The following is an 85,797-nucleotide window of genomic DNA, read 5'->3' as shown; positions in this document are numbered from 1 at the left end:
AGCCCGAGCGCCGCTCGCCCCTGCGCCCCGAGGGGCCCCTCGCAGAGCTGATCTCCGAGCTGCGCAGCTACCAGGCCGAGCTGGAGGCCCAGAACAAGGTTCTGCAATACAGCCAGACGGCCGCCGAAAGCGCCTCGGAGCGCTTTGAGGCCCTGTTTGCCAGCGTGCCACTGGCCCTGATGGTGGTGGACGAATACGACGTGGTGGTGCAGGCCAACTCGATGGCGCAGCGCTCGTTCCAGCCCACCGAGCAAGACCGCCCACTGACGGCGCTGATGCCTTTTGTCTGCGAGGACGACACCCACCGCGTGCAAGAGGCCTTCAGCGTGGCGCGCGCGCAGGGCCACAGCGAAGCCACCGAAGTGGTTTTCATGATTGGCGACACCGGGCGCATCACGGGCGACCTGCACATCGCCTGCATCGAGATGGCCCAGGATGGCGCCGCGCCGGTGCTCCAGTTTTTGTGCGCGGTGATCGACCAGGGCCCCCTGCTGGCCGAGCGCCAGACCTTGCAGCAGCGCAACGAGCAACTGCACGCCAGCGAGAAGCGGCTGGAGGCCATCATCAACTCGGCGCTCGACGCCATCGTCTGCGTGGACCAGCACCAGCGCATCACGGTGTTCAACCCCACGGCGGCCGCGCTGTTCCAGTGCAGCGCCAGCGACGCGCTGGGCAGCCCGCTGGAGCGTTTTCTTCCCGATGCCGCGCAGGCGCTGGCGTTTGCGCAGCTCACCACCCAGGCGCTGCTGGGCGAAATGACGGCGCTTACCGCCAGCGGCAAGGAGCTGGCGGTGGAAGTGAGTGTGTCGTTCGAGCGCCATGCCGAGGGTGAAACCACCACCGTTTTTGCCCGCGACCTCACCGGCCGCAAGAAGGCCGAGGCGCACCGTAACGAGCTGGAAGCCCAGTTGCGTGAATCTCAAAAAATGCAGGCTGTCGGCACCATGGCCGGAGGCATTGCGCACGACTTCAACAACATTCTGGGCGCCATTCTGGGCAACGTCGAGCTGGCCAAGGCCGACTGCAGCCCCGAATCCCCTGTGCTGGAAAGCCTTCACGAGATCGACAAGGCCGGGCGGCGCGCACGCGATCTGGTGCGCCAGATCCTGACCTTCAGTCGCAACGAACCACCCCAGCGCACCCCGGTGGACCTGGCTGAAGTGGTGCACGACACCGAGCGCCTGCTGCGCGTGACCCTGCCTCCCGCCATCGAGCTGCACATGCACCTGTCAACGGGCTTGCCGGCCTTGCTGGCCGATGCCACGCAGGTGGAGCAAGCCCTGCTGAACCTTTGCACCAACGCCGTGCATGCCATTGGCACAGAGCGCGGCATCATCCATGTAGCGGCCGCCCAGGTGCAGCCCGACCACCGCCTGTGCGAGCGGCTGGGCCTGGCACCCACCACCTATGTGGCGCTGTCGGTGCGCGACAACGGCCCGGGCATGGACGCCGCCCTGCTTGGGCGCATTTTTGAGCCTTTTTTCACCACCAAGCCCGTGGGCCAGGGCACAGGGCTGGGCCTGGCGGTGGTGCATGGCGTGATGCGCACCCATGAGGGCGCGGTAGATGTGCACAGTGCGCCAGGCCATGGGAGCCGGTTCACGCTGTATTTTCCCGTGGCCACGGACCACGACACGGCAGCCGCCGCCCTGCCATTGCCCACGGCGCCTGCTGCGCCCGCGCCGGTGGAGCAAGCGGGCGCACAACGCAGCCACCATGTCATGTATGTGGATGACGACGAGGCACTGGTGTTTCTGGTGCAGCGCCTGCTGCGCCGCCGGGGCTACCAGGTGAGCGGGTTCACCGACCCCCACGAAGCCACTGCCGCGCTGCGCGCCGATCCGCAGCGCTATGACCTGCTGGTGACCGACTACAACATGCCCGGTTTTTGCGGCGTGGACCTGGTGCGCGAGGCCCGCCACATCCGCCCCGATCTTCCGGTGGCGCTGGCCTCCGGCTATGTCACGGCAGAAATCGAACAGGCTGCCATGGCCGAGGGCGCCAGGGCCCTGATTCACAAGCCCAACGACGTGGAAGAGCTGTGCGCCACCGTGGACCGGCTGGTCAATGGCGGATCCTGACAGCCGCGTGGCGGCGCAAAGTGGCGGGATCGACTGCCTGCATGCAGACGACGACCTGCTGGTGCTGGCCAAGCCATCCGGGTTGCTGTGCGTGCCTGGGCGCGGCCCGGACAAGCAAGATTGCCTGAGCCGCCGGGCGCAACAGCAATGGCCCGAAGCCCTGGTGGTGCACCGGCTCGATCAGGCCACATCGGGCCTGGTGCTGATGGCCCGCAACCCCGAGGCGCAGCGCCGCATGGGCCGCGCTTTCGAGCTGCGCCAGGTGCACAAGCGCTACGAAGCCATTGTGGCCGGGCACATGGCAGCCCCCACCCATGGCGACTGGGCCGAGATCAACCTGCCAATTGCCGCCGACTGGGAACGCCGCCCCTTGCGGGTGATCGATCCCGTGCTGGGCAAACCAAGCCTGACGCGCTGGCGCGCACTGGCGCACGATGAAAGCGCCCACACCACGCGCATCGAACTGGAGCCCGTGACCGGGCGCACGCACCAGTTGCGCGTGCACCTTGCGGCCGTGGGCCACGCCATCCTGGGCGATGCGCTCTATGCCGATGCCGTCACCCACGCACAACACCCCCGGCTGTTGCTGCATGCAGCGTGGCTGGCATTCGAGCACCCCGCTACCGGCCAGCGGATCGAGATTTCATTGCCAGCGCCTTTTTAACCCCTCTGAGTTACATCCGCACAGGCTCTGCGGCACAGCGAGGCAACGTGAACACGCGCTTGGGCTGAAGGTTTCGCCGGGTCAGCCACCTGCACAGCACTGCACGTTGTTTCGGCCCGTTGCCTTGGCCTGGTACAGCGCCTTGTCGGCCTGTTTGACCAGATCCTCAAAGGAAAGGTCGCTCCCCTGGCGCAATGTGGCCACACCAATGCTGACGGTAACGCAGACTGTGGCCCCCTCGTCGCCCACCAGCACCTGCCGTGCCGCCACCGCCTGGCGCAACGACTCGGCCAGGTGCAGCGCATCGTGCGTGTCGGTTTCCGGCAGCACCAGCACGAACTCCTCGCCCCCATAACGCGCCACCGTGTCCACGCCTTGGCGCGTGCGCGCCAGGCAGGTTTGGGCCACTGCGCAAATCACGCGGTCGCCCGCCAGGTGCCCCCAACCGTCATTGACCGCCTTGAACAAGTCGATATCAACCACCATCACCGACAGCGGGTGCCCAAACCGCTGCGCACGCTTGCACTCGTTAACGCCCAATTCCATCAGGGTGCGCCGGTTAGACAGCCCGGTCAGCGAGTCATTGGCTGCCAGCAGTGCCAGCGTGGCATTGAGCTGGCTCAGCAAGGCGTTCTGCGCAGTCAACTGGCGGTTGATCTGTTCAATTTCGTCTTCTCTGCGCTTGCGGTCGTCGATGTTGAACGTCACGCCAATGAAGCGCTTGCCCGGCGTGCTGCTGTTGCCATCCATGATGCGGCCGTAGTTGGCATACCAGACCCACTCGCCACCCCTGGATCGCAGCCGGAACTCGCAGCGGTATTGGGGCGTGTGGCCCGACAGGTGGTCGTCCACTGCTTTTTTCACCTTGCCAAGATCGTCCGGGTGAAACAGCCCATAGATGCCTTGCAGGTCGGAGACGATTTCCTCCTCGCTAAAGCCCAGTTCCACGAACGTCTTGGTTGCGTTGAGGGTGACCTCGCCGGTGATGAGATCGTTCTCCCACAGGTCCAGCCCGGCGGCTTCCAGGGCCAGGGCCAGCCGGTCTCTGTTGAGGTCTGCGTCATCCATGATTGATTTCAGGCCGATGGCGTGGCTGCGCCTGGGCGGCGGCCCGCAAATCCCGCAATCCATCTGAACAAGCCACCATGCCACCCTCCCAGGCCCGCATCCAGGCCCAGTTGTATCCGGTTGATACTATGCCAGCGCCGTTTCAGGTGCCCCCTATTGGAAACCCTGCCCTCTCCCGGTCGCCACAATGTCCCCCTGCGCCCCTGTGCTGCACGACTGCCCTGTCACGCGGGCGGGTACCATGCTGGAATGCCTCAACACCTCATCGTTCTGACGGGCGCATCGCGCGGCATGGGTCTGGCCATGGCGCAACAGTTGCTGCGCCCCGGCCACGCGCTGGTCTGCATCTCGCGCCACCGCAACCCTGATCTCGCCAGTCTGGCCGCCCGGGCCGGTGCCACACTGGAACAGTGGGAGCAAGACCTGTCGCAAGGCGAGCAGGCCGCCCACAGGCTGCAAAGCTGGCTCAGCGCCCACGATCCGCAAACGTTTGCCAGAGCCACCCTCATCAACAATGCCGGGGTCATCCCGCGCATAGCCCCGTTGTCCGCCAGCGACCCGGGCGACCTGGCCCATGCCCTGCGCGTGGGGCTGGAGGCACCCATGCAACTGACCGCCGCCTTCCTCGGTGCAACGGACACCTGGGCCGTGCCGCGCAAGGTGCTCAACATCTCTTCGGGCCTGGGCCGCCGGGCGATGGCCTCGCAGGCGGCCTACTGTGCAGCCAAGGCGGGCATGGACCATTTCACGCGCTGCGTGGCGCTGGACGAGGCGGTCAAGCCGCACGGCGCCAAGGTATGCTCTCTCGCACCCGGTGTGATCGACACCGACATGCAGGTCCAGCTGCGCGGCGCAGACCCGACCGCCTTCCCGGATCGCCAGAATTTCGCCAACCTCAAGACGGGTGGCCAGCTCTCATCGCCCACCGAGGCCGCTACCCGCGTGCTCGCCTGGCTGGAGCGTGCAGACTTCGGCACCAACCCGGTCGCCGACGTGCGCGATGCATGACTCATATTTTCATAGCTGCTAGCGCTTCACCAGCAAGCGCTAGAGGCCAATTTCATTCATATTCCTTCATTCATCCAAGGAGAATCCCATGACCCGTGAAGTCGTCGTTGTCAGCGCAGTGCGCACCGCCATCGGCACCTTTGGTGGCAGCCTGAAAGATGTGCCGCCCACCGAGCTGGGCGCGCTCGTCGTGCGCGAATCGCTAGTGCGTGCCAACGTGGAAGGCAAGGACGTGGGCCACGTGGTGTTCGGCCATGTGGTCAACACCGAGCCCAAGGACATGTACCTGTCGCGCGTGGCCGCCATCAACGGCGGTTGCGGCGAGGGCACGCCCGCCTTCAACGTCAACCGCCTGTGCGGCTCGGGCCTGCAGGCCATCGTGAACGCCAGCCAGTCCATCCTGCTGGGCGATGCCGACGTGGCGATTGGCGGCGGTGCCGAGAACATGAGCCGCGTGCCCTTTGCCAGCCTGAACATGCGCTGGGGCGCCCGCATGGGCGACACCAAAATGGTGGACATGATGATCGGCGCGCTGCACGACCCCTTCCACAACATCCACATGGGCGTGACGGCCGAGAACATCGCCGCCAAGTGGGGCATCACGCGCGAAGACCAGGACCGCCTGGCCGTGGAAAGCCACAACCGCGCCGAGCGCGCCACGCAAGCCGGTGTGTTCAAGGACCAGATCGTGCCGGTCACCTTGAAGAGCAAGAAGGGCGACGTGCTGTACGCCACCGACGAGCACTTCCGCCCCGGCGCCACCATGGAGGACCTGGCCAAGCTCAAGCCCGTGTTCATCAAGGAAAACGGCACCGTGACAGCCGGAAACGCCTCGGGCATCAACGACGCCGCTGCGGCCGTGGTGCTGATGGAAGCCGGTGCCGCCAAGGCCCGTGGCGCCAAGCCGCTGGCCCGCCTGGTGGCCTACGCCCACGCGGGTGTGGACCCCAAATACATGGGCATTGGCCCCGTGCCCGCCACGCAGCTGGCACTGAAAAAAGCCGGCCTCACGGTGAACGACCTCGATGTGATCGAAGCCAACGAAGCCTTCGCCGCCCAGGCCTGCGCCGTCACGCGCGACCTGGGCTTGGACCCGGCCAAGGTCAACCCCAATGGCTCGGGCATTTCGCTGGGCCACCCCATCGGCGCCACCGGCGCGCTGATCACCGTGAAGGCCATCCACGAGCTGCAGCGCATCCAGGGCCGCTATGCGCTGGTGACGATGTGCATTGGCGGCGGCCAGGGCATTGCGGCGATTTTTGAGCGCATCTGACCACTTACCGCGTAACGGGCGGCCTGTGCGCCGCCCTTTTTTCTGATTTGACGGAGACCTTTAGATGATTCGCACGCTGCTGTCCTTCACCGCTCTCGCCCTCGCCCTGGGTGCCACCACGGCCCACGCCCAGGCGCCCGCCCCTGCGGCGGCCTACCCCGCCAAACCCATCCGCATGATCGTGCCCTTCCCGCCCGGCGGTGGCACCGACATCCTCTCGCGCCTCGTGGCCACCAAGCTCACCGAAAACACTCAATGGACGGTGGTGGCCGACAACAAGGCAGGTGCCGGCGGCACCATCGGCATTGGCGAGGCCGTCAAGGCCGCGCCTACCGGCTACGACATCGTGATGGGCCAGAAGGACAACCTGGTCATCGGCCCCTGGCTCTACAAGAACCTGCCCTGGGACCCCACCAAGGACCTGACCGCCGTGGCCCATGTGGCCTACACGCCCGTCATCATCGCCACCAGCGTCAACAGCAAATACAAAACACTGGCCGACGTGGTGGCCGCCGCCAAGGCTGCGCCCGGCACCATCACCTATGGCTCGCCCGGCAATGGCACGTCCATCCACCTGGCGGGCGATCTGTTCGAGAAGGCGGCGGGCATCAAGCTGAGCCACATCCCCTACAAGGGCTCCAACCCGGCACTGATGGACGCGCTGGCGGGCAATGTGGATCTGCTGGTGTCGTCCCTGCCCTCGGCCATGGGCCAGATCAAATCGGGCAAGCTGCGCCCGCTGGCCGTGACCTCGGCCAAGCGCAGTTCGTCGCTGCCCGATGTGCCCACCGTGGCCGAATCCGGCTTCAAGGGCTTTGATGTGAGCACCTGGTATGGCGTGTTCGCCCCCGCAGGCACACCCGCCAGCGTGGTCAGCACCCTCAACGCAGAAATCAACAAGCTGCTGGCCACGGCCGACATGAAGGCCGCCATCCAGGCCCAGGGCGCAGAGCCCGAAGCCATGTCGCCAGCGCAACTGGGCACCCTGCTCAAGACCGATTACGCCAAGTGGAAGGGCATCGTTGAAGCCTCGGGCGCAAAGATTGAGTGACCCCCTGAGGCGCTTCGCGCCTTCCCCCTGAAGGGGGACGCACCCGGTGGCCTGGCAAAGCCAGTTCCACGGGTGCACTGGTCTGGGGCGTGCCCATTCCACGAAAAGTAGGCTGCAGGTGATGCGCGACAGCATCGAGAACTGAAATGAAAAACGGCTCCGAAAGGAGCCGTTTTTCATGGAGCAGTGACGCTCAGTCCCGCACCACCAGCACAGGGATATGCACCACGCCCAGCACACGCTGGGTGACGCTGCCCAGCACCAGCTTTTCCAGACCCCGACGGCCGTGCGACCCCATCACGATCAGATCGGCGCCGGTGCTCTCCACCGCCCGCAGGATGCCGTCGTGGACCGCATGGCCTTCGCCCACCACCGCGGTGGCCTGCACACCGGCGTCGGCCATGGCTTTCTTGGCGGCATCCAGCGAACTGTTGGCTTCGGATGTGGCGGCGCTCAGGTATTGCGCCTGGCCATAGGCGAAATCGGCACCCACGCCGGTAAAGGGATAGGGATCGATCACGTACAGCGCCGTTACGGCACTGCCAAAAGTCTTGGCCAAGGCCGCGGCCTTGGATACCGCCAGCATGGACGTCTTGGAGCCGTCCACAGGAACCAGAATGTGTTTGAACATGGTGCTTCTCCTCAAGTTGATCAGGCCAGGCGAAGGCCTGGAAACATGGAACCAGTGTGGCGACCCACCCGCCGTTGCGCCTTGATTCGCATCAAATCATGGTGTGTTGCCGGCCCGGTCGGTGCCGCGCTGGGCCGCTACGTCCGCCCCCTGGAAGCTTTCGCGCCGGCAGGTCACCACCAGCGTGTCGCGGTAACCGCCCGCCACCAGGGGCTGGATGGGCGTAGTCTCGTGGATCATGCGGGCGTCGTCCAGCAGTAGCAGCGACCATGGTGCACTCAGGGTAAAGCGCTGGCCGGCTGGGCCTGCAGCCTCGAAGACACGCGTTTCTCCACCCTTCACGCCCTCGCGGGCCACCAGAAACACCGCCACCAGGTCAACGCCATCGCGGTGCGCGCCCTCGGGCGTGGGGCGGCCAATGCCGTCGGTGGTGTCGATGCGAAACTGGTGCGCCTCGACAAACCAGCGTGCTGGCGCATCGGCAGCAGCAAACACGGCGTCGGACACCCCGGCCAGCGCCGCCAGCAACTGCGTCCACACGGGGCGTGCCACCGTTTCGGCTGTCATGGGGGCAAACCAGCGCTCCATGCCGCCGTGCAGGGCGTTGTACTCCAGCGGCTGCCAGTGCGCCCGGTGCGGCACCTGCTCCACACGCCCGTGGAACACCTCAAAACAGGCGTGGCGACGTCGCCGGTAGCGGCCACCGTCTTTCAAAAAATCATCGGGGGGCAAAGTGGCCCAGTCTGCAACCAGCACCTGCAGGTCTTGCAGATGGCAACCAGACCACGCCGCCACATCGCCAGGTGACAGCACGGCGTAGCCGGCCCGGCGCAACTGATCGGCCACGCCATCGGGGCCAGTGAACGGAGGGGGGAAAGTGACTTCTGCCATGCCGCAGAGCTTAACCGCCGATGCGGCGGGGCCGGGGCGCACAGCCCATTGGCCCCCGCCGCGCCTTCGGGCAGCAGATCAGTCGCGGTTGCCGTGGCCCTTGCCACGGCCTTCACCACGCCCGTCGTGTCGGCCGCCGCGGTCACCACGGTCGTGCTTGCCGCCGCCACGCTGGCCATCATCCCAGCGACGGTCGTCCCGGCGGTCATCCCGACCGCTGTAGGCGGGGCGGCCACCGTAAGAAGGCCCGCGAACGGGTTCTTTCACAAAATACACCGGCTGGCCACAGGCGTTGTAGCGCGAGCAGTGTTTGCCCCAGTTCTTGGCGTGGCCCGGTGGCACATGCAGGTAGATCGGCGAACGCGGCACCATGACAGCGGGCCGGTGGATGATCATGGGCTCGGCATAAATCAGGGGCGGCGGCGGTGCATTGCCAATATCGATACGCCCATACACGCCCGGAGCCAGCTGCCCTCCTACCGTGGTGTTGATATAAGTTTGGGCATGGGTGCCTGCGGCGGCAACCAGCAGCAGCACCGTGGTGGCCCCGGACATCAGGTGACGAAGGGTGAGGTTCATGATTTACTCCTTGGGAATCGGGGAACAGCCCAGTTGTAACAAGATCAGCGGTGTTCCTCGTCGAATACCACGCCAAAGATGTAAGCAAATGGGTAGGATCGCGACATTTTTATGGCAAAAAACCGCTCTAGCCCTTTACCCATAAGCGCAAGCAGCTATTATTTTAAAAGCAGTACGCCAACGGTAAATCCCGAAACAAAGCGCCACCGGCCGGGCCTTGAAGTAGCATGGAGCCATACCGCCAGGCCCAGGAGACCGCAATGCCCCACGAACGCCGCCACTTCGTCCGCGTCAGCTTTGATGCCAGGGCCCTGCTCGCCACCCCCAACGACACGTTCAGCGTGCACGTTCAAGACCTGTCGCTCAAGGGTGCACTCATCACAGCACCCGCCCAGGCGCACCTGCAGCCCGGAATGCTGTGCCAGCTCACCCTGGCACTCACCGAAACTGGCAACCACATTGCCATGTCTACCGAAGTGGCCCATGTGGAAGGCCTGCACGCCGGCCTGCTGTGCCGCGGCATCGACCTGGACAGCGTGACCCACCTGCGCCGCCTGATCGAGCTGCAGCTTGGCGACCCGGCCCTGCTCGAACGCGACCTGGCAGAGCTGACGCATCCGGCCCCGGCGCCCTGACGCGGGTCTTTGCGGCATTGAAGGCTGCGGCACCCGCCGGGCTGGCGCCAGGCAATCAGCCCCCGGAAGCTGCGACGTCTGGCGCTTCCTTTTCCTGCAACAAGCGCCACATCACCTTGCCGCTGCCACTTTTGGGAAGCGCCGATACGAACTGCACGATGCGTGGCACCTTGTACACCGCCATGTTCTCGCGGCACCAGTCGATGATTTCCTGCTCGGTCGTGTGCTGGTGCGTGGGGCGCAGCACCACCACGGCCTTCACGGTTTCGCCGCGGTAGCTGTCTTTGGCGGCGATGATGCAGGCCTCTTGTACAGCGGGGTGGCGAAACATCAGCGCCTCGACCTCGGCCGGCCACACCTTGAAGCCGCTGGCGTTGATCATGCGTTTGAGGCGGTCGGTCAGGAAAAAATAGCCGTCTTCGTCCATGCGCCCCAGGTCGCCCGAGCGGAAAAAGCGCTTGCCCTCGAACTCGATGAACGCCGCTTCGGTGGCCTCGGGCCGTTTCCAGTAGCCCTCGAACACTTCGGGGCCGTGGATGATGATCTCGCCCTGCTCGCCCACCGGCATTTCCTGCAGGGTGTCGGGGTCGATCACGCGCGCATCGGTGCCAATGAAAGGGATGCCCAGGCATTGCTGCTTGGGGTTATCGGGCGGGTTGGTGTGCGATGGCGCCGCTGTCTCGGTAAGGCCATAGCCCTCGGCATAGCGCAGGCCATAGTGCTCCAGCAGGCGCTGGGCCACAGCCTGCGGCATGGCGGCGCCGCCCCCGCCAATGTAGGCCAGGCTGGAGAGGTCGTACTGCGCAAAATTGGGGCTGGCCAGCAGGTCAATGACCATGGTGGGAATGTTGGTCCACGTCGTGACCTTGTAGCGTGAGATCAGTCGCCCGGCCAGGTCGCGGTCCCACCGGGGCATCACCAGCAGCGTGGCGCCCATATAGATGGCCGCGTGCATCACGCTCACCATGCCCGTGATGTGGAACATGGGCACCACAGCCAGCGTCACGTTGTCGGCCGCTCCGTTGCCCCACAGGCTGCTGGCCACCGCGTTGTGCATGATGCTTTTGTGCAGGTGCATGCAGCCCTTGGGCAGGCCTGTGGTGCCGCTGGTGTAGGGCAACACCGCCAGATCGTTCAGGCCCACCAGCAATGCGGGCGGTGCGGCGGTGCAGGCCAGCGCATCGGCCCAGGCATGCGCCTGACCACCTTCAAGGGCAGGCAAGGCGTGGGGGGTGCAAAGCCACTCACGCCAGGTGTCGGGCGGTGCGTCGGGGCCCGCAATGTCGGCATCAAAGGCATCGGTGAACTGCGTCACCACCAGGTGCGCCAGCCGCTCGCCGGGTGCCAGCGCGTTGCTGGCCTTGGCCAGCTCGGGGGCCAGGTCGCCGGTGGTGATGGCGACCTTGGTGTCGGGGTCGGTGATGTAGTGCTTGAGCTCTTCGGCCCGGTTCATCGGGTTGACCGGCACCACCACTGCGTTGGCGCGCAAGATGGCAAAGTGCGCCATCACCAGTTGCGGGCAATTCTGCATGCACAGCACCACGCGGTCGCCCCGCTGCACACCCAGCTGTGCCAGCCGCGCAGCCAGGCGCTCGGCGCCCTCGGCCAGCGCACGGTAGCTCAGCGCACGCCCAAAGAACACCACCGCCGCCTTGTCGGGGTAGCGGCGGGCGTTGATGGCCAGGTTGTCCCACAGCGAGGTGGCGGGCAAGGTGATGGAATGGGGCAGCCGGCAGGGCCAGAACTTGAAGTGGGGGCGCATGAAATGTTCCTTTGCCCGAAGCCTAGGGCGCCTACGGCGCGGGGGCATTGGGGAAGCCACTGATGCCGCGTCGCGCAGGTGACGCCAGCGCGGCCCCCTCCCCCGTCAGCTATTGACCTGCGCCCACAGCTTGTCCAGCCGCTTCACACTCACCGGCTGGGGCGTGCGCAGCTCTTGCGCGAAGAAGCTCACGCGCAGCTCTTCCAGCAGCCAGCGCAGCTCTTGCATGCGGGCGTCCACCGCGCCCTTGCGCTCGGCCACCAGGCGCCAGTAGCGCTGCTCTTGTGGGCGCAGCTCGGCCAGTTTGGCGGCGTCGCGGGCGGGGTCGGCGCGGTATTTGTCCAGCCGCAGGGTGATGGCCTTGAGGTAGCGGGCATAGTGGGCCAGCTGCGCCCAGGGGGCGGCCGCGATGAAGTTCTTGGGCACCAGGCGTTGCAGTTGCTGCTGCGCGTCCGCCGTGGCCTCGGGGGCGTTTTTGGTGTCCTTGATCTTGCGGGCGGCTGCGGCGTATTCGACCAAGATGGTGGCGGCCAGGCGCGCCACTTCGTTGGCGATCAGCGTGAGGCGGCCCCGGCCTTCTTCGACGCGGCGCTTGAAGGCGTATTCGTCGGTGGGCAGCGGGTCGAGCAAGAAGGCGCGGTCCAGCGCCACGTCGATGATCTGGGTGCGCAGCTCTTCCTGTGTGCCACCGCCTGTCCCGTCAGGCGACCGCCCCACCTGCATATAGGCCACGGCCATCTTCTGCAGGTCGGGGATGTTCTTTTCGAGGTACTTGAGCGCATCCTTGATCTGCAGCGCAAACAGCCGGCGCAGGCCCGCGCGGTGTTTGGCCGCGGCCACATCGGGCTCGTCGAAGACTTCGATGGTGACAGCGTCGCCACCGTCGATGAGCGCCGGAAAGCCAATCAGCGTCTGGCCGGCCTTTTTGATTTCCATGAGCTCAGGCAGCTCGCCGAACGTCCAGGTGGTGTAGCGCTGGCCAGCGGGGGTTGAGGGGGCCGATGGCGTGGTGCTGGCTGGTTTGGCGGGCTGGGCAGGCTGAGCGCCACCTTTTACTCCTGTTTTAATAGCTGCTTGCGCTTTACCATCAAGCGCTTGAGGCACTTTTGACTCATATTTATCACTCTCTGCCGCCGCACCACCGAGCTTGAGCCCCGCCAGCGCCTGAAAAGCCCCACGCGCCTTGGCGCCCCACTCGGCCTTGAGCGCGCCCAGGTTGCGGCCGTGGCCCAGCTGGCGCCCGTGTTCATCGACCACGCGGAAGTTCATGAACAGGTGGGGGCTGAGCATGTCGAGCTTGAAGTCTGCGCGCTTTACGTCGAGCGAGGTTTCGTCGCGCACCTGCTTGAGCAGCACGTCGGTCAGGCTGCCCGTGCCAAAGCGCTCAGGTGTGCCCAGCAGCTCGGCCAGGCGCTTGGCTGACTCGGGCAGCGGCACAAAGCGGCTGCGCGGGCGCTGGTGCAGGCTCTTGAGCAGGGCCTGGATCTTGTCCTTGAGCATGCCGGGCACCAGCCATTCGCAGCGCTCGTCGCTCACCTGGTTGAGCACGAACAGTGGAATGGTCACGGTGATGCCGTCACGTACATCCCCGGGTTCGTGCAGGTAGCTGGCGGCGCAGTCCACGCCGCCCAGACGCACGGTTTTGGGAAACGCGTTGGTGGTGATGCCTGCGGCCTCATGGCGCATCAGCTCGTCGCGGGTGAGCTTGAGTAGTTCTGGTTGTTTTTTGGACTCGTCGCGGTACCAAGCCTCAAAGCTGTGGCCGCTGCACACATCCGGCGGCAGTTGCTGGTCATAAAAGGCGTAGATCAGTTCGTCGTCCACCAGCACATCCTGGCGGCGGGACTTGTGTTCCAGCTCTTCGACCTTGGCGATCATCTTCTGGTTGGCGGCCAGAAACGGCAGCTTGGTCTCCCAATTGCCGCCCACCAGCGCCTCGCGGATGAACACCTCGCGCGCGGCGTGCGGGTCTACCTTGCCAAAGTTCACGCGGCGGTTGTTGTAGACCACGATGCCATACAGCGTGGCGCGCTCCAGCGCCACCACCTCGGCAGACTTTTTCTCCCAGTGCGGGTCGAGCAGTTGCTTCTTCAGCAAGTGCCCGCCCATCTGCTCCAGCCACTGCGGCTCAATGGCGGCTATGCCCCGACCAAACAGGCGGGTGGTTTCCACCAGTTCCGACGCAATGATCCAGCGGCCCGGCTTTTTGGAAAGGTGCGCGCCGGGGTGCTTGTAGAACTTGATGCCGCGCGCGCCCAGGTACCAGTCTTCCTCGTCGCTTTTGGCCCCCACGTTGCCCAGCAGGCCAGCCAGCATCGACAGGTGCAGTTGCTCGTAGCTGGCGGGCTGGGTGTTGATCTGCCACTTGTGCTCGGTGACCACCGTGAGCAGCTGGGTGTGGATGTCGCGCCACTCGCGCAAGCGGCGGATGCTGATGAAGTTCTGGCGCAGCAGTTGCTCGTATTGGCGGTTGCTCAGCTTGTGGGTGGGCGCGGGTGCCGCTGCGCTGGCCACGGCGGGCGCTGGTGTCGGTGCAGCGGCAGCCACCAGGCGCTGCGCCACGGGCAAGTGGGCTTGCGACGGCGCACGCTGATTCGCCATCGCCTTCTGCGCACGGGCCGATGGCAGGCTGGGCGCACCGCCCCGGGCCTCGTTGATCCACTTCCACAGCTTCAGGTAGCCGCTGAACTCGCTTTTTTCGTCGTCGAACTTGGCGTGCGCCTGGTCGGCCTGCTGCTGCGCCTCCATGGGGCGGTCGCGCACGTCTTGCACGCTGAGTGCACTGGCGATGACCAGCACCTCGTCGAGCGCCTTGCGGTCGCGCGCCTCGATGATCATGCGGCCCACGCGCGGGTCGAGCGGCAGGCGTGACAGCTCTGTGCCCATGGGCGTGAGTTCGTTGGCGTCGTCCACCGCGCCCAGCTCGGACAGCAGCTGATAGCCGTCGGCAATCGCGCGGCCCGAGGGCGCCTCGATGAACGGGAACTGCGTCACATCGCCCAGGTGCAGCGACTTCATGCGCAGGATGACGCCCGCCAGCGAGCTGCGCAAAATTTCGGGGTCGGTAAAGCGCGGGCGGCTGTTAAAGCTGGCCTCGTCATACAGGCGAATGCAGATGCCGTTGGCCACGCGCCCGCAGCGGCCGGCACGCTGGTTGGCTGCGGCCTGGCTGATGGGCTCGACCATCAGCTGCTCTACCTTGCTTCTAAAACTGTAGCGCTTGACACGCGCGGTGCCTGCGTCAAGCACGTATCGAACCCCTGGCACCGTGAGCGAGGTCTCGGCCACGTTGGTCGCCAGCACGATGCGGCGGCCCGTGTGGCCGTCAAAAATGCGGTCCTGCTCGGCCTGCGACAAACGCGCAAACAGCGGCAGCACCTCGGCATTGCGCATCACGGGCTGGTGCGACAGGTGCTTGCGCAGGTGGTCGGCCGCCTCGCGAATCTCGCGCTCGCCGGGCAGAAAGACCAATATGTCGCCGGCCGCATTGCCTTGCCACAGCTCGTCCACGCCATCGGCAATGGCTTCGTTCAGGCCGTAGTCGCGGCTTTCTTCAAACGGGCGGTAGCGTTGCTCGACCGGGAAGGTGCGGCCCGACACCATGATGATGGGCGCGGGCACCAATTCGCCCCCACGCTCCCCCACTGCATGTGGGTCGCTGCCCCCCGAGGGGGCCCCGCCCGCCTTGGGGCGGCCCGGCGCCGGGCGGGCGCTTGCAAAGTGCTTGGCAAACCGGTCTGCATCGATGGTGGCCGAGGTCACCACCACCTTCAAATCTGGCCGGCGCGGCAATATCTGGCGGATGTAGCCCAGCAAAAAATCGATGTTGAGGCTGCGCTCGTGCGCCTCGTCGATGATGATGGTGTCGTAGGCCTTGAGCAGCGGGTCGGTCTGCGTCTCGGCCAGCAAGATGCCGTCGGTCATGAGCTTGACCGAAGCATCGCGCGAGAGGCGGTCCTGAAACCGCACCTTGAAGCCCACCACGTCGCCCAGTGTGGTTTTCAGTTCTTCGGCAATGCGCTTGGCCACGCTGCTGGCCGCAATGCGGCGCGGCTGGGTGTGGCCGATGAGCTGGCCCTTTTGCCCTGCCGGCGCATTGCACTTGCCACGGCCCAGCGCCAGCGCAATCTTGGGCAGCTGCGTGGTCTTGCCCGAGCCGGTTTCGCCGCACACGATGATGACCTGGTGCTGGCGCATGGCCTCCATGATCTCGTCGCGCCGGGCAGAGACGGGCAGGGATTCCGGAAACTCGATGTGCAGGGGAGAGGAAGCGGTAGACGCGGTCAAGGCAGAAACTTCGTAGAGAATCGCGAATTATCCCAGCCCTTGCTGTTTTCCACCCTTCCCGACCGCCCCGCCCGCACATGTCTGCCGTTTTCAACTTCACCTTCGTCCCCTGGTTCCGCTCGGTGGCGCCGTATATCCACAAATTTCGCAACCAGACGTTTGTGATCGGCCTGCCCGGCGAGGGCATTGCAGCGGGCAAGCTGCACAACATTGCGCAAGACCTGGCGCTGATCCAGGCGATGGGCGTGCGCATTGTGCTGGTGCACGGCTTTCGCCCGCAGGTGAATGAGCAGCTGGCAGCCAAGGGGCACGCCGCCAAGTATTCGCACGGCATCCGCATCACCGATTCGGTGGCGCTCGATTGCGCGCAAGAGGCTGCGGGCCAGCTGCGCTATGAAATCGAGGCTGCCTTCAGCCAGGGCCTGCCCAACACGCCCATGGCGGGGGCCACGGTGCGCGTGATTTCGGGCAACTTCTTGACCGCGCGGCCCGTGGGCATTGTGGACGGGGTGGATTTTCAGCACTCGGGCCTGGTGCGCAAGGTGGACGTGGCGGGTATCCAGCGCACGCTGGACATGGGAGCACTGGTGCTGCTGTCGCCGTTTGGCTTCTCGCCCACGGGCGAAGCTTTCAACCTGGCCATGGAAGAAGTGGCCACCAGCGTGGCCATCGAGTTGCGCGCCGACAAGCTGATTTTTCTGACCGAGGTGTCCGGCATCCGCATGCAGCCCGGCGAGCCCGCAGGCGACGACAACCCCATCGACACCGAGCTGCCCCTGGCCGCCGCGCAGGCCCTGCTGGCCACGCTGCCCACCGCGCAGCAGCCCACCGATGTGGGCTTTTACCTGCAGCACTGCGTGAAGGCCTGCAAGGGCGGCGTGGAGCGCAGCCACATCATTCCGTTTGCGCTGGACGGCTCGCTGCTGCTGGAGGTGTATGTGCACGACGGCATCGGCACCATGGTGATCGACGAAAAACTCGAAGAACTGCGTGAAGCCACCGTGGACGACGTGGGCGGCATCCTGCAACTGATCGAGCCGTTCGAGAAGGACGGCACTCTGGTCAAGCGCGACCGCACCGAGATCGAGCGTGACATCGCCAGCTACACCATCATCGAGCACGACGGCGTGATCTTTGGTTGCGCCGCGCTCTACCCCTACCCCGAGGCCAAAACGGCCGAAATGGCGGCCGTCACCGTGTCGCCGCAAAGCCAGGGCACGGGCGATGGCGAAAAGCTGCTCAAACGCATAGAGCAGCGCGCCCGCGCCATGGGGCTGGACAGCATCTTTGTGCTGACCACGCGCACCATGCACTGGTTCATCAAGCGCGGCTTCGTGGTGGTAGACCCCGACTGGCTGCCCGATGCGCGCAAGCGCAAATACAACTGGGACCGGCGCAGCCAGGTGCTGGTCAAGAAGCTCTGAACGTCTCGCGCGCAGCGACGACAGCGCGCGCCACCTGGGCAATGGCCGCGTCGCGCTGCTGTGGCGTGGCGGTTGACCGCGTGAGGTAGCAGGTCACGAGCACCGGCGCACCACTGGCGGGGGGCCACAAAACCGCCACATCATTGGCCGTGCCGCTGTCACTGGCCGTACCCGTCTTGTCACCCACCTTCCAGCCCGGCACACCCGCGCGCAAGCGCTTGTCGCCCGTGGTGGTTTCCACCATCCAGCGCTGCAGCCAGGCGCGCGAAGCGGGCGTGAGCGCACCGCCCAACACCAGCTTGCGTATCGTCTGCAGCATGGCCAGTGGTGTGGTGGTGTCGCGCGGGTCACCCACGGCGGCCTCGTTGAGCGTGGGCTCGGTGCGGTCCAGCCGCGTGGCGCCATCGCCCAGCGAGCGCACGAAGGCCGTGAACCCGACCGGGCCACCGTGGCGCGCCAGCAGCACATTGGCGGCGGTGTTGTCGCTCAGGCTCACGGTGGCAGCGCACAGCTCGCCCACCGTGAGGCCACCGCCGTCGCCCGCACGCGGGCCGCTGACGGGCGAATACGCCACCACATCGGCCACCGGGTAGTGCACGCGGGCATCCAGCCGCTCCTTGCCCTGATCCACCAGGGCCAGCATCCAGCCCGCCAGCACCAGCTTGAAGGTGCTGGCCATGGCAAAACGTTCGTGCTGCCGCCAGCCCAGCGCCAGGCCCGAGCCCGTGTCCAGCATGGCCACGCCCAGGCGGCCCTGGGCGGCGCGCTCGATGCCGGCCAGCGCGTCGCTCCATTGGCGGGCCGTCTTGCCATGGGCTGCGCCACCCGGCCCATTGGCGATGCCTGCAGCGGCACAACCCCAGAGGGGCAGCGCAGCAACAGCCACCAAGCCCAAAGAAATCGTTCGTCTTTGCATGAGGAAATGTTGAAAAGTTGAAAGATAGCCTGAAAGACAAGGTGCTTGAGCCCCGACAGGACGAGCGCAGGCGCTGCGACCGGGGGTGGATCGGATAGTGCGGGCAATGCACACAACTGCGCGACTCGCCGAGGCGAAAGGCGACCGCTATCATCCCTCCTCCTCTTCAATGGCGCGCCTTTCGTGGACCCGGTCACCCCCCGCTATCTCACCGTTGCCCTGTACCAGTTTGTCGACCTGCCCGACTGCGCCACGTTGCGCGCGCCACTGCAGGCGCTGTGCGACGAACAGGGCGTGCGCGGCATGCTGCTGCTGGCGCCGGAGGGCATCAACGGCACCATCGCAGGCAAACCGGACGCCGTGCACGCGGTGCTCACCTGGCTGCGCAGCGACGCCCGCTTTGCGGCCCTGCAGCACAAGGAGGCGCCCACCGAACGCCAGCCGTTCTACCGCATGCGCGTGCGCCTCAAGCGCGAGATCGTCACGCTGGGCGTGCCGGGCCTCAACCCCGCGCGCAACGCGGGCACCTATGTGAAGCCCGAGGACTGGAACGCGCTCATCGACGACCCGGATGTGGTGGTGGTGGACACCCGCAACGACTACGAAGTGGGCATTGGCACGTTCGAGCGCGCGGTGAACCCGCATACCAAGAGTTTTGCAGAGTTTCCGGCCTGGGTGGCGGCGCAATCGCAACCCGGTGGCGTACTCGCTGGCAAGCCCCGTGTGGCCATGTTCTGCACGGGTGGCATCCGCTGCGAGAAGTCCACCGCATTCCTCAAATCGCAGGGTTTTGAAGAGGTATTTCACCTCGAAGGCGGCATCCTCAAGTACCTGGAAACCATGCCGGAGCAAGACAGCCGCTGGCAAGGCGACTGTTTTGTGTTTGACGAGCGGGTGTCCGTGGGCCACGGCCTGGCACCAGGCCACCACCAGCTGTGCCGGTCGTGCCGCATGCCACTGGGCGAAGCTGAGCTTGCGTCGCCCCACTATGTGCGGGGCGTGAGCTGCCCCTATTGCCATGGCACGCGCACGCCCGAACAAGAGCGCGCGCTGGCCGAGCGCCAACGCCAGATGGATCTGGCAGACCAACGGGGACAGGCGCACCTGGGCGCACGGCAACCGGGCAACCCGGCGCACCGCTCCCACACAGATGGGGGTGTAAGCAAGGACGAGCCCGCTTGAGCGCCCTGCCCGTCCTGTATTCCTTTCGCCGCTGCCCGTACGCCATGCGCGCCCGACTGGCCCTGGCCGTAAGCGGTCAGGTTTGCGAGTTACGCGAGGTGGTGCTGCGAAACAAGCCACACGGTCTGCTGCAGGCATCGCCCAAGGCCACCGTGCCCGTGCTGGTGTTGCCCGGCGGCCAGGTGTTGGACCAAAGCCTTGCCATCATGCGTTGGGCGCTGGAGCGGCATGACCCCGGCCGCTGGCTACACCCGAGCCATGGCGCATTGGCCGACATGCTGGCGCTGATTGCCGAATGCGACGGCCCTTTCAAACATGCGCTGGACCGCTGTAAATACCCGAGCCGCTATCCCGAAGCCGATACCGCCCTGGCCCGAACACAGGCCACGCAATGGCTGCAAGGGCTGGACGAGCGGCTGGGAGAGCATGACTTTTTGTTTGGCCGTCACGCCACACTGTCCGACATGGCCATCGCGCCTTTCGTGCGGCAGTTTGCGGGCATCAACGCCCCCTGGTGGGATGCCCAGCCCTGGCCGCATCTGCAGGCGTGGCTGGCGCAGTGGCAGGCGAGCCGCTTGTTCGAGAGCGTGATGCACAAGCTGCCTGCGTGGGTGGATGGCACGGAGGGGGTCCTGTTTCCGCACCCTGCAGCGACTTCGGCTGCCGGTGGTAGCGCTTGTAACCCGCTCTGAACTGCGGCGCCTTCGTTTTGAACCAGAACCGGTCGTGGCCGGGGGACACGACTTCTGCTGAGGACCCGCTGCCATCGGTCAGAGTTACCAGACAGCGGCCGTTCTTCACCCGGCCAGCGCGAGAAGCCTTCGGTTCCGATGCAACCGAAAAAAAAGGCGCTCAGAAGAGCGCCTTTCGCAAGATCCATGGCGAGCCAAGAGCATCAAGCCATCGAGTATCCCGAGCCTCCGCGACCGCCACCCTTCAAAGCCCGCACCAGCAGCACCAGCAACACGAGCCCAAAACCCACAAAACAGATGAACGACCAGTTGGCAATCGAGCCACCCAGGAACGTCCAGTCGATCGCCGTGCAGTCACCCGAGCCTCGGAAGATCATGGGGATGGAGCGGCTGATCGGGTAGTTTTCGATCATTCCGTACAAATCACGGCCACAGGTGGCGATCTCGGGTGGGTACCACTGCAGCCAGCTCTGGCGCGCTGCGACAAAGGCGCCAAAACCCGCCATGACCAAAGCCAGCACCGCCCAAGAAATCCACCAACCTTTTTGACCTCTAGCGCTTGCCAGGCCTGTAAAGATTGCTACACCAATGAGAGCATAACGCTGCACAATGCACATGGGGCAAGGCTCCAGGCCCACCACATGCTGCAAATACATGCCAAAAGCCAGCATGGCCACGCTGGCCACGCTGATCAGTGCCAGCACGCGGCGCGGGGCCGCAGTCAACCAATTCATTTCTTATTCCCTCATCCAATAGCAATTGCAGGGCACTGCCTACGCAACCGGCACCGGCCGATGCCAGTGCACCCGTGGATCTAGCTCCGCCAGACCACCGGGGGCGTCCCCCTTTAGGGGAAAGACGCGCAGCGACTCAGGGGGAGTCAAATCCCGGCGGCGTGATCCAGAAAAACGCGGGCGCGGCGCGGTGTCACCACCAGCATTTCACCCTCTTTGAAACCCATCTCCTTGAACTGCTGCGCCGGAATCTGCGCTTCGATCAAGTGGTCCGGGGACGCATTGTCCGCTGGTTTGTGATCGTCAGATGGAATTAGTTCCAGCCGCGCAATCGGGCCCACCACGATGGCGCGGCTCAGTTGGGCGACGATGCCGCGAGGGCGGCCTGCCGCATCCAGCCCGGCGCCGGGTGCGTAGCGCTCCACATCCAGATCGTGCGGGCGCACATAGGCAAAGGCCTTGGCGTTCTGTGCCTGGCTGTGCTCGGGCGAATCGAGCTCGATGCCGTCCATATGCACCAGTCCTTCGTGCGCACGGCCATGGAACAGGTTCACATCGCCCAGGAAACCATACACAAACGGGCTGGCGGGCTGGTCCCACACCTGCTGGGGCGAGCCACTTTGCTCGATGCGGCCCTGGTTGATGACGACCACCCGGTCGGCCACTTCCAGTGCTTCTTCCTGGTCGTGCGTGACGAAGATGCTGGTCACGTGCAGCTCGTCGTGCAGGCGGCGCAGCCAGCGACGCAGTTCCTTGCGCACCTTGGCATCGAGCGCGCCAAAAGGCTCGTCGAGCAGCAGCACCTTGGGCTCCACCGCCAGGGCGCGGGCCAGGGCAATGCGCTGGCGCTGGCCGCCCGAAAGCTGTGACGGGTAGCGCTCGGCCAGCCAATCGAGCTGCACCAGCTTGAGCAGGTCCATCACCTTTTTCTTGATCTGCGCATCGCTCGGGCGCTCGCTGCGGGGTTTCACGCGCAGACCAAAGGCTACGTTCTCGAACACCGTCATGTGGCGAAACAGCGCGTAGTGCTGGAACACAAAGCCCACGTTGCGCTCGCGCACATGCACGTCGGTGGTGTCTTCGCCGCTGAAATGGATGCTGCCCACGTCGGCCGTCTCCAACCCGGCGATGATGCGCAAAAGCGTGGTCTTGCCGCAGCCTGAGGGGCCGAGGAGCGCGATGAGTTCACCCGATGCGATGTCGAGGCTGACGTCGCGCAGCGCATGGAAGTCGCCAAACTGTTTGCTGACGTTACGGATTTCGATGCTCATGTTCTTGTTCCTTCAGCGCGCGGCGGTTGCAGCGGCGGGCGCAGGGCGCTCGGGTGGCAACTCGGCAGCGGCTTTCAAAGCCTGCTCGTTGCGGTGTTCAGCAATCGTCTTGATGACCAGGGTGACCAGGGCCAGCAAGGCCAGCAGTGAGGCTGCGGCAAACGCAGCCACCGACTGGTACTCGTTGTAGAGGATTTCCACATGCAGCGGGATGGTGTTGGTCTGACCACGGATGTGGCCCGACACCACCGACACCGCACCAAATTCGCCCATCGCCCGTGCGTTGCACAAAATCACGCCATACAGCAGGCCCCACTTGATGTTGGGCAGCGTGACGTACCAGAAGGTCTGCCAGCCGGTTGCGCCCAGCACGATGGCGGCCTGTTCCTCGTCGTTGCCCTGCGCCTGCATCAGCGGGATCAGCTCGCGCGCGATGAACGGAAAGGTCACGAACACGGTGGCCAGCACAATGCCCGGCACGGCAAAGATGATCTTGATGTCGTGCTCTTGCAGCCACGGGCCAAACCAGCCCTGCGCGCCAAACATCAGCACGTAGACCAGGCCGGCTACGACAGGAGACACCGAGAAAGGCAAGTCCACCAGCGTTGTCAAAAACGCCTTGCCCTTGAACTCGTACTTGGCAATGCACCACGCAGCCGCCACACCAAACACCAGGTTCAGTGGCACCGCAATCAAGGCGGTAATCAGCGTGAGCTGGATGGCCGACCAGGCATCGGGCTCGCGCAGCCCTTCCAGATAAGCGCCAAAGCCTTTGCGCAGTGCCTCGGCAAACACCGCAGCCAGCGGTAGCACCAGAAAGAGCAGCATGAAGGCCAGCGCTATCCCGATCAGGGTGTAGCGCACCCACGGCGCTTCCGTTGTGCCCGCCTGCGCACGGCGCACCGAACTTCGTGCCCCTACGCTTCCCGCTGCGCGTGGTGCGCTGCCCCCCAGGGGGGCTTTCGCGCCTTCGGGCGGCCGTGCGGCGCTCACTCCAGCCCGGTCCCCCCTCATGCTGGTGCCCCCGCGTGGCGGCGCTGCCAGGCTTGCAGCGCGTTGATGACAAGCAGCAGGACGAACGAAATCACCAGCATCACCACCGCCACGGCTGTGGCGCCTGCGTAGTCGTACTGCTCCAGCTTGCCGATGATGATGAGGGGCGTGATTTCAGACACCATGGGGACGTTGCCTGCAATGAAGATGACCGAGCCGTATTCGCCCACCGCCCGCGCAAATGCCATGGCAAAGCCGGTGAGCAACGCGGGCGTGATGGAGGGCAGGATGACCTTGGTGAAGGTCTGAAAACGCGTGGCGCCCAGGCAGGTGGCAGCCTCTTCGAGCTCTTTTTCAGCGTCTTCCAGCACGGGTTGCACCGTGCGCACCACAAACGGCAGGCCGATGAAGATGAGTGCAATCACGATACCCGCAGGCTTGAACGCCAGCTGAATGCCCATGGGCTCCAGGATCTGGCCGATCCATCCATTGCCCGCCAGCAGCGCGGTCAGCGAGATGCCGGCCACTGCGGTGGGCAGTGCAAACGGCAGATCCACCAGCGCATCCACCAGCTTTTTGCCCGGAAACTTGTAGCGCACCAGCACCCAGGCAATCAGCAAGCCAAACACCAGGTTGACCAGCGCCGCGAAGAACGACGCACCAAAAGTCAGCTGGTACGACGCCACCACGCGTGGCGAGCTGATAGCCGCCCAGAACTGGTCCCAGGTGAGCGTGAAGGTCTTGAAGATCAGTGCCGACAGGGGGATCAGCACGATGATGCTCAGATAAAACAGCGTGTAGCCCAGCGTCAGGCCAAAGCCGGGCAGCACCCGCTTGGGCGCACGCCGACCAGCCTGCGCAGAAGTCAGCAACGCTGACTGCGCAGCCGCAGAGGTCGCAGCGGTCATGGCTTATTTGGTGCTGTAAATTTTGTCGAACTGGCCGCCGTCATTGAAGTGCACCTTCTGCGCTTCGGTCAACGAACCAAAGTACTTGGCCACCGTGAACTGCTTGAGCGGTTTGAACGTGGCAGCGTGCTTTTTGAGCACGGCTTCCGAGCGGGGGCGAATTGCGTGCTTGGCCGCGATTTCCTGCGCTTCATCGGAGTACAGGTAGTCGAGGTAGGCCTTGGCCAGTTGCGCCGTGCCCTTCTTGGCCACGGTGCGCTCCACCACGGCCACGGGGTTCTCGGCCACCACGCTGACCGACGGGTACACGGAATCGACCTTGCCCACACCGAATTCACGGTCGATCGACACCACTTCGGATTCAAAGGTGATCAGCACATCGCCAATGTTGCGCTGCAAAAAGGTGGCCGTGGCATCGCGCCCGCCCTTGGCCAGCACGGGCACATTCTTGTAGAGCTTGGCCACAAATTCGGCGGCCTGCGCCTCGGTGCCACCCTTTTCGCGCACGGCGCCCCAGGCGGCCAGATACGCGTAGCGGCCATTACCGCCGGTCTTGGGGTTGACCACGATCACCTGCACACCAGGCTTGATGAGGTCGTCCCAGTCCTTGATGCCCTTGGGGTTGCCGTTGCGCACCAAAAACAGCATGGTCGATGTGGTGGGCGATGCGTCGTGCGGGAACTTCTTGGACCAGTCTTTCGCGACCACGCCGCTGTCGGCCAGAAACTGCACGTCGGTGGTGGTGTTCATGGTCACCACGTCGGCGGCCAGGCCATCGTTCACAGCGCGCGCCTGGGCGCTGGAGCCGGCGTGCGACTGGTCGATCTTGACGTCCTGGCCGGTGGTCTTTTTGTAGTGCGCGGCAAAGGCGGCGTTGTAGTCCTTGTAGAACTCGCGTGCCACGTCGTACGACACGTTCAGCAAGCTCTGCTGCGCCATGGATGCGCCGCTCGCGGCCAGGGCCAACGTGGCCAGGAGGGTCTTGAGTTTCAAAGAAGTCATGGTTGCGCGCCTGATCAAAAACGGTTGATGGGGCATTGTGCTGAGCCCTGCTTAAAACTCAAAAGAATATATTCTTGTTAATTAATCGAAATTGGGTATATAGAAATTTCAACCCGCAGCCCTGCTTGCGGCTGGCAATGCGCCGCATTCATCAATAAATCAAGCCAAAATGCCATCTAGCGCTTATGCAGCAAGCGCTAGCAGCTATTATTTTATGAGCACTCAAGCCCGGCGGCCTGCTGTGCCGCTGCGGCAGACACCTGCACGGTGCCGGGGGAATGCGCCACACCACGGGCCAGATCGCCTTGCAGCGACTGCAGCAGCGCCCAGCCCAGTGGCCACTCGCCGTGACCCGAGTCGATGTTGATGTGCCCGGCGTTCTGCATGTGCACGAACTCGCTGCCCCAGGCTCGCGCATAGGCGCCTGCCAGGCGGATGGGACAGAAGGGGTCGTTGCTGCTGGCCACCACGATGCTGCGACAGGGCGGCGGCGCAAAGGGCACCGGGGCAAAGTCACTCAAAACGGCGCGGCGCTCCGGGTCGGCCGGGGCCACCAGCAGCGCGCCGCACACGCGGGCCGCAGCGTCGGAGCCCATGTGGGTGGTGGCAATGCAGCCCAGGCTGTGCGCCACGATGACCACAGGGTGGGGCGCAGCCAGCACGGTTTTTTCAAGCTGCCCGACCCAGGCCAGCCGGGTTGGCGAGATCCAGTCGTCCTGCACCACGCGTCGGGCATTGGGCAGGCGCTCGGCCCAAAGGCTTTAGTAGCGCAAAACCCGGCATTGACACCCAGCTTCAGGTGTCCGCGTCACCGCGCTTTTGCAAGGCCTGCCGGGTTGCCTGGCTGCTGCGGCCAGGCATGGCCTCGCCCAGGTAATCCAGAAAACTCCGCACGGCGGGTGACAAGCCTCGGCGCGACGGGAAGACCGCATGCACGATGGAAGGCGCAGGCGCCCAGTCGGGCAGCACACGCACCAGCTTGCGCGCGCGCATTTCGTCCTGGCACATGTAGTCGGGCATCCAGCAGATGCCGGTGCCCGCCATGGCGGCGATCTTGAGGGTGAGCAGGTCATCGGCCACATAGCGCGGCTGGTGCTGCACTGTCTGGTGCGCACCGCCAGGGCCAATGAGGTTCCAGGTAGAACGGCCATCGGGCGCCGACATGGCAATGCTGTCCATGCGGGCCAGGTCTTCCAGCGTCTTTGGGGTGCCCTGGCGAATCAGTTGCGCGGGGCTGGCCACCAGAATCTGGGTGGCGTGGTCCAGCCGCTTGACCACCATGCTGCCGCTGTCATCCACCGATGGCCGCACGCGCAGCGCCACATCAATGCCCTCCTCCACCAGGTTCACCGCGCGGTTGCTCACCTGCATCTCGACCCGCACCTCGGGGAAACTGGCCAGAAACTGCGGCATCAGCTCCGCCAGCACCGTCTGCGCCAGGGTCACGGGGCAGCTCACGCGGATGGTGCCGCGCGGCGCCGTCTGCACCTGGGCCACGGTGTCGGCAGCGGCCTGGGCCGATTCGCGCATGGCCTGGCAGTGGCGCAGGTAGGCTTCGCCCACCTCGGTGAGCGCAAGCTTGCGCGTGGTGCGCTGCAACAACCGCACGCCCAGCTGCGCCTCCAGCTCGGAAACACGCCGTGACAGGCGCGATTTGGGAACGCCCAGGGCGCGCCCGGCCGCAGCAAAGCCGCCGCGCTCCACCACCTCAGCGAAATACACCATGTCGTTCAGGTCTTGCATGGCAGTCATTGTTCTATGGATGGAACAATCTATCGCAATTTTGCTGGTTTATCAACAAAACGATATCTATCGACAATTGACCCCATGGCCACATGTGGTGGCTCCCTTACAAACTTCCGGAGATTCTCATGCAACTGCTTCACATTGATTCCGCCATCACCGGTGCCCATTCCGTTTCGCGCCAGCTCACCGCGCAGATCGTGGCCGCTTACCAGGCCAACCACCCTGGCACCGAGGTGAGCTACCTGGACCTGGTGGCCGATGCCCCAGCCCACTTCACCATGGACGCGATGGCACCCCGCACCGGTCAGACCGACGGCCTGAGCGAAGTGCAAAAGCGCGAGAACGCCGTGTCCGAGCGACTGGTCAGCCAGTTTTTGGCGGCCGACGTGGTGGTGATTGGCGCCCCGTTCTACAACTTCAGCATTCCCACCCAGCTGAAGGCCTGGATTGACCGCATTGCCCAGCCGGGCCGCACCTTCCAGTACACCGCCAACGGCCCCGAAGGCCTGGCCAAGGGCAAGACCGTGATCATTGCCTCCACCCGTGGCGGCGTGTATTCGACCAGCGAAGGCGGCCGTGCCATGGAACACCAGGAAAGCTACCTGCAGACCGTGCTGGGCTTCTTTGGCGTGACCGATGTGCGCTTTGTGCGCGCTGAAGGCGTGGCCATGGGCGACGCAGCCAAAGCCCAGGCCATGGCAGATGCTGCCCAGGCCATTCGCAGCCAGGCCGCTGCCAACCAGCCTCAGGCAACGCAAGCTGCCTGAAGCACAGGGCGCGGTTGGCGCGCCCTGTGCCGTGCAAAGCAAAAAACCCGGCATTGAGCCGGGTTTTTTGTTTTATGAATGAAAACAGGCCTTAGCCCTTATGGGTAAATCGCTAACTGCTATTATTTAAATAGCATATATCAAAAACCTGGCAGCACCGAGCCCTTGAACTCCACCTCGATGAACTTGCGGATTTCTTCGGACTGGTAGGCCTTGAGCAGCTTGGCCACCCAGGGCTGGTTCTTGTCTGCCTCACGCACGGCGATCAGGTTGACATAGGGGCTCTTGGCGCTTTCGAGGGCGATGGCGTCCTTCTTGGGGTTCAGTCCGGCCGACAGGGCAAAGTTGGTGTTGACGGCCGATGCGTCCAGATCGTCCAGCGAGCGCGGCAGCTGGGCTGCATCCAGCTCCACAAACTTGAGCTTCTTGGGGTTGCTCACCACATCCAGCGGCGTGGCCTTGAGGCCGGCGCCGTCTTTCAGCTTGATCAGGCCATTGTCTTGCAGCAGCAGCAATGCACGGCCGCCATTGGTGGGGTCGTTGGGCAGGCCAAAGCGGGCACCTTGCTTGAGCTCGTTCAGGCTCTTGACCTTCTTGGAGTACAGGCCCATGGGGAAGTTGACGGTGTAGCCCACCGACACGATCTTGTAGCCCCGGTCTTTCACCTGGGCATCAAGGTAGGGCTTGTGCTGGTAGGCGTTGGCATCCAGATCGCCCGCCGACAGGGCCGCATTGGGCTGAACGTAGTCGCTGAACTCGATCACCTGGATCTTCAGGCCGTCTTTTTCGGCCACTTTTTTGACCTGCTCAAAAATCTGGGCGTGCGGGCCAGCCGTCACACCAATCTTGAGGGGTTTGTCTTGCGCCAGCGCGCCGGGGGCAAAACCGGCGGCCAGGGCCAGGGTGAGGGCAGATTGCAGCAGGGAGCGCTTGTTCACGGAGACACCTTTCGTATGGAGATACCTCGCATCTTAGGGTTAGCCCTATAAAACACAAACAACCGTTTTTCTATTTCCTTAGCGCGATACCGAATAAAGAACCGCCAATTACCCGCGCAAGGCCACGTTGTTCAGCTTGTCCAGCCGCTCGGGCCAGCCGCCCTCGGTGGCGGACTGCAGCAGAATGCGCGTCCAGGCCACCCAGGCGTCCCACTGCACCCGCTTGTCCCATGCGTTGCCCCAGGCGCTGAAGCACTGCAGTGCACTCTGGGCGGCATGCTTGGCGTCGTCGCGCCGGCCGGCCGACAGATACAGCTGCGCCAGCACCATCTGCGGCTCGCCCACCCACGGGTTGTGGCGCACGGCCTGCTCCAGCACGGCGGTGGCCACGTCCAGGTCCACCAGCGGCTGGTCTTGCTGAATCACCGACCAATAAAGCGATGTGGCCGCCGCCTCGGACGCCACCGACAGGTGTTGGGTGCAATGGGCAAACACCGGGGGCACGGGCAGCAGCCCTTGCAGGCCCGGGTGCTGCAGCGCCTGCCCGAGCCCGGCAATCTGGTGCAACATGCGCCCCGTGGGCCGCATGGGCCCTGGCCACAGCGATGCGGCCCAGTGCACGGCCTGCGGGCGGTGCTGTACGTTGGGAAAACGCGAGTAAATGTCATCCTGCCAGCTGAACCACTGCTCGATGGTGTCGGCCATGCTGACGATGATGAAGGCCGCCACCTCGTAGGGCGTGAGCAGATGGCGCTGGCCGTCCTTGTCGAGCACCAGGCTGCCATCGGCCTGCGGCCCACCACCCAGCACGCGTTGCACAAACTGCGTGCGCGACTGGGTGCAAAACAGATACACCAGATGCTCGGCCGATTCGCCCACCAGTTCGCGCAGGCGGGCCCGCTCGCTGGCCGGGTCAAACTTGACCAGGTCCACAAAGGCGTTGCCATAAACGCTGTGCAGCAGCCCCAGCAGGCGCACATCCCGCGGTTGCTGCCACAGCGTGAGCGAGCGCGCCACGCCTACCAGGTGGTGGCGAAAGGTGCCCGCCTTGTGCCAGTCCTGCCCCACATTGCGCGCCAGGACGGTGGGCAACACTGGGGCCAGGTCGGCGTCGTGGGCGATCCACTCGTCATCCAGCAGCGCCTGGGCGCGGGTGAAAAGTTGCTGGTCCAGGGGGTGCAATGGCAGGGTCATGGCGTGTTGTCTCCGTCGGTTGTGTCCATCCGTGAAGCGCACAGTATCGTGGCTGGCCGCAGCGGGCGGGAGCTGGTGTGCCCCCTTGCGCCCTATTGCTATTGCGCCCCCTTGCGCCCGCATCATTCCATCAAAGCGACCGATTTCATCTGCACCCACAGCGTGCGCCCCGGCACCACACCCAGCAATGCGGCCGACCGCTTGGTGAGGCGGGCCAGCAGCATGGCGTCGCCTACGCGCACGCGCACCAGCGCAAGGCCCGGGTGCCCATCGTCCCCCACGGCATCGACGCAGCCACGCAGCACGTTCTGGATGCTGCTGGTTCCGGGCTCTTCGGCCAGGCTCACGTCCCGCGCCAGCACCCGCACCCGCACGCGGCGGCCAACAGGCAAGCCCTGGTCGCGCACCCACAGGCTGCCGCCCGAAAAATCCACCCGCGCCAGATGCCAGCCGTGGTCCACCTCGCCCACCGTGCCATCGAGCACGGCGCCAGCGTCTTCCCCCAGCGTGATGGGCAGATCGATGCGGGCCAGCGTTTGCGCCAGGGGCCCGCTGGCCACCACCCGGCCGTTGTCCATCACCACCAGGGTATCGGCCAGCCGCGCCACTTCATTGGGCGAGTGGCTGACATACAGCACAGGAATGTCCAGCTCGCCGCGCAGGCGCTCCAGGTAGGGCAGGATTTCCTGTTTGCGCTGCAGGTCGAGCGCGGCCAGCGGCTCGTCCATCAGCAGCAGGCGCGGGTTCACGGCCAGTGCCCGCGCAATGCCGACCCGCTGGCGCTCGCCACCCGACAAGGTGCCCGGTTTGCGGTCCAGCAGATGGCCAATTCCCAGCAGCGCAATCGCCTGATCAAGGCCCGCCTGCTGCGCACCCGTGGTGCGCCGCAGGCCGTAGCGCAGGTTGCCCATCACCGAAAGATGCGCAAACAGGCTGGCCTCCTGGAACACATAGCCAATGGGGCGCTGGTGCGTTGGCACCCAGCGGCCGGTGTCTTGCCACACTTCATCACCCACCATCAGGCGCCCTTGCGGTGCGCGCTCCAGGCCGGCGATGCAGCGCAGCAGCGTTGTCTTGCCCGAGCCGGAATGCCCAAACAGCGCGGTCACGCCACGCACGGGCAGGCTCAGATCCACATCCAGGGAAAAGTTGGGCCAGTCGAGCCGAAAGCGTGCTTCGATGCCGCCCATGTCAGCCGCCTTTCCGGGGCTGCGGGCGCCAGGCATACAGGGCCAACAGCACCACAAAAGAGAAACCCAGCATCACCGCCGAAAGCCGGTGTGCCTGCAAATATTCGAGCGCCTCCACATGGTCGTAAATTTGCACCGAGGCCACGCGGGTGATGCCGGGCAGGTTGCCGCCAATCATCAGCACCACACCGAACTCGCCCACGGTGTGGGCGAAGGTCAAAATGGAGGCCGTCACAAAACCTGGCGCGGCCAGCGGCACAGCCACCGTAAAAAAAGCATCCAGCGGCGAGGCGCGCAACGTGGCCGCCACTTCCATCGGCCGGTCGCCCACCGCCTCGAAAGCCGTTTGCAGCGGCTGCACCATGAAGGGCAACGAATAAAACACCGAGGCAATGACCAGACCGCCAAAAGTGAAAGGCAGCGGCGCCATGTTCAGCGCCTGGGTGAGCTGCCCCACCGGGCCACTGGGCCCCATCGCCAGCAACAGATAAAAGCCCAGTACCGAAGGCGGCAACACCAGGGGCAAGGCCACCACCGCACCAATGGGCCCCTTCCAGCGTGACGGGGTGCGCGCCAGCCACCAGGCAATCGGCGTTCCCACCAGCAGCAGGATCAGGGTTACCAGGCCTGCCAGGCGCACAGTCAGCCAGATGGCTTGCAGGTCGCCGTCCGTCAACATGGCGTTTGCTCCCATAACCAAACCGCAACGCACTCCTGGCCGTTGTCGTTGCCGCTGCCGCTGCCCTCACGCATACACGCACGCATGCCAGCGCCCTACTTGCCCGCGGCTTCGCCGGGCAGGACAAAGCCATAACGGGTCATCACGGCACGGGCGGCCTGGCTGCCCATGTAATCGGCAAACCGCTGGGCGAGTGCGTTGCCTTGAGCCCGCCGGGTGATGATGAACCCCTGCTCCAGCGGCGCATGCAGGTGGTCCGGGATCAGCCAGTAACCGCCCTTGCCGGCCAGCTCGGGGCTGACCGCCAGGGCCAGCGCGATGACGCCGACCTGCGCGTTGCCCGACTGCACGAACTGCGCAGCGTGGGCAATGTTCTCGCCATAGACCAGCTTGGGCTCGACCTTGTCCCACAGACCGGAGGCGCGCAGGGCTTCCTCGGCGCGCTTGCCATAGGGCGCGTGCCGGGGGTTGGCGATGGCGACGCGGGCTACTCTTGCATCGGTCAGGCTGGCCAGCGTCATCTGGCGGGCGTCCATGGCGGCACTCCACAGCACGATGCGGCCCACCGCGTAAGGCCTGACCTCAGAAGCGGCAAACCCGGCCTTGGCCAGCGCACGCGGAAAAGCGATGTCGGCAGAAAAGTACAGGTCGTAGGGCGCGCCCCGCTGGATCTGCGCGTGAAACTTGCCCGACGAGCCGTAGATGACGTCCACCTGGTCGGCGCTGTGGGCCTGCTGAAAGGTGGCGACGATCTCGTCCATGGCGAACTTCAGATCGGCAGCGGCCGCAATGGTGATCTTTCCGGCATGGGCGGAGGCCGCAAAAAGCATGGCGCCGGCCAGCAGCAAGGGGCGAAAAAAAGGCATGGCCGCAAGCATACGGCACGCACACGGGCCCACCCATGCACAGGCCATCACCACCCAACAGAAATGGGCCTGTCGATCCGACCAGGCCCATTTCAAGCAAAAAAAGGCTCTAGCGCTTATGCAACAAGCGCTGAAAGCTATTAAATGTAGAGCAACTAGCGGTGACTCAAGCGCCGCACGGCCCAGTCGCCCAGGCTCTGGATGGCCTGCACAAAGAAGATCAGCACCACCACCACGGCCAGCATGATGTCGGGCAAAAAGCGCTGGTAGCCATAGCGAATGCCCAGGTCGCCCAGGCCGCCGCCGCCAATGGCGCCAGCCATGGCCGAGTAGCCGGTGAGGCTGACGAAGCTGATGGTCAGGCCCGCCACGATGCCGGGCAGCGCTTCGGGCAGCAGCACCTTCCACACGATCTGGCTGGTGGTGGCCCCCATCGACTGGGCGGCCTCGACCAGGCCGTTATCCACTTCGCGCAGCGCGGTTTCCACCAGCCGCGCAATGAAGGGCGCAGCGGCCAGCGTGAGCGGCACCACGGCAGCGGCCGTGCCGATGGACGAGCCCGTGATCAACCGCGTGAACGGAATGATGGCCACCAGCAAGATGATGAACGGCGTGGAGCGCACGGCGTTCACGAGCCAACCCACGGTCTTGTTGAGCGGGCTGTTTTCCAGCACGCCGCCCCGGTCGGTCAGGCGCAAAAACACACCCAGCGGAATCCCGATCAGGCCACCCACCACGCCCGAGATGCCCACCATCACGATGGTTTCCCACAGCGAGGTGGCAAACAGCTCCAGCATCATTTCTGAAAAATTCTCGAACATCGCTCAGCCTTCCGTTGTCACTTCTTCCACCACCACACCTTCACCGCGCAACTGCGCAATGGCGGTTTGCAGCCGGGCACCCTCGCCGCTGGCATACACGGCCAGCGAGCCAAAGGTCTGGTCCTGGATCTCGTCGATCTGGCCGTGCAGGATGGACAGGTCCACCCCATGCTCGCGAATCAGGCGCGACAAGATGGGCTGATAAGCCCGCTCGCCCGAGTACGACAGACGCAGCAGCTGGCCCACGCCGCCACCCTGCAACTGGCGCGACAGATGGCGCACGTGGTCCAGCACGCTGGCGGGCAGCTCCTGCGGCACGATCTCATCGATCAGGCTCTTGGTGATGGCCTGTTGCGGGCGCGTGAACACATCGATCACCGGGCCCTGCTCGACGATACGGCCTGCATCGATCACGGCCACACGGTCGGCCACCTGCTTGATGACCTGCATCTGGTGCGTGATCAGCACCACCGTCAGGCCCAGTTCCTTGTTCACCTGGCGCAGCAGTGCCAGGATGGAGCGCGTGGTTTCAGGGTCGAGTGCCGACGTGGCCTCGTCGCTCAGCAGCACCTTGGGACGGCTGGCCAGCGCGCGCGCAATGCCCACACGCTGCTTTTGTCCGCCCGAAATCTGCGACGGGTAACGGTCGGCCAGCGCCGACAGGCCCACCAGCTCCAGCAGCGGGTTCACACGCTCGCGAATGGCGGCCTTGTCCATGCCGGCCAGCTCCAATGGCAGCGCGGCGTTGTCGAACACCGTGCGCGAGGACAGCAGGTTGAAGTGCTGAAACACCATGCCGATATCGCGGCGCGCGGCACGCAGCTGCGCGTCATTGAGCTGCGTGAGATCGCGCCCCGCAACGATCACCTCGCCCTTGGTGGGCCGGTTGAGCAGGTTGATCACCCGCACCAGCGAACTCTTGCCCGCGCCGCTGCGCCCGATGATGCCAAACACTTCGCCCGGCGTGATGTGCAGGTCGATGCCGCGCAGGGCCTCGACCGGGCCTTGTGGGCCCGGATAAATCTGGGTGATGCCCCGTAAGTCGATCATGAAAATGAAATTGCGCCGCGAAGCCCCAAAGGCCGCCGCAGCGCAAGAAGTTGAATGAGGCCCGAACTGTAATCAAAAAGCATAACTAATCAAAATATCGAAAAATAAAGTAATAAGACCATCTGGTTATTAAGAAACCTTGCGGCGGCGGGCCCGCATCGGCCGCAGACGCATCCCGGGCACCATTGTGTCGCGTCAGGGTCGACAGTCCGCGCAAAACAAGCGACCGCAATGCCGACGCCGCCCCTCCGCAAATTTCGATGCCAGTCCGTCGGACTGCCGCCTGACCACCGAAAGGGCGTTGCCAAAATGTAAAAAAACTTGCCAGGGCATGACCGATCAGTCGTCCGCCGTTACGGCGGGTTGACAAGCTGACACCTTGCGACACCTGGTAACCCGGTGCCGACAGGAACGGCGTGTAATGGAGCGACTGTGAAATCTGCGAAATCAAAGGATTGGCCATGCCCATCGCATATCTCAGACAACTCGCCCTTGCGCTGGAACGCAGCAGAAACGCCGTGCGCGTAACCCATCCCTTCCAACTCGCGCTGGTTCAGTGGCTATGGTCCCGTGGCTACATAGAGGCAAAAATTTCCGCCGTGGCAGCAACTTCAAGGGCTGCGGCAGACGTACTCAGCATCACAAGGCTTGGGCGGCAGCTGATTGGCTTCCAGGCGTAGACGCGCAGGATGGCGTGGCGCATCAGCAGCACAGTGGTCATCAAACTGTCACCAGCCCAGACATAAAAAAACCTGCTACTGATTAGGTAGCAGGCTTTTCAACGCCCATGGGGCTTATCTGGTGGGACGTGCGGGGGTCGAACCCACGACAAACGGATTAAAAGTCCGCTGCTCTACCAACTGAGCTAACGTCCCCAGTTTGCAAAAGAAGTTTTATCTACTGCTGCAAAGCCTTGAATTATAGCGTGATTTTTTTGACTTGTCGGGAGCTGGTGGCCAGTTTGTCGAGCACCCATCCGGCGGCACACTGGCCAAAGGTCGCCGTAACGGCCACCACCGAGCCATAGCCATGGCAATTCAAACTTCCATCACCTTCCACCGCACAGGACGCATCAGGCGCCGCCACGGCCTCGCGGCTGAATACGCAGGTGACGCCGATCTTGCGTCCTTCACGGGGGGCTTGGTGGTGCTTGCGCAGCCGATAGCGCAACTGCGCCAGCAAGGGATCATGCGTGGTTGCACTGAGATCATCGATATCGACCTTGTGCGCATGGCGCTTGCCTCCCGCTGCGCCCACGCTCACAAAGAGTGTCCCCGTTTCGCGGGCCCAGGCTGCCATGGCGGTCTTGGCCTTGATCTGGTCACAGGCGTCCACCACCGCATCCACCGGATCGGTAATCAGACCGGGCCAATTCTCCGGTGTGACGAAATCGTCAACGCACACCACCTTGCAAGAGGGATTGATGAGCCCAATGCGGTCCTGCATGGCCAACACCTTGGCTTGGCCTACAGTGGTGGTCAGCGCATGAATCTGTCGGTTGATGTTGGATTCGGCCACATGGTCGAGGTCGATCAGGGTGATGTGCCCAACGCCGCTGCGGGCAAGGGCCTCAGCCGCCCAGGACCCTACCCCGCCAATGCCGACCACCACCACATGGGACTGCTGGATACGCTGCGCCCCTGCAACCCCATACAACCGCTCCAGACCGCCAAAACGGCGTCGCTGATCTGCGACTGACTCCGCCTCGCGCTGCTCCACCGCGATAACTGCGGGCCCGATCACTGTCGTCATTTAAGTCGCGACAACCGCTCTTTCGCCGCCACTGCAGCCTCAGACTGGGGATAGTCGCGCAACAGATCTTCCAGGGTTTTTCTGGCCGTGCGGGTTTCTTTCAGTTCAATCTGACAGTTTGCAATCGACAACGCAGCCTCGGGCGCGCGCGCGTGACCCGGTGCCTCAGACAACAACATCTTGAAGTTGCCAATGGCCTCCTTGTACTCGCGCGCAGCGTACTGTGCGTTTCCGAGCCAAAAACGGGCCGATGGCAGATAGCCACTGCGAGGGTACTGGCGGACAAAACCGGCAAAAGCCGTTTTGGCGTCTGCAAATTTGCCCGCGCGGAAAACCGCCAGAGCGGCCTCAAAATCGCGTTTTTCATCAGCATCTGCCTGAAACTCCAGCCCATCCACCGTCACCTTGACCGGCTCGAACTGGCGCAAACGCTCGTCCACACCTTGAGCGATATCTTTCTGGCGTCGCTGCAGGTCTGCCACGTCACGCAGCAGCTGTTCGTTCTGGCCACGCAACTTGGCATGCTCCATGCGCAACGTTTCAATCTGGGTCTGCAGATCCAGCAATGAACGTCTTACCTGCGAATTGTCATCCCCCGATCGCTGGTTGACCTGTTGCAGCACGTCCACCCGCTGCCGCAATTCAAGAATGGCACGCCGTGCCTCGTCATCCTCAAACAGCGCGGCATGGCCGGTGGAAACAAAGGTGCATGAGAGCGTGAGCGCAAGCAGCGCCTTGGCCGTCATTGGAAACGTTGCTGCGCGCATCAACGGTAAGACAATTCAGCGCGACGATTTTGCGCGTGCACATCTTCGCTGCCGCCCTGAGCTGCCGGCTTTTCCTTGCCAAAACTCACGGCCTCCACCTGGCTATCGGAAACGCCCAGCAAGCCCAGCGAACGGCGCACGGCTTCTGCGCGCTTTTGGCCCAGGGCCAGGTTGTATTCACGGCCACCGCGCTCGTCGGTGTGACCTTCCACCATGACCTTGCGGTTGGCACTGGATTTGATGAACCGCGCGTGCGCTTCGATCAATGACTGGAACTCGGGCTTGATAACGTAGCTGTCGTAATCAAAATAGACCAGACGGCTGACGCCCACCGGACCGGCCGCATCTTGTGCAGATTGCCCCATATTGAGGCCCGCCACGCCGCTTTGCCCGGCGGCGCCGGAATTGGCACCACCATTGGCACCCGTGGTGGGGATTGCGGACCTGTCTTCGACTGGAACATCGTCCAGCTTCACACCGGAACTGCAACCGGCCATGAGGGCTGCGACGGCAATGGCGAGGGAAATGCGTTTGATCATCATCCAAAATTCTCCTGAGAGCTTGATATACAAAAAAGTCGAAAGGTTCACTGTTTCTGAAACGGACCCCAATCGGGTTCGCGAATGTCACCGCCCTGCCCGGCAAGCCGTGCCTTGATTTTTCCGTCCAGGGTGCTGGTCATGAGCGATTCCCGGCCCTGCTGCTGCGTTGCATAAACGATCAGGCGGCTATTCGGGGCGAAACTGGGGTTTTCATCGGCGCTGGTATCGGTAATGGCCGAAACAGCTCCCGACGTCAGATCTATCACATGCAGCTTGAATGCACCGCCGACCCTTGATATGTAGGCCAGCCAGCGGCCGTCGGGACTGATGCTGGGCGAGATGTTGTAAGTGCCGGTAAAGGTCACTCGCTCGGCATTGCCGCCAGAGGCAGGCACCTTGTAAATCTGGGGGGCGCCGCCGCGGTCACTGACAAAGTAAATGCTTTTGCCATCGCTGGAGAACGAGGGTTCCGTGTCAATGCCGGCGCTTTGCATCAATCGACGCGGCTCGCCGCCATTGGCATCAATGGTGTAGAGCTGCGAAGAGCCGTCCCGGCTCAGGGTGACCGCCAGCGTGCGGCCATCCGGCGCCCAGGCGGGTGCGCTGTTGGAGCCGCGGAAATTAGCGATGAGCCGACGCCGACCCGTTGCCACGTCGTGCACATACACCACGGGCTTGCGCGACTCAAACGAAACGTAGGCAATTTGCCCGCCATTGGGCGACCAGGCGGGCGAAATAATGGGCTCGGGGCTGGACAAGGCAGACTGCGCGTTCTCGCCATCGGCATCTGCCACCCACAGGCTGTAACGCGTACCCGCCTTGGTGACATAAACGATGCGGGTCGAAAAAACACCACGCTCGCCGGTCAGCTTTTCGTAGATGAAGTCGGAAATGCGGTGCGCCACCAAACGCAGGTCCCCTTGGGTGACCACAAAGCTCTGCCCACCCAGGTCCTGCCCGCGCACCACATCCCACAGGCGAAAGCGCACGTCAAAACGGCCGTCCGCCAGGCGTGTCACGCTTCCGGTGGCAAGTGAATCAGCGCTTTTTTGCCGCCACAGCGCCACATCGGGACGCGAGGTTTCGTCAAGCGCGGAGCCCGACGCATCCACCGCGCGAAATTGCCCGCTGCGCTCCAGGTCGGCCTGCACAATGGCGGCGATTTTCTGGGGGGACTGGGCCTCGCCGCGAAACGGGGCGATGGCCACCGGCAGCTGGGTCAGCCCGACGCCCGTGACCTCGACGCGAAATTGCGCCAGGACGGGCAAGGCGGGGGTGGAAATCAACGCGGCCATCAGACGGCGGCGCAAGGGTTGCGGCAATGCCGCGGAGAGTGTGGGGTGAGGAGTTCGATCAGTGGTCATTGGCAGCCAGCGGAAACCGAGCGAAAGCCGGTGGACAGCCGCCAATGTTACACACCATCGGGGCACCCCTGTGACAAACTGTGCGATGGGCCCGCAGCGAATCGTAGAATCCGGGCCACATGCACGCCACCGATACGAACGCCCAGGCCGCTGCCACCCAGCCTGCTTCGCCCCCCAACCTGCGCGCCCGGCTGGCGCGGCTCTCGACCTATTTTGGGCACCAGCGCCTCGCCTGGGTGGTTGCCGTTGTGGCAACCCTGGTGGGCGCAGCGACCGAGCCGCTCATTCCAGCCTTGCTGCAACCGCTGCTCGACCGCGGTTTCACCCAGGGCACGCTGCAGTTGTGGATGGTGCCAGTTGCCATTCTGGGCGTTTTTCTGGTGCGGGGAATTGCACAGTTCGTTGCCCAATACGCACTGGCGCGCATTGCCAACGAAGGCATGCTCGCGCTGCGGCAAGCGTTGTTTGACCGCGTGCTGGCAGCAGAAATGGCCCTTTTCAGCCGCCAGTCGGCCAGTGCGCTCTCGAACACGGTGGTGTACGAGGTACAGACGGGCTCCACCCTGCTGGTGCAGGCGTTGCTGGGCCTGTCGCGCGACGGCTTCACGCTCATCGCATTGCTGGGCTATCTGCTTTACCTGAACTGGCAGCTCACACTGATTGTGGCCGTGGTGGTGCCCGGCGTCGCCTGGATCATGAAGACGCTGTCCCGTCGCCTGTATAGCCTGACCAAAAGCAGCCAGCAGGCAACCGACGAGCTGGCCTATGTGGTGGAAGAAAACGTTCTGGCGCATCGCATGGTGCGCCTGCACGGGGCGCAAGCGGGTCAGGCCGAACGCTTTGGCCGCCTGAGCCGAAGCCTGCGTCGGCTGGCCATCAAATCGACCATTGCATCGTCGTCCATGACGCCGCTCACCCAGTTGCTGGCCGCCGCCGCACTCTCGACGGTGATCTGCATCGCCCTGTGGCAAAACCGGGGAGCGGTGGACACACGGGAGGTGACGGTGGGCGGCTTTGTCGCGTTCATCACGGCAATGCTCATGCTGATTGCACCCATCCGCCGGCTGGCCGACGTGGCCAACCCGATCACACGCGGCCTGGCGGCACTGGAGCGGGGCCTGGCGCTGCTGAGCGATGCCGAGGCGGAAACGGGCGGCCTTTACACCGTAGAGCGGGCCAAAGGCGCACTCACCCTGCAGGATGTGACGGTGAGCTTTGGCCCAGAGCATGCGCCCGCCCTGGACCGTGTGAGCCTGACAGTGCAACCGGGCGAGATCGTGGCGCTGGTGGGCCCGTCAGGCGCAGGCAAGACCACCCTGGTGAACCTGCTGCCGCGTTTCGTGAGTCCCTCGTCGGGCCAGATCCTGCTAGACGGCCACCCCTTGAGCGACTGGCGCCTTGATGCCCTGCGCTCGCAATTTGCGATGGTCAGCCAGGATGTGGTGATGTTCAACGACAGCATTGCCGCCAACGTGGCCCTGGGCAGCCCCATCATCGAACAACGGGTGCACGACTGCCTTGCCGCCGCGAACCTTGCAGAACATATTGCAGCCCTGCCCCAGGGCGTCCACACCGTGGTGGGCCACAACGCCGCCCAGCTTTCGGGCGGACAACGCCAGCGTCTGGCGATTGCACGGGCGCTTTACAAGGATGCGCCCATCCTCATCCTCGATGAGGCAACCTCCGCGCTGGACACCGAGTCTGAACGCCTGGTGCAGGACGCCCTGCAGCGGCTCATGCGCGGCCGCACCACACTGGTCATCGCCCACCGCCTGTCCACCATCGAACACGCCGACCGCGTGGTGGTGATGGAGCGAGGCCGCATTGCAGAGCAAGGCACACACAGCGCTTTGCTGGCCAGCGGCGGGCTCTATGCCCGCCTGCAAAACCGCCCCGCAGCCGGCTAAAAAAGACCCGAGGGCCTGCGCACCCGGTTGCCCGGGTTGCCACTTACCATTTGCCGCGGTTGGGCTGGCGGCGGCGAATCGCTGTGGCGATGGCCTGTGCCGCCTCGCTGCGACTGACGCGCAGCGCAAAATCGGTGGCAGTCAGCCCCAGCTGGTTTTTCAGCGCCGGATCGGCCCCCTCGTCCAGCAACAACTGCAATGCTTCCCTTGTGCCGTATTGCGCCGCCATCATCAAAGGCGTAGAGCCATTGGGCGATGCCGCATCGATGTAGGCATGGTTCTCCAGCAACAAGGCCAAGATGCGCGTGTGCTCGGGCGTGGTGCCCGACGCGGCATAGTGCAGCGCCGTCCAGCCCGGTTTGTTGATATCGGCGTCGCGCGCAATCAGCGCCTTGACGGCCTCGATGTTGCCCTTGATGGCGGCCAGCATCAGCGGGCTTTCGTCCTGCGCATTGCGGGCTTCCACATTTAGCTGCCGCGCGCCCATCAGCGCCATGAAGGCATTGTGGGATTCCAGCTGCAACGCCATCGACAAACCTACCTGCCCCTTGGGGTCGCGCGTGTTGGGGTCAAAACCCCGCCGCAGCAACGCGGAAATGGCGGCCCCGTCATCGCGCCGGATGGCCGTGAAAAAGTCTTCGTAAGAGCCCGCTTGCGCCGTGGCATTGACCGCCACCAGCACCAGGGCCAAAACGGAACGGCGTTGCAGACTCATGCCACCACTCCTTTGAACAATGTCTCGAAATTGCGGCTGGTGGCCTGCGCCACCGCCTCCAGCGGGATACCACGGGTTTGTGCAATCTGGCGGGCCACCAGGGGCACATAGGACGGGTTGTTGGTCTTGCCCCGGTAGGGCACGGGCGCGAGGTAAGGGCTGTCGGTTTCGATCAACATGCGATCCATGGGCACAAAGGCGGCCACGTCGCGCAGATCCTGCGCACTCTTGAAGGTGACGATGCCCGAGAACGAAATGTAGTACCCCAGGTCCAGCGCGGCCCGCGCCACCTGCATCGACTCGGTAAAGCAGTGGAACACGCCACCGGCACGATTGCCCGCGCCATCTTCGCCCTCTTCGCGCAGGATGGCCAGGGTGTCATCCGAGGCGCTGCGGGTGTGGATCACCAGCGGTTTGCCGCAGGCCCGTGCTGCGCGGATATGGGTGCGAAAGCGCTCACGCTGCCATTCCATATCGGCAATGCTGCGCCCGCCCTTGCGGTCTTCCATGCCGTAGTAGTCCAGGCCCGTTTCGCCAATCGCCACCACGCGGGGCAGCGCGGCGCGGTCCAGCAGGTCTTGCACCGATGGCTCGGTCACGCCCTCGTTGTCGGGGTGCACACCCACCGTGCTCCAGAAGTTGTCATGGGCCAGCGCGAGTGCATGCACATCGTCGAATTCTTCCATGGTGGTGCAGATGCACAGGGCGCGCTCGACCTGCGCCTCCTGCATGGCCTGGCGAATGGCGGGCAGCTGGCTGAGCAGTTCTGTAAAGGTGAGGTGGCAGTGCGAATCGGTAAACATGCGGTTTCAAAACAAAAAAGCCGACCCGCCAGCGCGGGTCGGCACAAGATCAGACCATGCAATCAAATGGTTTGCGTGGGACGTTCCGACCCCAGGGCCGTGCCCAGCAGCTCCTCGATCTTGGCCTTGAGCTGCCGCGATTTTTCATCTTTGGGGAACTGGATGCCAACCCCCTGTGTGCGGTTGCCCGCTGCGCGAGGGGGAGTGACCCACGCCACGCGGCCAGCCACGGGATAGCGCTGGGTGTCGTCGGGCAGGGTCAGCAGCACATACACATCGTCACCCAGCTTGTAGTCGCGCGGCGTGGGAACAAAAATGCCACCTTCCACAAAAAAAGGAATGTAGGCCGCGTACAAGGCCGCCTTTTCCTTGATGGCCAGCTGCATGACACTGGGACGGGGCGCTGTGGATGGACTGCTCATGGTGATGGGGTCGGCTTCAGTGCCTTGAGTGTAGGGTGTTTCGCGCCTGGGCTACAAGCGCCTCCAGCATCAGACCGGCATTGAACGGATGGTCGGCCGTGCGTGCGGCCTTGGCCAGGGCGCGCGACCAGCGCGTGAGAGCCCCCAACGGCGGCGGCTTGGGCAGGTCGCCGGACGCGAAATAGCGCGGAGCAGCGCCCACACTGGCAGCCAGCAGGTCGTGGCACAGCTTTTGAAGGGCATCGATCACCTGGGCCGGTGCCCAATCGCCCAGCGCCGCCACGTCGCCGCGCGCAATGGCCTGGGGCAAAGCGGCCCACGACTGCGGACTGCGCCCCGAACGGGCCAGTGCCAGCGCGTCGTCAGGCCGGCCACCTGCAGCCCGCAGATGCGCCGCTGCGGCCGCAGGCTCGACCCCTTGCCCCGCCAGCCACTGCAGCATCCTGGCCTCGGCGGGCCAGACCATGGCGTGGCCCAGGCAGCGGCTGCGGATGGTGGGAAGCAGCTGGTGCGCGGCCTCACTGGCCAGAACAAAACGCACGTCGCCCGGCGGCTCCTCCAGGGTCTTGAGGAGCGCATTGGCCGTGATGTGGTTCATCTGCTCGGCCGGATACACCAGTACCGCCTTGCCCCGCCCACGGGCCGACGTGCGCTGCGAAAACTCCACCGCATCGCGCATGGCCTCCACGCGGATTTCGCGGCTGGGCTTGCGCTTTTTATCGTCAATGTCGGCCTGGGCTTTCTCCGACAGGGGCCAGCCCAGCGCCAGCATGTGCACCTCGGGCATCAGCACGCACAGGTCGGCATGGGTGCGTACATCGATGGCATGGCAGCTGCCGCACTGGCCGCAAGCGCCCTGGGCCGTGGGGGCATCGCACAGCCATGCGCGCACCAGCTCCATGCCCAGTGCGTACTGGCCCAGCCCCGAAGGGCCTTGCAGCAGCCAGGCATGGCCGCGCTGGGCCAGCAGGCTGGCCCGCTGTGTGGCAATCCAGGGTGCGGGGGCCACGGCACTCTCGGTCATTGCGGGCCTCCCTGGCTGGCCACCATGATCGCCAGCCACCCCTTGCGCACAAATACGCTGGTGAGTTGCTGCCACACGCGATGGCGCTCCTGCGCGGCATCCAGGCGCACGAAGCGCTGGGGCGCAGCAGCAGCCCGGCCGGCGTAGCCCTGGGCCACGCGGCGAAAGAACTCCACGGGCTGGGCCTCAAAACGGTCGGGAACGCGGGCACCGGCAAGGCGCTCGGCGGCAACCTCGGGGGCCAGATCAAACCACACCGTCAGATCGGGTTCACGCATCAAATCGACCTCTGGCCCAAGCCCCGTCTGCGCAAAGCGCTCCAGGGTTGATAGCACCCCAAGATCGAAGCCCCGCCCTGCCCCCTGGTAGGCAAAGGTCGCGTCGGTGAAACGGTCGCATAACACCACATCGCCACGCGCGAGCGCGGGCTCGATGACGTTGCGCAGGTGATCGCGGCGGGCAGCAAAAATCAGCAGCGATTCGGTCAGCGCGTCCATGGGGTCGTTCAGCACCATCTCGCGCAGCTTCTCGGCCAGCGGAGTGCCGCCGGGCTCGCGGCTGACGGTCACGGTGCGGCCCTGTGCGCGAAAGGCTTCGGCCAGCCCCCCGATGTGCGAGGACTTGCCTGCGCCGTCGATGCCTTCAAAGGTGATGAACAGACCGGGTCGTGACATGAAAACCTTGGTTGAATCGTTGCGGGCCGGCTGGTGTGAGGCGCGCGGAAAATCCCGCGTGCCGCTCACTGCCCCCGCTGATAGCGGTTGACCGCGCGGTTGTGCTCGTCCAGCGAGGCGCTGAAATGGCTGGTGCCATCGCCCTTGGCCACAAAGTACAGTGCGCGCGTGGGCTCGGGCTGCACCGCCGCCAGCAGCGATGCCTTGCCGGGCATGGCAATCGGCGTGGGCGGCAGGCCCGCGCGGGTGTAGGTGTTCCAGGGCGTGTCGGTCTGAAGATCGCGGCGGCGCAGGTTGCCGTCAAACTTCTCGCCCAGCCCGTAGATCACCGTCGGGTCAGTCTGCAGCAGCATGCCCACGCGCAGGCGGTTGGTGAACACGCCGGCAATCTGCCCACGGTCACTGGCCCGGCCGGTTTCCTTTTCGACAATGCTGGCCAAAATCAGCGCTTGCTCCGCCGATTTCAGGGGCGTGTCGGCAGCGCGCTGCGCCCAGGCGGCTTCAAGGCGGCGGTCCATGGCGTGCAGGGCGCGGCGCAACAGGGCAATGTCGCTCGACCCCTTGGCATAGGCATAGGTGTCGGGGAAAAACCGCCCCTCGGGATGCACACCCGGGCGGCCAAGCTGCGCCATCAGGTCCGCATCGGTAAGCCGGGCGGAGTCGGGCTGAAGCTGGTCCTCCCTGGCCAGGGCCTGCCGCACCTGACGCCAGTTCAAGCCTTCCACCAGCGTGAAGGCGCGCAGCGCCTCTTCGCCACGAGCCAGCTTTTGCAGCAGGGTGATGGGGGTGGTGCCCGGCGGGATTTCGTAATTGCCAGCCTTGATGGCACGGTCTTGCCCCGAAAGGCGGAACCACGCATACAGCAGGCGCGCATCGGTGTTGACGCCCGCAGCCACCACATCGCGGGCCACACCGCGCGCCGTGGTGCCGGGCTCGATGGCAAGCTCCAGCGCCTGCGTGCCTGCACCCGCCATGGGCAGCGGCTGGTGCAGCCACCAGTAGGCAACGCCACCCAGTGCGATCCCAACCACCACGATGAAAGCCAGTAAACGTCGCACAACCCTGCCGTCTGTATGTATGAAGCAGCGCATCATAATTCAGCGATGACTTACCCACTGAATGGCATTGCCCCCCTGTCCCATCTCGGCGTGATTCGCGTGGAAGGCGAAGACGCCGCCAAGTTTCTGCACGGCCAGCTCACCCAGGATTTCGCCTTGCTCGACCTGCAGCACGCCCGGCTGGCTGCCTTTTTGTCGGCCAAAGGCCGCATGCAGGCCAGTTTCATCGGCTTCAAGCGCAGCGAGACCGAGGTGCTGCTGGTTTGCAGCCGCGACCTGCTGGCGCCCACGCTCAAGCGCCTGTCGATGTTTGTGATGCGCGCCAAGGCCCGGCTGAGCGATGCCACAGCCGACTACGCGCTGTACGGAGTGGCCGGAGAAGCTATCAATTCAGTAGCTGGTGGCGCACAACCCGCATGGACAAAAACCGATTTTGGCTTGGCAACGGTAGTGCACCTGTATCCTGCCCTCGGCCAGCCCCGTGCCTTGTGGGTGGCCCCTGCTGCCGAGCCAGCCCCAGCCGGCCCGGCGCTGGATGCGGCCCTGTGGATGTGGAGCGAAGTGCAAAGCGGCGTTGCCACGCTCGCGGCGCCGTTGGTCGAAGCCTTTGTGCCGCAGATGCTCAATTACGAATCGGTGGGGGGTGTGAACTTCAAGAAGGGCTGCTACCCGGGCCAGGAAGTCGTGGCGCGCAGCCAGTTCCGCGGCACGCTCAAGCGCCGCGCCTTCATTGCGCACGCCCCGGCCGATGTGGTGGCAGGTGCCGAGGTTTTTGCGGCCAGCGACCTGGAGCAGCCTTGCGGCACCGTGGTGCAGGTGGCACCAGCGCCCGGTGGCGGTGTGGATGCCATCGTGTCGCTGCAGATTGCCGCCGCGCAAGAAGCGCTACAAGTGGGGTCCACGGGTGGCGTGCCCCTCACGCTGGCCCCGTTGCCTTACCCGCTGCTCGACGATATTTGACGAGTTTGTGCGATTTGCTATGAATTAAATAGCTTATTGCGCTTGCTCTTCATTGCTTTCAAGAAATAAACCGATTGAAAATCAAACCAGACAAGCGCCGACAGCTATTTTTTATATAGCAACAATCCGAGCGTTTTCACCCACGGTGCAGCCGCTGACCACGCGCGCCATCTCGGGACCAGCCCCACAGGAACCAACAGACACGTTTGCGACGCAACAGGCTGCGTGCTCTTGCCGCCCGCAAACCTGCCCAGTGCTGGCGCTCAGAGGGCCTTTTTGACCAGCCCGCCCTTGAACAGGTAAGGAAGCCGGGGCCCGCGCCCCTCAGCGGCGCCGCCTTTGTCTTCCACGCTGATGGCCAGCTCTTGCACGCCCGCCAACGCAGTGGCGGGGGCAGGCAGTTGCAGGGTTTTGTAGGTGCTGGCAATCACGCCCAGCGAGCGTGGGGGCTTGTCGCCATCCAGCGCCCACAGCTGCATGCTGTCCTCCCGCCCCTCGCGCACCTCGTTCAGGCGCTGCAGTTGCAACACACTGCCCTGCGTGTCGGCCGTCACCAGCAGGGCAGGCATGTGCCGGTCGTCCAGCAGCACCGACAGGTACTGCACCTGCGCCACCGCCGCCACCTTGGTCTGCAGGTGCGCGATTTGCGCCTTGAGTTGTTCGACCATGCTCGCGCTGGTTGCCCAGGCAATGAACAAAGTCACCAGCAGAAAAATCGCCAGGGCACGCCACCAGGCGCTGACCCCACGGCGGGCCGATGCAGGTGGCGTTGGGGCGATGGACGGGGTGTCGGGCATGTCGAAATCCGTTGGAGCAGCAAGGAACCGTGAGTATGCCCGCGCCCACCGGTGGCTCGGACATCGCCGGACAGCCCCAGAGCGGCCACCAGCCCACCCGCCAGCCAGCCCTGAAACCGGCAATGCGTTTCCATGCCGCCGCGTTTCCGTGTGATGATCCCTCCAGCAACGTGAATGGATACAACATGGCCTCCCCCACCGACAGCATCAGCATGGCACTGTTCTGCGACTTTGAAAACGTCGCCCTTGGAGTGCGTGACGCCAAATACGACAAGTTCGACATCAAGCCGGTGCTCGAACGCCTGCTGCTCAAGGGCTCCATCGTCGTCAAAAAGGCCTATTGCGACTGGGATCGCTACAAGGGCTTCAAGGCCACGATGCATGAAGCCAACTTCGAGCTGATCGAGATTCCCCATGTCCGACAGTCGGGCAAAAACTCGGCCGACATCCGCCTGGTGGTGGACGCGCTGGACCTGTGCTACACCAAGTCGCACGTCAACACCTTTGTGATCATCAGCGGCGATTCAGACTTCTCCCCGCTCGTCTCCAAGCTGCGCGAAAACGCCAAGCAGGTGATCGGTGTGGGCGTCAAGCAGTCCACCTCGGACCTGTTGATTGCCAATTGCGACGAGTTCATTTTTTACGACGATCTGGTGCGTGAAAGCCAGCGTGCGCAGGCCCGGCGCCAGCCATCCGATGCGGCGCCCCAGGCCCGGCGCTCGCCCGAGGAAGAGCGCAACCGCAAGGAAGCACAAGAGTCGCGCCGTACCCAGGGCATCGAACTGGCCGTGGAGACGTTTGATGCACTGGTCTCCGAGCGCGGCGACAGCGGCAAGATCTGGGCTTCGGTGCTCAAGGAAGCCATCAAACGCCGCAAACCCGACTTCAGCGAAACCTATTACGGTTTTCGGGCCTTTGGCAACCTGCTGGAAGAAGCCCAGGAGCGCGGCTTGCTGGAGTTTGGCCGGGACGAAAAATCGGGCGCCTACGTGTTTCGCAGCCATGGCAGCAGCGGCGCCCCCCGCGCCCGGCCCGACACGGCAGGTGAAAACCCGATGACGGGCTATTTCCGCCAGAACGCCCCCCAGGCCCCGAGAGAGCCCGGCGCTGACAGCCACGGGCCACGCCAGCGCGGACGTGGCGGCCGATCCGGGCACGCAGCATCATCCGACCCGCGCGATCTGCCGCCCATGCTGCACGCCAGCGACGACGGATTGGCAGGTGAAGACCCATCGTTCAGCGCGATGCCGCGCGACAACGACGGCACTGCGGCGCTTCATGCGCCAGGCGATGCACCGATGGGTTCACCAATGAATGCGCCGGTCAGTGCACCGGTCCGTGCGCAGCTGGATGTGCCGCAAGAAAGGCCTGTGGGCGGTTATTTTCGGCAGCAGCCGCGCACGACGGAACCGCCCGCCATGGAACCGCGCACACTGGAGCGCCCAGCCCATGAGCAGCCCACCGAAGCGCCCAAACCCCTGCCGCCCGCCACATCCGCCACGTCCGCCGAACCCGCGCGCGGACGTGCGCGCAGCCGCAAGCCGGTGACGCAACCTGCTGAGGCGGCGGCGCCTGTGGCGGCCACGGCGGCACAGGGTCCGCACGATGCGCCCTCCAGCGCGGCCCGTGCCTCCAGTGCAGCGCCGAAGGCTTCAGCAGAAAGCGAACCCGAGTCGCCCAAAAAAGCCCCTGCCCGGCCACGCCGGCCGCGCAAGCCTGCGCAGGACACCGGGGCCGCCTGACCCACAACCAACGCAACCCCCGGCGGGCGCCACGGTCTCGGACCGTGGGGCGACGGGGGACGTTTCAGAAGCGTCAGGCGTCTCTGGCCAGCCGCACCCCCGAAAACTGCCAGCGCGCCGTGGCCGGGAAAAAATTGCGGTAGCTGGCGCGTGCATGGCCGGCCGGCGTGGCGCACGAGCTGCCCCGCAGCACATACTGATTCACCATGAACTTGCCGTTGTATTCGCCCACGGCGCCTTCTGCGACCCTGAAACCGGGGTATGGCGCGTAGCTCGATTGCGTCCACTGCCACACCTCGCCAAACAGCTGCTCCAGGCCGAGGCCCCGTGCCGCACTGGGGTGCAGCGCGTCTGTGTGGGGAGCACGGGTGGTGCCTGAAGCCAGCGGTGCCGCGGCGTGCTCCCACTCGGCCTCGGTGGGCAGGCGCGCACCTGCCCAGCGCGCGTAGGCGTCCGCCTCGAAATACGACAGGTGCACCACGGGCTGCCCATGGCGCAACGGGCCCAGCCCAGCCAGGGAGAACTGGTGCCATCCGGCACCGACACGCTGCCAATACAAAGGCGCCTCCAGCCCCTGGGCAACGCGCCAGTCCCAGCCTTCAGCCAACCAATGGGCAGGATTGCGGTAACCGCCATCGTCCACAAAGGCAGCAAACTCGGCATTGGTGACAAGGCGTGATGCCAGTGCATACGTATGCAGATACACCGTGTGGCGGGGACTCTCGTTGTCAAACGCAAAGCTGTCGCCCACATGGCCTATTTCGGTAAGCCCGCCGGCAAACGCATGCCAGACCAGCGGCGGTGCGGCTTCTGCATCGGCGGCCACTGACTGCGGCGAACGGTAGGCCGGATGCATCGGGTTGCTCGACAGCAAATGCTGGATGTCGGTCACCAGCAACTCCTGGTGCTGCTGCTCGTGCTGCAAGCCCAGCTCTACCAGTGCGCACAGTGCCGCATCCTGCCCCGGCGTGGACAAAAGGTGCAGCATGCGCGCATCCACATCGGCCCGGTACGCCAGCACCTCGGCCAGCGAGGGGCGCGTGATCAGACCGCGCTGCGCCCGCGGGTGGCGGGCGCCGACACCGTTGTAATACGAGTTGAACAAGACCCTGAAGGCGGGCGCAAACGGCGCAAAACCAGGCTCGTGCGCCTCCAGCACAAAGGTTTCAAAAAACCAGGTGGTGTGGGCCAGATGCCATTTGGCCGGGCTGGCGTCGGGCATGGACTGTGCGGTGCAGTCTTCGGGTGACAGGGGCTGCACCAGCCCGGTGGTGTGGCGGCGCACTTCGGTGTAGCGGGAAATCAACAAATTCATGGCCAGGCAGCGCTTCAGCAGAGGGTTCAGGGGCGGGCGTGCACCACGGCAAACCAGCCCCGCTCGTCGGTCCATGCCTGCGCATGGGAGAAACCCGCCTGGGCCAGCATGTCGGTGAACACGGCAAGGGGGTATTTGTAGCTGTTTTCGGTGTGGATGCGCTCGCCCATGGCAAACCGGCGCTCGCCACCCGGCCAGCGCACGCAAATTGGTGCGAGCGCCTCCAGATGCATCTCGATGCGCGATGCTTGCTGGTTGAAGAACGCCCGGTGGCCCCACTGGTCTTCCACAAAATCACTGCCGATCAGGCGGTTGAGGTGCGTGAGCACATTGCGATTGAAAGCCGCCGTCACGCCCGCTGCATCGTCGTAGGCGGCCTCCAGCACCGCCACATCCTTGGGCAGATCGATGCCGATCAGCAGGCCACCATCGCCATCCACCAGGGCGCGCATGTGCCGCAACAGCTCAAGTGCCTGGGTCGGGTCAAAGTTGCCGATGGAGGAGCCCGGATAAAACACCAGGCGCCCGGCCCGTGGAATGTCGGAGGGCAGCACGACGCCCTGGGTCATGTCGCCACCCACCGCCCGCGCATCCAGCCCCGGCATGTCAGCACGCAGGCGCAGCACGGCCTCTTGCAAAAAATCGACCGAGATATCCACCCCCACAAAACAGGCGGGCCGCACCCAGGCGCACAACGCGCGGGCCTTCTCGCAGCTGCCGGCGCCCAGTTCGATCACGGTGCGCACGGCGCCCAGATGCCGGGCCATGTCGGCCGCATGCCGCTGCATCAGGGCCGTCTCGGTGCGCGTGGGGTAGTACTCGGGCAGGCGGGTGATGGCTTCGAACAATTGCGAGCCCCGCTGGTCGTAGAAGTATTTGGGTGAGATGCGCGCGGGGCGCTGGCTCAGGCCCTCGGTGATGTCGCTGGGGCGGTTCAGGGGCATGGCGGTGTGCGTCGGGTGTTGGGCATGGGGTGGTGAACGATGCCACAGGCTACCCCCACTGCGTTCACCCCGGGTGACAGCCTGCAACCACGGGGCGCGCAGGATTGCACCGACACGGAATCGCGCTGGCCCACTTTTCATCCCGGAGAGTTCGATACGATCTCAAGCATTTTCAGGCTCTAGACCAATACTATCAAGCGCTAATAGCTATTATTTATATAGCGTTTTTTCAATCAATACCCAGCGCCGGCAGACCGCCGCGTCACGGCCCACCGGTGGAAACCACCAAAAAAAGGCCGGCGCACGCGCCAGCCCTTTTGACCTTGGGGTCTGATGGCAAGGCGCCGCTCACGCAGCGCCGCTGCATCAGAAGCGCCAGCCGAGACCCACGCCCACCAGCACGGGATCGACCTTGAAGGTGCCAGCCTTGACGCCGCCAGAGAACACGTCGGTCTTGATGTAAACCTTCTTGACGTCGAAGTTCAGCGACAGGTTCTTGTTGAGCGGAATGTCCACGCCGACCTGCAGGGCACCACCCCAGCTGTTCTTGTCGATGCTGGGGTTCAGAGCGGCAGCCACGGCGGGGTCAAAGCGCACGCTGGAGAAACGCGTGTAGTTGATACCAGCACCCACATAGGGCTTGAAGCCGGGGGCATCAAAGTGGTATTGCAGCAGCAGCGAGGGTGGCAGGTGCTTGAGGCTGCCGATGTTGGTGCCATTGGAACGCAGGTCGTGCTTTTGCGGCACCGTGAGGATCAGCTCGGCAGCCACGTTCTTGTTGAAAAAATACGTGATGTCAACTTCAGGAATCGTCTTGTTGTTGACGGACAGACCCAGGCCCGTGCTGTCCTTGTTGGCGCTGTCCAGATGGACGGCGCGCACGCGCACCAGCCAGGGGCTTTCGGCTTGCTGCGCAAAGGCAGCGCCAGAGGTCAATGCACACAAAACGGCTACAGCCAGCAGATTTTTTTTCATACAGAACCCAATGCGGTTGAACGGGGACGACCCCCGTACCGCAATTGAGCCTGTTAGCAAAATGGTCAACCTTGCCTCAAGTCAAACTCTTGGTAGTTACCCGAAGACGGAGCACTCGGGCCTTCCGGGTCACTTCAGGGTCCTCAGTGCGCCTTGGCACCCTTGCGCAGCCGGGCCACCACGGTGACCACCGCCACCACCAGGCCACCGGCCACGATGCCGACAACCGCGTTCAGCAGGTTGGGAACCACCACCGCCCACAGACCACCCACCGGCCAAAGGGCAGCCGCTGCACCCACGCCCTCCACGGCATGGTGCAGCGCTGGAACCCCATGCACCAGAATCCCGCCGCCCACCAGAAACATGGCCGCCGTGCCCGCCACCGACAGCGTCTTCATCAGCCAGGGCGCCGCGCGCACAATGCCTGCGCCCACGGCACGGGCCGCTGCGCCCGGCTTCTGGTTGAGCCACAGCCCCAGGTCGTCAAGCTTGACGATGCCCGCCACCAGGCCGTAAACACCCACCGTCATGGCCAGCGCAATGCCCACGAGCACCGTCACCTGCTGCACAAACGGCGCACCTGCCACCGTGCCCAGGGTGATGGCGATGATTTCCGCCGACAGGATGAAATCGGTGCGAACGGCGCCCTTGATCTTGTCTTTTTCGAAAGCCACCAGGTCCACAGCCGGGTTGGCGTTGTCCTTCACATGGCTTTCGTGCTCCGCCTCTTTCTGGTGCGGGCTGTGCAAATACTTGTGGGCCAGCTTCTCAAACCCCTCAAAGCACAAAAATGCGCCACCCACCATGAGCAGCGGCGTCACCGCCCAGGGCGCAAAGGCGCTGATAAGCAGCGCGGCCGGCACCAGAATCGCCTTATTCACCAGCGAACCCTTGGCCACGGCCCAGACCACCGGAATCTCGCGCTCTGCGCGCACGCCCGTGACCTGCTGGGCATTGAGCGCCAGGTCGTCGCCCAGCACGCCCGCGGTCTTTTGCGCTGCCACCTTGGTCATGACCGACACGTCATCGGCCATGGCAACGCTCTTCTTGGCAGCGACCTTGGTCATGAGGGCCACGTCGTCGAGGATGGTTGCAATGTCGTCCAACAATGCGAGAAGGCTGCCAGCGGCCATGTAAATTCCTTGAAGAAGCAGGTGAAAACAGGAAGGGTCGGGAGAAAAGCATGCGTCCTGCGCGCTGCGTGGCGTGCACTATAGCAACGCACCGTGGCAGCCAAGGCGTCACGCCGCCCCTGCCCCTGCAGCGCCACGGAATGCCGTGGACGCAAAGGCCATCGACAAGGGGCGCATACTCGCAGGCTCACCCACCACTTCGGGGTCCCTGACATGGCTTCGCGCCCCCGCCATGCCAGGCTATCTCACCAAACAGGAAAGCGTCCCGATTGCGGGCGTGGACAACCTGCTCATCCGCTCGCTTCTCGATCGCCAGCAGTTTTCTGACCCTCTGGGCGTTGCAGAGCGCCTGGGCATCTCGTCTGCAACCTGGCCATTGTTCGGCCTGCTGTGGCCCTCGGGCGCCCAACTGGCGGCACGGATGGCCCTGCGCCCCTTGCGCAAAGACGAGCGGGTGCTGGAAATTGGCTGCGGCCTGGGGCTGGCCAGCCTGGTGTGCCACCGGCGCGGCGTGGATGTCACGGCCAGTGATTGCCACCCGCTGGCCAACCCGTTTTTGCTGGAGAACCTGCGGCTCAACGCCCTGCCCCCGATGAAATACCGCACCGGACAATGGGGAAGCACGCCTTTGGTCGCACAACGGGAACACCCGCACAACGCCCCCTTACTGGCAAGCGCGGTGCAGGGGCAGTTTGATCTGATCATGGGCAGCGATGTGCTGTATGAGCGCGATGTGCGCGCCACGCTGGCCAGTTTCATCGACCGCCATGCGGGCGCGGGTGCACAGATCTGGATCGTGGACCCCAACCGCGGCAACCGCTCGGCATTCAACAAGCAGATGGCAACCCTCGGCTTCGAAGTGACCGAAGAACGGCTGGACCACCCGGTGCGCGGCGATCTGCCCGCCTACAAGGGGCGCTTGCTGGTGTACCAGCGAAATGGTTGTGATGCCCCCCCTGAGTCGCCTTCGGCGCCTTCCCCCTGAAGGGGGACGACGCCCTCGCTGCGGGGCGGCCCTTGCTCGGCGTCCCTGGTTTGCGCAGCGCCGGTCGCATGGGCTGCGGGTAGTGCACAGCGCAAGGGATCACTGCAATGCAGGGTTGGAGCGCCCCAAAAGCAAAAAGGCCAAGCCACGAGGGCCCAGCCTTTTCGCATGGCGCTGACCGCGCAAGCCGCTCGGTCAGAAAACCATCATCCCACCCACTTGCGGGCGTTGCGCCAGATGCGCATCCAGGGGCTCAGCGCACCGATATCACCACTGGTCCAGCTCATCTGCACGTTGCGGAATACGCGCTCGGGGTGCGGCATCATGGCTGTAAAGCGCCCATCGGCCGTGGTCACGGCAGTCAAACCGCCCGCGCTGCCGTTGGGGTTGAACGGATACTGCTCGGTGGCCGCGCCGTGGTTGTCCACAAAACGCATGGCCGCAATGGCCTGCGCCGCGTTGCCGCGGTATTTGAAATTGGCATAGCCCTCGCCATGCGCCACGGCAATCGGCAGGCGGCTGCCGGCCATGCCTTGCAGGAACAGGCTGGGCGATTCGAGCATCTCCACCAGCGACAGGCGCGCCTCGAAACGCTCGCTCTGGTTGGTGGTGAAGCGCGGCCAGTCTTGCGCGCCGGGGATGATGTCGGCCAGCTCGGCAAACATCTGGCAGCCGTTGCACACGCCCAGGCCAAAGGTGTCGGTGCGACCAAAGAAGCCCTGGAATTGCGCTGCCAGCACGGGGTTGAAGGTAATGCTGCGCGCCCAGCCAATGCCAGCGCCCAGCGTGTCGCCGTAGCTGAAGCCACCACACGCCACTACGCCCTGGAAGTCTTCGAGTTTCACGCGGCCGGTCTGCAGGTCGGTCATGTGCACGTCGAACGCCTCAAAGCCCGCTTCCGTGAAGGCGTAGGCCATTTCCACATGCGAGTTCACGCCCTGCTCGCGCAAGATAGCCACTTTGGGGCGCGAGAGGTTCAGGAACGGCGCCGCCACGTCGTCCGACGCATCGAACGTGAGGTGCACCTGCATGCCGGGGTCGGTGGGCTCGCCCGCTGTGGCGTGCTCGGCATCGGCGTTGGCGGGGTTGTCACGCTGCTGGCAGATCTTCCAGCTCACGGCATCCCACACCTGGTGCAAGTCGGCCAGCGGCGCGCTGAACACGGCCTTGGCATCGCGCCAGACCTGCAGCTCGCCCTTGCCCGCATTGATGCTGGACGATGCCGGGCGCGTCTTGCCAATGAAATGGCTGAACTTCGACAGGCCATGCTCGCGCAGCGTCTGCATCACCTCGTTGCGTTCTGCCGTGCGCACCTGCAGCACCACGCCCAGTTCTTCATTGAACAGGGCCTTGAGCGTGAGCTCTTCGCGGCGCGCGCTCACCTGCTGCGCCCAGTTCTTGGCGTCGCCGGTTTCCATGCGGCTGTCGCTGATGCCGTCGCCCTCGGTCACGAGCATGTCCACGTTCAGGGCCACGCCCACATGGCCGGCAAAGGCCATTTCGGCCACGGCGGCCAGCAGGCCACCATCGCTGCGGTCGTGGTAGGCCAGGATCTGGCCCTTGGCGCGCAGCGCGTTGACGGCGTTGACGAGGTTCACCAGGTCCTGCGGGTCGTCCACATCGGGCACCACATCGCCGCTTTGGTCGAGCGTCTGGCCCAGAATGCTGCCGCCCATGCGGCTTTGGCCCTTGCCCAGGTCCACCAGCACCAGCGTGGTGTCGTCTTCGGTGGCGTTGAGCTGGGGGGTGAGCGTGCCACGCACATCGGCCAGCGAGGCAAAGGCGCTCACGATCAGGCTCACGGGAGAGGTGACCTTTTTCTTGTCGCCGCCATCCTGCCATTGCGTGCGCATCGACAGGCTGTCCTTGCCCACGGGAATCGAGATGCCCAGCGCCGGGCACAGCTCCATGCCCACGGCCTTCACGGTGGCGTACAGGTCGGCATCCTCGCCGGGCTCGCCGCAAGCGGCCATCCAGTTGGCGGACAGCTTGACCCGCGGCAGCTCGATGGGTGCAGCCAGCAGATTGGTGATGGCCTCGGCCACCGCCATGCGGCCCGATGCCGGGGCGTTGATGGCCGCCAGCGGCGTGCGTTCGCCCATGCTCATGGCCTCGCCCGCAAAACCCTTGTAATCGGCCAGCGTCACGGCGCAATCGGCCACGGGCACCTGCCACGGGCCCACCATCTGGTCGCGGTGGCTCATGCCGCCCACGGTGCGGTCGCCAATGGTGATGAGAAAGCGCTTCGATGCCACCGTGGGGTGGGCCAGCACGTCGATCACGGCCTTTTGCAGCGGAACGCCGGTCAAGTCCATCGGTGCGAATTCACGCGTCACCGTCTTCACATCGCGGTGCATCTTGGGCGGCTTGCCCAGCAGCACGTTCATGGGCATGTCCACCGGCAACTTCTGGTCGTCGGCCGTGGCTGCGGGGTCGTGCAGCACCAGCTGGCGCTCTTCGGTGGCCGTGCCGATCACGGCAAACGGGCAGCGCTCACGCTCGCAGAAGGCCTTGAACAGCGGCAGCGATTCGGGCGCAATGGCCAGCACATAGCGCTCCTGGCTCTCGTTGCTCCAGATTTCCTTGGGCGCCATGCCCGACTCTTCGAGCTGCACGGCGCGCAGATCAAAGCGCGCGCCACGGCCTGCGTCGTTGGTCAGCTCGGGGAAGGCGTTGCTCAAACCGCCCGCACCCACGTCGTGAATGGCCAGGATGGGATTGGCCGCGCCCTGCGCCCAGCAATGGTTGATAACCTCTTGCGCACGGCGCTCGATCTCGGGGTTGCCACGCTGCACCGAGTCAAAGTCGAGCTCGGCCGCGTTGGTGCCCGTGGCCATGGAGCTGGCCGCACTGCCGCCCATACCAATGCGCATGCCCGGGCCGCCCAGCTGGATCAGCAGCGAGCCTGCGGGGAATTCGATTTTTTGGGTGAGCTGCGCGTCAATCACGCCCAGGCCGCCCGCGATCATGATGGGCTTGTGGTAGCCACGGTCCACGCCGGCCACGGTCTGCTCGTACTCGCGGAAGTAGCCCAGCAGGTTGGGCCGGCCGAACTCGTTGTTGAATGCAGCCCCGCCCAGCGGGCCTTCCACCATGATCTGCAAGGGGCTGGCGATGTGCTCGGGCTTGCCCAGCGTGCTGCCCCAAAGCCTGGACACCGTGAACCCGGTCATGCCCGCCTTGGGCTTGGAGCCGCGCCCGGTGGCGCCTTCGTCACGGATCTCGCCGCCCGCGCCGGTAGATGCGCCGGGAAACGGTGAGATCGCCGTGGGGTGGTTGTGTGTTTCCACCTTCATCAGCACATGGTGGGTTGCACTACTCTTTTCATAGCTGCTTGCGCTTGATGCATAAGCGCCAGAGGCCATTTTGGCTACAAATCGCTCGACCTGGTGGCCTTCCATGACCGACGCGTTGTCCGAATATGCCACCACGGTGTGCTGCGGCGCCAGCTGGTGCGTGTGGCGGATCATGCCGAACAGGCTCTTGTCTTGCGCAACACCGTCGATGGTGAACTGGGCATTGAAGATCTTGTGGCGGCAGTGCTCGCTGTTGGCCTGGGCAAACATCATCAACTCCACATCGGTGGGGTTGCGCGCCAGGCCCGTGAAGGCGGCCACGAGGTAGTCGATTTCATCGTCGGCCAGCGCCAGGCCAAAGCGGGTATTGGCGGCCTCCAGGGCCTTCCTGCCTTGTTCAGGGCCACCGGTCAGCACATCGACATGCTCCATGGGCGCGGGCTGCAGCTCGGTGAACAGCGCGGCAGCGGCAGCGCGGTCGGCCACCACCGATTCGGTCATGCGGTCGTGCAGCAAGGCCGCTACCTGACCCAGCTGCTCGGCGGTCAGCTCGGGCGCCTTGCCCAGCAGACCGGCCTTGAGGCTGATGCGGTATTCGGTGGTGCGCTCGACCCGGCGAATGGCCAGACCGCAGTTGCGCGCAATGTCGGTGGCCTTGGAAGCCCAGGGCGACAGCGTGCCCAGACGCGGCGTGACGATGAGGACGGTGCCGTCGCCAGGGCCCGCATACGGGTCGCCGTAGGTCAGCAAGGCGGCCAGGCGCTCAAGCTCGGGCGGCGTGGGCGCGGCGTCGGTGGCCACCAGGTGCACAAAGCGTGCCGCAATGCCACTGATCCTGGGGTGAATGGCCTCAAGGGCGGGCTGCAGTTGCTGGGCGCGAAAGGTGCTGAGGGCGTTGCCGCCCGCCAGCGTGGTCATGTGCAAGGTCACGGTAGCGGCCTGTTCGGGATGAGAGAGAGGGTAAGGCGCGCCGGGCCTCCTGCGTCACCGGGGTGGGCAGCCCCACGGGGGCGGCCGCTCCCCGGTCCAATGACACAAGGGGTGCTGCAAGCGCAGCCCGCCATTTTACCGGGCATCACGCACCGCCATGCCCTTGCCCGGCAAGGCTTGAGGGGCGATGGGATAATTGCGGCATGAGTATCACCATCAAAACCGCAGAGGACATCGCCGGCATGCGCCTCGCCTGCCGACTCGCTTCTGAAGTGCTGGACTACATCGCACCGCACATCAAGCCCGGCATCACCACGCTCGAAATCGACCGCCTGGGCGCCGAATGCATGGCCGCCCAAGGCACCATTTCTGCCACCGTAGGCTACCAGCCACCGGGCTATCCGCCTTATCCGGGCTCGCTGTGCACCTCGGTCAACCATGTGGTGTGCCACGGCATCCCCAACGACAAGCCGCTCAAGAAGGGCGACATCGTCAACGTGGACGTCACCGTCATCACCAAGGATGGCTGGTATGGCGACAACAGCCGCATGTACCTGATTGGCGAGTGCTCGATTGCCGCCAAGCGCCTGTCCGCCATTACTTATGACGCCATGTGGCTGGGTATCCAGCAGGTGCGCCCCGGCGCGCACCTGGGCGACATCGGACACGCCATCCAGAAATTCACCGAAGGGCACGGCTTTTCGGTGGTGCGCGAGTTCTGCGGCCACGGCATTGGCAAGGTATTCCACGAAGAACCCCAGGTGCTGCACTATGGCCGCCCCGGCACGCTCGAAGAGCTCAAGCCCGGCATGGTGTTCACCATCGAGCCCATGATCAACGCCGGGCGGCGCGAGATCAAGGAGTTTGGCAACGACGGCTGGACCATCGTCACCAAGGACCGCAGCCTGTCGGCACAGTGGGAGCACACGGTGCTGGTTACCGAAACAGGTTATGAGGTGATGACGCTTTCGGCCGGCTCGCCCCCGCTGCCGTCGTTTGTGACCGCCACCACCACCTGAATCCATGTTCACGATCTGAGGCGCAGCGCCTGCAAGCACGACTCTTGCTTGCGCAGGTCATGGCCCACCGCTTTCTTCATCGCCCTTGCCCATGACCGAAATTCACGCCCTGCGGAACGCCTACCGCCACGACAAGGCGGCCCTGCTGGCCACCATGCAGGCCACCGGCGCTTCCACCCGTGGCATCCGCTTGATGCTGCGCAAGCTCTCCACCCTGACCGGCGGATTGCTGCAAGCCCTGTGGCAGCGCGCCCAGCTCCCAGCCGATCTGGCCCTGGTGGCCGTGGGCGGCTTTGGGCGCGACCAGCTGTTTCCTTATTCCGACGTCGATGTGCTGCTGCTGCTGCCTGAAGGTTGCACGATCGACTCAGGGTGCGAGTTGCGCGCCCAGCTGGAGAGCTTTATTGGCAGCTGCTGGGATGCGGGCCTGGAAATCGGCTCCAGTGTGCGCACCGTGGCGGAGTGCCTGGCCGAATCGGCCCAGGATGTGACGGTGCAGACCTCGCTGCTGGAGGCCCGCCTGATTTGCGGCAATGGGGCACTGTTTGCACAGTTCCAGCAGCAATACAGCGCGCAACTGAACCCGCAGGCATTTCTGGTGGCCAAAACCCTCGAAATGCGCCAGCGGCACACCAAATACGAAAACACGCCCTACGCACTCGAACCCAACTGCAAGGAATCGCCCGGAGGCCTGCGCGACCTGCAGATGATTCTGTGGGTGGCACGCGCCGCCGGCCTGGGCCGCACCTGGAAAGAACTGGCCGCCAGCGGCATGGCCACGGCGTTTGAAGTGCGCCAGATCGAGCGCAACGAGGCCCTGCTGTGCCTGGTGCGCTCCCGCCTGCATGCCATTGCCGGGCGCCACGAGGACCGGCTGGTGTTTGACTTGCAGACCGCGGTGGCCGAATCGTTTGGCTACCGGTCACAAGCGCCCGATGGCACGCGCTTAGCCTTGCGCGCCAGCGAAGCCCTGATGCGCCGCTATTACTGGGCAGCCAAGGCCGTGTCGCAACTCAGCCAGATCCTGCTGCTCAACATCGAAGAGCGCCTGAACCCCTCGACCCACGCGCCGCGCCCCATCAACGCGCGCTTTTTCGAGAAAGCCGGGCTCATCGAGGTGGCCAGCGATGACCTGTACGAGCGCGATCCACACGCGATTCTGGAAACCTTCTTGCTGCACCAGACGACTTCCGGGCTCAAGGATCTTTCAGCCCGCACTCTGCGTGCGCTCTACAACGCGCGCGGCGTGATGGATGGCGCCTTCCGGCGCGACCCGGTCAACCGCGCGGCCTTCATGCGCATCCTGCAGCAACCCTCGGGCATCACGCATGCCATGCGGCTGATGAACCAGACCTCGGTGCTGGGGCGCTATCTGTGGGCGTTTCGCGGCATCGTGGGGCAGATGCAGCACGACCTGTTCCATGTATACACGGTGGACCAGCACATCCTGATGGTGTTGCGCAACATGCGCCGCTTCTTCATGGCCGAGCACACGCACGAGTACCCGTTTTGCTCGCAGCTTGCCGCTGGCTGGGACAAACCATGGATTCTTTATGTGGCGGCCCTTTTCCACGACATCGGCAAGGGCCGCGGCGGCGACCATTCGCAGATCGGCGCCATGGAAGTGCGGCGCTTTTGCCGACAGCATGGCGTGGACCGCGAAGACGCCCGGCTCATCGAGTTCCTGGTACGCGAGCACCTCACCATGAGCACGGTGGCGCAAAAGCAGGACCTGAGTGATCCGGACGTGATTGCCGCCTTTGCCCAACGTGTCGGCAATGAGCGCAACCTCACGGCCATGTACCTGCTCACGGTGGCAGACATCCGTGGCACCAGCCCCAAGGTCTGGAACGCTTGGAAAGGCAAGCTGCTGGAAGACCTGTACCGCGCCACCCTGCGCACGCTGGGTGGCCGGGCCCCCGACGCAGCCGCCGAGATCGAGGCCCGCAAGCGCGAGGCGCTGGTGTTGCTGGCACTCAACGCCCTGCCCTTCGAGGCGCACAAGGCGCTGTGGGCAACGCTGGATGTGAGCTACTTCATGCGCCACGAGGCGGCCGACATTGCATGGCACACCCGCCACCTCTCTCGCCATGTCGGTGCACCCCAGCCCGTGGTGCGCGCGCGCCAGTCGCTCGCGGGCGAGGGATTGCAGGTGATGGTTTACGCGCCCGATCAGGCAGACCTGTTTGCCCGCATCTGCAGCTACTTTGACCGTGCCGGCTTCAGCATTCTGGATGCGCGCGTGCACACGGCCAACAACGGCCATGCGCTCGACACCTTCCAGGTGGTGGCCTCTGCCCAGCCAGGCCATTACCGCGAACTCACGCACATGGTCGAAAGCGACCTGATGCGCGCCATCGAAACCGGTGGCCCGCTGCCCGAGCCGGCCGTGCGGCGCGTGTCACGCCGCGTCAAGAGCTTTCCGGTGGCACCAAGGGTGACCTTGCGCCCCGACGAAAAAGCCCAGCGCTGGCTGCTGGGCATCTCGGCCAGCGACCGCGCCGGTTTGCTTTATCTGGTGGCGCGCGTGCTGGCACGCCACCAGCTCAGCGTGCAACTGGCCAAGGTGAGTACGCTGGGGGAACGTGTCGAAGACACCTTTCTGATCCAGGGACCCGAGCTGCAAAGCAACGCGCGGCAGATCGAGATCGAGACCGAGTTGCTGCAGGCGCTCTCGGCCTGAGCGAGTCTGAATGTGTGCCTGGGTGTCCGCCCGCCGACGCAGTGTTGGCGGGTGGGCCCAGGCATCTCCAGGCGATCACGCCGGGTGGCTGTCGCTGGCGTCGTAAGCGGTCAGCACACGGTGCGCCACCATGTCCAGCGCGGGCCGGGTGTTGCCCTGCTTGTCTGTCCAGACCCGTGGCGTAAGCCCACCGGCCAGGGCAATGGGTTCGCCCTCTCCCAGCGCCTGCAGGGCCGAGCACACAGCGGGCTCAAAACCGATCACATTCACGATCAGCGTTTCGCCATCGCCACTGGCGGCCAGCACTTTGGCCACGGCAAAGGGCTTGCCTGCCTTGTCGATGCGCTGTTCCGCCGGCCCAAAAAGCTTTCCGGCAACAAGTCCACTGATCATGAAATTTCCAATTGGGGGAATAAGAACGGTGCCAGGCAGGTTGACCCTGAACGCGTGTAAAAAAGCCCAAAGCCAATTGGCCAGGGACTTTGGGTAGTTTGCCATCCACTTGCCAACCATGGCAGGCGCGGCGGGGCTCCAACTGCGCGCACACACCCAAGGCAATGCGTTGAAACAGGATTTTTGAAGTGGTCGCAGGCTTGCGGCAACGATTCCGGAAAATCAGCCCGAAACCCGCCCCAACGCGGATTCTGTCACAGATCTTCGCTCTCTTTTGCCCCCATCCAAGCCCACTTTTGTCGGGTCGGAGGGGCGCAGCGTCCAACTGGCGAGCCGGCAAAGAGCCACGCCCGCTTCCCAAACGCCTGCCCGGTAGCCATTGCTCATCGGGTCTGGCCACAGCCACACTGAAAACGGCCACCAATCCTGGATTCAATCGCCGGGAGCAAATCGCCTGGCATTCCACAGTAATACACTCAAGATTATTTAATATTTCATTAATATATGAATATTAAAATTATAAGTTTTGCATAAAATTAAATACGAAAATATTAACTTGTTTGCTTGACATTCATCAAAACAATATATATCCGCGGAAGAAATAATAATCGAAACAGAATATCAGGTAATACTTATGTCCACACCCACACCCTCCCCTCGTCCCCAAGCCTTGAACACGCCGCAACTTGGCAAGCGCACGTTCCTGCAGGAGCTTGTGGGCATGGCCACGGCTTTTGGTTTGGCAGGTGCCGGCCACGCTGCCAGCCCTTCCGCCACCACCCAGCCCCCGCGCCGCCCTGGCATGGAGGGCAAACGCTTCGGCATGCTGGTGGACATGCGCAAGTGCATCGGCTGTCAGGCCTGCACGGTGAGCTGCTCGGTGGAAAACCTGCCACCTATCGGCCAGTTCCGCACCACGGTGCTGCAGTACGAGATCGACAAGCCCGGCGGCGCGGCACCCGCCATGGTCAGCCTGCCACGTCTGTGCAACCACTGCGACGAGCCGCCCTGCGTGCCCGTGTGTCCGGTGCAGGCCACCTTTCAGCGCACCGACGGCATCGTGCTGGTGGACAACGAGCGCTGCGTGGGCTGCGGCTATTGCGTGCAGGCCTGCCCCTACGACGCGCGCTTCATCAACCACGAGACGCAGACGGCCGACAAGTGCACCTTTTGCGAGCACCGGCTGGAAGTCGGACTGCTGCCGGCCTGCGTGGAAAGCTGCGTGGGCGGCGCGCGGGTGATCGGCGACCTGAACGACCAGGACAGCGAGATCAACCGCCGCATGGCCGAGCACAAGGATGAGATCAAGGTGCTCAAGCCCGGCATGAACACGGCGCCGCGCGTGTACTACATCGGCCTGCCCGACGAGTTCGTCAACGGCGTGGACGGTCAGGCCAGCGTGCGCCTGGTGTCCGAGCACTAACGAAGGAGCCGACCATGCAGATCATCGAACTTCTGACCCCGCATTACGAAGCCGCCTGGCTGCCCTGGGCAGTGCAGTATTTCTTTCTGGCCGGTGTGGCCACGGGTGCAGCCCTGCTTACCGCCTTGTGCAGCTGGGACTCAACCGGCAGCTCCTTGCAGCGCCTGCTGCCGGTGGCCGTGCTGACGCTTGCCGTCAGCGCCATTGCCGCGCCCGTTTCGCTGCTGGCCGACCTGCACCAGCCTGCCCGTTTTTGGCACTTCTATGCCCATTTCACGCCCTGGTCGTGGATGTCGGTGGGCGCGCTGCTGCTGCCGGTGTTTGTCATGCTGTCCGTGGCCCTGTGCGCCAGCTGGTGGCTGGGCAAGACCCACTGGATGCGCCTGCTGTCTCCGCTGCTGGTGCTCTCGGCGCTGTCCATCACGGTCTATACAGGTGCCGAAATGATGGCAGTGCGCTCACGCCCGCTGTGGAGCACGATGTGGGTACCGGTCAACCTGGCGCTTACCGGCTGGCTGGCCACGGTGGGCGTGGCCTTCGTGCTGGAGCGCTTCTTGCCCGCCGCGCTGCGCCCCGGTGCCGCCGCCCTGCAGTTGCTTCGCGGCTTGGGGCTGGCACTGGCCGCTGCGCTGGTGGCCGTGGCCACGGCCTGGGCGTTGACGGGGATGAACGGTGGCAGTCCGTCCTTCGACGCAGCGCTGCGCCTGTGGAACGACTTCCCCGTCTGGCGCATGACCATGGTGGGTTCTGCCATTGGCGGCGCAGCCGTGGTGGGTGCGCTGCTGCGTGGCCGCCATCGGCTGGGTGCCAGAGGCTACACGCTGGTGCTGGGCCTGGGGCTGGCTGCCAGCGCTTGGGTCTTCCGCTGGGCACTGTTCATGGGCGTGCAGGGGGTTCCGAAGTTTGGCGCAGGCCTGTACCTGTACCACATGCCATTGGGCGGCGACGGCCTCTTGGGCATGGTCGGCGTGGCCGGACTGTGCGTGGCGCTGGTGGCGTTGGCCAGCTGGGCACTGGAGCTGTTTCCCGCCCGTCAGGCCAAGGCAGTCGCCTGACGGTGATCCTTGCCTTAGATATCCATTCAAATTGGCATAAAACCCAATGCAGACAAGCGCTAGCAGCTATATAAATAATAGCATTAGATGACTGCTGCGCTGACCTGAAAGAGACTTCCCATGACCGACAAAAACCAACCTCCCGTTCCTCAACACGCTGGCAGCACTGACACCAGCCCCGAAATGAACCGCCGCCGCATGCTGCTGCGCGGCGGCGCCGTGGCCGGTGGCCTGGCTGCGTTTGCCGCCGGATACGGCGAGACGGTGGTCAAGGGAGCCAAGGGCCTGGTTACGGGCACATCCGGCACACCCACCAAAAGCGCCACACGCGGAAACGCACTGACACCAGAGTTCCGCATCGACCCCGTGACGGGCCAGCTCACCACCCAGCCTGGCCAGGTGGTCAGCCCCAGCAGCTGCCTGGGCTGCTGGACACAGTGCGGTATCCGTGTGCGTGTCGACACCGGGCACAACCAAATCCTGCGCGTCGCCGGCAACCCCTACCACCCGCTGGCCACCACGCACCATGCACCCATGGAAACGCCGGTGCGTGAGGTGTACGCCATGCTGGGCGGCGACAACGGCCTGGAAGGCCGCGCCACCAGCTGTGCGCGCGGCTCGGCCATGTTCGAGCACCAGACCGCACCGCATCGCGTGCTGCAGCCGCTCAAGCGGGTGGGCCCGCGCGGCTCGGGCCAATGGAAGACCATCGCGTTCGAGGATCTTGTCAAGGAAATCTGTGAAGGCGGCGACCTGTTCGGCGAAGGCCATGTGGACGGACTGCGGGCCATCCGCGATGTGCAAACGCTGATCGACCCCGAGAACCCCGAATACGGCCCAAAGGCCAACCAGCTATTGGTGACCGATGCCTCCAACGAAGGTCGCACGCCCTTGATCAACCGCTTTGCCCGCCAGTCTTTTGGCACCGTGAACGTGTCCAACCACGGCGCCTACTGCGGCCAGACCTACCGGGTGGGCACGGCAGCCGCCTTGGGCAACCTTGCCGGCATGCCCCACGGCAAGCCAGACTGGAAGAACTCGCGTTTCGGCCTGTTTATCGGCACCGCGCCGGCACAGGCTGGCAACCCCTTTCAGCGAATGGGACGTGAGCTGTCCGAGGCACGCTCGCGTGCACAGAACACGTACCAGTACGTGGTTGTCTCGCCCATCCTGCCCATGTCCTCCAGCCATGCGGCAGGTGACAACAACCGCTGGTTGCCCATCAAGCCCACCACCGATCTCGCTCTGGTCATGGGCATGATCCGCTGGATCATTGACAACGAGCGCTACGACGCCCGGTTCCTCAGCCAGCCCGGTCCGTCCGCCATGGCCGCCGCAGGCGAGGCCGCGTGGAGCAACGCCAGCCACCTGCTGATCAACGATGCGAAGCATCCGCGTTACGGGCAGTTCTTGCGCGGAGCGGACCTGGGGCTGCCTCTGCCCGAGCCGGTGGACGAGAAAACACCCGCCGAAGATCTGTATGTGGTGCAACTGGCCGACGGCAGCCTTGCCCCGCACACCGTGGCCCAGCCCGCTGAGCTGGTGGTGCAGCGCGACTTCACCCCGATCAAGGCAGCTGACGCCACCGAGGAGCCCGCGCCGATGGCCGTCTGCACATCGTTCGTCAAACTGCGCGAAGAAGCGCGGCGCCAGACGCTGCAGGAATACTCGGACAAGTGCGGCGTGCCGGTGAAGGACATTGAAGATCTGGCGCGCGAATTCACCAGCCACGGCAAGCAGGCCGTGGCCAACTCGCACGGCGGCACCATGAGCGGTGCAGGTTTTTACACCGCCTACGCCATCGCCATGCTGAACAACCTGATCGGCAACCTCAACGTCAAGGGCGGCTGGGTTCTTGATGCCGGCCCCTTCGGCCCCTTTGGCCCTGGCCCGCGCTACAACTTTGCGCAGTTCCCTGGCGCGGTCAAACCCACGGGTGTGGCCCTTTCACGCACGCGCTTCCCCTACGAAAAAACCAGCGAATTCAAACGCAAAAAGGAAGCCGGCCAGAACCCCTATCCCGCCAAGGCTCCGTGGTATCCCGCCCCCGGGGGCATGAGCAGCGAAATGCTGGCCGCCGGCCTGCTGGGCTACCCCTACCCGGTGAAGGCGTGGGTCAACCACATGAGCAACCCGGTGTATGCCATCTGCGGTTTCGAGAACACGCTGGTGGACGCCATCAAAGACCCGAAGAAGCTGCCGCTGTTCATCTCGGTGGACCCGTTCATCAACGAGACCTCGGCCCTGGCCGACTACATCGTGCCCGACACCGTGACCTACGAGAGCTGGGGCATCGGCGCCCCATGGGCCGACGTGGTTGCCAAGAGCTCTACCGTGCGCTGGCCCGTGGTCGAACCCGCCACCGCCAGGACCACCGACGGCAAGCCCGTGAGCTTTGAAAGCTTCGTGTTCGCTGTCGCCAAACAGCTGGGCCTTCCCGGCTTCGGCAAGAACGCCATGAGCACCAAAGAGGGCGAACCGCTGGACCTGGAGTCGTCCGAAGACTTCTACCTGCGTGGCATGTGCAACATTGCCTACCAGGCCGGCAAGCCTGTGCCCGAAGCCAGCGAGGACGACATCGCCATCACCGGCCTCACCCGCTGGATGCCCGATCTGGAAAAGCGCCTCAAACCCGAGGAAGTGCGCCGCGTTGCCATGGTGATGAGCCGCGGCGGGCGCTTCGACAAGATCGACGACGCCTGGAACGGCGAACAGGTCAAGGCCGCCCACAAGTTCCCGGTGCAGCTTTGGCACGAAGGCCTGGCCAAGATGCGCCACTCGATGACGGGCGAGCGCTACGTGGGCTGCCCCACCTGGTACCCCACCCGCTTTGCCAGCGGTACGAGCATGCGCGAGCATTTCCCCGAAAGCGACTGGCCGCTCACCCTGAGCTCCTACAAATCCAACCTGATGAGCTCGATGTCGATTGCGGCCTCGCGCCTGCGCCAGGTGCACCCACACAACCCCATCAGCCTCAACAGGGACGACGCGGCCCGGCTGGGCATTGCCAACGGCGACCGCATCGAGGTCAGCACCCCCGGAGCGCGTGTGCAAGGCGTGGCACTGGTGCGTGGGGGCATTGCACAGGGGGCAGTGGCCATCGAATACGGCTACGGACACAAGCAACTGGGTGCCGTGGCCCATACCGTGGATGGCAAGCTCACCGCCCACAACCCGCAGCACGGTCAGGGCGTGAATCTGAACAGCCTGGGCTTTGCCGACCCTACGCGGCCCGCCAAGGACAACGTCTGGATTGACTGGGTGTCGGGCGCGGTGGTTCGGCAGGGGCTGCCGGTCAAAGTGCGGCGCGTGTAAGGGAGGCCGGCCAGCAGGGCCGCCTTCCTACAATGCACGCACTCCCCCACAGCCGCACTCCATGCACATTCTGATCGTCGAAGACAACACCCTGGTTGCCAGCGGCATCCAGACCGGGCTGGAACTGCATGGCTTCACCAGCGACACGGCGGCCAGCGTGGCCCAGGCCAGAGCCCACATGGCCCGCCGTGACTTTGATGCCTGCGTGCTGGACCTGGGCCTGCCCGATGGCGACGGCATCGACCTGCTGCGCCACTGGCGCGCGCAGGGGCGGGATGTGCCGGTGCTCATCCTCACCGCACGCGGCACCATCGAGGACAAGATGGCCGGTTTTCAGACGGGCACCGATGACTACCTGACCAAGCCCTTCGATCTGCAGGAGCTGGTGATGCGACTGCGCGCGTTGCTGCGCCGCGCGGGCGGGCGTGCCGGCGATCTGATGATGCTGGGCGACTGCCAGGTCAACATGGCGACGGGCGAGATCTCCCGCGAAGGCAAGCCCGTGGAGATTGCGCGCCGCGAATGGGCGCTGCTGTCGGCACTGGTGCAGGCGCGCGGGCGCGTGCTGAGCCCGGCGCAGCTGCACAACAGTCTCTATGGACTGGACCTGGACGTGGGCAGCAACACCGTCAACGTGCACGTGCACCACCTGCGCAAGAAGCTGGGTGCCGACGTGATCGACACCGTGCGCGGTCAAGGTTTTCGCCTTGGCGCCCGCTACTGCGACAGCACGACATGACGCCCCTGCCGAAAAGTCTGCGCCTGCGTTTGGTGCTGGGCCTGAGCCTCACCATGTGCCTCATCTGGGGCGGCGTGGCGGCCTGGCAATTCACCAACATGCAGCGCGAACTGCGCACCATGCTGGACGATCGGCTAATCGCCTCGGCCCGAATGGTGGCAGGCATCGTGGTGCAGTTCCAACCCATGCAACTGGCCACCACACCGCGTGCGCAAAACGATGCACTGCTCTCGGTGATAGCGCGCGATGGCGTGGCCTGCGAGGTGAGCCTGGTTCGCAGCGAGGTGGATTTTTTGCCCATCGCCAGAACCAACAATATTCCTGACATGGCGTCCGCAGGCAGCGCGGGTTTTGGCCAGATCACCAAGGGCGGAAAGCAGTGGCGCACCTATGTGCTGGAGGAAAACGGCGTGCGCGTGGCCACCGCCGACCGGCTGGACATGCGCGATCATCTGGTGCAGACCTTCCTGCGCTCGCTGGTGCTGCCTTTTGCCCTGGCGCTTGTCGGCGTCCTGCTGCTCACGTGGTGGATCTGCACGCTCAGCCTGCAGCCACTGCAGCGTTTGCGCGACGAGCTGGTTGAACGCCCGCCGCAAGACCCAACGCCCGTCAAGTCAGGCCACGACATCAAGGAGCTGGCCCCGCTCGTCGACAGCCTGAACCAGCTGCTGGAGCGCATGGACGCCAGCATCGAACATGAACGCCGCTGGACCACAGATGCGGCACACGAGCTGCGCACCCCCCTCACGGCCATCAAGACCCATGTGCAAGTCGCGCAAATGGCGCTGGCCGCCAATACACCGAATGCCCCGCAGGACAGGGTGGCCAACGCCTTGCGCCAGGCGGGTGAGGGCATCGACCACATGCACGCAACGCTGGAGCAGCTGCTGCAGCTGGCTCGCGTGGAAACGGCCACTGCCGGCGACACGCGCCACACAGTGGGTACCGAGATTGCGCAAGCCTTTCGACTGGCCTGCCGGCAATCCCTGCACCGCGCCAAAAACGAAGGCAGCGCAGTGCCCGCCATAACGCTGGACGCGCGCGAGGTGCCGTCCGAGCCCGCGGCCTGGGAAACCGTCCAGTTGCCCCTGGCGCCGGCGCTGCTGACCTGCGCCATCACCAACCTTGTAGACAACGCACTGCGCTACCACCGTGGCCCGACACCCGTGAGCGCCACGCTGCAATGGCACGCAGGCACCGCTGGCGACGGGCAGGTGGAAATTTGCGTGCGTGACCAGGGGCCGGGCCTCACGGCAGATGAATGCGGGCAGGCGCTGAAGCGCTTTTGGCGCAAGTCTGGCAGCGATCCGGGCAGTGGACTGGGGCTGACCATCGTGCACCGCATCGCAGAAAGTGCGGGCGGCACGCTGGTGCTGGAGCCCGGCACGCCCGGCCTGGTCGCCCGGCTGCGGCTGCCCACTTGCGCTGCAGATGCCGCCCCTGCGCATGGCACTGCACGAGGCTGAAAAGGACTGACGACCATGGAACGCATGCTGCATTTAGGCCCGCTGGTGCTGCCCTGGGCACTGCTCATCATGCTGGCCGGCTGGCAACTGGGCGTCTGGGTGCATGAACGCCTGTCCGTGCGCCGGGGCCTTGCGCCCGGCCCGCACGGCTGGCGAATGGCTCTTGTGGCGCTGCTGGCAGCGCGCCTGGGCTTTGTGCTGCGCTACACCGGTGAATATGTCGCTGCACCCTGGTCGATCATCAACATCCGCGACGGTGGCTGGGAACCCTGGGCCGGCCTGGGTGCCGCCCTGCTCTACTGCACCGTGTTGTGGTTGCGGCGCAGCCCCTGGCGCCGGCCTGCAACGGCAGGTCTGGCCACGTTCACTGCCGTCTGGCTGGCGGGCCTGGCGCTGCTGCACGCCACGGCCCCACCACGCGTGGCAGACCTGCCACCCTGGCACGGCGTGGCACTGGATGCGCGCACCGTCTCACTGCCAGATCTGCGCGGCCAACCCGTGGTGGTGAATCTATGGGCCAGCTGGTGCCCGCCCTGCAGGCGCGAGATGCCGGTGCTGCTGCAAGCGCGCAATGCAAAGCCACAAATCCGCTTCCTGTGGGTCAACCAGGGCGAGGCGCCCGATGTCGTCTCACGCTTTGCCACCCAGCATGGCTTGCCGCATGCCGATGTGGTGCTGGACCAAACCTCCCAGCTGGGCAGCAGCCTGGGCTACAAGGCCCTGCCCACCACGCTGTTCTATGACGGCCAGGGCCGATTGGCCGCAGTGCGCGCGGGTGAGCTGTCTGCCGCAACGCTGGCAGACAACCTGGCGCTGATCTCCAGCCCCATGATTCCCATGATTCCCGCGAGTCCCGCGAGTCCCGCGAGTCCCGCCAAATGACCACAGTGGCGTGCAAATAGCCACCCGACACCCTCATCAGAAAACCTGCTGCTCGAAGCTCGCTTGAGCTTGCAGGTACCGGGTATCAAGGGTGGTGCGGTTGGCCTTGAACCGTTCACAGGCCGCCTGCCAGTTCAATCGCACCAGGTTTTATCGCTTGTGCCCACGTCAGCGTTCTACATGCGCATGCACGTGCACGTGCATTGAGCCTTGCCAGCGGCGTAGTCTTCATGCCCACTCAACACAGCTGCGATTTCGTCGTTATCAACGCATGGGCTCACGATTCAAGCTCTCCGCTTGCATTCCGCATTCCGCATCTGGCAGCGCACATGCGCTGGTGCGTCATCACGCTCACCGTGAGCAGCGCGTGGCCCGGCGCACCTGCTTTGTGTGCCCATCCCTGGCACAAAGCAAAAAAGCCCAGAACCTTTCGGCTCTGGGCTTTTGCTATCAATGGTCGGCGTGGCGGGATTCGAACTCGCGACCCCTTGCACCCCATGCAAGTGCGCTACCTGGCTGCGCTACACGCCGACAAGACTTAAATTATATACAGAAAATTCTTCAGTTCAGGGAAAGCAATGCACGAATTTCAAATAATTCCTGGCGCACCGCATTGCTGTCGAACAAACCGCCAAGCACATCAGTGCCCGCGCCTTGGGCGATGTCTGCGCCCGTGCGCATGGACACCAATTCCGACATCAACACCGGTGGCAGCGGCGCTTCATCGTGCGCGGAAGGCACTGGATCCTGCAAGCGATTGCGCGCCCCACTGATGGTGAAGCCCTGGTCGTACAGCAAGTCGCGGATGCGTCGGATCATCAGCACCTCGTGGTGCTGGTAATACCGGCGGTTGCCTCGCCGTTTCATGGGCCGCAACTGGGTGAACTCCTGCTCCCAATAGCGCAGGACATGCGGCTTGACGCCACACAACTCCGCAACTTCACCAATCGTGAAGTACCGCTTGGCGGGAATGGATGGAAGCTGGGTGCCCATGGATGGTGATTCGGACGAAAAGCTGACTAGCGTACTGCAGACGCCCTGTAAACGCCAGACCGCATTGCCAATTCAGTTGCCAGTTGGATCAAAACTCACACCAAAGCCGAAGCCGAAGCTGGAACCGAAGCAGCAGACTGGATCTGCTCCTTGAGTTTGCTGCTGGCATGAAAAGTCACCACCCTGCGCGCCTGGATGGGAATGGCTTCACCGGTGCGCGGGTTTCGGCCCGGTCGCGGCGCCTTGGTCCGGATCTGGAAGTTGCCAAAACCCGAAAGCTTGACGTCCTTGCCGTCCACCAGGCGTTGCGCAATCAGGTCAAAGAAAGCGTCGATCATGTCCTTGGACTCGCGCTTGTTCAACCCGATCTGGTCGAACAGGAGGTCGGCCAGTTGCGCCTTGGTCAGCGCAGGGGTTTCGATGCTTTCTACCGCAAATTCAATCACGTCGGCGCTCCCGGTTTTTCATCCAACACGCAACCGACCACCGGTGCGGGCGACCAGTTGGGCCACGACGGCCTGCACGGCCGTGTCGATCTCGGCTTCTGTCAGTGTGGCCTCGGCCCGGCCCAGTGACAGGCGCACCGCCAGACTCTTTTCGCCAGCAGCCAGTCCACCTGCGGGCGCAGATTCGCCAGCGCGCAAGGGCTTGGGCCGGTACACATCAAACAGCACGGCCGAACGCAGCATGGTGCCAGGAACGGCAGCGGTGATGGCATCCATCACCTCGGCATGCGTCACGCGCTCAGCCACCACCACGGCCAGATCGCGCTCCACCGCCTGGTGCTTGGCGACCGGCTGGAACTGCGGCACCACCCGCTGCAGCACGGCATCCAGCTCCAGCTCGAACATCACCGGCGCCTGGGGCAGATCCCACGACTGGCGCCATTGCGGATGCAGCTCGCCCACAAAGCCGATGGCACGCCCGTTCACCAGCACGCGCGCGCAGCGACCGGGATGCATGGACGGGTGGGCGCCTGGCTCGAAGGTGGGTCGCAACGGCGCCAGCAAGGCCTCCACATCGCCCTTCACATCGAAGAAGTCAATGACCTGCTCTTTGCGGCCCCACTGCAGCATGTCATTGGGACCATAGGCCAGACCCGCCACGCGCATGGGTTGGTGAAAACCTTCCACGGTGGTGTCGGTGTTGCGCACGCTGGCATCGCGCAAAAACACACGGCCCAGCTCGAACACGCGCACCCGCTCAGCCTTGCGGTCCAGGTTGAACTTCAAAACCTGTAGCAAAGAACCCAGCAAGGTAGAGCGCATAACGCTCATCTGGCTTGCAATCGGGTTGAGCAGCTTGATGGGCTGCACATTGGCGGGCAATTCATGCTCCCAGCGCTCTTCCACAAAACTGAAGTTGATCGTCTCCTGATACCCCAGACCGGCCAGAGACCGGCGCACGGCAAACGGGCTGCGCGTGGCCTCGGCAGCGAGCTTGGGTGTGATGGGTGCCAGCGGCGGCGTGGTCGGCAGGTTGTTGTAGCCCACCATGCGCGCGACTTCCTCGATCAGGTCTTCCTCAATCGTGATGTCGAAGCGGAAGGTGGGCGGTGTGACCGTGAGCGTGCCTTCGCCCTGCACCACGGGCAGGCCCAGACGCTGCAAGGCGCCAGCACATTGCTCTTGCGTCAAGGACATGCCAATGACCTTGGCGGCGCGTGCCACGCGCAGCGTGACGGGCTTGGGCACCGGCAGGTTCACTGCCTGATCGTCCATAGGGCCGCACACCGTGTCAGGCGTGCCGCAGATATCGATGACCAGTTGGGTGATGCGTTCGATGTGTTCCACCGTCAGGCTCGGGTCCACACCCCGTTCGAAGCGATGGCCGGCATCGGTCGAAAAATTGAAACGGCGCGAGCGCCCTGCCACCGCCTTGGGCCACCAGAAGGCGGCCTCGATATAGATATGCCGGGTGTCATCGGACACCGCCGTGGCATCACCGCCCATGATGCCGGCCAGCGACTCGACCTGGCTGTCATCAGCGATCACACCCACCTTGTCGTCCAGGGTGACGGTGTTGCCGTTGAGCAGCTTGAGCTGCTCGCCCGGCTTGCCCCAGCGCACATCCAGCCCGCCGTGGATCTTGTCCAGGTCAAAAATATGCGACGGGCGCCCCAGCTCAAACATCACATAGTTCGAGATGTCCACCAGCGGCGACACACCGCGCTGGCCGCAACGTGACAGCCGGTCCAGCATCCACTGCGGGGTGGCTGCGCGCGTGTTCACGTTGCGCACGATACGGCCAGAAAAGCGGCCGCACAGGTCGGGCGCGCTCACCTTCACGGCAAGCTTGTCGGCCAGTTGGGCACTCACCGCCGAAAACGACGGCTGCACCAAAGGCACGCCCGTGAGTGCGGACACTTCGCGTGCAATGCCATAAACACTCAGGCAGTGCGCCAGATTGGGCGTGAGCTTCAGGGTGAACAGTGTGTCGTCCAGATTCAGATGCGCACGGATGTCCTGGCCAACCGGCGCAGAGGCGTCCAGCTCCAGCAGGCCGCCATGGTCTTCCGACAGCTTGAGTTCGCGGGCCGAGCAGAGCATGCCCTGGCTTTCCACGCCGCGCAGCTTGCCCACCTTGATGAGGAACGGCTTGCCGTCGTCGCCGGACGGCAACTCGGCGCCCACCAGCGCGCATGGCACCTTGATACCCACACGCGCATTGGGCGCGCCACACACGATGTTGAGCAAGGCACCCTGCCCCACGTCCACTTGGCATACGCGCAGGCGGTCCGCATCGGGGTGCTGCACGGCTTCCTTGATTTCGCCCACCACAATGTTGGTAAACGGCGGCGCCACGGGTCGCAGCTCTTCAACCTCCAGGCCGGCCATGGTCAGCGTGTCGGCGAGTTCTTGGGTGGTCAGCGGGGGGTTGCAAAATTCGCGCAACCAGGACTCGGGGAATTGCATAGTGAGAAAACTCTTTGGCGTTAGCTTTTAAAAAGATAGCTGCTTGCGCTTGCCATTATTTGGTTTCAACATAAAAACATATTGAAACCCAATGGATAAAGGCGCTAGCAGCTCACTTTTTTGCTTTATTGGAACTGCGACAGGAAACGGATGTCGCCGTCGAAAAACAGGCGCAGGTCGTTCACGCCATAGCGCAGCATGGTCAGGCGGTCAGGGCCCATGCCAAACGCAAAACCGATGTATTTCTCGGGGTCGAGCCCCATGTTGCGCACCACGTTGGGGTGCACCTGACCCGAGCCGGCCACCTCCAGCCAGCGGCCAGCCAGCGGGCCCGTCTGGAACTGGATGTCGATCTCTGCGCTGGGTTCGGTGAACGGAAAGAAACTGGGCCGAAAGCGCAGCACCAGGTCGTCGCTCTCGAAGAAGGTGCGGCAAAACGCCGTGAAGATGACCTTGAGATCCTTGAAACTCACATTCTCGCCCACCCACAGGCCTTCGCACTGGTGGAACATGGGCGAGTGCGTGGCATCGCTGTCCACACGGTAGGTGCGGCCTGGCGCGATGACGCGGATCTCGGGCATGGACTGGCCGGCATCGAGCAGTGCGCGGTGGCGCTTGACATGCTGCACCGCGTGGCGGATCTGCATGGGACTGGTGTGGGTGCGCAGCAGGTTGGGGGCGGTAGCAGTGCCGCCTTCGACATAGAAGGTGTCGTGCATGGAACGCGCAGGATGGTCTTCCGGCGTGTTCAGTGCGGTGAAGTTGAACCAGTCGGTTTCGATTTCAGGGCCTTCGGCCACATCAAAACCCATGGAGCCGAAGATGCCCTGGATGCGCTCGAGCGTCAGCGATACCGGGTGCAGACCACCCTGCCCGCGCTGGCGGCCGGGCAGGCTAACGTCCAGCGCTTCGGCCTTGAGCTGCACCTCCAGCTCAGCGTCGGCCAGCGCCTGGCGGCGTGCGGCAAGGGCTGCCTCAATGGCCTGCTTGGCGACATTGATGGCGGCGCCGCGGGACTTCTTTTCGTCTACCGACAGCTGCGCCATGCCCTTCATGAGCTCGGTCACGCGGCCCGACTTGCCCAGAAACTGCGCTTTTGCATTTTCCAGATCAGCGGGGGTGGCGCTTTGGGCAAACAGCTGCGTCGCGCTTTCGACCAGGGAATCCAACTCGTTCATATCGACTCTTGAAAATAAACAAGGGCTAGTGCCTTTTCAAGCTCTAGCCCTTGTTGTTATTGCGCAGGAAGCTATCAAAAAGATAGCTTCCCATCATGAACTCAAGCAGCCAGCTTGGCCTTGACTTGTTCCACGATGCTGCCAAAGGCAGCCTTGTCGTGCACGGCGAGGTCGGCCAGCATCTTGCGGTCGATCTCGATGGATGCCTTCTTCAGGCCGTTGGCGAACTGGCTGTAGGTCAGGCCCAGTTCACGTGCAGCAGCGTTGATACGGGCAATCCACAACTGGCGGAACACGCGCTTCTTGGTGCGGCGGTCACGATAGGCATATTGCCCAGCCTTCATTACCGCCTGTTTGGCGATCCGGAAGACGTTACCGCGGCGACCACGGAAACCCTTTGCAAGGGCGAGAACTTTTTTGTGACGGGCACGGGCCGTTACACCACGTTTGACGCGAGGCATGTATGTACTCCTTGTTCGTCGTTATTAAATGCCCATGCCGGGCAGCATTTGTGCAACCGAGGCCATATTGGTCTCATGCACAGCAACCGCACCACGCAAATGGCGCTTATTCTTGGTGGTCTTCTTCGTCAAGATGTGACGCTTGAAGGCTTGACCGCGCTTGACGGTGCCACCTGGACGAACGCGGAAACGTTTTTTCGCGCTGCTCTTGGTCTTCATTTTGGGCATGTGAATGCTCCTTTTCGTTGTGCTCGTGAGGCGTTTGCAAACCGATCTGCAAACTTGTTGGCCCCGAGCCACTTTTATCGAAAGACTTTCGCCTCTCGTTCGGCAGCGCCAAAGCACCACCTTTTCGAATGCCGCGCCATTGCGGGCTCGGCACTCAAATCCTCAAATTCATTTCACATCAGGCCGCAGTGCCAGAGGCCGGAGCAGCTTCTGCAGCCGGTTTGGGCGCAGCTGGCTTCTTCTTGCCAGGAGCGATCATCATGATCATCTGGCGGCCTTCCAGCTTGGGAAACTGCTCAATCAGGATGGTGTCAGCCAACTCGTCGCGAATGCGATTGAGCAAGGCCAAACCCAGTTCCTGGTGCGTGATTTCACGACCGCGGAACCGCAGCGTGATCTTGCACTTGTCTCCATCCGCCAGAAAACGGCGAATATTGCGCATCTTGATGTTGTAGTCGCCATCGTCCGTACCCGGACGGAATTTGACTTCCTTGATCTCGATGACCGTCTGCTTGGCCTTGGCTTCGGCAGCACGCTTTTGTTCCTGGTACTTGAACTTGCCATAGTCCATCAGGCGGCACACTGGGGGGTTCGCCGTCGCGGCGATCTCCACCAGATCCACGTCCAACTCGCCGGCCATGCGCAAGGCTTCCATCAAGCTCACAACGCCCAAAGGCTCATTCTCTGGCCCGGAAAGACGGACTTCAGGGGCCATGATTTCACGGTTCAGGCGGTGCTTGCGCTCTTCACGGTGGCGACGATCACGAAATTCAGTAGCGATGGCTATCTTCCTTGAATCAAAATGCTACAAAAATAGTAGCTAAAACCGCACCGTGGGCGCACGCCAAAGCATGTTTTCATTCAAAATCACACTTTGGAAGCGATGTCTAGGGCGATCAGCTCTGCGAACGCTTCAACGGACATCACGCCGAGATCTCGATTACCCCGGGCGCGCACTGCGACGGCTCCTGCCGCCTTCTCCTTGTCACCAGCGACGAGTATGTAAGGCAGCTTTTGCAACGAATGCTCGCGTATTTTATACGTAATCTTCTCGTTGCGCAGATCGAGCGCCACCCTAAGGTCTTGATGGGGCAGCACTTTTTGCAGTTTTGCGGCAATTTCACGACAGTAATCGCCCTGCGCGTCGGTGATGTTGAGCACTGCAACCTGCACCGGCGCCAGCCACACCGGCAGCGCACCGGCGTGCTGCTCTATCAGGATACCGATGAAGCGCTCCAGGCTTCCCACGATGGCGCGGTGCAGCATGACGGGCCGGTGGCGGGCGCCGTCTTCCCCCACATATTCGGCGTCCAGCCGCTCGGGCATGGAAAAGTCCACTTGCATGGTGCCGCACTGCCACTGGCGCCCGATCGCGTCCTTGAGCGTGTACTCGATCTTGGGGCCGTAGAAGGCGCCGTCGCCCGGGGCGATCTCGAACTCGCAGCCCGATGCCCGCAGGCTTTCCATCAGCGCATGCTCGGCCTTGTCCCAGCTTTCGTCTGAGCCAATGCGCGCCTCGGGGCGCGTGGCCACCTTGTAGATGATGTTTTCGAAGCCGAAGTCCTTGTAAACCTTTTGCAGCAAGGCTGTGTACGCCGTGCACTCGGGCAGGATGTGCTCTTCAGTACAGAAGATGTGCCCGTCATCCTGCGTGAAGCCGCGCACACGCATGATGCCGTGCAACCCGCCCGTCGGCTCGTTGCGGTGGCACTGGCCGAACTCGCCGTAGCGCAGGGGCAGGTCGCGGTAGCTCTTGATGCCCTGCTTGAAGATCAGGATGTGGCCCGGGCAGTTCATCGGCTTGAGGGCGTAGTCGCGCTTCTCGCTCTCGGTCGTGAACATGTTGTCGCGGTACTTGTCCCAGTGACCGGTTTTTTCCCAGAGCGTCTTGTCCAGAATCTGCGGACCCTTGACCTCCTGGTAGCCGTTGTCGCGGTAAACGCGGCGCATGTATTGCTCCACCTCCTGCCACAGCGTCCAGCCCTTGGGGTGCCAGAACACCGTGCCGGGCGAGTGTTCGTCAATATGGAACAGGTCGAGTTCGCGCCCCAGCTTGCGGTGGTCGCGCTTCTCGGCCTCCTCCAGCATGGTCAGGTACTGCTGGAGTTCGTCCTTCGTCGCCCAGGCCGTGCCATAAACGCGTTGCAGCATCTCGTTGCGGTGGTCGCCGCGCCAGTAGGCGCCCGCCACCTTCATGAGCTTGAAGAACTTGAGCTTGCCCGTGCTCGGGACGTGCGGGCCACGGCACAGGTCTTCAAAACTGCCTTCGCGGTACAGGCTCACGTCTTCATTGCTGGGAATGCTGGCAATGATTTCGGCCTTGTATTGCTCGCCCAGGCCCATGAAATACTGCACGGCCTCGTCGCGCGGCAGCACGCGGCGCACGATGGGCTCGTCCTTGGCAGCCAGTTCGGTCATGCGCTTCTCGATCGCCACCAGGTCCTCCGGCGTGAAGGGGTGCTTGTAGGCAAAGTCGTAATAGAAGCCGTTCTCGATCACCGGGCCGATGGTGACCTGCGCGTCCGGGAACAGCTCTTTCACCGCATAGGCCAGCAAGTGGGCCGTGGAGTGGCGGATCACATCCAGGCCATCGGCGTCCTTGGCCGTTACGATGGACAGCGGGCTGTCTGCCGTGATCTGGTGGCTGGTGTCCACCACCTTGTCGCCGATCTTGCCGGCCAAAGCGGCCTTGGCCAGACCCGCGCCAATCGTGGCGGCCACCTCGGCCACCGTGACCGGCCCTGGAAATTCGCGTTGTGAACCGTCTGGAAGCGTGATGTGAATCATGGGAGAACTCTTTCTTTTCAAACAATGCAATGGGAGCGGGCACGCGCCAGGCCCAGAAACAAAAAAGCGCGGAACAGGTCCGCGCTATCTGGAGGAGGTGTGCAATCTCGTGCAGGCGCGAACAGCCAGCCTCAGCGGCCGGTCAACATCTCCGATGTAGTTCGCGGTGTCATAACCAGATTGCCTTTCTCGCTCTTGTGCATTGAATTTGCTTGCATTTTAACCTTACGGCCAACAAAAAAAGCCCGAAGCATGCGCTTCGGGCTTTCTGAACGGTATTTTTGATGCGTTCTACGCCACACACAGGTGGCGCAGCGGCGCGTCAGATCAGTGGAACTGCTCTTCTTCGGTCGAACCCGTCAGGGCCTTCACGGAGGACGAGCCGCCCTGGATCACGGTGGTCACGTCGTCGAAGTAGCCTGCGCCCACTTCCTGCTGGTGCGACACGAAGGTGTAACCCTTTTCGCGGGCTGCGAACTCGGGCTCCTGCACCATGTTGACGTAGTGCTTCATGCCTTCGCCGCGGGCGTAGGCGTGGGCGAACTGGAAGGTGTTGAACCAGTTGATGTGGATACCGGCCAGCGTGATGAACTGGTACTTGTAGCCCAGAGCAGACAGTTCTTCCTGGAAGGAAGCGATCTGCGAGTCGTTGAGGTTCTTCTTCCAGTTAAACGATGGCGAGCAGTTGTACGACAGCAGCTTGCCGGGGTTGGCGGCCAGCACAGCCTGAGCGAACTCACGGGCGAAGCCGATGTCGGGCACGCCGGTTTCGCACCACACCAGGTCGGCGTAGGGGGCGTAGGCAATACCACGGCTGATGGCTTGCTCCAGGCCGTTCTTGACGCGGTAGAAGCCTTCTTGCGTGCGCTCGCCGGTCAGGAAGGGCTTGTCGTTGGCATCGTGGTCAGAAGTGATCAGGTTGGCAGCTTCTGCGTCGGTGCGGGCCAGAATGATGGTGGGCACGCCCATCACGTCGGCAGCAAAACGGGCCGAGATCAGCTTTTCGCAGGCTTCTTGCGTCGGAACCAGCACCTTGCCACCCATGTGGCCGCACTTCTTCACTGCAGCCAGCTGGTCTTCGAAGTGCACGCCGGCTGCGCCAGCGGCAATCATGTTCTTCATCAGTTCGAAGGCGTTCAGCACACCACCGAAACCGGCTTCTGCGTCAGCCACGATGGGCAGGAAGTAATCGATGAATTCCTTGTCGCCGGGGTTGATACCACGGCCCCACTGGATTTCGTCAGCGCGCTTGAAGGTGTTGTTGATGCGGCGCACCATGGTGGGCACCGAGTCGTAGGCGTACAGCGACTGGTCGGGGTACATGGTTTCCGATGTGTTGCCGTCAGCGGCAACTTGCCAGCCCGACAGGTACACGGCTTCCAGGCCAGCCTTGGCCTGCTGCATGGCCTGACCGGCGGAGATCGCGCCGAAGGCATTCACGTAGCCCTTCTTGGCACCGCCGTTGACCTTTTCCCAGAGCTTTTCAGCACCGCGACGGGCCAGCGTGTGCTCGATGGGCAGCGAGCCGCGCAGACGCACCACGTCCGCAGCGGTGTAACCGCGCTTGACACCCTTCCAGCGGGGGTTGGTGGCCCAGTCTTTTTCCAAGGCTGCAATTTGCTGTTCGCGGGTGAGTTGTTGGCTCGGTGCTTGGGACATGTGGTGACTCCGTCGGTTGATTGAAAAAATCTCGAACAACAAAGCTGTTGTTCATGGGGTGTACTTTAAGTCTTCTATAAGACTTGCGCAACCTCTTATGTCTTATAGAAGAGATAAATTTTTCTATTTAAAAACAATGAATTGGAACGATCATTCCTCAATATAAAAAATGATTTCTCATATTGAGAAAATTTCCCGCACTGCAGCAGATCCACAATCCCGAGATGTGAAAAACTGTTTTTGCATTGTGAAAATATGGTTTTGTGCGCCGGGGCTACTTGCCGCCGGACTCGTTGGGTACATCGGCGGGCGTTTGCACTTTAGTGTGGGTTCATTGCATACGTGAGACACAGCAACAGCGACGGGAACAGGCCGCCGCAATGCACGGCTGGGTGCATGCGCTCGCCATCGAACAGCCCTGCACCCAACCGCGCCCGGTGCGCCGGGCTGAGCACCATGGTGTAGCGGACCGAATGCAGCATGGCGGCAACACAACACTTGTTCATCCGAGAGATGAGCGCCGTTTCGTCGGGCATGATGTGCTGCTCCCATCTTCAAGTGCCCCAGTCCAGTGAACGCCCCCAGCCGCACCATCGCCTATCTGTGCCTGGCCCTCAGCATGGCGCTGGTGGGCAGCTATGTGGCGCTGTCCAAGCCGCTGGCTGCTGCGATTCCAGTGTTTCTGCTGGCCTGGATGCGTTTTGGCATCGGAGGGCTGGCCATGGTGCACTGGCTGAAGAAGCCCGCCGATGAGCCACCATTGACACCACAGGTGCGGCGGCTGTTGTTTCTGGAGTCGTTCCTCGGGAATTTCCTGTTCACCGTCTGCATGATCTATGGGGTGAGCCTGACCAGCGCGGTGTCCGCGGGCGTGATCATGGCCGCCATTCCAGCGGCTGTGGCGGTGATGAGTTGGGCCTTTCTGCGCGAGCGCGTGGCCCCACGCACCTGGGTGGCTGTGGCCTGCGCGGTGGCGGGCATTGCCCTACTTTCGCTTTCAAAATCAGAGCACTCAGCACATACTCTACAAGCGCTAGAAGGCGAAAATACTCAAAATCTTGCGTGGCTGGGTCAGTTGCTTTTGGTGGGCGCCGTCATCTGCGAAGCGGCGTATTCGGTCATTGGCAAAAAGCTCACGGGGGCGCTCGGCCCCAAGCGCATCACCTCGCTGATCAACCTGTGGGGGTTTGCACTGTCCACCCCGCTGGGCCTCTACATGGCCTGGGGATTCGACTTTGCTGCAGTGAGCTGGAACATCTGGTTGCTGCTGGTGTTTTATGCGCTGGCCGCCTGCATGTGGACCGTCTGGCTATGGATGACGGGTCTGAAGGCCGTGCCGGCGGCGCAAGGCGGCATATTCACCGTGCTGTTGCCCATCAGTGCCGCACTGGTGGGGGTGCTGGTGCTGGGCGAGTCGTTCTCAGGCCTGCAATTGCTGGCATTTGGCATTGCGCTGGCCAGCGTCCTGCTGGCCACCTTGCCCACGCGTGCGGCACTGCGCGTGGGTCAAAAGGCCAATTCAGGCCTGCAGTGACCCGGCACTGATCACGATACCGTCGGCGTCCGCATAGAGCCAGTCGCCGGGCCGCACCCACACACCCTGGATCTGCACCGCCACATCGCGCTGCCCTTCGTTGCGCTTTTCAGTAGGCAGGGGCATCAGGCCCAGGGCGCGAATCCCCACGGCGGCAGCGTTGAGTTCGGCCACATCCCGCACACAACCATCCACCACAACGCCCGCCCAGCCATTGCGTGCGGCGGCGGCGGCCAGATTGCCGCCCACCAGGGCGCGCCGCAAAGACCCCCCGCCGTCCACCACCAGCACGCGGCCAAGGCCGGGGGAGTCGACCGCTGCCTTGACCAGGGTGTTGTCTTCAAAGCACTTCACCGTTGCCACGGCGCCGGCAAAGGCGGCCACACCGCCGTAGCTCTGGAATACCGGAGGCAACACGCGAAACGCACCGCTGTCATCAGCTTTGTGCGCATCGCAGAAATCACAGGTGCTGAATGCCGTGGAATGTGGGGCGGTCATGGGCCGAAAACCTTTCATGCGGGAAGTTGCAAGGAAAAAGACGATCGCGCAGCGGCGTCGGCGAATTGTCGCGCAGACCCTGCTAGGCCAAATACCCCGGCCTGCGGGCGACACGCAGAATTTGTTCTCGCGCCACCGGGGATAACCCGCGAAAAGCAATGCATTGGACGTCTCCTGCGGTCAAAGGCTGACCCATGGTGCCCTACCGCAACAAATCGAGGCAAAAAAAGCCATGGCTCACTTGGAAAGGTGTTTTTTTCCCAGTAGCATCACCTTGCCAGTGGGAAAGCCTCGTTTCGCTGGTGAAAATTTACTTCCAACAAGGACAACCCAACATGGCAACTGCAAAAAAAGCTCCGGCAAAGGCCGCTCCCGCAGCCAAGGCGCCCGCTACCAAGGCCGCCGCACCCGCCAAGAAGCGCACCCCCAATGCCGCCTTCATGAAGGCGCTGACGCCCAGCCCCGCGCTGGCCGCCGTGGTGGGCTCGGCACCGCTGCCGCGCACGGAGATCATCAGCAAGCTGTGGGTCTACATCAAGGCCAACAACCTGCAGGACGCCGCCAACAAGCGCAACATCAATGCAGACGCCAAGCTCAAGGAACTGTTCGGCAAGCCGCAAGTGTCGATGTTTGAATTGGCCGGCCTGATCGGCAAGCACGTCAAGTAAGAGGCCTCTCTCTTGCTGCTCCCAAAAAACCGGCTCAGCCGGTTTTTTTTCGTTCGAAAGGCCGAACAATGTTGCGCCTCAACATCAATGCAAATGAGAATGACCCGCATTTGATGTAACATAAGACAGCACGACGATGCACAGCCATGTTGATCTAGCCATTGCCTCTCGCCTGCTCTTGGCGCACCCGCGCGCCACCTGCACATCCACCTTTCGACGGAGGCCTCTTGGCTAAATCACGCCCCCTGCAGCGCAGCACTGCGCTGCGTTCGCACGCTTTTCCCGCTTCCCAACACCCCGCGCCCGCGCTTGGCATGTCCTCAGACAAGGCCTTGCTGCCCCTGGGTGCCCTGATGCTGGCCGCCTCGATGGGCGCTGCGGCCCAGGGCAGCGCCCCTGAAACCACCATGTCCACCGTGACCGTTAAGGAAACGGCAGAAATTCAGGGCAAAGACACCCTGCTCCTCAAGAAAACCACAGTGGGCAAGGGCAAGCAGGACATCAAGGACATTCCCCAGTCCGTGACGGTGTTCACCGAAAAACTGATGGCCGACCGCAACCAGGACGACTTTCGTGAAGTGCTGCGCACCACGGCAGGCGTGACCTTTCTGGCGGGCGAAACCGGCGAAGAAGATGTGCGCCTGCGCGGCTTCTCACTGGGCCAGGCCGGCGACATCTACATCGACGGCATGAAAGACGCACCGCTGATCGAGCGCGACACCTTCAATCACGACCGGGTGGAAGTGCTCAAGGGCTCGGCCTCGATGCTGTTTGGCAAGGGCTCCACGGGCGGCGTGGTCAACCAGGTGAACAAGGCTCCCCTGCTGATTGACCAGCATGAGGCGGCATACACCTTCGGCACCGGCAACTCCCACCGTGCCACAGGAGACTTCAACTTCGTCACAGGCGAAAACGCAGCGTTTCGCCTGAATGCCATGGTGCAGGAAGCCGACAACTACGGCGCCAAGCAGGACAAGCGCGGCATTGCTCCCACTTTTGCCTGGGGCATCGGCACCCGTGATGAGTTCTCCATCGGGCTGTACTACCTCGAATCCAAGGGCCGCCCTACCTACAACCACCCCTGGCGCCTGTCGGCAGACGGCAAGATCAACACCACCCTGCCCGCGCGCAACTTCTACGGGCTGGAAAGCGACTACACCAACACGTCATCGCAATACGCCACGTTGGGCCATATCCACCGCTTTGATGATGGTGGCGAGCTGAACACCCGCCTGCGCTACGGCACCTACGAGCGCGACATGCTGGCCAGCACCATCGGCTTTCAGAACAGCGCCATCACGCTCGGTCAGATCAACGACAGCACCGTGCTGACGCGCTACGGTTCCAAAGGTCGCATGGGCGAAAGCGATGTGCTGCAAGTGCAAAGCGACTACAGCAACACCTTCAACTGGGGTGGCAAAAAGCACGCCGTGCTGACCGGCGTGGACTACTACGACGACGATGCGAAGCGCAACCAGAACTACGCCAACACC

75 protein-coding genes, 2 tRNA genes and 1 pseudogene are annotated in these 85,797 nt (G+C 63.9%); 26 read left to right on the top strand and 52 right to left on the bottom strand.

The window, feature by feature from the left end:
- On the top strand, positions 1–2,081 hold a 2,081-nt coding region (locus DTW89_RS03125; RefSeq protein ID WP_147277620.1), incomplete at its 5' end, for a PAS domain-containing hybrid sensor histidine kinase/response regulator.
- Positions 2,068–2,745: an RluA family pseudouridine synthase gene (locus DTW89_RS03120; RefSeq protein WP_114654869.1), complete on the top strand. Its 678-nt coding sequence runs from the start codon at positions 2,068–2,070 to the stop codon at positions 2,743–2,745. The genes DTW89_RS03125 and DTW89_RS03120, both read left to right, overlap by 14 nt.
- Before the next feature lie 81 nt (positions 2,746–2,826).
- On the opposite strand, the gene DTW89_RS03115 is transcribed toward DTW89_RS03120, so the two are convergent.
- Positions 2,827–3,813 carry a sensor domain-containing diguanylate cyclase gene (locus DTW89_RS03115; RefSeq protein WP_114654880.1) on the bottom strand — a complete coding sequence of 329 codons (987 nt, stop codon included), beginning with the start codon at positions 3,811–3,813 and terminating at the stop codon, positions 2,827–2,829.
- Between the two features lie 249 nt (positions 3,814–4,062).
- Here DTW89_RS03115 and DTW89_RS03110 point away from each other — a divergent pair, with 249 nt between their 5' ends.
- The 3 genes from DTW89_RS03110 to DTW89_RS03100 all read left to right on the top strand — a co-directional run bounded on the left by DTW89_RS03110 (position 4,063) and on the right by DTW89_RS03100 (position 7,145).
- Positions 4,063–4,821, top strand: a complete 759-nt coding sequence (locus DTW89_RS03110; RefSeq protein WP_114654868.1) for an SDR family NAD(P)-dependent oxidoreductase — start codon at positions 4,063–4,065, stop codon at positions 4,819–4,821.
- Positions 4,822–4,909: 88 nt separating this feature from the next.
- On the top strand, positions 4,910–6,094 hold the full coding sequence (bktB, locus tag DTW89_RS03105) for a beta-ketothiolase BktB (protein WP_114654867.1): 1,185 nt from the start codon (positions 4,910–4,912) through the stop codon (positions 6,092–6,094).
- A 64-nt stretch (positions 6,095–6,158) separates the two neighbouring features.
- Complete coding sequence (locus DTW89_RS03100; protein WP_114654866.1) at positions 6,159–7,145, top strand: tripartite tricarboxylate transporter substrate binding protein; 987 nt, start codon at positions 6,159–6,161, stop codon at positions 7,143–7,145.
- A gap of 193 nt (positions 7,146–7,338) precedes the next feature.
- On the opposite strand, the gene DTW89_RS03095 is transcribed toward DTW89_RS03100, so the two are convergent.
- From DTW89_RS03095 to DTW89_RS03085, 3 genes are all read right to left on the bottom strand, one after another.
- Positions 7,339–7,776, bottom strand: coding sequence for a universal stress protein (locus DTW89_RS03095; protein ID WP_111864166.1), 438 nt, complete (start codon positions 7,774–7,776; stop codon positions 7,339–7,341).
- A 96-nt stretch (positions 7,777–7,872) separates the two neighbouring features.
- Positions 7,873–8,667, bottom strand: coding sequence for a 2OG-Fe dioxygenase family protein (locus DTW89_RS03090; protein ID WP_114654865.1), 795 nt, complete (start codon positions 8,665–8,667; stop codon positions 7,873–7,875).
- A gap of 78 nt (positions 8,668–8,745) precedes the next feature.
- Positions 8,746–9,246, bottom strand: a complete 501-nt coding sequence (locus tag DTW89_RS03085) for a hypothetical protein (RefSeq protein ID WP_114654864.1) — start codon at positions 9,244–9,246, stop codon at positions 8,746–8,748.
- A 260-nt stretch (positions 9,247–9,506) separates the two neighbouring features.
- Between DTW89_RS03085 and DTW89_RS03080 the strand changes: the two genes are divergently transcribed.
- Positions 9,507–9,881, top strand: coding sequence for a PilZ domain-containing protein (locus DTW89_RS03080; protein WP_114654879.1), 375 nt, complete (start codon positions 9,507–9,509; stop codon positions 9,879–9,881).
- 55 nt (positions 9,882–9,936) lie between these two features.
- Here DTW89_RS03080 and DTW89_RS03075 read toward each other — a convergent pair whose 3' ends face one another.
- Together DTW89_RS03075 and hrpA are read right to left on the bottom strand one after the other, a co-directional pair.
- Positions 9,937–11,643, bottom strand: coding sequence for a long-chain fatty acid--CoA ligase (locus tag DTW89_RS03075; protein WP_114654863.1), 1,707 nt, complete (start codon positions 11,641–11,643; stop codon positions 9,937–9,939).
- Positions 11,644–11,748: 105 nt separating this feature from the next.
- Positions 11,749–15,849, bottom strand: coding sequence for an ATP-dependent RNA helicase HrpA (gene hrpA / locus DTW89_RS03070; RefSeq protein ID WP_442858091.1), 4,101 nt, complete (start codon positions 15,847–15,849; stop codon positions 11,749–11,751).
- 158 nt (positions 15,850–16,007) lie between these two features.
- Between hrpA and argA the strand changes: the two genes are divergently transcribed.
- Complete coding sequence (argA, locus tag DTW89_RS03065) at positions 16,008–17,354, top strand: amino-acid N-acetyltransferase (protein ID WP_114654861.1); 1,347 nt, start codon at positions 16,008–16,010, stop codon at positions 17,352–17,354.
- On the opposite strand, the gene blaACA is transcribed toward argA, so the two are convergent.
- Positions 17,341–18,270 (bottom strand): ACA family class A beta-lactamase, encoded by a 930-nt coding sequence (blaACA, locus tag DTW89_RS03060; protein WP_114654860.1) that lies wholly within the window; start codon positions 18,268–18,270, stop codon positions 17,341–17,343. The two genes, argA and blaACA, sit on opposite strands and share 14 nt — an antisense overlap.
- A 183-nt stretch (positions 18,271–18,453) precedes the next feature.
- Here blaACA and trhO point away from each other — a divergent pair, with 183 nt between their 5' ends.
- Both trhO and DTW89_RS03050 read left to right on the top strand, forming a co-directional pair.
- The gene (gene trhO, locus DTW89_RS03055; protein WP_114654859.1) at positions 18,454–19,452 is read left to right on the top strand and encodes an oxygen-dependent tRNA uridine(34) hydroxylase TrhO; all 999 of its coding nucleotides are present in this window, start codon (positions 18,454–18,456) and stop codon (positions 19,450–19,452) included.
- On the top strand, positions 19,449–20,144 hold the full coding sequence (locus tag DTW89_RS03050; RefSeq protein ID WP_114654858.1) for a glutathione S-transferase: 696 nt from the start codon (positions 19,449–19,451) through the stop codon (positions 20,142–20,144). The genes trhO and DTW89_RS03050 overlap by 4 nt, the downstream gene beginning before the upstream one ends.
- Before the next feature lie 203 nt (positions 20,145–20,347).
- Here DTW89_RS03050 and DTW89_RS03045 read toward each other — a convergent pair whose 3' ends face one another.
- From DTW89_RS03045 to DTW89_RS03015, 7 genes and pseudogenes are all read right to left on the bottom strand, one after another.
- Positions 20,348–20,878, bottom strand: a complete 531-nt coding sequence (locus DTW89_RS03045; RefSeq protein WP_114654857.1) for a disulfide bond formation protein B — start codon at positions 20,876–20,878, stop codon at positions 20,348–20,350.
- A gap of 146 nt (positions 20,879–21,024) precedes the next feature.
- Positions 21,025–22,149 (bottom strand): sulfate/molybdate ABC transporter ATP-binding protein, encoded by a 1,125-nt coding sequence (locus tag DTW89_RS03040; protein ID WP_114654856.1) that lies wholly within the window; start codon positions 22,147–22,149, stop codon positions 21,025–21,027.
- Positions 22,150–22,161: 12 nt separating this feature from the next.
- A complete protein-coding gene (cysW, locus tag DTW89_RS03035; protein WP_442858090.1) occupies positions 22,162–23,163 on the bottom strand; it encodes a sulfate ABC transporter permease subunit CysW in 1,002 nt (333 codons plus the stop codon).
- The gene (gene cysT, locus DTW89_RS03030; RefSeq protein WP_114654855.1) at positions 23,160–24,050 is read right to left on the bottom strand and encodes a sulfate ABC transporter permease subunit CysT; all 891 of its coding nucleotides are present in this window, start codon (positions 24,048–24,050) and stop codon (positions 23,160–23,162) included. Before cysT ends, cysW begins: the two co-directional genes overlap by 4 nt.
- Before the next feature lie 3 nt (positions 24,051–24,053).
- Positions 24,054–25,052 carry a sulfate ABC transporter substrate-binding protein gene (locus tag DTW89_RS03025; protein ID WP_024814922.1) on the bottom strand — a complete coding sequence of 333 codons (999 nt, stop codon included), beginning with the start codon at positions 25,050–25,052 and terminating at the stop codon, positions 24,054–24,056.
- A 212-nt stretch (positions 25,053–25,264) separates the two neighbouring features.
- A pseudogene (locus tag DTW89_RS03020) lies at positions 25,265–25,813 on the bottom strand (RBBP9/YdeN family alpha/beta hydrolase); the annotation flags it as partial.
- 34 nt (positions 25,814–25,847) lie between these two features.
- The gene (locus DTW89_RS03015; protein WP_114654877.1) at positions 25,848–26,795 is read right to left on the bottom strand and encodes a LysR family transcriptional regulator; all 948 of its coding nucleotides are present in this window, start codon (positions 26,793–26,795) and stop codon (positions 25,848–25,850) included.
- A 128-nt stretch (positions 26,796–26,923) separates the two neighbouring features.
- On the opposite strand from DTW89_RS03015, the gene DTW89_RS03010 reads away from it, so the two are divergent.
- Positions 26,924–27,565, top strand: coding sequence for an FMN-dependent NADH-azoreductase (locus DTW89_RS03010; RefSeq protein WP_114654854.1), 642 nt, complete (start codon positions 26,924–26,926; stop codon positions 27,563–27,565).
- Between the two features lie 140 nt (positions 27,566–27,705).
- Here DTW89_RS03010 and DTW89_RS03005 read toward each other — a convergent pair whose 3' ends face one another.
- The 8 genes from DTW89_RS03005 to DTW89_RS19250 form a co-directional block, all read right to left on the bottom strand.
- Positions 27,706–28,503, bottom strand: coding sequence for a MetQ/NlpA family ABC transporter substrate-binding protein (locus tag DTW89_RS03005; protein WP_114654853.1), 798 nt, complete (start codon positions 28,501–28,503; stop codon positions 27,706–27,708).
- Between the two features lie 108 nt (positions 28,504–28,611).
- Entirely contained in the window at positions 28,612–29,697 is a 1,086-nt protein-coding gene (locus DTW89_RS03000; RefSeq protein WP_114654852.1) for a DUF6817 domain-containing protein, read from the bottom strand.
- Between the two features lie 122 nt (positions 29,698–29,819).
- Positions 29,820–30,923, bottom strand: coding sequence for a molybdenum ABC transporter ATP-binding protein (gene modC / locus DTW89_RS02995; RefSeq protein ID WP_442858089.1), 1,104 nt, complete (start codon positions 30,921–30,923; stop codon positions 29,820–29,822).
- Positions 30,889–31,566: a molybdate ABC transporter permease subunit gene (modB, locus tag DTW89_RS02990; RefSeq protein ID WP_024814916.1), complete on the bottom strand. Its 678-nt coding sequence runs from the start codon at positions 31,564–31,566 to the stop codon at positions 30,889–30,891. Before modB ends, modC begins: the two co-directional genes overlap by 35 nt.
- Positions 31,567–31,661: 95 nt before the next feature.
- Positions 31,662–32,432: a molybdate ABC transporter substrate-binding protein gene (gene modA / locus DTW89_RS02985; RefSeq protein ID WP_114654875.1), complete on the bottom strand. Its 771-nt coding sequence runs from the start codon at positions 32,430–32,432 to the stop codon at positions 31,662–31,664.
- Between the two features lie 155 nt (positions 32,433–32,587).
- Positions 32,588–33,253: a methionine ABC transporter permease gene (locus DTW89_RS02980; protein ID WP_024814914.1), complete on the bottom strand. Its 666-nt coding sequence runs from the start codon at positions 33,251–33,253 to the stop codon at positions 32,588–32,590.
- Positions 33,254–33,256: 3 nt separating this feature from the next.
- Positions 33,257–34,303, bottom strand: coding sequence for a methionine ABC transporter ATP-binding protein (locus DTW89_RS02975; protein ID WP_114654851.1), 1,047 nt, complete (start codon positions 34,301–34,303; stop codon positions 33,257–33,259).
- 85 nt (positions 34,304–34,388) lie between these two features.
- Positions 34,389–34,766 carry a hypothetical protein gene (locus DTW89_RS19250; RefSeq protein ID WP_147277619.1) on the bottom strand — a complete coding sequence of 126 codons (378 nt, stop codon included), beginning with the start codon at positions 34,764–34,766 and terminating at the stop codon, positions 34,389–34,391.
- Here DTW89_RS19250 and DTW89_RS19245 point away from each other — a divergent pair.
- Positions 34,765–34,983, top strand: coding sequence for a hypothetical protein (locus DTW89_RS19245; RefSeq protein ID WP_143218356.1), 219 nt, complete (start codon positions 34,765–34,767; stop codon positions 34,981–34,983). The genes DTW89_RS19250 and DTW89_RS19245 overlap by 2 nt on opposite strands.
- A 119-nt stretch (positions 34,984–35,102) precedes the next feature.
- On the opposite strand, the gene DTW89_RS02970 is transcribed toward DTW89_RS19245, so the two are convergent.
- The 5 genes from DTW89_RS02970 to tolB form a co-directional block, all read right to left on the bottom strand.
- A tRNA-Lys gene (locus DTW89_RS02970) sits at positions 35,103–35,178 on the bottom strand.
- 43 nt (positions 35,179–35,221) lie between these two features.
- Positions 35,222–36,055: a tRNA threonylcarbamoyladenosine dehydratase gene (locus tag DTW89_RS02965; RefSeq protein ID WP_114654850.1), complete on the bottom strand. Its 834-nt coding sequence runs from the start codon at positions 36,053–36,055 to the stop codon at positions 35,222–35,224.
- A complete protein-coding gene (gene ybgF / locus DTW89_RS02960; protein ID WP_201740936.1) occupies positions 36,052–36,801 on the bottom strand; it encodes a tol-pal system protein YbgF in 750 nt (249 codons plus the stop codon). Before ybgF ends, DTW89_RS02965 begins: the two co-directional genes overlap by 4 nt.
- A 20-nt stretch (positions 36,802–36,821) precedes the next feature.
- Entirely contained in the window at positions 36,822–37,361 is a 540-nt protein-coding gene (pal, locus tag DTW89_RS02955; protein ID WP_024814910.1) for a peptidoglycan-associated lipoprotein Pal, read from the bottom strand.
- A 47-nt stretch (positions 37,362–37,408) separates the two neighbouring features.
- Complete coding sequence (gene tolB, locus DTW89_RS02950; protein ID WP_114654848.1) at positions 37,409–38,728, bottom strand: Tol-Pal system beta propeller repeat protein TolB; 1,320 nt, start codon at positions 38,726–38,728, stop codon at positions 37,409–37,411.
- 119 nt (positions 38,729–38,847) lie between these two features.
- Here tolB and msbA point away from each other — a divergent pair, with 119 nt between their 5' ends.
- The gene (gene msbA, locus DTW89_RS02945) at positions 38,848–40,635 is read left to right on the top strand and encodes a lipid A export permease/ATP-binding protein MsbA (protein WP_114654847.1); all 1,788 of its coding nucleotides are present in this window, start codon (positions 38,848–38,850) and stop codon (positions 40,633–40,635) included.
- A gap of 43 nt (positions 40,636–40,678) precedes the next feature.
- Here the strand turns inward: msbA and DTW89_RS02940 are convergent, their stop codons facing one another.
- The 6 genes from DTW89_RS02940 to mltG all read right to left on the bottom strand — a co-directional run bounded on the left by DTW89_RS02940 (position 40,679) and on the right by mltG (position 45,367).
- A complete protein-coding gene (locus DTW89_RS02940) occupies positions 40,679–41,350 on the bottom strand; it encodes an ankyrin repeat domain-containing protein (RefSeq protein ID WP_114654846.1) in 672 nt (223 codons plus the stop codon).
- A complete protein-coding gene (locus tag DTW89_RS02935; protein ID WP_114654845.1) occupies positions 41,347–42,153 on the bottom strand; it encodes a TatD family hydrolase in 807 nt (268 codons plus the stop codon). Before DTW89_RS02935 ends, DTW89_RS02940 begins: the two co-directional genes overlap by 4 nt.
- 62 nt (positions 42,154–42,215) lie before the next feature.
- Positions 42,216–42,575, bottom strand: coding sequence for a PilZ domain-containing protein (locus tag DTW89_RS02930; protein ID WP_024814905.1), 360 nt, complete (start codon positions 42,573–42,575; stop codon positions 42,216–42,218).
- A gap of 16 nt (positions 42,576–42,591) precedes the next feature.
- Positions 42,592–43,599, bottom strand: coding sequence for a DNA polymerase III subunit delta' (locus tag DTW89_RS02925; RefSeq protein WP_114654844.1), 1,008 nt, complete (start codon positions 43,597–43,599; stop codon positions 42,592–42,594).
- Positions 43,596–44,273, bottom strand: a complete 678-nt coding sequence (tmk, locus tag DTW89_RS02920; protein WP_114654874.1) for a dTMP kinase — start codon at positions 44,271–44,273, stop codon at positions 43,596–43,598. The genes DTW89_RS02925 and tmk overlap by 4 nt, the downstream gene beginning before the upstream one ends.
- Before the next feature lie 65 nt (positions 44,274–44,338).
- Positions 44,339–45,367, bottom strand: a complete 1,029-nt coding sequence (gene mltG / locus DTW89_RS02915; protein WP_114654843.1) for an endolytic transglycosylase MltG — start codon at positions 45,365–45,367, stop codon at positions 44,339–44,341.
- 9 nt (positions 45,368–45,376) lie between these two features.
- On the opposite strand from mltG, the gene ygfZ reads away from it, so the two are divergent.
- The gene (gene ygfZ / locus DTW89_RS02910) at positions 45,377–46,291 is read left to right on the top strand and encodes a CAF17-like 4Fe-4S cluster assembly/insertion protein YgfZ (RefSeq protein ID WP_114654842.1); all 915 of its coding nucleotides are present in this window, start codon (positions 45,377–45,379) and stop codon (positions 46,289–46,291) included.
- A gap of 263 nt (positions 46,292–46,554) precedes the next feature.
- Here ygfZ and DTW89_RS02905 read toward each other — a convergent pair whose 3' ends face one another.
- Positions 46,555–47,088: an anti-sigma factor gene (locus tag DTW89_RS02905; RefSeq protein ID WP_114654841.1), complete on the bottom strand. Its 534-nt coding sequence runs from the start codon at positions 47,086–47,088 to the stop codon at positions 46,555–46,557.
- 185 nt (positions 47,089–47,273) lie between these two features.
- Here DTW89_RS02905 and DTW89_RS02900 point away from each other — a divergent pair, with 185 nt between their 5' ends.
- Entirely contained in the window at positions 47,274–48,830 is a 1,557-nt protein-coding gene (locus DTW89_RS02900; protein ID WP_114654873.1) for an NYN domain-containing protein, read from the top strand.
- A gap of 73 nt (positions 48,831–48,903) precedes the next feature.
- Here DTW89_RS02900 and egtB read toward each other — a convergent pair whose 3' ends face one another.
- The 4 genes from egtB to DTW89_RS02880 form a co-directional block, all read right to left on the bottom strand.
- Positions 48,904–50,145, bottom strand: coding sequence for an ergothioneine biosynthesis protein EgtB (gene egtB, locus DTW89_RS02895; protein ID WP_114654872.1), 1,242 nt, complete (start codon positions 50,143–50,145; stop codon positions 48,904–48,906).
- A 26-nt stretch (positions 50,146–50,171) separates the two neighbouring features.
- On the bottom strand, positions 50,172–51,089 hold the full coding sequence (egtD, locus tag DTW89_RS02890; protein ID WP_114654840.1) for an L-histidine N(alpha)-methyltransferase: 918 nt from the start codon (positions 51,087–51,089) through the stop codon (positions 50,172–50,174).
- A 366-nt stretch (positions 51,090–51,455) separates the two neighbouring features.
- Positions 51,456–52,064 (bottom strand): OmpW/AlkL family protein, encoded by a 609-nt coding sequence (locus DTW89_RS02885; protein ID WP_114654839.1) that lies wholly within the window; start codon positions 52,062–52,064, stop codon positions 51,456–51,458.
- Positions 52,065–52,207: 143 nt separating this feature from the next.
- Positions 52,208–53,197, bottom strand: coding sequence for a DUF808 domain-containing protein (locus tag DTW89_RS02880; RefSeq protein ID WP_114654838.1), 990 nt, complete (start codon positions 53,195–53,197; stop codon positions 52,208–52,210).
- 232 nt (positions 53,198–53,429) lie between these two features.
- On the opposite strand from DTW89_RS02880, the gene DTW89_RS02875 reads away from it, so the two are divergent.
- On the top strand, positions 53,430–54,182 hold the full coding sequence (locus DTW89_RS02875; protein WP_114654837.1) for a class I SAM-dependent methyltransferase: 753 nt from the start codon (positions 53,430–53,432) through the stop codon (positions 54,180–54,182).
- 206 nt (positions 54,183–54,388) lie between these two features.
- On the opposite strand, the gene purL is transcribed toward DTW89_RS02875, so the two are convergent.
- Positions 54,389–58,408 carry a phosphoribosylformylglycinamidine synthase gene (gene purL, locus DTW89_RS02870; RefSeq protein WP_114654836.1) on the bottom strand — a complete coding sequence of 1,340 codons (4,020 nt, stop codon included), beginning with the start codon at positions 58,406–58,408 and terminating at the stop codon, positions 54,389–54,391.
- A 203-nt stretch (positions 58,409–58,611) separates the two neighbouring features.
- Between purL and map the strand changes: the two genes are divergently transcribed.
- Both map and DTW89_RS02860 read left to right on the top strand, forming a co-directional pair.
- Positions 58,612–59,427 (top strand): type I methionyl aminopeptidase, encoded by an 816-nt coding sequence (gene map, locus DTW89_RS02865; protein WP_024814892.1) that lies wholly within the window; start codon positions 58,612–58,614, stop codon positions 59,425–59,427.
- Between the two features lie 91 nt (positions 59,428–59,518).
- The gene (locus DTW89_RS02860; protein WP_114654835.1) at positions 59,519–62,110 is read left to right on the top strand and encodes a [protein-PII] uridylyltransferase; all 2,592 of its coding nucleotides are present in this window, start codon (positions 59,519–59,521) and stop codon (positions 62,108–62,110) included.
- A gap of 75 nt (positions 62,111–62,185) precedes the next feature.
- Here DTW89_RS02860 and DTW89_RS02855 read toward each other — a convergent pair whose 3' ends face one another.
- Positions 62,186–62,503 (bottom strand): single-stranded DNA-binding protein, encoded by a 318-nt coding sequence (locus DTW89_RS02855; RefSeq protein ID WP_024814890.1) that lies wholly within the window; start codon positions 62,501–62,503, stop codon positions 62,186–62,188.
- Positions 62,504–63,137: 634 nt separating this feature from the next.
- Here DTW89_RS02855 and dsrO point away from each other — a divergent pair.
- The 6 genes from dsrO (at position 63,138) to DTW89_RS02825 (ending at position 71,383) form a co-directional block, all read left to right on the top strand.
- The gene (dsrO, locus tag DTW89_RS02850) at positions 63,138–63,926 is read left to right on the top strand and encodes a sulfate reduction electron transfer complex DsrMKJOP subunit DsrO (protein WP_024814889.1); all 789 of its coding nucleotides are present in this window, start codon (positions 63,138–63,140) and stop codon (positions 63,924–63,926) included.
- Positions 63,927–63,940: 14 nt separating this feature from the next.
- Complete coding sequence (nrfD, locus tag DTW89_RS02845) at positions 63,941–64,981, top strand: NrfD/PsrC family molybdoenzyme membrane anchor subunit (protein ID WP_114654834.1); 1,041 nt, start codon at positions 63,941–63,943, stop codon at positions 64,979–64,981.
- A gap of 120 nt (positions 64,982–65,101) precedes the next feature.
- Positions 65,102–68,296: a tetrathionate reductase subunit A gene (locus DTW89_RS02840; protein WP_442858088.1), complete on the top strand. Its 3,195-nt coding sequence runs from the start codon at positions 65,102–65,104 to the stop codon at positions 68,294–68,296.
- A gap of 61 nt (positions 68,297–68,357) precedes the next feature.
- The gene (locus tag DTW89_RS02835; RefSeq protein ID WP_087745437.1) at positions 68,358–69,035 is read left to right on the top strand and encodes a response regulator; all 678 of its coding nucleotides are present in this window, start codon (positions 68,358–68,360) and stop codon (positions 69,033–69,035) included.
- Positions 69,032–70,501 carry an ATP-binding protein gene (locus tag DTW89_RS02830; protein ID WP_114654833.1) on the top strand — a complete coding sequence of 490 codons (1,470 nt, stop codon included), beginning with the start codon at positions 69,032–69,034 and terminating at the stop codon, positions 70,499–70,501. Before DTW89_RS02835 ends, DTW89_RS02830 begins: the two co-directional genes overlap by 4 nt.
- A gap of 15 nt (positions 70,502–70,516) precedes the next feature.
- Entirely contained in the window at positions 70,517–71,383 is an 867-nt protein-coding gene (locus DTW89_RS02825) for a TlpA disulfide reductase family protein (RefSeq protein WP_114654832.1), read from the top strand.
- A 454-nt stretch (positions 71,384–71,837) separates the two neighbouring features.
- Here the strand turns inward: DTW89_RS02825 and DTW89_RS02820 are convergent.
- The 11 genes from DTW89_RS02820 to DTW89_RS02770 form a co-directional block, all read right to left on the bottom strand.
- Positions 71,838–71,914 (bottom strand) — tRNA-Pro (locus tag DTW89_RS02820).
- A gap of 30 nt (positions 71,915–71,944) precedes the next feature.
- Positions 71,945–72,376: a MerR family transcriptional regulator gene (locus DTW89_RS02815; RefSeq protein WP_087745431.1), complete on the bottom strand. Its 432-nt coding sequence runs from the start codon at positions 72,374–72,376 to the stop codon at positions 71,945–71,947.
- Between the two features lie 95 nt (positions 72,377–72,471).
- On the bottom strand, positions 72,472–72,822 hold the full coding sequence (locus tag DTW89_RS02810) for an integration host factor subunit alpha (protein ID WP_024814882.1): 351 nt from the start codon (positions 72,820–72,822) through the stop codon (positions 72,472–72,474).
- Positions 72,823–72,840: 18 nt separating this feature from the next.
- Positions 72,841–75,291 (bottom strand): phenylalanine--tRNA ligase subunit beta, encoded by a 2,451-nt coding sequence (gene pheT / locus DTW89_RS02805; RefSeq protein ID WP_114654831.1) that lies wholly within the window; start codon positions 75,289–75,291, stop codon positions 72,841–72,843.
- Positions 75,292–75,416: 125 nt separating this feature from the next.
- The gene (gene pheS / locus DTW89_RS02800; protein ID WP_114654830.1) at positions 75,417–76,469 is read right to left on the bottom strand and encodes a phenylalanine--tRNA ligase subunit alpha; all 1,053 of its coding nucleotides are present in this window, start codon (positions 76,467–76,469) and stop codon (positions 75,417–75,419) included.
- Positions 76,470–76,570: 101 nt separating this feature from the next.
- Entirely contained in the window at positions 76,571–76,930 is a 360-nt protein-coding gene (rplT, locus tag DTW89_RS02795; protein WP_005795139.1) for a 50S ribosomal protein L20, read from the bottom strand.
- Positions 76,931–76,954: 24 nt separating this feature from the next.
- Positions 76,955–77,158: a 50S ribosomal protein L35 gene (rpmI, locus tag DTW89_RS02790; protein ID WP_024814879.1), complete on the bottom strand. Its 204-nt coding sequence runs from the start codon at positions 77,156–77,158 to the stop codon at positions 76,955–76,957.
- 178 nt (positions 77,159–77,336) lie between these two features.
- Entirely contained in the window at positions 77,337–77,945 is a 609-nt protein-coding gene (infC, locus tag DTW89_RS02785) for a translation initiation factor IF-3 (RefSeq protein ID WP_111864239.1), read from the bottom strand.
- An 80-nt stretch (positions 77,946–78,025) separates the two neighbouring features.
- Positions 78,026–79,945, bottom strand: a complete 1,920-nt coding sequence (gene thrS / locus DTW89_RS02780) for a threonine--tRNA ligase (protein ID WP_114654829.1) — start codon at positions 79,943–79,945, stop codon at positions 78,026–78,028.
- Positions 79,946–80,272: 327 nt separating this feature from the next.
- Positions 80,273–81,604: an isocitrate lyase gene (aceA, locus tag DTW89_RS02775; protein ID WP_024814876.1), complete on the bottom strand. Its 1,332-nt coding sequence runs from the start codon at positions 81,602–81,604 to the stop codon at positions 80,273–80,275.
- 320 nt (positions 81,605–81,924) lie between these two features.
- Positions 81,925–82,140, bottom strand: coding sequence for a hypothetical protein (locus tag DTW89_RS02770; protein ID WP_114654828.1), 216 nt, complete (start codon positions 82,138–82,140; stop codon positions 81,925–81,927).
- An 83-nt stretch (positions 82,141–82,223) separates the two neighbouring features.
- Here DTW89_RS02770 and DTW89_RS02765 point away from each other — a divergent pair, with 83 nt between their 5' ends.
- The gene (locus DTW89_RS02765) at positions 82,224–83,138 is read left to right on the top strand and encodes a DMT family transporter (RefSeq protein ID WP_236637014.1); all 915 of its coding nucleotides are present in this window, start codon (positions 82,224–82,226) and stop codon (positions 83,136–83,138) included.
- Here DTW89_RS02765 and rraA read toward each other — a convergent pair.
- A complete protein-coding gene (rraA, locus tag DTW89_RS02760) occupies positions 83,124–83,636 on the bottom strand; it encodes a ribonuclease E activity regulator RraA (RefSeq protein ID WP_114654870.1) in 513 nt (170 codons plus the stop codon). The two genes, DTW89_RS02765 and rraA, sit on opposite strands and share 15 nt — an antisense overlap.
- A 335-nt stretch (positions 83,637–83,971) precedes the next feature.
- On the opposite strand from rraA, the gene DTW89_RS02755 reads away from it, so the two are divergent.
- Both DTW89_RS02755 and DTW89_RS02750 read left to right on the top strand, forming a co-directional pair.
- Positions 83,972–84,304 (top strand): SWIB/MDM2 domain-containing protein, encoded by a 333-nt coding sequence (locus tag DTW89_RS02755; RefSeq protein WP_024814872.1) that lies wholly within the window; start codon positions 83,972–83,974, stop codon positions 84,302–84,304.
- Positions 84,305–84,618: 314 nt separating this feature from the next.
- On the top strand, positions 84,619–85,797 hold a 1,179-nt coding region (locus DTW89_RS02750), incomplete at its 3' end, for a TonB-dependent receptor (RefSeq protein ID WP_236637012.1).

Origin of the sequence: Acidovorax sp. BoFeN1, assembly GCF_003345135.1 — a bacterium.
Taxonomy (GTDB): Bacteria; Pseudomonadota; Gammaproteobacteria; order Burkholderiales; family Burkholderiaceae_C; genus Acidovorax; species Acidovorax defluvii.
This window is presented reverse-complemented; position numbering and strand designations above follow the sequence as displayed.

Bases quoted from the DNA above. Each gene is read 5' to 3' on its own strand.
- DTW89_RS02840 (WP_442858088.1), top strand. From the start codon at position 65,102: ATGACCGACAAAAACCAACCTCCCGTTCCTCAACACGCTGGCAGCACT.
- DTW89_RS02855 (WP_024814890.1), bottom strand. From the start codon at position 62,503: ATGATCAGTGGACTTGTTGCCGGAAAGCTTTTTGGGCCGGCGGAACAG.
- DTW89_RS03095 (WP_111864166.1), bottom strand. From the start codon at position 7,776: ATGTTCAAACACATTCTGGTTCCTGTGGACGGCTCCAAGACGTCCATG.
- DTW89_RS03080 (WP_114654879.1), top strand. From the start codon at position 9,507: ATGCCCCACGAACGCCGCCACTTCGTCCGCGTCAGCTTTGATGCCAGG.
- DTW89_RS02825 (WP_114654832.1), top strand. From the start codon at position 70,517: ATGGAACGCATGCTGCATTTAGGCCCGCTGGTGCTGCCCTGGGCACTG.
- tmk (WP_114654874.1), bottom strand. From the start codon at position 44,273: ATGTCACGACCCGGTCTGTTCATCACCTTTGAAGGCATCGACGGCGCA.
- ygfZ (WP_114654842.1), top strand. From the start codon at position 45,377: ATGACTTACCCACTGAATGGCATTGCCCCCCTGTCCCATCTCGGCGTG.
- DTW89_RS02835 (WP_087745437.1), top strand. From the start codon at position 68,358: ATGCACATTCTGATCGTCGAAGACAACACCCTGGTTGCCAGCGGCATC.
- DTW89_RS03110 (WP_114654868.1), top strand. From the start codon at position 4,063: ATGCCTCAACACCTCATCGTTCTGACGGGCGCATCGCGCGGCATGGGT.
- DTW89_RS02925 (WP_114654844.1), bottom strand. From the start codon at position 43,599: ATGACCGAGAGTGCCGTGGCCCCCGCACCCTGGATTGCCACACAGCGG.
- DTW89_RS03115 (WP_114654880.1), bottom strand. From the start codon at position 3,813: ATGGATGACGCAGACCTCAACAGAGACCGGCTGGCCCTGGCCCTGGAA.
- rpmI (WP_024814879.1), bottom strand. From the start codon at position 77,158: ATGCCCAAAATGAAGACCAAGAGCAGCGCGAAAAAACGTTTCCGCGTT.
- DTW89_RS02980 (WP_024814914.1), bottom strand. From the start codon at position 33,253: ATGTTCGAGAATTTTTCAGAAATGATGCTGGAGCTGTTTGCCACCTCG.
- DTW89_RS02965 (WP_114654850.1), bottom strand. From the start codon at position 36,055: ATGACGACAGTGATCGGGCCCGCAGTTATCGCGGTGGAGCAGCGCGAG.
- modB (WP_024814916.1), bottom strand. From the start codon at position 31,566: ATGTTGACGGACGGCGACCTGCAAGCCATCTGGCTGACTGTGCGCCTG.
- DTW89_RS02940 (WP_114654846.1), bottom strand. From the start codon at position 41,350: ATGAGTCTGCAACGCCGTTCCGTTTTGGCCCTGGTGCTGGTGGCGGTC.
- DTW89_RS02930 (WP_024814905.1), bottom strand. From the start codon at position 42,575: ATGAGCAGTCCATCCACAGCGCCCCGTCCCAGTGTCATGCAGCTGGCC.
- dsrO (WP_024814889.1), top strand. From the start codon at position 63,138: ATGTCCACACCCACACCCTCCCCTCGTCCCCAAGCCTTGAACACGCCG.
- DTW89_RS02975 (WP_114654851.1), bottom strand. From the start codon at position 34,303: ATGATCGACTTACGGGGCATCACCCAGATTTATCCGGGCCCACAAGGC.
- DTW89_RS02880 (WP_114654838.1), bottom strand. From the start codon at position 53,197: ATGGCCGCTGGCAGCCTTCTCGCATTGTTGGACGACATTGCAACCATC.
- DTW89_RS03075 (WP_114654863.1), bottom strand. From the start codon at position 11,643: ATGCGCCCCCACTTCAAGTTCTGGCCCTGCCGGCTGCCCCATTCCATC.
- argA (WP_114654861.1), top strand. From the start codon at position 16,008: ATGTCTGCCGTTTTCAACTTCACCTTCGTCCCCTGGTTCCGCTCGGTG.
- ybgF (WP_201740936.1), bottom strand. From the start codon at position 36,801: ATGACGGCCAAGGCGCTGCTTGCGCTCACGCTCTCATGCACCTTTGTT.
- DTW89_RS03040 (WP_114654856.1), bottom strand. From the start codon at position 22,149: ATGAGCATCGAAATCCGTAACGTCAGCAAACAGTTTGGCGACTTCCAT.
- DTW89_RS03120 (WP_114654869.1), top strand. From the start codon at position 2,068: ATGGCGGATCCTGACAGCCGCGTGGCGGCGCAAAGTGGCGGGATCGAC.
- rplT (WP_005795139.1), bottom strand. From the start codon at position 76,930: ATGCCTCGCGTCAAACGTGGTGTAACGGCCCGTGCCCGTCACAAAAAA.
- egtB (WP_114654872.1), bottom strand. From the start codon at position 50,145: ATGAATTTGTTGATTTCCCGCTACACCGAAGTGCGCCGCCACACCACC.
- DTW89_RS02815 (WP_087745431.1), bottom strand. From the start codon at position 72,376: ATGGGCACCCAGCTTCCATCCATTCCCGCCAAGCGGTACTTCACGATT.
- DTW89_RS03015 (WP_114654877.1), bottom strand. From the start codon at position 26,795: ATGCAAGACCTGAACGACATGGTGTATTTCGCTGAGGTGGTGGAGCGC.
- DTW89_RS02905 (WP_114654841.1), bottom strand. From the start codon at position 47,088: ATGCCCGACACCCCGTCCATCGCCCCAACGCCACCTGCATCGGCCCGC.
- DTW89_RS03085 (WP_114654864.1), bottom strand. From the start codon at position 9,246: ATGAACCTCACCCTTCGTCACCTGATGTCCGGGGCCACCACGGTGCTG.
- bktB (WP_114654867.1), top strand. From the start codon at position 4,910: ATGACCCGTGAAGTCGTCGTTGTCAGCGCAGTGCGCACCGCCATCGGC.
- pheS (WP_114654830.1), bottom strand. From the start codon at position 76,469: ATGAACGAGTTGGATTCCCTGGTCGAAAGCGCGACGCAGCTGTTTGCC.
- thrS (WP_114654829.1), bottom strand. From the start codon at position 79,945: ATGATTCACATCACGCTTCCAGACGGTTCACAACGCGAATTTCCAGGG.
- DTW89_RS02885 (WP_114654839.1), bottom strand. From the start codon at position 52,064: ATGAAAAAAAATCTGCTGGCTGTAGCCGTTTTGTGTGCATTGACCTCT.
- pal (WP_024814910.1), bottom strand. From the start codon at position 37,361: ATGATCAAACGCATTTCCCTCGCCATTGCCGTCGCAGCCCTCATGGCC.
- DTW89_RS03045 (WP_114654857.1), bottom strand. From the start codon at position 20,878: ATGAATTGGTTGACTGCGGCCCCGCGCCGCGTGCTGGCACTGATCAGC.
- aceA (WP_024814876.1), bottom strand. From the start codon at position 81,604: ATGTCCCAAGCACCGAGCCAACAACTCACCCGCGAACAGCAAATTGCA.
- DTW89_RS03000 (WP_114654852.1), bottom strand. From the start codon at position 29,697: ATGACCCTGCCATTGCACCCCCTGGACCAGCAACTTTTCACCCGCGCC.
- DTW89_RS02755 (WP_024814872.1), top strand. From the start codon at position 83,972: ATGGCAACTGCAAAAAAAGCTCCGGCAAAGGCCGCTCCCGCAGCCAAG.
- cysW (WP_442858090.1), bottom strand. From the start codon at position 23,163: ATGAGGGGGGACCGGGCTGGAGTGAGCGCCGCACGGCCGCCCGAAGGC.
- map (WP_024814892.1), top strand. From the start codon at position 58,612: ATGAGTATCACCATCAAAACCGCAGAGGACATCGCCGGCATGCGCCTC.
- DTW89_RS03010 (WP_114654854.1), top strand. From the start codon at position 26,924: ATGCAACTGCTTCACATTGATTCCGCCATCACCGGTGCCCATTCCGTT.
- rraA (WP_114654870.1), bottom strand. From the start codon at position 83,636: ATGACCGCCCCACATTCCACGGCATTCAGCACCTGTGATTTCTGCGAT.
- DTW89_RS02875 (WP_114654837.1), top strand. From the start codon at position 53,430: ATGCCAGGCTATCTCACCAAACAGGAAAGCGTCCCGATTGCGGGCGTG.
- hrpA (WP_442858091.1), bottom strand. From the start codon at position 15,849: ATGGAGGCCATGCGCCAGCACCAGGTCATCATCGTGTGCGGCGAAACC.
- DTW89_RS03100 (WP_114654866.1), top strand. From the start codon at position 6,159: ATGATTCGCACGCTGCTGTCCTTCACCGCTCTCGCCCTCGCCCTGGGT.
- blaACA (WP_114654860.1), bottom strand. From the start codon at position 18,270: ATGCAAAGACGAACGATTTCTTTGGGCTTGGTGGCTGTTGCTGCGCTG.
- modA (WP_114654875.1), bottom strand. From the start codon at position 32,432: ATGCCTTTTTTTCGCCCCTTGCTGCTGGCCGGCGCCATGCTTTTTGCG.
- DTW89_RS02770 (WP_114654828.1), bottom strand. From the start codon at position 82,140: ATGCCCGACGAAACGGCGCTCATCTCTCGGATGAACAAGTGTTGTGTT.
- DTW89_RS02935 (WP_114654845.1), bottom strand. From the start codon at position 42,153: ATGTTTACCGATTCGCACTGCCACCTCACCTTTACAGAACTGCTCAGC.
- DTW89_RS19245 (WP_143218356.1), top strand. From the start codon at position 34,765: ATGCCCATCGCATATCTCAGACAACTCGCCCTTGCGCTGGAACGCAGC.
- DTW89_RS02765 (WP_236637014.1), top strand. From the start codon at position 82,224: ATGGCGCTGGTGGGCAGCTATGTGGCGCTGTCCAAGCCGCTGGCTGCT.
- egtD (WP_114654840.1), bottom strand. From the start codon at position 51,089: ATGCCCCTGAACCGCCCCAGCGACATCACCGAGGGCCTGAGCCAGCGC.
- pheT (WP_114654831.1), bottom strand. From the start codon at position 75,291: ATGCAATTCCCCGAGTCCTGGTTGCGCGAATTTTGCAACCCCCCGCTG.
- tolB (WP_114654848.1), bottom strand. From the start codon at position 38,728: ATGACCACTGATCGAACTCCTCACCCCACACTCTCCGCGGCATTGCCG.
- modC (WP_442858089.1), bottom strand. From the start codon at position 30,923: ATGCCTGGCGCCCGCAGCCCCGGAAAGGCGGCTGACATGGGCGGCATC.
- DTW89_RS02900 (WP_114654873.1), top strand. From the start codon at position 47,274: ATGGCCTCCCCCACCGACAGCATCAGCATGGCACTGTTCTGCGACTTT.
- DTW89_RS02860 (WP_114654835.1), top strand. From the start codon at position 59,519: ATGACCGAAATTCACGCCCTGCGGAACGCCTACCGCCACGACAAGGCG.
- msbA (WP_114654847.1), top strand. From the start codon at position 38,848: ATGCACGCCACCGATACGAACGCCCAGGCCGCTGCCACCCAGCCTGCT.
- nrfD (WP_114654834.1), top strand. From the start codon at position 63,941: ATGCAGATCATCGAACTTCTGACCCCGCATTACGAAGCCGCCTGGCTG.
- DTW89_RS03090 (WP_114654865.1), bottom strand. From the start codon at position 8,667: ATGGCAGAAGTCACTTTCCCCCCTCCGTTCACTGGCCCCGATGGCGTG.
- DTW89_RS03025 (WP_024814922.1), bottom strand. From the start codon at position 25,052: ATGACTTCTTTGAAACTCAAGACCCTCCTGGCCACGTTGGCCCTGGCC.
- DTW89_RS19250 (WP_147277619.1), bottom strand. From the start codon at position 34,766: ATGGCCAATCCTTTGATTTCGCAGATTTCACAGTCGCTCCATTACACG.
- DTW89_RS02830 (WP_114654833.1), top strand. From the start codon at position 69,032: ATGACGCCCCTGCCGAAAAGTCTGCGCCTGCGTTTGGTGCTGGGCCTG.
- cysT (WP_114654855.1), bottom strand. From the start codon at position 24,050: ATGACCGCTGCGACCTCTGCGGCTGCGCAGTCAGCGTTGCTGACTTCT.
- mltG (WP_114654843.1), bottom strand. From the start codon at position 45,367: ATGATGCGCTGCTTCATACATACAGACGGCAGGGTTGTGCGACGTTTA.